Source organism: Paenibacillus xerothermodurans, from assembly GCF_002220865.2.
GTDB lineage: Bacteria > Bacillota > Bacilli > Paenibacillales > NBRC-103111 > Paenibacillus_S > Paenibacillus_S xerothermodurans.
Window position 1 is genome coordinate 1 of sequence record NZ_NHRJ02000014.1, and the last position, 103,027, is coordinate 103,027.

Below are 103,027 nucleotides of genomic sequence, written 5' to 3' on the forward strand. Positions count from 1 at the left end.
CGCGATCTCGTTCAAGGTGCTCTCCTCACGCAATACTTCTAACACGATCATGGCCTTCTGTTCCGGGTTGTAGGTTTTCCGTTTGTTTGTCATAGTTTTATTTTATCTTATTTTTTCAGTTCTGTGTCCAACCCTATGGGGACATTATATTTCGTTGAATTGCTGGATCAGCATCCCTGGTTTAAGGTAGCTGCCATTGCAGCCAGTGCTGGTTCGGCAGGGAAAACCTACGAAGAAGCTGTTCAGGGCAGATGGAAGTTGTCTAGTCCTATTCCCGAAGGCGTGAGAAACATTGTCATCCAGGATGCTTCGAAGGTCAATGAAGTTGCCGACCAGGTCGATTTTACTTTGTGCGCAGTGGATATGAAAAAGAATGAAGTTCAAGCTCTGGAAGAGGCATACGCTCAAACGGGCACGCCCGTTGTTTCCAATAATTCCGCTCACCGCTGGACGCCTGACATCCCTATGGTTATTCCGGAAATTAATCCCGGGCATATCGAAGTGATAGCTGCCCAGAGAAAGCGGTTGGGCACCTCAACCGGGTTTATTGTAGTTAAGCCTAACTGTTCTATCCAGAGCTACGTTCCGGCACTTCATGCACTGTTGGATTTCAAGCCAACGAAAGTGGTTGCGTCGACGTACCAGGCGATTTCCGGGGCCGGTAAAAACTTTACCGATTGGCCCGAGATGCTGGATAACGTTATCCCTTATATTGGCGGCGAGGAAGAAAAAAGCGAGCAGGAACCGCTGCGAATTTGGGGAAGTATTATAAATAATGAGATTGTAAAAGCAACTGCCCCGTTAATTACTACACAGTGTATCCGCGTTCCGGTAACGGATGGTCATTTAGCTACGGTATTCGCGTCGTTCGAGAACACACCGTCGAAGGAAGAAATTCTGGATCGCTGGCGGCAATTCAAAGGTCGGCCACAGCAACTCAGCTTGCCGAGCGCACCAAAGCAATTCATCACTTATTTCGAAGAAGAGAACAGACCGCAGACGAAACTTGATCGAGATATTGAGCGCGGCATGGGAGTTTCGGTGGGCAGATTGCGCGAGGATACCATCTACGATTTTAAATTTGTAGGATTATCGCATAATACGTTACGTGGAGCAGCCGGGGGCGCTGTACTCATCGCCGAATTGCTCAAGGCGGAAGGGTATATTCAAAGCAAGTAAACCATGCGTACTCGTGAGCCGACCGCAAAAAAGCGTTGCGTTACATGGACATATTGGTGTAATAATGGTAAATATTTGGTATGTGGGAGTGGCGTAAACGTGGGCTGACCACGAGGACGCACATATTCATACCGCCGTACGCCGGGGCAGAGGTAAGGGGAACTATCCATTTACCTCTTTTTGTTTTGGCTTGTCAATGAGGTCATCTGTGTGAGTTGTCCGAACGAATACAGGCCCACGCGGCGGCCAAACTATGATACCATAGGCTGGTAATCCGGCAAACACTGAAAAACGAAAGAGGTGAAGACTTGTCTCACGTCAGGATTAGATGTACCGCTCTAATAATTGAACATAATTCTGTTTTGTTAGTTCAGTACGATGATAATGGCATTCATTATAATTTGCCTGGAGGCGGACTAGAGCCGGGCGAAACTATACTAGAGGGCGTCGCGAGGGAAGTGTTAGAAGAAACCGCTGCAGAAGTTGATGTCGGACCGTTAGCGTTAGTGTATGAACTGGCCCCACATAAGCAGTCTGGCAGTTACAATGTCAATCAGCAGCACGGGCTACATCTCATATTCGAATGCAGGCTAAGGCACAACTCACTACCACGCTTACCTGACCATCCAGATCCCCATCAATCAGCGGTCCAATGGATCCCTTTAGACGACCTACACTCCATTCTACTCCTACCAAACATCAGCGAACAAATACAGAACTATGTAGCGCACAGACGAAGCATCGAACTAGTGCAGGATTTTGAATTGGCCAGACTTAAAGAACTGCAGTAATCATCGGCGGACCCATGACGCCGGCTGCACCACCGCATGATGTTACCGATCAATCATTTTGCTCGTATTGGGGTAAGGGCAGCGGCACTAGATACGTTGAAACGTCGAACTTCTTACAGCGTATATGTCATTGATAACATATTTTTGCAGAGGAGCTAAGAACAATGTTCAAGAAAATGTTTGCCAAATTAGGCGTGGGTGCTGCGAAAATTGATTTTGTTTTAGATCAGCCGGAGGTTGCCCTTGGTGACTCCTTGTCAGGGGAGTTTCGAATCACAGGCGGGTCCGTGCAGCAGAAGATCAATAGGGTCGACGTTGACCTTGTTCTACAACTGAATTTGAAAGGAACAGCCATCTCTAAAGTAATTGCATCCATTCCTGTTAGTTCCTCATTTACCACTCAAGAGGGAGAAAACAAGGTCATTCCGTTTACATATGCTGTACCCAATGACATTCTTATTTCTAGCTCGGGCATCTCTTATCATCTCGCCAGCCGTCTGGATATCGCCGAGGGAGTGGATACATCCGATAATGATTACGTTCAAATTCTGCCGCCCCGCAAATTCCAAACGATTTTCAAGGCAATGGATGCTATGGGATTTCGGGAAAAACCTGACTCAGGGAACTTTAATGGATATTCGCAGGAATTTGAATTTTTTCCGACAGGCATGTTTAGAAATGAAGTAAGAGAAGTTGAATTCGTGGCAGCCATTGAACCTGAAGGCATCCGGCTTTTGCTTGAAGTGGATTTACCACCTTCGGCGTTCGGGAAGAGAGAACTGAAGCAGGAGGTTTTCTTCCACAATGCTGAATTGGATTCGGTAGAACAAACAGTAAATAAAATGCAGACAGCTATTCAAGATATGATGAGCAATCCGCACGCGTATGTCTCATCACACAAGTATGCGTCATATGGCCACGGATCTCGTCATGGCGGCGGGCTTGCAGGCGCGGTTGGCGGACTGGCGGCTGGTATGCTTGGCGGAATGATCATTGGTGACCTGATGTCAGGAGATGATGAAGCTCATTCTGGTGAGGAAGGTGCGGGCGACGATGCAAGCTTCGACTTCTTCGGAGACGGGGAAGACGAGATATAATGCCAAATGCATCAAAATTAACTACCGAATCCAGTAGCCGCCCCAATTGTCGAAAATGACTCCCATCGGGTATACGGAATAAACCACCTGCATGTATTCCAGCAACCAGAATATATTAATGGGAGGTCAATCGTTAGGAATACCACCACAAAGAGATTTATTATGGCATTTTTGATGCTATGCTAATGATATTTTCATCACTTTTGTTGGTGGGCTGTGGGGCTCCAAATCGGTGGTATTAAGCCATTTTTCAGGCCGCGGTAATCTCATGCGGTACATACACACAAGTCAAGGAAATAAATCAAGTTCCATTAACTCCCATTGTTGTTTTTAAAGATATGAATTTTAAACGTTGCCCTTCAAAATTATATAAATCTACTTGCAACGTCTGCGTTTCTTTGTGTAGACTCATATCTTTAATAAAAAAAGCAGGGGCATCGATTTGTTTAAGTTCGTTGACTAGAGCGGCCTTCTCCAAAGAACCGATCTGGTCAACGATTTTAATGCTGTCGGGGATAATCGTCGCTGGCAATATTGCCGACACAGGCCCGTGGAACTTTGCATTGATTTTGTTTCTTATTGTGTACTTCCCAATATCTTCTTTTCTAATCTGAACCCAAAGAACAATAGGTTTGTTATTTTTCCATTTGCTTTCATCTCTTTCTCCAACCAACAGCTTATTGCTAGAGGTATCTATTTCTACTAATATAACCCGCTATCTCGCCGGCTTCGTTATTATTACATCCCGCAACAATAACTACAGCGAAAACAAACAACATGATTTTTTGGATCAAAGGCAATTTCCTTTCGAAAAAGCAAATATTTTGGTACAAATTCGCTCAGAATCTTACTATATCTGAGAATTTCGGAGTCATCGAGCCGCCCGCATTATACTAGAGCGGGTCGAACTTATTATATACTATTTAATTTGTTACAATTGGTGAGATGATAATTTTCTAGAACGAATCAGCCTTGAAAGAGCACTACTGCCTGATGGGGTGTAATCGCCAATGAATAATAAAATGAAGTTTATTTATGTTGGTATATGTGCTTCATCGCTATATATCATTTTAACGATTTTTGGTTACTGGCTATTTGACGGTCTTCGGCCAAACCGCGTCGGGCCTGTGGGGACGGGCGGCCGGTTCACTACAAGTGAAACAGTGCTTTTTATTATCCGGTTAATAGGTGGCATTTGCCTTCTAGTCTTCAATATATTAGCTCTTATTTCGGCAAAACGAAAAATGTGACGTTTCTGACGACGCGCAAATTTTTGCAGGGATTAGCTCTACAAGCCCGAATAGAAAGGCCGTGCAACGGCGAGGTGGAAATTCGTTACAGTTGGATCTTTTGATAGCGATTATGGCGCTGCACTGGACATTTAAGATTGCAACGGCAGCAATACCTGAACTTTTTACCAGCTTTTTTATAGCGTACAACTATCAATAGTGATACACTATGATCAGGTTATATTGATCCAGAAAAGATGTGTGACGAGGTCGGCCATGGCTTCTGTGGCGCCTAAGCAGGAGTGCTTACATCCTTTCTGCAAAACGTAGGGTATAAGGACGGTAAAAATGAGCGACAGACAAACTAAAACAGACGTTATCTTGATTGGTGCGGGAATTATGAGTGCTACTTTAGGGTCACTGCTGAAAGCACTAGTACCGGACTGGGAAATTAAAGTGTTCGAGAGGCGCGCAAGCGCAGGAGAGGAAAGCTCGAACGAATGGAACAATGCGGGCACGGGGCATTCTTCACTGTGCGAACTCAACTACACCGTCGAGCAGCCGGACGGATCCATAGATATTAGCAAAGCTGTCAAAGTAAACAAAGAGTATCAGGTTTCAAAGCAGTTTTGGTCTTATCTTGTTAATAGTAATCTGATACGTAACCCCCGGGATTTCATCGTGCCAGTGCCTCATATGAGTTTTGTCCAAGGGCAACAAGATGTAACATTTTTGAGAAAACGTTTTGAAGCGCTGTCTAACAATCCCCTGTTTCAAGGGATGGAATTTTCGGATGACCCAGCCAAGCTGATGGAATGGATTCCGCTAATGATGAAAGAGCGCACATTGAATAAACCAATAGCGGCAACAAGAATCGAATCCGGCACTGATGTTAACTTTGGCGCTTTAACGCGGATGTTATTTGCCCACTTAAAGAGTAAAAACGTCGATATAAAATTCAAACAAAATGTTGATGATATTAAACGCACTAGCGATGGCGCGTGGGAATTGAAAGTGCGGAATGTCGATAGCGGTACCGTTGAGCGCCATACTGCGAAGTTCGTCTTTATCGGCGGCGGGGGCGGCAGCCTGCATTTGCTGCAAAAGTCCGGTATTCCCGAAGGAAAAGGCATTGGGGGATTTCCGGTAAGCGGACTATTTATGGTGTGTAAGAAACCGGAAATTGTGGCTCGGCATAATGCCAAAGTATACGGCAAAGCCTCTGTGGGTGCACCTCCGATGTCGGTGCCGCATCTTGACACGAGATTTATCGACAAGAAACAATCACTGTTCTTTGGACCGTTCGCAGGCTTCTCACCAAAGTTTTTAAAATACGGTTCAATGTTTGATTTGGTAACTTCCGTGAAAACGCATAATCTCGTAACTATGATGTCGGCAGGAGTAAAAAACGTTGCATTGACAACATACCTGATCAAACAAGTTATGTTATCGAAAGAACAGCGCATGGAAGCTCTACGCGAGTTTGTCCCAGACGCCAAAGGTGAGGATTGGGATTTGTTGGTGGCAGGTCAGCGTGTGCAAATCATTAAAGATACTGCCGCGGGCAAAGGAACACTTCAGTTTGGCACGGAAGTTATTAGTGCCGCTGATGGCTCGATCGCTGCATTGCTAGGCGCTTCTCCGGGTGCGTCTACCGCCGTTTCCGTCATGCTTGGTCTAATAAAAAAATGCTTCCCGCAGCATATCAAAGCGTGGGAACCGAAAATAAAAGAAATGATTCCTTCTTATTGCGAGTCACTGTTGGATAACCCGGCGCTTTTCCGAGAAATCCAAACTGCTACAGCGCGGACGCTTGGCTTAAGCGAAAAGTCGCCGTCACACATAGCACGCCGAACCATATCATAAATAACATTTTGATTTAAGAACTATTTTTTTGTCTGCATGAGCTGCTTGCTGTTTTCCGCAATTATATATCTAAATAATAAACCCTCCCAATCTACTTGAAGCTGATTCAAAACATTGGGAGGGTTTATTTTGTGACACTATAGGGATTAATCCACCCGGTGACAGAAACCTTTGCCATGTACGCAGCGTCAACATGATATGAAATTCTAAAGATTGAAGAAGGGGTTGTTAGCGCTGCGATCATTTATCAATAGGCCGGTTTTTATGTTTTATCTTGTCGGATTCAGCAGCTTTTTTGCAGGCTGCTTATTTGTTCCATCTTTTCCTTGGTACATACTCGGAGATGTGAAGGAATCGGAGATCGGGAGCTGGGGATTCTTATCGATGGTCGGTGGCGCGGCATCCATTGCAGGAGCCACAGCCATTAAGCTGACCGCTGTCCGGGTCCAAAAAGTTTTACTCCTTTTTATCGTTCGTCGGTTTCGCACTGTTGATTTTAGCGCAAGTGCCCGCACTATTGATGTGGCTCTTGTACGGCGGTACATTCACTCTCGATTGGATGCCGTGGGCGACACTTGGCATGGCGATAGGCATCGCACTTCACGTTTGGATTGGACTCGCCTCTATGGCCGCAATGGTGTCAGCAGGCAAGGCCCTGCGGGGAGGGATCAAGCCAGGGCTTAAGCTGAGCGGGAGAGGATGGACTATCTTTGCCGGCGTGCTGCTGCTTCTGTTCGCAGCACTATGGGGCTGGGAGGCGTATCAAAACCGCCACTGGATTGCGTCGATAAGTCCTGTGGACGGGGCGGTCGATGTACCGCTAGATGCGCAGGTGGCGGTGACATGGAAAGGCAGCTACGACAGCATGGGTATGAGCATCGATTATGCGGACGAGCCAAATCTGCCAATCCCGGGCGGAACTGCTGCCTCGCAATACGGCATCAGCTTCACACCGGAGACACCTTACCTGCCGGGCCGCACGATACAAGTTACTGTGGAAGCGGGCAGGCGCTCACATACGTTCACCTTTACCACAGCGCGTCAGTGAGGATGAAATGGTCAACCGTCGTTGAACTAACCTATCTGCTTGTGAACCAAAGGAGGATTAACATTGAAAGAAGAAACGGTCGTGGCGGGAAGGGTCGCCTACGATGTTGAGAACCGCGAATGGGTCATGTATGTAGAAGACAAGTTTGTGCCAATGGAGCAACTATTCGGAGCTGTTGACAGTGAATTGGATAGACAGGGGCTTCCGCAGCTCCGGGTGGGGGACGAGTTAGTCGTGCTGCTGCGCAGGAATAAGCAATAACGAGGTCGTGACTTGTTATGAAACGCTTTTCGTGCTCACGCCGCAGACCAATATTTCGTATTTGTGTTTTATGCAATTCAGATTATTCGGTGGATGTACCTTACCGTTAACCATGTTCCCTATACTGCTAGACATATGAGTCAGCAGATGATCTGGCAGCATACATCTATTTTCACCCACTCTGGAGAACACCTTTAGCAAGGTCATCGATCTTACGAGGGTGGACAGATGCTCTTGGTATCGCCAGAGGAGGGTGGATGTACAAATGTTTGAATTTACTTGGTAGGCGCAACATTTATTAACGAGGACAGTGTCTGTCTGTTCACCATGACATCTGCGAGAGTATACGAATCTAATACTTGCAAATAAGCGTCTAACGCGTCTTTTAAAATATGTTTTAAACGGCAAGCACAGCTAATTTTACATGTGTTAGTCTGGTCATCGAAACATTCCACGATATTTAACGTTTCTTCTGTTTTTCTCACAACATAACCGATGTTAATTTCTGCTGTATCAATAGCAAGACATATTCCGCCATTCCGCCCCCTTGTGGTTTCAATTAGCCCCAATTTGCCCAATTCGAACACAATTTTACTTATATGGTGATTCGAGACATCAAATGTTTCGGCAATTTCTTTTATACTAGCCAACTGTCGTTCTGATTGGGCGGCCAAGTATATTAAGATTCGTAATGCATAATCAGTATAAGTAGTTAGCCTCATCTACACACCTCCGACATTGTTCTGCAAAATTAGCAGCTAAGCATGAAACCTCCAAGTATACTGTTCACTATTTTAACATAACAATTATAACATGTATGTTGACTGTACATCATTAAACCTGTATTTTATATACATGTTTAGTGTTTTCGAAATGTTAAGGAGGGTATACATATGGAAGCAAACATGAGCTTATATGAGAAATTCGGTGGAGAAGAGACGATCGCTAAGGTTGTAGATCATTTTTACGATCGCATCTTGGCGGATGATACGGTGAACCACTTTTTTGAGAACACCGATATGGAGAAGCAGCGGCGACATCAGACGAAGTTCATTAGTTTCGCCCTCGGTGGACCGAATCAATACACTGGCGGAACAATGGCAAAGGCTCATGCAGGCATGAATCTCCAGCCCGAGCACTTTTCAGCGATCGTTGAACATCTCCATGGTGCCCTTGCTCATTTTGGTGTGGAGGAACCAGATATTGCCCAAACCTTAACTAAGGTCGCTACTTTAAGAGATGATATTTTGTACAAATAAGTTAATTCACTGATTCCCTTGGGATACAAGAGTTGTAGACGCTGAAATGCGACAGTTGATTCAGGGTTAATGCTTCGGCATCCTTTTTTATTTGCTCCGCTGATGTTCCAGTTTCTATACTTAATGATATAATATGGAAGTTATGTAAGCGGTATGAGCCTCTCTAGCGGGTCTCGGTTACCTTTTAATTCCCACGCTAAATTTGCTCGCGGCGTGTAACGATGACGATTGGGTATGTAAAAGAAGCAACAACGCAAACCTTAACGTTTGGATCGCCTTTCCCTAAAAAGCATCAGCAGCATTAATCACTTGCTCTTTCGGTGACGGATTTAGATAAATCAATACACTTTTACCAGGCCGTATTTGATGCTACGCAATTAGCGTTTACAATAGGTAGAAAGGTCGTGTGACATGAGATGTACGAGATACAGGAATTAACTGCACAAGATGAATGGCTTGAAGCCTTCCCAGTTATGCATGAGTTGCGAACACATTTAGACGAAAATGCTTACCTTGAACTGTTGTATAAGATGGCAGATGAAGGCTACAAAATGTTTGCTCTTTTCAATGATACAAACATCTTAGCCGTGACGGGTGTTATCATAAGAACTAATTTCTATGATGGCAGACACGTTTTTGTATATGACCTAGTGACATACCCATCCGAACGTTCGAAAGGATACGGAGAGCTGCTTCTCACATATATTGAACAGTGGGCAAAAGAACATGGATGTGAAAAACTAGCGTTAGATTCAGGAGTGCAGCGTATTGATGCACATAGATTCTATGAGAATAGAATGGGCTTTGGCAAGTTTAGTTATGGTTTTAAAAAGATGATCGATATGAAATGAGTGCTCAGCCAACGCCATGATAATTACTGAGCAGCTCAGCGCCGCAGCGCTGCAGCCGCAGCTGCTCGCATGGCGCGGGCAGCTCGAGGCGCTGCAGGGCCGCCTGCATGTTGTAACTACAAAAGTTATAACGCTAGGAATTACAACAAGACATATTTGGAGGGACAAAAAATGAAAATGCTAGTAACAGGCGCGACCGGGAAGTTGGGAACGAAAGTTCTGGAGACGCTGTTGAAATCTGTACCAGCGAGTCATATTGCTGTCAGTGTGCGCAATCCCGAGAAAGCGGAAGGGTTACGCGCACGCGGAGTAGAAGTTCGCCAAGGAGATTTTGACCGCCCAGAGACATTGGATTCTGCTTTTGCAGGGGTCGATCGCTCACTAATTATTTCTGCGGACGGAGACAACGAAACAAGAATTCGTCAGCATACGAATGCAGTAGCTGCTGCAGAGCGCGCGGGAGTTCAATTTATTACATATACCAGCTTAGCCAATGCAAGTGAAAGCAGCATTTTCCTCGCTCCCGTTCACCGCGCCACGGAACAAGCCATTGTGAAAACGGGCATCCCTTACTCGTTCTTGCGAAACAATTGGTACTTGGAAAACGAGATTGGGAGCATTCAAGGCGTAATGGCAGGCGCTCCGTGGGTGACGTCCGCTGGTTCCGGTAAGGTCGGTTGGGCATTGCGGCAAGATTATGCCGAGGCGGCTGCAGCTGTTTTAGCGGGCGACGGACACGAGAATACCATCTATGAGCTTTCGGGCAAGCCGTTGACACAGGAAGAACTGGCGTTTGCTCTAGGCATGGTACTAGGCAAGGAAGTCACAGTGCAACAGGTAGATGACGCATCTTATGCGGACATCATGAGAGAAGCAGGCGTACCTGACTTCGTCGTCCCTATTCTTGTGGATATTCAGCAGGCCATTCGGGAGGGCGCGCTTGAGGTGGAAAGCAACGATTTCGAAAAGCTGCTCGGTCGTCCGGTTACGCCAATCACGGAGGCACTCACTCAAATCGTTCACGGCATCACTCAAACAAAATAATAAAACCGCCATTCTCAATAAAAAATCATTGAAAGAGGTCGATTTTATGCCGTATGTGAATATTAAAATTACGAATGAAGATGTCACTCCGGAAAAAAAGGCTCTGTTAATCAAAGGCGCAACTCAACTGCTGGTTGATATACTGGGAAAAAATCCGGCGACAACGGTGGTCGTCATTGATGAAGTCGATACCGACAATTGGGGAATCGGCGGCGAGACGGTGACCGTCCGGAGAAAGCAAGGTAAATAGATCTGAGAGAAAAGTGACCGACATTCGACCGCACCTTACGAACTCCACGCAAACAAAAAAGGAGCTGATTTCTCAGCTCCCCTCACACACATGTTATGTGTGACTCTCCAGCAACGATTGCAGCTTTTTCTGCCGCTCTCTTTCGATTTTCCTGCGTTGTTTGTCCTCCGCACCGAACGCTTTTAACAGCGAAACACACATCAACACCATAATCACCGCAAACGGCAGGGCTGCGATAATAGAGGCTGTCTGCAGCCCCTGTAATCCGCCGCTCATCAATAACACAACAGCTATCAACGACTGCATGACGCCCCAAGTAATTTTCATACGGGCAGTAGGATTTAGCGCACCGTCGGAAGACAGCATACCAAGGACAAATGTCGCCGAATCAGCAGACGTAACAAAAAAAGTGATGATCAACAGCAAAGCGAGAACACTTATAATCGTTCCCAACGGCAGGTGGCCCAATGTGATAAACAGAGATGTGGTCACATCATTTTTCACAGCGTCGGCGACAGGGAACTTATCAAACAGCTCGAACTTTAGTGCCGTACCGCCAAACACCGAAAACCAGACAAAACTGAGAGCACTTGGAACTAACAAGACGCCGAAAATAAACTCACGAACGGTCCTCCCTTTGGACACTCTGGCGATGAATGTACCGACAAATGGCGCCCACGCAATCCACCAAGCCCAATAAAATAAAGTCCAGCTGCCGATCCATTCACTGTCGGAGAGAGGGGCCAACCGCAAACTCATCTGCGTAATATTTTGCAAGTACCCGCCTAGCGTCGTGGTCAACGTATCGAGGATAAAAGAGGTGGGACCAACCAACAGAACAAACAACATCAGCAGAAAAGCTAAAGTTAAATTCGTGTTGCTTAATATTTTGATGCCTTTGTCGAGCCCGCTTGTAGCCGACACCAAATACAATACAGTGAGCACACAGACGATGCCGATTTGGAACGCAACCGTATTGGTGGTGCCGAACACATAGTTTAAACCGCCGCTTATTTGCACGGTACCGAACCCCAAAGATGTTGCTACGCCGAACGCCGTGGCAATGATCGCCAGGACATCGATTAGTTTTCCGATGGGGCCGTGGGCTTTATCGCCAAGCAATGGGACGAAAGCGGCGCTTATCAACCCTTTGTAGCCCTTACGAAATTGAAAGTATGCCAGCGCTAAGGCAATGATGGTGTAGATCGCCCAAGGGTGCAGCCCCCAGTGGAAAAACGAGTACCGTAGGGCAAGCCGACCGGCCTCCGTACTCGCTGGAGCCGCTCCTTCCGGTGGCGCCGTGTAGTGGGACAACGGTTCTCCTACGCCCCAAAACACAAGCCCTATTCCCATTCCTGCACTGAACAACATAGCGAACCAGGTTAAGGTCGAATATTCCGGCTTATCCTCATCTCGGCCAAGCTTTATCTTGCCGAAACGGCTGAAAGCCAGGTATAAGGCAAACAGCAGGAAACCGAATGTCGCCATCAAGTAGAACCAACCAAATGTATCAATTGAAAAACCGAACAGCGTGTCGGTGACAGCTGCTAAGTGCTCAGGGGCGATCATCCCCCACATGACAAACAGCACGATTATCGTTATAGAAATAGCAAAAACCATTCTCAGTCACCTCGTAGAAATTTTTTTAAACGCCCGATGCGCCTCCCTGTCGTTGGAATAATTCACTATGCTTTAGTTTAGAGAAAAAGCGTGGAGGAAGTCAATAAAAAATTTCGTTTAATCTTTTTGTACAGAATAAACTGAATGAATTGAACATTTTGTTCTTTACTTGGTGCGCTTAATTTCATACAATTAGCCTATGTTTAATGTCGATACCTGACATTCGGATTGAACAAGTGGAGGACGGTGCAATGGGAATGGGCCTGGAGGGGCTAACAAGTGAGCAGAAATCCGTAATAGAGAAGGCCCGCAAACGGGTTGTCGAATCGATCGGCAAAAATATGGACTTATATGGCGTCAATCATACGACGGGGCATCTGTACGGTTCGTTGTTCTTTCAAAATCAACCAATCACGCTGGACGACATGGTGGAGGATATGGGCATGAGTAAAGCCAGTATGAGCACAAGCGTCCGTACATTGGTGGATCTGAATATGATTAACAAGGTATGGGAGCGAGGATTCCGCAAAGACCTATACCAGGCGGAGGCCGACTGGTTCCAGACATTCACTGATTTTTTCGCGATCAAGTGGCGAAAAGCGATGGAAATAAATCTTCAGGCGCTCCGCAAATCATTATCTGAACTCAAACGGCTCGCAGCAAATCACGCACAGGATGAACGGTTGCACCAGGTACTCAGCGCTGACATTGAAAAGCTTGAAATGGCGGTCGGATATTACTTATGGTTGGGGACACTGATCGACAAGCTGGAATCGGGAGAGATTTATGAGTTCGTGCCTAAGGAAAGGGCAGACAATTGAAAGGCACAATCAGAGTCGAAACATAGCGATGTTGCAGGAGCCTGACAGTCGGGTTCCTTTTTCTTGTGCTCTATAATCCAGCGTTTCTCACGTCCAAGATATGGGTATTCTCCATTAACGGCTCGGTTTTTGTTTGATGTCGTTTTGTCTTTTTGCGAAAATTCCAGTTTACCCTGACAATAAAAGGGAGTAATCTAAACATTGAGCTTATCGAGAAAGTGCCTGAAAAAAATCGAATAGCGGGCAGAGGAAACCCCCGCCGTCGAATGATTTCCGCCATTGCATTCGGCACGTTCTCGACTCTGGCACATTGGACATTTGCTTCACCCATTCATTTTACAAATACAAGGAGTCAGAACATACATGCAGGAGATAGTTGGCTACAAATCCATAGCACTTGATATCGCCCATAGAATTGTGAGCGGTGAATTTCCCGTGCAAAGTAAAATTTCGGGACGGACACTGTTGGCAAGTCATTACAATGTCTCTCCAGAAACGATACGCAAAGCAATCGGCTTGCTGAAAGACGAGGACATAGTTTCCGTCTCACAAGGAAAAGAAATTATGGTTATTTCCGACCACAATGCGTATGAATATATCACCCGTAACAATTACCTAAAGTCCGTGTACTCACTGAAACAGGATTTAGAGCAACTTCTGGCGCAAAAAAAGGAAATCGACCACAAGTTTGAAGCCCTGCTATCGGAGATCACCACCACCTCAGACCGGCTGAAGAATTTAAAGCCGTACCATCCTGTAGAAATCACGGTCAGTGAACATTCGCATGCCGTTGGCAAAACCATAGCTGATCTGCAGTTTTGGCAAAACACAGGAGCCACAATTTTAGCGTTACGCAGGGGCACACAAGTTTCCATTTCACCGGGACCCCATGTTATTCTGGGCGCGAATGATGTGATTGTAGTGGTTGGGGACGGGCACGTGCAGGAGAAAACAGAGCATTTCATCAACCGGTTCCAGCCGGAAGAATGAACTGAAAGATGCATAAGAAAAAGGGACTATCAGAGGGTGTTTAACCCGGCGGTGGTCCCTTTTTTCATGCTTACAACAAGATTAACCATCTTTTTACAAACAACTTAATTCAATTTTAAGGGTTGTTAGTTCACAGTTTGTTTGTTATAGTATGAACTACCCCATCGGTCGCTTGGGAATCATTGCCGAGCGGCCAACGCGTACCATCCAAAAATCGATCAGGGAGGGTTGTTTGGCCGCATGAAAAAAAATGTAGTTGTGATGCTGTTCCTGGCTGTGCTTCTGATCGTGGCCGGCTGTGGCAAACCCGATGAAGCGGGTTCGGCAGGCGGCGATTCGTCAGGCGCGGCTGCTGGAGCTGGAGCAAGTGAAACGTTGGCCGAAGCCAAAGAGAAAGGATCTATCACGGTCGGCTTCGCCAATGAGAAACCGTATGCCTACAAGACAGAAGATGGGACCGTCACCGGTGAAGCCGTTGAAATTGCCAGAGTGATATTAAAAAATCTCGGCATCAATGAAATGAAGGCAGAGCTAACCGAATTTGGATCACTGATTGGCGGGCTGCAAGCAAAACGATTCGATATGATCACCGCAGGTATGTTCGTCAATCCCAAGCGATGTGAAGCCGTTCTGTTCGCTGATCCAGAGTACAGCATCGGAGAAGCGCTCGCGGTGAAGCAAGGCAATTCTCTGCAGCTGAAGAGCTACAAGGATATCGCGTCGAACAAAGAAGCAAAAGTGGCGGTGATGACGGGCGCCATTGAAATCGGTTACTTGGAAGGTTCCGGGGTGCCTAAAGACCGTATTGTGCAGGTACCCGATCAAGCATCGGCAATCAATGCTCTCCAAGCGGGCAGAGTGCAGGCGATCACTATGACGGGCCCATCGCTGCAGGCGATGCTGGACTCTGCCGAAGACAGCAGCATTGAACGGGTAGCTGATTTTGAACAGCCCGTGATCGATGGCAAAAGTGTAAAAGGATACGGTGCCACCGCGTTCCGCCAAGCCGACACCGAGTTCCAGCAGGCGTATAACGCCGAGTTGAAGAAAATGAAAGAGTCGGGCGAGCTGCTCACTATTTTGAAAAAATTCGGCTTCACTGAACAGGAACTCCCTGGGGACATGACTGCCGAGCAGCTGTGTCAGCCATAGCATGCCGATTTCATGGATTGATTTTCTTCCAGCGCTGCTTGAGGGAGTGGAAATTACGCTGCAGGTGGCTGTGTTTTCTTCCGTATTGGCGTTGGCGATAGCAGTTGTCGTTGGTTTACTCAAGTTATCCAAAAAGTGGTGGGTACGTGCGTTAACTGGGGTGTATGTAGAGATATTTCGGGGAACCTCGCTGCTGGTACAGCTCTTTTGGCTATATTTTGTGCTTCCTTTCATCGGGATTGAATTACCAAAATTAGCGGCAGCCATATTGGCGGTAGGGCTTAACTTTGGAGCGTATGGCTCAGAGATCGTGCGCAGCTCAATCCGCGCCATCCCCAAGGGTCAGTGGGAAGCGGCGATAGCTCTTAATATGAGACCATGGCAAAGGATGATTCACATCATTTTTCCCCAAGCTTTTGTCAGGATGCTGCCACCGTTTGGTAATTTATTCATTGAACTCGTGAAATCGACATCGCTGGTGTACTTTATTACGATGGCTGATTTAACGTATCAAGCAATGGTATTACGCAGTAACTACATCTCCTGGACATCGGAGATATTCGGGCTCCTGCTTATTATATACTTTATCATTTCCGCTCTTGTTGCTTTTGGCGTGCGCATGCTGGAACGGAAATTGACGGCAGGGAGGATGTAGTCTCATGTGGGATTGGGAATATGTGATTGAAATTTTACCTGAGCTTCTGGCAGCTCTGAAAATGACGGTGACGGCTACCATTTGCGGGTTTGTTGTGGCATGTGCGGGCGGTTTGTTTTTCGCCGGCGCAGCGCGATCCGGCTGGAAGGTGTTGTCCCTGTCGGCTAAAGGCGTGATTGCATTCATTCGCAATACTCCTTTGTTGGTGCAGGTGTTCTTCTTGTACTACAGCCTGCCCGTAGTAACCGGTGTATCACTGACCGCTTTTCAGGCGGGAATCATCGGACTTGGCCTGCATTACAGCACGTATTTGTCCGAAGTATACCGGTCGGGAATCGAGGCGGTCCCGAAAGGGCAGTGGGAGGCGGCGCTGGCGCTGAATTTCTCCAAAGTAAAGACATGGACGAATATCATTCTGCCTCAGGCGATACCGCCGATTATTCCGGTATTGGGAAATTACCTGTTGGTTATGTTTAAGGAGACTCCCGTGTTATCGGCGATCACGTTGGTCGAACTGATGTTGACAGCTAAAAATATCGTAGCCGATTCATACCGCGTTTTCGAACCTTACACCCTGGTCGGTATATTATTTTTGGCTATCAGTTATCCGGCATCCTTACTCATACAACGACTTGAAAAACGCATGCAGCTCCCTGCAGGTAGATGACGCTTCACCCTACTTGCATGAGTGAAAATTCTGATCATACGGAGGTGGCGCAAATTGGCCGTGCCTGTCGAGAAGCTTGATTATGGTGCAGCACTGACAACGAATGCCAAAAAAGGTGCAGCTAATGGAGCATCTTCGGCAAATCAACCTATGCAACCGATCGTAAAATATACAAATGTGACTAAGAAATACGGCGATCTCGAGGTATTGTCAGGCGTTAATCTGGAGATAAAGCCGGGAGAAAAGGTGGCTATGATCGGCCCAAGCGGCTCAGGAAAAACGACATTGGGCCGTATGCTGATGACGCTGGAGGAACCAACGTCCGGGACCATCGAGCTTGACGGTGAGCTGTTGTGGCATACTCGTGTGAAAGGTCGTCTGGTTCGGGCGAATGAGGCGCATTTGCACCGCATGCGGATGAATGTAGGCATGGTGTTTCAGCACTTCAATCTTTTTCCTCATATGACTGTGCTTCGGAACGTAACGGAAGCTCCCCGCAAAGTGCTTGGCTTGTCAAAAGAGGAAGCGGAGGAGCGGGCGGTGTCGATGCTTCGCAAGGTGGGGTTGGATGAAAAGCTCATTGTGTATCCGGCCCAGCTGTCAGGCGGGCAAAAGCAGCGGGTTGCCATCGCGCGGGCACTGGTTATGCGCCCCAAAGTGATGGTATTCGACGAAGTCACCTCGGCGTTGGATCCGGAATTGGTCGGCGAGGTGCTTGAAGTCATCCGCGAGATAGCCGATGAGGGTGAAATGGCGATGTTGCTGATCACGCACGAGATGGACTTTGCCAGGGATGTCGCCGATCGCGTGATCTTTGGTGCCGATGGGACCATCGTAGAAGAGGGACCGCCTGAAGCCATTTTCGATGATCCGCAGAGTGAAAGGTTACAGATGTTCTTAAAGCGATTCCGCTCCGGGTGATCGGCAAAACGAAAGGTGTAGAGCCATGCAAATAGAGCGTAGTACAAGTTTCCGGGCTGCTGCCCCTGAGGATGGTGCACAGGTATGGGAGTTGATCCGGCAGGCAGGATCGTTGGATGTGAACTCCGCCTACAGTTATCTCATGCTGTGCGATTATTTCCGTGACACCTGTGTTGTGGCGGAGGAAAATGATAACATTGTCGGCTTTGTATCTGCTTTTCGAGCTCCGCACAGCGATGACACGCTATTCATCTGGCAGTTGGCCGTTGCACGATCCCATCGCAGAAAAGGATTGGGAAAATCAATGATCCAAACATTGTTGGCGCGGGAGGCCTCCCGTATCCGCTATGTGGAGGCGACGATTGGTCTGTCCAATACGGCCTCCCGCCAGCTCTTTACGAGTTTGGCAAAGCATTACCACACGCGCTTCGAGGTGGAGACGGGTTACGACTCCCCGTTATTTCCGCCGGAGAGTGAGCATGAAACAGAAAATTTGTTCCGTATCGGCCCGTTGTCCGTTGAGAAAAGCTGATTCCACCCGTTGGCAATTGGCTGAAACAAAACAAATGGAGGTAACGTATGGGAACACAATTGCTGGAAACATCCAATTTGGAAGTCTTTGATCAGTTTGAATCGGAAGTGAGAAGCTACTGCCGCAGCTTCACGACAGTGTTTAATAAAGCTAAAAATGCAAAGCTGTGGGACACACAAGGCAATGAATACGTCGATTTTTTTGCCGGAGCAGGCGCATTAAATTATGGGCACAATAACGAACAAATTCGTGCGAAATTAGTCGAATATTTGATGAAGGACGGCATCACCCACAGTCTGGATATGGCGACAAGCGCTAAAGAAGCTTTTTTACTCAGATTTCAGGAGGTTATTTTAAAGCCGCGCGGGTGGCACTACAAAATAATGTTCCCGGGGCCGACCGGCACTAACGCGGTTGAAAGCGCTTTGAAAATTGCCCGTAAAGTGACCGGGCGATCGACCGTGATGTGTTTTACCAACGCTTTTCATGGTATGACAATCGGGTCGCTGGCAGTCACGGGCAATACCTTTAAACGTAATGGAGCAGGCGTCGAATTACACAACTCAGTCTTTATGCCGTACGACGGCTACTTTGGTGCAGAAGTCAATACTGTCGATTATATCGCAGCTCTGTTGGATGACCCGGGCAGCGGCGTTCCTCTGCCGGCCGCAGTGATCTTGGAGTCGCTCCAAGGGGAGGGTGGATTGAAGGCTGCCAGCGCGGATTGGCTGCAACACATAGCACGTCTATGCAAAGACCGCGGCATTTTGCTCATTGTCGACGATGTTCAAATGGGCTGCGGAAGAACGGGATCGTTTTTCAGCTTCGATCATATGGGCATAGAGCCCGACATCATATGCCTGTCGAAATCCATCGGCGGCTATGGTCTGCCAATGGCAATCACATTATTAAAACCGGAGATCGATGCTTGGATGCCGGGGGAACACAACGGTACGTTCAGGGGTAACAATTTAGGCTTTATAGCAGCCGCTGAAGCTTTGAGCTACTGGGAAACACCAGATTTTGAGAAGAGTATCATTCGCAAGGCCCAAATCGTCCGTTCTGCCTTAGAGCAGATGTTAAAAACATATCCTGAGCTGTCCGGGGAACTTCGCGGGAGAGGTCTGATTCAGGGTATCGCTTTCAAAGAAGACGGGTTGGCTGAGAGACTGTGCAAAAATGTCTTCGAACAAGGCCTCATTATGGAGACCTCCGGGCCGTGCAGCGAAGTCGCGAAGTTAATGCCGCCTTTGACGATAGAAGATACAACACTGGAACAGGGACTAAAGATTGTTGCAGCCGGCATGGCAAGGCTGGCAAATGCAGTTGCTCTTGAAGAAAAGAAAACCAAGTTGGAGGTATAAACATGATCGTTAAACACTTGAATGATGTGGTCAATACTCAAGACGATGTGGATACGCGGACATGGAACTCAAGAAGGCTGTTGCTGCATAAAGACGGGATGGGCTTCTCGATGCATGACACGATTATCAAGGCGGGAACTGAAACCTTCATCTGGTACCAACATCACGTCGAAGCCGTCTATTGCATTGAAGGCGAAGGAGAGATTGAGATCATTGGAGGCGAAACGTATCCGATCCGGCCCGGGATGCTGTACGCGCTTGATGAACACGAGAAGCAGTACTTGAGAGCCAAAACGCAAATGCGAATGATATGTGTATTTAACCCGCCGCTCACTGGCGGCGAGATTCACGATGAAAACGGAGTCTATCCTTTGCTTGCTCATTCCATGGATTAAGGGAGTTGTTCATATGCTGAATGAAAAATTAACGCTCAACCAGGAACTGGACGTATACCCGAGCAGAATCAAGGCGAAGCTTGAAATCATCCCGCGCAAAGATCCCGTGGTGTATTCGGAGTGGACGCCGGAAAGTGCGGTTACTGAGGAACAATCCGATTTCTACGAGCAAAACGGCTATTTGTTTTTGGAACAGTTCTTCACCGAAGAAGAAATTACAGAGTTTCAGGAAGAAGCCCGCCGTCTACAAATTTCAGCCCGCACTAACCGAACGGATGTCATTGTGCGCGAACCGAACAGCGATGAAGTCCGATCCGTTTTTGCCATCCATCGTATTAACGCCGTTTTTCAAAAGTTGTCCCGGCATCCGCGTTTGATGGCGATCGTCGAGTATATTTTGGGCGGCCAGACCTACATACATCAGTCCAGAATCAATTACAAGCCGGGCTTCACCGGGAAAGAGTTTTACTGGCATTCCGACTTTGAAACCTGGCACGTTGAGGACGGTATGCCAAGAATGAGAGCGCTTAGCTGCTCCATCGCCTTGGAGGATAATTTCCATTATAACGGCCCTCTCATGGTAGTGCCGGGCTCGCACAAGCAATTCGTTGCGTGTGTTGGCACAACTCCGGAAAACCATTTCAAGCATTCCCTGCGAAAGCAGCAGTACGGGGTGCCGGACGATGGCAGTCTAACTGAGTTGGTCAAACAAGGAGGCATTGATACTCCGGTCGGCAAAGCAGGATCCGTTGTGTTGTTTGATTGCAATATTATGCATGGCTCCAACAGTAACATTACGCCACTGACTCGAAGCAACGTTTTCATTGTGTACAACAGCGTGCATAACAAAGTTCAGGAACCGTTCTCGGGACAAAGACCAAGACCCGAATTCATTGCTACACGCAAGGGATTATGATTTTTGGAGCCAATGGCTCCTTTTTTATTTGCTCGAGGCTGTTCCTGATCTGATTGCCTGCGTTCACTGAAGAGCTCGAATTGTGGGGGGCGGGACGCATTTGGCTTGGGGGTCCTGCCTGATCGTCCTTCTGACTTGACCGTTTTCCCTCACCGCTCCGCCAAAGTTATAGATCCGGCAGTTAATTACTGTGGATTTGCATGAGAGCCCACACCGATGGTTTTTTTCTATTTTTTTGGGAAAAATACTACCGATCAGGGGGGATTCCATGTTTTTCATGACTTTGCTCATCATTCTACTTGCAACCAAACTAGCCGGCGATGTAAGTGTGCGATTGGGGCAACCTGCGGTCGTAGGGAAGCTGTTGATCGGAATCATCATCGGACCTGCTCTCATTGGGTGGGTGCAGAGTTCGGAAATTATCGATGAACTCAGTGCAATCGGAGTACTTCTGTTGATGTTTATGGCTGGTCTGGAGACGGATGTCGATGAATTAAAAAGGTCACTCAGACCTGCGACTGCTGTCGCAGTTGGAGGTATCCTCCTTCCCTTGTGCGGCGGTTATTGGTTTGGAGCGGCGATGGGAATGAATACCGGACATGCGGTATTTCTAGGCTTGTTGCTGTCTGCGACATCGGTCAGCATCTCTGTTGAATCGCTGAAGGAATTAAATATGTTGAAAAGCCGGGAAAGCACCACGATTTTAGGTGCTGCCATTTTGGATGATATTCTTGTTGTGATCCTGCTTGCGTTTGTCATGAGCATTTTCGGCGGTGAAGAAGTGAATCTTACAGTGCTTATAGCTCAAAAGTTGATTTTTTTCGTTCTAGCGGGCTTCATGATTTGGAAAGGCGTGAAGTGGTTAATGAATTGGCTCGCGCCGCGCAGGGTGACCGAATCGGTCATAACCGCCGGATTAATCGTATGCTTTTTTCTGGCAGTTTTGGCTGAGGAATTCGGTGTGGCTGGCATCATCGGTGCATTCGCAGCAGGCTTAGCTATTTCCCAAACCACGTATAAGGACGAAGTGGAGGAAAAATTGGAACCGATCGCGTATGCCGTGTTCGTCCCCATCTTTTTTGTCAGTGTAGGTTTCTCCGTTTCTTTTGAGGGGGTATGGGATCAGCTGGGTTTATTGGTGCTGCTCACCGCTGTAGCCATCCTGACAAAATTACTTGGATCGGGAATCGGAGCACGACTTACAGGATTCTCAACTCGATCCTCATTAGGTATTGGCGCGGGCATGGTTTCACGCGGGGAAGTGGCGTTAATCATTGCGACCATTGGTCTGGAAAGTGGGCTGCTGGCCCCGGAATACTTCACGGTACTTGTCATGGTGGTGATATTGACAACGTTGGTAACGCCGTTCTTGCTTAAGATGATTCTGCGTGACCAAAGCGGCTTGCGGGATCGTGCATAACAAAGTTAATAACATCAGTGGCTCAGAAGCGTGAGTTCTTGCTCACACAGTTGGACACCTCGCATATTACTTAAGCATGTTAGTGTCGCCCCGCAAGTGAGTATTCACGCGAGTAAACACACCCTTTTGCGTAACATCTTTACGTGCAAGGCGAGGCAAAAGATGTGGGAGAAATGGAATAACAAAAAATAACGTTGGAAATTATACTTACAAAAGTATGAAGAAAATTGGGGCGTGCCCGCATGGCATTCAGTATCATGGAAACCGTAAAGGATGGGCTACTGCGGCAGAATTATCACAATTTTTCCTCTGCTATTAGTTTTTGCATTACTGATGGGGAGAAGATCAGTCGGGGAACTTCCCGTTTTTGATTTTTTAATCATAATTTCACTCGGTGCGGTCGTTGGGGCGGATATAGCGGACCCAGACATAGGCCATATCCACACCGCGATTGCCATTGTCGCGATCGCTCTGCTGCAGAAAGTGTATTCATTTTTTCTCATACGAAGTCGTCGTTTTGGTAAATCAGTTTCGTTTGAGCCCATCGTTGTCATAAAGGACAGTGCTTTTATAGTGCAGAATCTAAAGAAGGCCAGATATCCCATCGACAACATTTTGCAAATGCTGCGGGAAAAAAATATCTTTGATATCTCAGAAGTTGATACCGCCGTGATTGAGGCCAATGGGAAATTAACTGTGTTTAAGAAAGCGGAAAAATCCGCCGCAACGAGAGAGGATGTGGGCGTTGGCCGACCGGACCAGGGAGTGGCATACCCAATCATTATAGAAGGCCGTATAGAACAACAAACCCTAAACAAGCTAAATTTGACTGAGATTTGGGTCCTTCAACCACTTGAGCGTAAAAAAATGAGATTATCGGATGTCTTCTTTGCTTCAGTGAACGGGAAGCGAGAACTAAATATCACGACAAAACAGCAGCAGCCCTCGCCACCGCCTATTTTGCACTAACGCGGTGAAACCGCTACGTAACATAACCATACCTCGCATGGGTAATAATGGCCCGGGTGACGCATACGTAGAGGGGAATGGTACATACCATGACTGATTGTGCTTCCGATTTTGTCATCGAAGCCACTATCTCTGAACTGCAGCAGGGAATGTGTACTGGTGAATTTACATGCAAAGACGTGACACTCGCGTATCTTAACAGAATAGCCAAATACGATAAACAAGGGCCTAATATTAACTCCGTGCTTGAGCTCAATCCTCAGGCGCTTGTCATTGCGGAAGCGCTCGATAAGGAACGTGCGGTTTCTGGGCGGCGCGGTCCGCTGCATGGCATACCGATCCTGTTAAAGGATAACATTGACACGGGCGACAGAATGCACACGAGCGCCGGTACCATCGCTCTTGCGAACTCATACGCCGCACAAGATGCGTTTTTGGTTAGACTGCTTCGAAAAGCTGGGGCTGTTATCCTCGGTAAAGCTAATATGTCGGAGATGGCGAAATTTGTTTCCAAGCGCGCCCCCAATGGATACAGCTCCCGAGGCGGTTTCGTGAGAAATCCTTATGGTCCGGCAAATCTGGACGTGGGCGGCTCGAGCTGTGGTTCAGGGGCAGCCGTTGCAGCTAATTTGACAGCCGCAGCGATTGGCACGGAGACCCTTGGTTCTATCATTAATCCATCGGTTGAGAATTCCATTGTTGGACTTAATCCTTCTGTAGGATTGATTAGCCGGACTGGCATCGTACCAATTGCCCCCACTCACGATACTGCAGGACCGATGACCCGTACGGTTGAGGACGCGGCCATCTTGTTAGCATCATTAATCGGTGTGGATCATGATGACCCCTCCACTACAATGGGGAAAGGAAGATCACACAAGGATTATACCTCTTTTTTAATAGGGGAGGGGCTGCAAGGAGCAAGGATAGGTCTTCCCAAGGGAGCCCACTTCCCTCATCTGCCGGCTGAGCATCAGCGGTTAATTGAGAAGGAAATTGATGTGTTAATACAATTAGGTGCCAGCATGATTGAAGTTGAGGCCATTACCCCATTAGAAAGACAAGAGTGGGACATTCAATCGCTCGTTTATGAATTTAAACCGGCGATAAACCATTACTTAAATAAACTCAGCCCTTTTGTACCCGTGCATTCTTTGAAAGAGATGATCGCTTTCAACGACCAATATAACAAGAAGTTAGTGACGCAATATGGGCAGGATCTTCTCATCGCGGCTGAGGCAACCAGTGGAACATTGACGGAACCTGAATACATCATGTCGAAGGCGAGAGACCTAGAGTTAGCGCGAACCAACGGAATTGATGCGATTCTCATCAGACATCAATTGGACGCGATTCTATCCCCTGGACACGATGGAGTGGCTGCACCGGCGAAAGCTGGCTACGCGTCGATCACCGTTCCAGCCGGCTTTACCAAAAAGGGAGAACCTACGGGCATCACTTTCTTTGGTGGGCAATTCAGCGAACCCACCTTAATCAAATTGGCGTATGCATACGAGCAGGCCACCAAACATCGACGACCTCCACAGTTGAGCGCGGGCAACAACGAGTAAATACAAATTGAACTCTAAGCTGGCCAGAAATGATTCAAGCTGCGCTGATTTTGTTTATAGATATTATTATAAAAAGTATAAATAATTTGCAGGTTATTCACTCTTTACCCAATGAATGATTCTGACATATTCCCTTGGAGAGAAGGGATAGGAACGGTCGCTCGTAGTTGTAGAATATCGATGTGAATAGATGGTTAACTTGCCGTTATAGGGGGCCGTATATGCTTCGTTGAGCCGCTGTTCGGTCATACGAAGGCTACAAGAGCCTCCCGCCATGATGATGATTACAAATATGATGGTTGAAACGCTTACTTCTCGCCTGTGCATAGGGATTCTCTCCTTTCTTACTAAAGAGTCATCCCCAATTTCACCATATTTCATGCCCTATTTCGTTTCAACGCCGAAAACTTCTTTTGACAAACACAAGGTGTGGAGGATATACTGAGTAACAGCAAATAAACCAACTAAATCATATGTTTTAACTGGAGGAGCCTGCCAACAGCGGGCTCTTTTTGCGTTTTTGCCTGATTCGACAACAGGGACTTACGTTAGCACAGGTTGGAATGCTTGAAATACGTACATTACGTTTGGTTGAGGAGGATGAAGTTTGTATTTGCTGCATCTTGTTATTATTTTGCCTTTTATTTTCGCGTTAGGTAGCCTGTTTGTGTCTAAAGTGAAGCAGCATATCCACACCGGATGGTTTATTTTACCTGCACCTATCTTGATATTTATCTATTTTGTGCTACGGCTCCCAGAGGTCCGGAATGGGGAACAGTTAACGGCTTCGGTACCGTGGATGCCCTCACTCGGAGTGAATTTCACCGTTTATTTGGATGGGCTGAGTCTGCTGTTTGCGCTGCTAATTTCAGGGGTTGGCTCTTTAGTTATTCTTTATTCGATCTTTTACTTAAACAAAAGAAAAGAAGCTATCGCCCAGTTTTACATTTATTTGCTGCTATTCATGGGAGCAATGCTCGGGGTGGTGCTGTCCGATAACCTCATTGTTCTTTACGGCTTCTGGGAGCTGACGAGCATTTCTTCCTTCCTACTGATCGCTTTCTGGCATCAAAGGGAAAGGTCGAGGTACGGCGCCTTAAAATCAATGCTAATTACTGTGTTCGGCGGCTTGGCGATGCTAAGCGGGTTCTTACTGCTCTACGTTATTACAGGAACATTCAGCATTAGGGGAATTAGCGCGAATGTAAGCACGATAGCGGAGCACAGCTTATTCGTGCCTGCAATGCTGCTCGTGCTGCTGGGCGCCTTCACAAAGTCTGCACAGTTTCCGTTTCATATTTGGCTACCGGATGCGATGGAAGCACCCACACCGGTCAGCGCGTATTTACATTCTGCAACTATGGTAAAAGCGGGATTGTATTTGGTAGCACGACTTAGTCCGATATTTGCTGGGGAAGCTGGCTGGTTCTGGCTGGTATCCGGAACAGGAATCCTAACCTTGATCTACGGTTCATATCGGGCACTCAAGCAGACAGATTTGAAATCAATGCTTGCGTTTTCAACGATTAGTCAGCTGGGACTTATTATGAGCTTGCTCGGTCTTGGTTCGGCAGCAGCCATTTATTCGGACACAGGCGCGTCTCTGTTCTATGTGAAAGCAACCATGGCGGGCATCTTCCATCTAATTAATCATGCTGTATTCAAAGGCGCCCTGTTCATGGTGGTAGGTATCGTCGATCATGAGACCGGAACGAGAGACATCCGTAAGCTGGGAGGCTTGATGTCGGTCATGCCGGTGACCTTCTCCATCGCTTTGATCGGGACATTCTCCATGGCTGGGCTGCCGCCGTTTAACGGCTTTTTGAGTAAGGAAATGTTTTTTACGGCCGTGCTCAACATTATGGAGATGGATGTTCTGAATATGCAGTTTCTAGGCATAGTATTCCCGGTTATCGCTTGGATTGCGAGTATCTTCACATTTATATATAGCATGCTGCTGCTATTCAAAACCTTTACAGGTCAGCAGTTCGACAAGCTCGAGAAAAAGCCGCATGAGGCTCCGCTGGGTATGCTGCTGCCCCCGGTAGTTCTGGCAGCGCTGGCTGTTGTTTTCGGCTTATTTCCGAATTTGTTGTCCTACACACTAATCGAGCCGGCGATGGCAGCGATTCATCCCACCATGCTGGTACCAGGACAACAATTCGACGCGGCTATTCATATCTGGCATGGCTGGACGACCGAAGTATTTATGACGCTAGGCGTCGTTGCAGCGGGAATTGTATTTTACCGGCTACATCATCGCGTGAAATTGCTTCATCAGCCATTATTTAGCGGGATAACCCTAAATAAAAGCTATGATGGCGGCCTTAACCTGCTGGATAAGGCAGCAAAAGGTCTCACAGATCGTTATATGACGGGCTCCATTCGCCATTACTCGATGTATATCTTTGTGTTTCTGATTGTCTCTATTACGGTAACAATGGGCGGCTCTTCGAATATTCGGTTTGACTTCTCCGAATTTGCGCCGATGTCATTATATGAAGCGGTTGTGATTTTCGCGCTTATCGTATCGGTGATTGCCGTTGCGTTTGCACACACGAGGATGATGGCGATCATATTGACGGGCACAGCCGGATATATGGTCACTTTATTTTTCGTCATCTTCCGTGCGCCGGATCTGGCGCTGACCCAGATGATCGTGGAGACGGTATCAGTTACATTATTCCTTCTCTGCTTCTACCATTTGCCTAAGCTGAAGAAAGAGATTGAGTCAATGCGCTTTATACTGCCCAACTTGATCATCGCGCTTGGAGTAGGCGGGGTCATGACCTTACTTGCTCTAAGCGCCAGCAGCAGCCGATCGTTTGATTCGATCTCAGATTTTTTTATCAAGGAAAGCTACAACCTCGCGGGTGGTAAAAATATTGTCAACGTCATCCTCGTAGATTTCCGTGGTTTTGATACAATGCTGGAAATTGTTGTGCTTAGTATTGCATCGTACGCAATTTACGCCCTAATCAGATTGAAGCTAGTCCATGAGGGGCACCCCGTTCGCCGTGGTTATTGGGAGAGTGGAAGTGGAAATAAGCTTCCGAACAACGGGCTGCGTAGCAATGATGTGATTTTAAAGACCATCTCCAAGGTAGTTATTTTCATCATTCTGACGTTTTCCTTTTATCTGTTTTTCTCCGGACACAACGAGCCTGGCGGCGGCTTCATCGGAGCGTTGATGTCGGCTGCCGCCATCGTTCTGCTAGCAATGGCGTTCGGTATCAACACGGTTCGGGAGGTCATTCCGGTCGATTTCCGCAAAGTCAGTGCGGTGGGCATTATAGTCGCTCTATTGACGGGCATCGGCTCTTTCTTTTTCGATGTGCCGTTTCTCAGCCACACCTTCGGTTATCACGATCTGCCGTTACTCGGCCACACTGAATTGGCAACCGCTATGCTGTTCGATTTAGGTGTCTTTCTTACCGTCGTTGGCATCACCATGACGATTATTCTGGCGATAGGGAGGGATAAGTAAGGATGGAATTATACATGTCACTTGCCATCGGCGTGCTATTTACCGTCGGCGTTTACCTTGTGCTGTCGAAGAGCCTGCTGCGCATTATATTAGGGACCTCGCTCCTTACGCACGGTGTGCATTTGCTTTTGCTCACCATGTCCCGTTTAAAAACAGGGGCCGCTCCGCTGCTAGGGCAAAAGGCGGAGTCCTATGTGGATCCGCTGCCACAGGCGCTTATTCTAACATCCATTGTCATTAGCTTCGGCGTGACGTCCTTCTTCTTCGTGCTCGCCTACAAGGCTTATCAGAAATTGGGAACGGACGATATGGAACAATTAAGGGGGGAGGAGAATGAATAATCTGCTTGTGCTTCCACTGCTTATCCCTTTATGTACAGCTGCTATTCTTATTTTTCTGAAAAACAACATACCAGTGCAAAGGTGGCTGAGCGCCCTTAGCTTATTGGCTACAGTGGCCTGCGCGGGGAAGATATTATATCAGGTAAGAATGGAAGGCATTCAAACACTGCATATGGGAGGCTGGCTGCCGCCTTACGGTATCATATTTGTAGCGGATATGTTATCTGCTCTGCTTATTCTCGTCACAGCTGTCGTTGGCGCCTTTTGTTTGTTATACTCCTTCGGTACGGTCGGGGAGCAGCGGGAACGCTATTATTATTACCCGTTCTTTCAATTTCTGCTGGTCGGGGTTAACGGTTCGTTCTTGACTGGAGATCTGTTTAACTTGTTTGTTTGTTTCGAGGTGATGCTGATCTCCTCTTACGCGCTGATCGTACTTGGCGGAACGAAAAAACAGCTTCGCGAAACACTAAAATATATTTTAATCAACATTTTATCGTCAACATTATTCGTTGCGGCTGTAGCTTATTTATATGGTGTTGTCGGAACGCTGAACATGGCGGACCTATCCCTCCGGGTAGCAGAGGCAGGCCAAGACGGCATATTAAACGTCATCGCCATTTTGTTCATGATTGTTTTCTCACTAAAAGCGGGCTTGTTTCTCTTCTTTTGGCTTCCGGGGTCGTACAGCGTTCCGCCGGCAGCAGTGTCCGCCTTACTCGGCGCCCTGCTGACCAAGGTAGGCTTGTATGCGCTGATTCGGACCTTTACGCTCATCTTCTACCACGAACCGTTGGTTACTCATAGCTGGATTGCGTGTATGGCGGCCGCTACAATGATCCTTGGTGCATTGGGGGCCATTGCCTATTCGGACGTGCAAAGGATAATTAACTATAACGTCATCATTACCGTAGGTTTCATTGCTTTCGGGCTGTCAGTGACAGCTGATCATGCAATGGACGGCGTCGTCTTTTATTTGCTGCATGATATGGTCGCCAAGGCCGCACTGTTTATTTTGGGAGGCTTAATCGTACATGTAACTGGCACGAGCCAGCTACAGGAGATGGGCGGCATGATGAAGCGTCATGCGACAATGGGTTGGATGCTCTTCATCACCGCTCTTGCTATTGCCGGTATTCCGCCGCTCAGCGGCTTTGCAGGCAAGCTGCTCATCATTCAGGGAGGCTTGGAGGAGCATTATTTCTGGCTGACTGGCGTCGCGGTTGCGTCCAGTTTTATCGTTCTCTATTCGTTAGTAAGATTATTTATGAGCGCGTTCTGGGGAGAAGAGAAACCTCGGCCAGCTACTCAGGCGGCTGTCTCTACAGGGATGCTGCTACCGGCTGTGGGACTCTGTTTTATCATGATAATGATGGGGATTGGTTCGGAATGGGTATATCGGTTTGTATCGGAGGCTGGAAATACGCTAATAAATCCGGCAGTTTATATTGACGCCGTACTGAAGGAGTAGAGGAGATGGCCTTACAAATATTATTAAACCTGATCATAGCCTTCGTTTGGATGTTCTTATACAATGACTGGTCGGCGTCGCGGTTTACGGTCGGGTACCTGCTGGGGATCATTTGCATCGGACTACTCAGCCGCTTCTGGCCGCACGACTTTTATTTAAAACGATTATGGGCGGTTGTTAAATTGCTTCTCCTGTTCACCAAAGAGCTGTTTATTTCCAGCTTCACGGTCATGTGGCAAATTATCCGTCCCCGGCTGGCGGTTCGACCAGGGATATTCGCACTGAAGACGGAGCTCAAATCGGATTGGGAAATTACCGTTCTGTCGTGCCTTATATGTCTGACCCCCGGCACATTAACGCTGGATGTGTCGCGGGACGGACAGACGCTATATATTCATGCGATGGATATCGAGGATGTCAATGAACTGTCTAAGCAGATCAAAGACTCGTTTGAGAGAGCGATCATGGAGGTGACGCGGTCGTGATGTCTAGTCTACTACTGTTATCGTTAGCAATTTTGTCACTGGCGATCGTTGGCTGCATGTATCGGTTACTCAAAGGGCCATCGGTCTCAGACCGTATCGCCGCGCTTGACACGATCGGGGTTCTGCTGCTCTCTATGATCGCGATCATTTGCATGCTGTTAAAAACATATGCATATTTTGACATCATATTGGTGATAGGCATTCTTACCTTTATAGGAACTACCGCCTTTGCGCGATATATAGAAAGAGGTGTTGTCATTGAAAACGGAGATGATTCTTCAAATGGGTGAAATTCTGATCGGATTCCTGGTGTTAGCGGGCAGTTTGATAAGCGCGGTAAGCGCATTCGGCCTGATCAGGCTGCCAGATGTTTATCTACGCTCACATGCCGCGACGAAAAGCGCTACGCTAGGCGTGCTCTTTATTTTGGTCGGCGCTTTTCTTTATTTTGCATTTTTCTTGGATCATGTGAGCGCCAAGCTGTTGCTTGGCATCGTCTTTGTATTTATAACCGCACCGGTCGCAGGTCATCTGAACGGAAGGGCAGCGTACCGCTCTGGCGTACCACTGAAGTGGAGCGTCCAGGATGACTGGGCGGGAGAGCTAAAAGAGAGAAGAGCGAATAGAGCCACTCCCATGGCTAAAAAAAAGAACATAAGACAGACAAACGGAGACTATAGTTCGTGAAGAGTTAAGCAATCTTCTGTAACATTTCAACGGTTTACATGACCGGACGGTGCTTGAGCCTATTTCAGCATAATAAGTCTGGTAGTTCTTCATACGATTTGGAGGTGGGACGCCTTGAAAAACCAATGTGAGATCATACAAGATCTCCTTCCGCGCTATATTGATGGTGCTGTGCATCCCTACACGAAAACATTTGTTAGCACTCATTTATCCGAATGTCATGTGTGCAACAAATACGTTCAACACATCAAGGATCTTAGTTCTTACCACTCAAAGGGCAAGCTTCCTGCAGCAGCGTCCGTGTCATTTGATGCAAAAGAATTCGCTCGTACTGTGAGGATGTGGAAAGTAAGGGCTGCTATAGCGGGAATTTCCATTTTATCCGTCATCTTGTCAATTGTCTGGTATATCGCGACTATCGAGTTCGAGTAACAGGGAGAAACACCACGCTGCTGCAATTGATTATCCTGGTAGTTCGGCAAAGGAAATGTAAGCGCTGGATTCAGCGTTAGCTGAATTCAGCTTTAATTGTATGTCATGTTTTCATCTTCATGACCTTAGCCTGTGCCGCCAGCCACAATTATGATGATGGTCCGGCTTATGGCCCCGTTAAAGTTGCGATTATCACGCCGTGCAAGCGTAAATCCGACACTTTTTTGATCAGACAAATTGTTGCGAGCACAAATCTGTGCTCCGGACTGTCCAGTGGTGATTCTTAATCATAATACTATTCGTTCTGGGAGAAGCACAACGCATTCGCTTGCAGAGGCGGTAAACTTTTTTTATTGATACTTAGCCCATAGTGTCTTCGAAGTAGAATCGGCGTAACTCGGAGTAAGGGATGTACGCATCATGCTATCCAATAATGATCCCCTCCTTGGGATAATGATAGCGGTCTTTTTTCACGCGCCCGCGAAACATGAAGAGCAGTGTAAGCATACCAATTCGGCCAATGAACATTAAAAAAATGATGATCAATTTACCTTACGGAATACACAACGCCGACCCAAGCAACTTTGTATGATATCAAAGTGTATGCGTTCGGCGGAGACCCATCATGGGCTAGCGAGGAGAATAGGCCTCATATCCATAAACTGGTTGATTGGGTGGGGCAATATAATCATCATGCTCCAGCAGAGGGAGGATTTACAGGCATTCATTTGGATATCGAACCTTATAATCAAGATGCTTGGGACACCGATCAAAGGCAGACCATGATCGATGGTTGGCTCGCTAGCTTAACCAAAGATAACAGCACATTGAAGTTGGCGCGGATTTGCTCCGCCTCTAGCATTTCTTGTATTGTGTCGGCAGACAGCTCTTTGAGAGCGGACTGCACGTCCGCCATTGATTTCATATCGTTGTCTTTAATAATGCTTTAAACTTGTTCCTTGCCAAACTTCCGAGCCACTGTGTTCATCCTTCCGATCCGACCTTTGCCTATTATTCTAATAGATTGATTGGAGAGTTTACACAGGTTATTTAACAGACTCAACCCCGGTGGTGTGGACCTCCCACAAACCTCTTTACACAAGGTTAAGACCAAGTCATACTCTTGTGCAAAGGGGTTGATTCTTTGAAGCGAATAAAGTACGACAAGGCCTTTAAAGTGGAAGCTGTCTTACAGGTGCTCGGGGAACGAAGAAAGGTCTCCCATGTGGCAAAATCGCTGGGCATCATTCCGACGATGTTGAGTCGGTGGGTGTACGAATACGAGCAGTATGGCGACAAAGCCTTTACAGGCAATGGCGTTCCTGTGCCTAACACCGAACTGGAGATCCAGCGACTGCAAAAACGTGACGAGCTGCAACTGGAAAATGAAATCCTAAAAAAGTTTCAGGAATACTCGAAGCGGTGGGAGAAGTTAAATACACTTTCATCCGAAAAAGCACCGAGAACTACTCCGTAAAACTGTTATGCGATCTGCTTAAGGTCAGCCGGCAAGCTTACTACGACTGGTTAAAACGTGGCAAAAGCAACCGCGCGATCGACAGCGAAATCCTCATCGAGGATATCCGCAAGATTTACGCCGAGTTTAAAGGGCGTTACGGCAGTCCCCGCATCGCGTTGGAACTGTGCCGCCGTGGTAAGTTCACGAGTAAAAACCGAGTGGCACGGCATATGCAGCAAGTTGGGCTGGCGGCCCTGCCCTGGAGAAAAAAGAAAGTGATGTCCCGCAAGCCCTCCGCTGAAGGTATCGCTGAAAACCTAGTCAAACGGGTTTTTGATACCAAGACCAAGCACATCCTATGGGTCGGTGACATTACCTACATTCCCTTGCAGACCGGTGGTTTTCTGTACTTGGCGGTATGGATCGATGTATTCTCAAGAAAAGTCGTGGGATGGGCCATGCAAACCCGAATGACCGATCAGTTGGTGATCGAGGCATTTAAGCAGGCGATACACAAGGAACATCCACCTGTCGGTCTCATGATTCATACCGACCGTGGTTCGCAATATACAAGCAGGCGGTTTCAGGCCATTGTTAAAAGCTATGGAGCGATGATCAGCATGTCCAGACGGGGCAATCATTATGACAATGCAGTCATGGAGTCTTTTTATAAGACATTAAAACGCGAACTCATGCATGATACAAAGTTTGGCAACGCAGAGGAAGCGAAACGGGCTATTTTCGAATATATCGAAATGTTTTATAACACCAAACGCATGCACTCCGCTCTCGGTTATAAAACGCCTGTGGAGTACGAGCTACAGTCCAAATGAGCTTTTGGTCTTAACTATGTGTCAAGGAAATTGGGGGAAGTCCAGTGCGCAATGACGCCGTCGGTAGCTAAGCTACTCCTCTACGGCTGCATCCGTCCGGGGCTGGTGCTCCGTAAACACCGCCAAATACTTCACTTCATCGGACAAGGCGGTAACGGCGTGCTCTTCCATCGAGTTAAAATGCAGACTATCCCCGGCAGACATGTCATACTCCACACTGCCCACCTTGTACTTCATTTTCCCGGATAGCACATAAATAAACTCCTCCCCTTCATGAGAGAATACGTGATTCTTCACCTCACCCTTTCGTGCAATGAAAATGTAGGGCTGCAAAATCTTGTTATGCCGTCCGGATGCAAACGCGAAAAAGGAATAACCTTTGCTCGTGGTGATCCAATTCGCTGTGTCCGCATACTGTGTGGCGCTCACCTTCACCGTGTCCAGACCCGACTGCACTTCCAGCAAATCCGACACTTTCACCCCCAGAGCGTTGGCGATTTTCATCAGTGTGGCAACGGCCGGCATCGTGCTGCCGCTTTCAATTTTGGACAGGAGGCTTTTGCTGAAGCCGCATGCCTTCGCTATCTCTTCCTGGCTGCGTTTCTGTTCTTTGCGAATGATCCGAATTCGTTTACCCAAATCCATACTATCCCCCCATCCGGAAAAGGCTTCATGTCTAACATAATTCAACTTGGTTGAAATAACAACCAGGAGGAGTATTTCTGAAAAGTATGCACTGCCATGCCATTTGTATGACATGGTGCTTTCGAATATTAACTAAAATTCAACTGAGTTGAATCTAAGTTAACTTTATTAATTTTGGGTGAATATTGTTGAACGTTGGTGCGTAGGATTGGAGTATGATTCAACGAAGGGGGAGATGACATGAAGAGCACCATCTGTATCATTGGTGCGATGGATACAAAAGGCGTCGAGTTTCAATTTTTGCAAACGCAAATCGAAGCCCGCGGACACAACACGCTGGTTGTCGACACCGGTGTCATTGAGGCGCCGCTCTTGAATCCGGACATAGGCCGGGAACGTGTCGCCGCTGCAGGCGGTTGCTCCGCAGAGGAGCTTGCCCAGCGCCGGGACCGCGGGAGAGCTATGGCGGTGATGGCGGCCGGCGCCGCCCAGGTGGTGCGTGAGCTTTATGAGCGGGGGCTGATTCATGGCATCATCGGGATGGGCGGTACCGCCGGTACAACCGTCACAAGCAGTTCAATGCGCACACTGCCAATCGGCTTTCCCAAGATCATCATCTCTACGGTCGCGTCCGGGGATACCAGAAGCTATGTTGGTACCAAAGACATTTTGCTGTTCCCGGCAATCGTTGATGTCGCGGGAGTTAACCCCATCAGCAGGGAGGTGTTCACCCGGGCTGCCGGAGCTATATGCGGCATGGTTGAAGCGAGGGTGCCAGGAGGCCGTGATGACAAGCGGATGGTTGCCGCCAGCATGTTTGGCAACACGACTGCGTGTGTGGACCGGGCGAGAGCACAATTGGAGCAAGCGGATTATGATGTGTTGGTGTTTCACTGCACGGGCACGGGTGGGCAAACACTCGAGGGCTTGGTTGAAAGCGGATACATTAGTGGAATATTGGATGTTACGACGACCGAATGGGCGGACGAGATTGCGGGAGGGGTTTTTGCCGCCGGTCCCAATCGTGGCGACGCTGCAGCAGCGAGAGGGATTCCACAGGTAATCGCCCCGGGATGCGTCGACATGGTGAACTTTCATTCACGGCACACGGTGCCGGAGAAATACAGGGTGAGAAAGCTGTATGAGTGGAACCCGACGGTCACGCTGATGCGTACGACTGCGGAGGAAAATGCAAGAATAGGTAAAATTTTGGCGGAAAAGGCCAACGCGAGCACCGGTCCGGCAGCGTTTCTGCTCCCTTTGAAAGGCGTGTCCATCCTAGACAGTCCTGGGCAGCCATTCTGGGATGCACAAGCTGATCACGCGTGCTTCGAAGCGATCAAGCGGCACGTGAAGGCTAGCATACCTGTGTTGGAGCTGGACTTCAACATCAATGACCCCGCATTTGCGGACAAAGCGGTCGAACTGCTGCTGGAGATGCTGGCGTCTCGAACAAACTAAAACAAAGGGCGGGATAAGCTATGAAGAAGTATAGAGTGGGTCTGATCGGTGCCGGCGGCGTGACGGAGCTGCATTTGGAGGGATACAAACAATATCCCGAGCGTGTGGAAGTGGCTGCGATTTGCGATCCGAATCAGGATGTACGGAATGCTAAGGCAAAGAAATATGGTATAACTCAGCAATTTGACCATTTACAGGACTTCATTCAACACAGCAACGTGGATGTCGCTGTGGTTTGCACGCCAACCTCCATCCGCCGAGATGTAGTATTGCCTCTGCTCCAAGCCGGTTATCCGCTTTACGTGGAGAAGCCATTCTCCGACACCCTAAGTGAGGCCATAGAGATCACAACAACGGCTCAGCAGTTGGGCATCCCGATAGCCGTAAACCAAAACTTCAGACGGCACTACCCGTTCCAGCTCGTAAAGCAAATCGTGGCACAGCGCACCATCGGGAACGTCACCGCCATCATTTTCAACAATTTGTTCTTCCGTCAAGACGTCGGTTGGAGGCTTCAGTGCGAGCGCCATGCCCTTTCTGTGATGGGGATCCATTGGTTTGACGGATTCAGACAGATTCTCGGCTGTGAAGCCAAATCCGTGTCAGCTCTTATGAGCTCTTCGCCGGCCATCGACTGCGTTGGGGAAACGGACGCCACGGTGCAGCTTGAGTTCGAAAATGGGACCATCGTCACCTATACGCAAAGCTTTTCTTCTGCCTACAGGCGCACGGAAATGGTCGTGGTAGGGGAGATCGGTACACTGCAAACTTCCCATGCAGCCGTAGAATTGTTCCGAGCAGGGGAACAGCAACCCGTTCAAACATGGTCGAATTCTGTGTCTCGCGAGTCAGCTACATTCGAAGGGCTCAACCATCTTCTGATTTCACTGGAGACGGGAACGGAGGCGCCTAACAGTGCACAGGACAATTTGCGCACCGTTGCCATGCTGGATGCCGCTTACGTCTCTGCCAAAGAGAAACGGATCGTGCATCTAAATCAGGGAGCGCTGGTATGAGAGATATTAAGCTTGCTTTTTCCCGACCTACGGCAAATGAAGAGGAGCGTGCTGCTCTATTCCAGCATTACTCCAAAATCGGTTACGACGGGCTGCAGCTGAAGCATTCCCAATATATAGGGTACATAGGGGAGCCGGACCGTTTTCTTGCCGAGTGGGGAAATCAATCGGGCGTTGGCTCGGCCCTAATTATCGGAGGCACGCTGGATGGCGCTAACATTGCCGCCTTACGCAGACTGTTTGGCTTTGCGCAAAAAATCGGCAGCACGATCATCGTGTTTTGTCATGGTATCCCCCGTAGCGAAGTAACAGCTCAGGACATTCGGTCCTACGCCGCCGTGTTATCCGATCTTGGCAAAGAGGCACAGCAACTCGGCTTGTCGCTGTCGCTTCATCACCATTACAATCAGCCGGTAATGTATCGGGATGACTTTGATATTTTCTTCAATCAGGTGCATGATGGCTCGGTCGGTTTAACCATAGATACGGCTCACCTGGTGAAATCCGGTATCGTGGATGTTGCGGAAGTAATCACAAGCTTCGCCACATACATCGACAATTTTCACCTGAAAGATTATGCGGGAGGGGATTGGCGGGTACTTGGGCAGGGAAACATCGACTTTCGTCCGATTTTTCAGGCCATACAGGGTGTCCACTACCGCGGCTGGATGTCCGCGGACGAGGAAAGCGGCGGGGAGATGATGCGCAGCATGACGGAATGCCTACATTTTATGCGTCAAGGACTAAGCGACGCCGGCCATTAGAATGATGCAGGAGGAAGAGCGCTATGGATTCCCAGGCTGCCCGCTTGAAGCCCAATCTGCTGAGGAAGAAGAACGCACGGAATACACGGCTGTGGTTTGAGCTCAAGCGTGATAAATACTTATATGTTTTGGTTCTGCCCGGACTCATTTATTTTCTTGTATTCAAGTATTTGCCCATGTGGGGCGTGATGATCGCTTTTCAGGACTATTCCCCGTACCTTGGTGTAGTCGGAAGCAAATGGGTCGGCTTCGAGCATTTTGTCCGGTTTTTCTCCAACCCTGATTTTGCAATTTTATTCCGCAATACAATGATGATCAGTATGATTAATTTGGTGTTTTTCTTTCCGCTTCCCATACTGCTGTCGCTCTTGCTTAATGAGGTAAAGCAGCAGGTGTTCAAACGAGTGATTCAATCGATCGTATATCTCCCGCATTTTTTATCATGGGTGATTATTGTGGGCATCACTTTCCTGCTGCTTTCACAATCGTCCGGCATTGTTAACGTGATGCTGGAGAAGGCTGGATACTCTCGTTATGATTTTTTGACTAACAAAGACACATTTTGGGCACTGCTCACATTGCAAAATATATGGAAAGAAACCGGATGGGGCACGATTATATTCCTGGCGGCTATAACCGCCGTCGATCCGCAGCTCTACGAAGCGGCAAAAATGGATGGAGCCAACCGGCTGCGCCAAACCTGGCACATCACATTGCCTGCTATCCGGAACGTGATTCTCGTATTGTTCATCCTGCGGTTGGGCCACATCATGGATGTCGGCTTTGAGCAAGTGTTCCTCATGATGAATGGCGCTGTCGCGGAAGTCGCTGACGTGTTTGAAACGTATGTGTACCGCAACGGGATTCAAAACGGCCAATTCAGTTATACAACTGCCGTTGGCCTGTTTAAATCGGTTATCGGTTATGCTCTCGTCATTATAGCCAATTCCTTGGCGAAAAAATTCGGGGAAGAAGGCGTCTACTGATCTTGCCTGATTCGCACGGAAGGGAGGTTACACCATTGTGAAACAGAGCTTGGGAGCCGGTCTTTTCAACGCGGCCAACACCGTCGTTTTAATCCTTATAGGTCTGGTGACGTTGTTTCCGCTGTACTACGTGTTTATCGTCTCATTCACCGACGCACAGGAGTATCTCGAGAAAAACGGATTTGTACTGTTTCCGCACCGATGGTCGCTTGCCTCTTACAAATACTTATTTTCTACATCCGCATTCATCAATGCCACCGGCGTGAGCGCGTTTCTTGCCATAGTCGGTACCGGCTTGAGTCTTATGATTACATCAGCGATCTCGTTCGGTCTATCGCGCAAACGGCTGCGGGGCAGAAGGGCAATGATGATGGGTATCGTCGTTACACTTCTGTTTAGCCCCGGCATTATCCCGCCATATTTGTTGGTCAGAGAGCTGGGACTGATCAACAGCGTATGGTCCTTGATCATTCCTGTCCTGACCAGTGGATGGTATGTCTTATTAATGAAGAGCTTTTTCGATAATATCCCGGCTGAGCTGGAAGAGGCTGCGATGATTGACGGCAGCTCGGATTTGGGTACCTTTTTCCGGATTGTGCTTCCGCTCTCAGCTCCGGCGCTTGCCGCCTTTGGTTTGTTTTATGCGGTGGCTTATTGGAATACGTTTTTCTCGGCGGTACTGTATATTAACGATTTTGCCAAATTTCCGCTGCAGGTGGTGCTTCGTAATATGATCGTAAACTCGGACACTTCCACCGGCGGCGCGGCTGCGGTAGAAATGATGTCAGAACAGCAGCTTCCTACCCAGACCATTAAAATGGCTGCCGTCGTAATATCAACTCTCCCGATTCTATGTGTGTATCCGTTCCTGCAAAAGCATTTTACCAAGGGAGTTATGTTAGGCTCCGTGAAGGGCTAGAGGTGAACAAAAATGGGAGGGCTTTCTATGAAAAGCGGAAGATCGTCCTTTAGGAGCAAGCGTGTCAACCTGTCATTAATTGGAACGTTGTCGCTGACCTCCTTACTAGCGGGTTGCTCGAGCGATTCGGGAGCCGGTGATTCCGGCGCGAACAATGCGGGTCCGGTGACAATCAATGTGCTGTCCGATTTCACCATCGCCCAGCCCCCGGCACCAGATAATCCGGTATGGAAGGAATTTGAGAAAAAGACGAACACAAAGCTCAATATCACATGGGTCACCGGTCCGGACTATGTCGACCGCCTCAACGTGGTGTTAAGCTCTGGTGATCTGCCGGATTTGCTGAAGCTTGATGACATGACCAATCCGCTGTTTCAGCAAATGGTGAAACAAGGCGCGTTCTGGGATCTGACTCCGTTTCTCCGGGATTATCCGCATCTTATGGAATATCCGAAAGTCATTTGGGAGAACACCAAAATCGACGCGAAGAATTACGTGGTACCGGTGGCCAGACCGTTAAACGGTTTCGCATTCGCCGGCATCCGCAAGGACTGGTTGGATAAACTGGGGCTGCAGGTACCGCAGACGATGGATGACTTTTACAATGTGATGAAAGCCTTCAAGGAAAAACAGCCGGAAGGAAAAGCGGATACGTTCGGTTATACGATGCGTGCCCAGGAGTTCATCGAATACGTGTTCACGAATACAAACGGCAGATGGAAAGAGGTTAACGGCAGCTTAATCGACGCGAATTTCGATCCCGGTATGAGAGAGGCGCTTTTGTACAAACACAAACTTTATGCGGAAGGACTGATTCCTCCCGACTACTCTGTAATGAAGGATAATCAATTCTGGGACATGGCGACCAGTGGGAGAGCAGGGATTACTTCGGAAACCATCGAGGCATTATGGCGCTGGACTTATGACCAGTGGAAGCGGGATCCGAAGGTGGAGTGGCTGCCACTTAGTTCTTTGTCACACAAAAACGGACCTTTCGTACCGGAATACCGGGGCTATATTGGCGTGCTGGCGATCCCGAAAAAGGTGCCTGAGGAGAAAGTGAAAACCATCCTATCGCTGCTGAATTACGGCGCTTCTGAAGAAGGAGGCACGCTATCGTTGTACGGCGTGAAGGGGGTGCATTACAACGAGGAAAACGAGATGAAAGTTACGACGGAGCAGGCTGTGAAAGACAGCGTAGGTGTCGGCTCTTTCGGGAAAATGTTCATGCGTTATGATCCTTATATGTATGCTTTTGCTCCGGGCATGCCGAAGGAAGTGTTCGAACGGAATAAAAGAATCATTGATGAACGGGCGAAAGTGGCTAAGCCTGATGTTGCGGTCGGATTGGTCTCTGAAACGGATATTAAAATGGGATCTGACTATAAAAAGAAAATATCGGATATGAAGACCCAGGTCACGATGGGTAAGGTCGGGATTCAGGCTTGGGATAAGCTGATTAACGACTTGAAGCAGGATCCGAATTACCAACAAATTATTAAAGAAATGAACGACGCGTATAAAGCGCGCAGAGCGGCGCAGGGGAAATAGGCATGAGCGTGGTGGCATCCGGGAAAAATCCATTGTTAAAGGAGATGCGGACATGGGAACTGTAACAGATTTGCGAAAGCAGGAAGAAGAGAGATTGTTATCTATGGGATGGGGAAAGATTCAGTGGCTATGCGGCAAAGATATTGATCCTCAAGCCGAGATGACCTTCGGCATGGTGTACATTGAGGCAGGGCGAGCTAATGACAGGCATATCCATCCGAACTGTGAGGAGCTCATCTTCATTTTATCCGGAGAATGCGATCATTCTTTGGGCGATGAGGTTTTCCATCTGCAGCCCGGTATGATGCTGCGCATCCCGCGGAACGTCCCGCATAATGCCAAGGTGACAAGCTGGGAACCCTGTCGCATGATTATCGCTTATTCTTCAGCCGACCGGCAGACTATCGGGGAGTAAGGCCGTTTATTCTTGGCACATGACGAGTGCCTCAAGACAGTGCTGCTGAAAGGGGAAAAAAACATGGCGATATCCAGAGAGGAAGCGTTACATCACATACGTTTGCAAGCTGCGGAGGGCAAGACAATAATCGGCGCCGGAGCGGGGGCCGGGCTGTCCGCCAAGTGTGCGGAAGCGGGTGGAGCCGACCTGATCATTATTTATAATTCGGGACGCTACCGGATGGCGGGGCGCGGCTCATTGGCCGGGCTCATGCCTTACGGGGATGCCAATCAGATTGTGATGGAAATGGCCGCTGAGGTGCTTCCGATCGTGAAACATACCCCCGTTCTTGCCGGTGTTTGCGGCACCGACCCATTTCGCGTCATGGAGGTGTATTTAAAGCAGCTGAAGGAAATGGGTTTCACGGGCGTTCAAAACTTCCCAACCGTTGGGCTATGTGACGGCGTATTCCGGCAAAACCTGGAAGAGACGGGAATGGGTTATGACCTCGAAGTAGAGATGATCCGCACAGCGCATGAGCTCGACTTGCTGACAACACCCTATGTGTTCAACGAGCGCGATGCTATCCAAATGGCAGCGGCGGGAGCTGACATACTCGTTGCGCATGTTGGGCTGACAACGAAGGGCAGTATCGGGGCTGCGACAGCAATGACATTGGATGAATCGGTGGAGTTGGTGCAGCGCATTCACGATGCCGGAAAAACTGTGAATCCGGATATTTTGGTCATCTGTCATGGGGGGCAGATCGCTGAACCGGAAGATGCCGCCTATGTTCTGAGCAGGACGAAGGGTGTGGCCGGCTTCTTCGGGGCATCCAGTGTGGAACGGCTGCCCGCCGAAGTAGCGATCACTGAGCAGGTAAGGACGTTCAAAAATATATTCATTGCCAAACTTGATCCTGGCCGCTAGGCCAGGTTTATTTGTGTGCTGTGGCGGACATGCAATCGCTCCACCATCTTGATCTTGCCGGCCGCAACAAGTTGAACGAACTGCTTCTTCCGGCTAGGGCAGGCATCACGTTTGATAAGCTGCTTAACGTGTCGCCTTTTATCCGGGTGATCCCACCGTTACTGTCCGTTACCGCCGCACGTATTCCCACATTTCGCCATACAATAGGAGTAAGCATACGTTGATCTTATGAAATGAGGAACCAACCATGATTGTAATCGCAGGGCAAAGCGCCTCCGCCTTCGACGGCCATATGCTGTCCGGGCTGGAACGTATGATTTATGTGCAGAAGCAAGAGAGCTCCATCGTGTACAGATATAACTCCGTCGACAGTCTGATGTTTGAATTGCGCATGCGAACCCGTATCGTGGCGGCTGCCCGAGCACTGGCTGGCAGTGGCGCGAGGTTTGCCACGTTTGAAAACTCGCAATGCAATGAGGCGTATTGGCATCGCACAGCGGCCGGCGGCTTCCGCCTGCGCAGCGGAGTTGCCCCGCAGGCCGGGATTAGGGATATTTTCGTCAATGGGGGACTGTACGCATTCGAATGTGCAACGGCCATGGTGATCGTCTTGTATAAAGCTGCACTGGATTCCATCGATCCAAACCAATTTGATAGGCTGTTTGCCAATGTGTATTTGTTTGACTGGCTGTATGACAACGATTTGCGGCTGATCGACAGGGCGAATCCCGGCGAAGCGGTGCCCGGCGATGTGCTGTATTTCGAAAACCCGGACGTTTCGTCCGCTACGCCATGGTGGAGGGGCGAGAACGCCATTGTGATGGGGGGCGGTCTGCTATACGGGCACGGCATCGGGCTGACCTCGGCAGAAGAAATCATTAACGTCCTCAACAGGCACAGAGAGCCGGGCAGCACCAGATCGGCATACCTGACAGACAAATTCACGCAGGTGGACTTTTCGTATTTGCAGCAGTTTCGATCGGCCGCCCAAGCAACACCAATCATCGCCAAAGTCGGCAGTCGAAAATATGTTTGCTGACGCAACTGGAACCTGTGATTTCCATTCATGTGCTAATACGATCAGAGCCGCAACCAAGGCAAACACGTGAACTTTTAGTGCACAAACGGGGTGAAAGAACGTGAAGAAAATACCATTAAAAGGTATTGTTTTCGAATCGGGTGAGGGAAGCGCCGACCACGCTCACAAAATGTATGTCACAGCTGGAGACGGCCAACCGGTACATGCTCATCCATTTACCGGGACGACTTCCTTCGACGCCGGGCATGCGCACAGCTATGCCGGCACTACGGGGCCGGCACCCAGCCGGGTGGAGCATACGCACGCTTATCACGCAGAAACGACATTCAATGACGGCCATACCCATATCATACACGGAGTGACCGGACCCGCCATCCCGCTTCCGCATGGGGGCCATCTGCATTACTTTGAAGGAAATACCACAGTGAACGGAAGCGTTCCGCACGCACACCATTACAGCGGCAGAACCGGCGAGGCGAACGCAGATTAGTCCGCTCGCACACTAACAATCCGCTGAGGATCAACGTTCAGATGCAGGGCCAGCGGCTCCGGTCAACTCCAGGAAATATGACTTCATATCGACCATTCGTTCGGTTTTCGGTGCTCGTTCGGTCCCGCAGATCAACACAGGCACCAGAGAATCCCATCTATGCAGGGAGCCGTGCGCTCCCCCTCCTGTGTGACTTCGTGAGTTTTTGTCCGCCAGCTCGTAGCCGTATTTGGAGGTAACCACGAGAAAGTCGCCTTGATGCGAGTGGAGCGCCGCGGATAACCTTTGCAACGCATCGGGATAATCGCCATATTGCACAGTATGTCTGGCACGATCCCATTGTAAATCAAGCACGTCCACATCGTTCTGAACAGTCCAGCTTTGGTTATAAGTATCGTGCACATCGCCATTGGGACGGTATTGCATTTCTTTTTGCGTGCCGCCCTTCATTACATAAATCCATCCGTTTTCCTTCCAAGCCACGATATCAATCCGGTTGTCCGCCCTTAAATCGTCAGCAATATCTCGCATGCTGTACTTGGCATTCAAATTATAGACATAGGCCATATCTTCGTTGGAGGCAAGTGCGACTTCTGTTTGGTCGGTGGCGGTATCGCCGGGGGTGAGTATTTCGTAATTCATCAGTATATCCGGCAGTTCAATCACAGCCTGCTCGCCGGCACGCCGGACAGGGGTGACCCCGCTGTCTCCCACGAGGATAAAAACCGCTTGCCTCAGCGCTTCATCGCGGGAACCGTAGCTTTGCATGATTTGATTGAGCTGCTGGTCGACGTCTTTCAAGGTGTCCATATGAGAAGGGCCATCCTCATGTAACTCCGCGTCCAAATCCGGCATATACACACAGAGCAGATCGGGTACGTGATTGTTTTTAATCAAATATGAAGCGACATCGGCGGCGTACTGGTTATTTATGCCGAATTGCTGCGTCATGTTAACTTTCAGATCAATTACGCCGGCCAAAGGGTTGGAGAAGGCGCCGAGTGTGAAGAAATCTGGCCCCTTAACCTTCTGTTCCGCTGGCAATGAGGTTGTGCCATGGAGCCAGGATGGAAAAGTCAGCGTATGCTCCGCGCTTCCCCGGTAGATAATGCCGTTAATGGAGCCCGACTGACGGCCTTCTGCTGCCAGGTCTTCATAAATCGTCGTGATCTGCTTACTTAGATGAGTGTCATTCAGTTGAAAAAAAGTTTGCTGCAAGAACGGATTGATTCCCCTTTGCATAACATCCTTTGTTCCAGTTCCGTAATTGATGAGCGTTTTATCATTCGCTGAGTACCAGACCAGGCCCGGTACACGATGCTTGTCCGGGTAAGTGCCTGTGAGCAAAGTACTGTCAATAGTAACACTCATGGTTGGAAAAGAGCTGACAAACTCTTTGTAATATTGTCCGTGATCGGCTAAGTAGCGGAAGGTGGGAAGTATGTTTTGCTGTATGCCCCGGTCTATCGAGGAAGAAAGCAAGGAATCCACCATGATCAGTATGACGGGTTTGACGGCCTTGGCGCCGTTGGATGATTTCATTTGCGATAAATCGTGCTCGTGAGGCTGCTGCTTCGTGCACCCGATGAGCAGAACGACTGCAAGCAGCACAGCGATAGCTGGAATTCGATGTTTGCACATATTTATGCTGAATCTACGTTCATTCATGCCGCTCTGCCTCCCAGTTGTGTTGATCCGCTCCCTTAGTATGTCTGGAAAACAGCACTGCCATTAGCAAAATTGATCGCTATCGGGTGATGCTCACGTTCCGGGTCATACGGTGTTGCAACGGCCGCCCAATAAAGCAAGCCGGCATCCCGCGTGAACGGGTGCCGGCATGCGCTGGCGTGCTTGCGTGCTTGTGTGCGCTGGTGTGCGGCACATTATCTGCCTTCGTCCCGCTCCAATCGGCTAACGCGTCGATCCAAGCGCTCGACATCACTGGATAATCGCTGCACCTCACGCTCCAGCCTCGTTACCCGTCTTGCGAGCTCACGCTCTGCTGGAGGTCCTGGCGGATAAGTTGGCCCGCCCGCCGGTGGCTGCCCCGCTGTCGGAATGTACAGACGTAAGCCGGGGTAAATCCGGCTTGGATCCGTTAGACCATTAGCCTGCATAATGGCCTGGGGAGTAGTTCCGAATCTCGCGGCGATTGCCCATAAGGTATCGCCGGGTTGAACAGTATATAACATTGAAGATCTCCTCCACTTTGACGGTATCGGGGAAGATGCTGACCTGCGCTTACCTACCGTCCGGTACGCCTACTCACGCGCCTAGCAGCACTGTGCGGGGCGTGCGGAAGGCGTACCGGACGCAGGCGCTACTGGATCAGAGCAGAGCCTGCCACCTGCATCGGTGGACCAGCCGCGCGCATAGCACAACGGTGGCGTGGCGTGCGGCAGGCTATACCGGGGCAGGTGCGACTGCACCAGAGTAGAGCCTGCGCGCCTGCATCGGAGGACCAGCCGCGCGCATAGCACAACAGTAGCGTGGCGCGCGGCAGGCTATACCGGGGAAGGTGTTGCTACATCCGAGCAGAGCCTGCCACCTGCATCGGTAGACCGGCTGCGGCGGTCAGTCTTGTTGAGCCGAGTGATATCCATGCCATGCATTGCCGGTCGGCACCTGTGGTTTGCGGCCCCCGACATTTACGCCGAGCTCTCCGGCATAGCTGCCCAGATTGCCCCCGATATGCATGCCCGCCCCTTTACTGCTTATATTAGTGCCGGCATGCACACCTGTGCTGTAATCGCCAAGATGGCCGCCGGCATGAACCCCCGTGCCTTTCAGCCCAAAATGGCCGCCTGCATGCACACCAAAGCTATGACCCCAAAGATGGCCGCCGGTATGAAGACCCATGCCATGACCGCTATGGTATCCTCCTCCCGGCGGATAAATCCCATAGTGCTGCGGCGGATACGGCTGCGCATAAGGATAAACCGGTGTTCGATCGAACGGATACGCGTAAGGATGAAATGCCATGATAAAAACCTCCATTCAGATTGATGATGTAGCCTATTCACAGTCTGCCGCACATGATACTTGCCCCATGGAAGTTGGGCGTGAAATGGGCATGTTATACTTTGGGGCTTTGGAAACAAACTATAGCTGCGACTTGACGCCAGAGGAGGAGGGGATAAACAATGGGGGGAAATGTGGAAGACATGGAGACGAAACTAGCGGATGCAACTGCGAGCATCGAGGAAACCGGCTCGGATGAAATACTTCGTTTTTACATCGGGAAGGCGATTGACGAGTACATGAAGCTGAAGGCCATTGGAGATGTTTCAGACGAAAATGTGGAACATCTGGTGACTCAACTGGCATATGATTGTTACCGAGTGGGATATGTGGCTCAACAAAAGTGATATTGCGAACACAACGAATAACCTACTGCCGTGAATGGCGTAGGTTGTTTGCATTCGGTGGCGAAGTCAATCGCGTATCGACTCACGCACTTGCAAGGTGTGGATCTCACCAAGTGGATCGATTCACGCGCACTGGCAAGGTGTGGATCTCACCGAGTGCATCGACTGACGCGCACTTGGAAGGTGTTTATCTCACCAAGCACATCGATTGAGCGTCGCAAGGCTGGGATGTGCATGCCACAGGGTCACTGTGAAGCCTTGCCTGTCAGCTGCCGCGTGACATCAGTCGCAGCCAGCCAAGTGCCGGTTTCTCCCGCTTGTAAAGATGGGGGTTTCATCCTAAAACGTCCGCGAAGTACGAAATGCCTAAGCGGCATGGCCTGCTCATCAACCACGATCAAGCTGCCTGCGAATGTTGCGTAAGGTGAATCGAAGGCTATGCGCTTCGAGCTCTCGTCCCAATGTCCCCGAATCGGAATGGGCCGCCCGCGGAAATTTACCGTACCGTCTACAACGCCGTTTCTGACTGAGTTAATGACCAGCGTGCCCCAAACGATCGGCCGTCCGGCTATGTCCGCGCGTATTGACCAGAGGGACGGGTATGGTATGCTTACTGCAGTTACCCGTTCTGTTTGCAAATGCAAAGTGTATCTCTCCTCACTGTCGATGAATGAAATGCTCATGACAAGCGTGACACTGTAACCAGTGCAAACAACAAAGCACTGGTACTCAATAGTCCCTATAGTGTATGTACAGCCGGAGGAAGAAGTGCCTATGCGGCAGCTGTGAGGGTGGGCACACAACGGAAAAAACCGCCGATGAGGGAGCGCGACCGCAGTTGAATCTGGCGGGTATGCAAACTATTTCGCGTCGCACACACGAGTGCAGTGGATCCGTCCAGAGGTGCTGGAACGGTGAAGCGGGAGTGAGGGCGGTCTGAGCAAGCTGGCACGATGAAATTTGCGCGGCCGACGGTAAGCATAAGTTAAGAGTTCGATACACGGCTTACGGCGTTACCTCAGCTGCCGGCAGCGCAGTGTTTGGCCCAGCTTTAAAAGCTTGAGATTCGATTCGTCCAGGTCCAATCTTTGCCACTCCGACAAAAGACGGTCTACCGCTTCCTTAGGTGTGTCGTCGGCAAGCTTGAACGTGCCATAATGCATCGGAATAAAAGCAGACGCCCCTAAGTCAAGATAGGCTCGGACAGCCTGTTCCGGGCTTACGTGCTCCAGATGATTAAACCATTCCGGTTTAAAGGCGCCAATAGGGAGCAATGCATAATCGATGTCGAACCGCCTGCCGATTTCGCGGAATCCACGGAAATACCCTGAGTCGCCGGCGAAATAAATGGTCACGTAGCCGCCGGGCTCCGTGCTGCGTTTCCTTATAACCCAGCCTCCCCAATGCGAGGTGTCTCTGTCCCACAAGGTGCGCTTGCTCCAATGCTGAGCGGGTACAAACACAAATTCAACGTCTCCCCATTTTTTTCGCTCCCACCAACTGCATTGTTCTACGCGCTGCAGCCCTTTTTTATAAAACAATGATTGCAGGCCTTCGGGTATCAGGAACAATGGGTTTCCTGGCAGCCGCCTAAGAGAGGGGAAATGCAAATGATCATAATGGCCATGCGAGATCAGCACGATATCCACGGGAGGCATATCCGACAGTGCAATGCCGGGCGGAGTGAGACGCTTTCCAAACCCCATTAGGTTCGCCCACACTGGATCAGTCACAATGTTCAGTCCTCCTATCTGAACCAAGAAGGTAGAGTGTCCGATCCAGCTGATGGTAGTTTCGTTCCGGTTGGAACGCAGAAAAGCTTTCTCCACCTGGTGCGTTTGAGGCACACGTAACATCCACTCTTTGCGTTTGTATCTCCTGTTCGGCCGGTAGCGTGTCCATTTTGCGAGATCGAGCCATGTTTTCTTATTTTTGATATTATCAAGATTGCGATACCGTTTCCTCGCATTCCGCCTCATAGGTGGATACCTCACTTTGTGCGTCAAGTCTCTGTCTGAACATGATCCCGTGACAATAATTTGTCCGCGCCGGTTTTAAATCATACACGACAGTCGCTACGGCAGAAGGGCCAAGTCAAATAGGTGCCTGTATGCGACTTGATTCTGAAAAAACTGCTAATCATAGATAAAGTTACTGGTTGTCACGTGGCGCGTGATATGATAAATTGTTAATCTGTTCAGGGGACGATGAGGCCCTGGTCGCTAGCGTATGAAACTGTGCTGCAGTACCAATTTTGGTAAATATCACTGGTTGAATCGTGTCTGAATATATGTTAAATTAATAGTCCGACGTCATAATGCCAATCGCATTATGTGCGCGGGGCCATAGCTCAGCTGGGAGAGCGCCTGCCTTGCAAGCAGGAGGTCAGCGGTTCGATCCCGCTTGGCTCCACCAATATTCCCTGATAGCTCAGTTGGTAGAGCACTCGACTGTTAATCGAGTTGTCACAGGTTCGAGTCCTGTTCGGGGAGCCAATATGGAGGCTTAGTGAAGTGGCTAAACACGGCAGACTGTAAATCTGCTCTCTACGAGTTCGGTGGTTCGAATCCATCAGCCTCCAGTTACTTCGTTTCATTTTGTTTGACGTCAGCTTTGAGCTGGCATAGCAGTCGCCGGAGTGGCGGAATCGGCAGACGCACAGGACTTAAAATCCTGCGGTGGGTGACCACCGTACCAGTTCAAGTCTGGTCTCCGGCATAGCCTATCAAGCCGGTATGGCGGAACTGGCAGACGCGCGCGACTCAAAATCGCGAGGGAAACCGTGGGGGTTCAAGTCCCTCTACCGGCATTTTATATTTATAGCACGATGACATGGTGTAGATTCGGGAGCCGCAGCAGTGGCTCCTTTTATATTATTTGGGTCGGCCGGCGAAGTCTGGTCGGCCTTTTTTTGCGTGGCGGCTCAGTTGTTCATCCTGCTGTAACCAATTGGAAGGATTGATTTCAGCAGACAGGGTTACATTATCTTTCGTGCGATTTTTATAAAAAAGGCGAGAGATGGTGAGTCCAATCATATCACATGCTGCTCCAAGGCTTTACCACTGGTTTGTGCGACCGAGATGGGTGACGAAAAAATACATACACAATCACGTGCAATCTCATTTTGATTTGAATGATAAGCATGTGTTGGACTTCGGGTCCGGCACAGGGGCCAATTCGCCCATGGTTAACCCGCTGTTTTATATCGGAGTGGATCCGGATGCCGCACGGGTGAACTATGCCAAATCGCTGTATCCCGGGCACAATTTTCGCGTGCTGAAGGATAGCAGGCTGCCGGTAGATAATGGCATGATCGATTACATTCTTATAATCGCGGTACTGCATCACATCTCGTCCGATGAAATAGCGCAATATATGAAAGAATTCACTCGGGTGTTAAAGCCGACCGGCATGATTATTGTGATGGAACCGCACCTCAATGATAAAAATCCGGTGTGCAACCGGTTCATGCAATGGTATGACAAAGGCGATTTCATCCGCCATGAACAGGATTACCTGCGGCTGTTTGAGGAGCACGACTATGAGTGCAGCGTACTGAAGAGGTTCAAAAAATGTTTCTTGTACAATGAATTATTCTTCGCAGCCAGACCGAAGCATAAAACGTAAGCTGATACGGCTCCGGCAGCACCATTACAAATTTACACTAGTCGTACAGATCACGGTCAGCGATGGCGAGGCCGTGTGCTCTGCATATCGGTCCGAGCATTTGACACATAATACCCTAAGTGTGTCCGGACAGATAATTTTTTTCTAAAAAGGAGGCGCAGCATGCGTTTCGGAACTGTTATCAAAAATAGGGTCTTTCTGTTGATCTGTTTGTTGGCACTGGCCGCGACCGCAGGGTGCTCCAACAACAAGCCGCTCAAAGTAGGCGTTGAAAACAACTTCCGTCCGTTTACATACACCGAAGGCGGGGAAATAAAGGGTTTCGAGGTAGAGCTTTGGCAGGCCATCGCGGAGAAGGCGAACATTGAGTATGAGCTGGTGCCGATGGAGGCCGTTGAATTGAACGAAGCCGTTACATCAGGCGAGGTCGATCTGGCGATCGCGGGGTTGACGGTCAACAAAGCCCGGAAGGACAATTTTGCCTTTTCGGAACCATACTTTGAAACGGGACTGGTCATTCTGACGACGGCAGACAACACCGATATCCAAGATAAAAAGGGGCTGGCCGGCAAGGTCGTAGCAACCCAGACCGGCTCGAGCGCCTACACGTATGCGGGCGGCATTGAAGGGTTGAAAGAAGTCCGGGGCTACGCCGACATTTCCGAAGCATACAACCAACTGAAAAACAAAAAGGTGGATGCCGTTATTTTTGATGAACGCAGCGTGCATCATTTTATGCAGACGACCGGCGACGGCAAAGTGAAAATGGTGGGAGAGGTGCTGAATAAGGAAAGCTATGGAGTGATGGCAACAAAAGAAAGCAGATACATCGGCAGAATCAACCAAGCCATCACCGCGGTAGGCAACGATGGCACCTATGAGTCGTTGTACGCAAAATGGATGGGCGGTCAGCCGAAAAAACTGCCGGGGCAGTGATCCTTCCGCCACGTCTGCCGGGGCCGCAGCCCCTGCTGTGATTTCTGCCTCGGGGGAGAGATGCGCGGCCGGGTTGCCGGTGGATTGGATGAAGAGCCTTCGAGTCGTTCGACCGGAGGCTCGTTTTGCTTTTAACCGCATGATTATTACTTAATGTGAAAAAGGTGATCGACCGTGAAAACCTGGAGAACACTATTCTATGTCATACCTGTCGTATTAGCCGTCGGGGCGCTCGTGGCCTTCTATCGCTGGCAGCCGGAATATGCGTACATCCCGCCACAGGACAAGCTGATGAACCCGCCGCCCGCACAAGACAGTCAGGTGAACGGGGAAAAGCAGTATGACGTATGGGGACAGACCCTGACCGAAACCGCCGCCGAAAGCGCCGGCTTAACACCGCACAACGGTGCGGTCGCGATTGACGAAAAGCTGCTGAAATTAGGCCGGGACACCTTGTACAAGGAAACGTTTAGTAACGAAGTCTTCCTCACCGACATTATGGGAATCGTAGATGGTCCTTTTACCATCACGAACATGGCCAAAGCCATCGTACAATTGAAAGGCGCGGGCACCACCAATTTACAGGTAGAGCTCGCGGAAGATGTGACACTCGGTGACCGGTCGTACAAAAAAGGAGAGAAGGTGGACACAGGCATCGATGTGCCCAAAGGTGTGTACGCTCCGTTAGGCATGCCTGTGAAATTTTCACGCGGACAATTGCGAGTGGGCATCAGCTGTATGGCCTGCCATGCGACCGTGGATCCCGATACGAAAATGGTCATTGAAGGCGCACCCAATGCTGACCTGAACGCGGGACTGCTGATGGCTCTGGCAACCAATTCAGCCGCGTATTTCACCCACACCGACGTGGAGAATGTCACGAAATACATAAAGGATGTAAACCGCACTGTGGTTACATCCACGGGCGGCGCCAGCGCGCTGCCGGATCCGGCCGAGCTGGAAAAGGCGGTGGACGCCAACTTAGTCAAGTGGCCAAAGGGAAATTTTGATTCTACCATCGATATGAAGAGCAATCCGGCGCAGATTCCGGACTCATTCACAAAGGACGGACATCCATACGGCTGGAGCGGGTTTGCAGCTGCCGGTCCGTTCCACGGGCTGAGCGCGTTCAGTAACAACGTTCATGCCCAAAACTCGGACTCTCTGGCCCAAGTGGAAGCGAGCGAGGCTTTATTCGGCATGGAGAGAGAAGTGTATCTCGGCACGTTGCTGCAAAACGCGCCCAATCCTGCGTTTCGGTATGCCCCCGCGAGCGGGCTGAAGCCATCGGAGTTTTTTGCGAAGGCCGATCCTAATCCGGGAACACCCGGCGTGAACGAAATGATAAAACCTCCATCGTTCCCCAAGCTCACGATGATGGCGCCGGACGGCTTATTTATCAGTTCTCCGGGCTTTAAAGTGGGTGAGCAGGTAAACGCAATGGCTGCGTATCAAAATACGATTATTCCCCCACGCGGTACCAGCGCAACGGATGCTACAACGCTGCAGCAGGGTGAGCGGGTATTTCAACGTGCGCAATGCTTATCCTGTCATTCCGGGGCCGCGTTCACCAACCACCGCGTTGTTTCAGCCGAGACAATCGGAACCGAGCCTTCTCGTGCGAAAGCTCTAAAGAAAACTGAGTATCTGTTCGGTGCTGCATCCATATACAGTCCCGACACGCCGGTTCCTGTCCCGCCGGGCGCGAAGGTTCTGCAGGTGCCGACCGCTCACTTGGATCCGGCGCAGATAAAACTTGCTTACGCGCACGGCGATTCGCCAGGAGGTTATAAAGTTAAAGGGCTTCTCGGACTGCGATGGACCGCTCCGTACCTGCATGATGGGGGCGTGGCTGCGGGGTCCGACCCTTCACAATTAGGGATACCAGGCACGCTGGCCAAGGGTATACTGCCCGATCCGGCAAACAGCTTGAAAGCTTTAGTCGACCGTGATCTAAGGCGAAACGTAGTTGATGCAAACAAACGGGAACCGGAGCTGGCGCGCGTGCACGCAGCGGGGATCGGACATGAGTATTGGGTGGACCAGTCTGCGGGATTCACCAAATCGGAGCAGGACGCGCTGATCCAATACTTGCTTTCTCTGCAAGGCCAGTGGGCCGAGCAGCGGTCTGCTAACAAATAATACTAAGCTCTAGAAATCCGATGGGAGAAGTGGTATTATAGAAAACTAAAATACAAAAAAGGAGGGAGATCTAATGAGTGCATCAGGAGCAAATGCTGTGCAGCTTGATTCGGCTCTGAAAGTGAAGAAAACAACGATGAATCGCCCGATCACAATTGTGACTTTGATGCTATTCATTCTTGGATTCTTCTTTCTCGCTGATACAGTATCGTATACGCAAGGTACTCTATACTTAATCGCAGGCGTCCTCGGATTGGCGTTGTATCACGCTCACTATGGCTTCACCAGCTCGTTTCGGAGCTTTCTGCTTGAAGGCCGCGGCGTCGGCATCCGATCGCAAATGATTATGTTTATGCTCGCCAACCTTCTGTTCCTGCCTCAGCTAGTAGGCTTATTCGGCCAGCAGGTGACGGGGTATGTGTCTCCCGTGGGGTTGTCTGTATTAATCGGTGCGTTTATTTTCGGTATCGGTATGCAAATGGGGGACGGGTGCGCGTCCGGCACACTTTATCATATCGGCGGCGGAGACTCTCGCGGTGTGATCACGCTGCTCGGTTTCGTGGCAGGCTCGGTTATCGGCAGCGCTGATTTCACTTGGTGGATGGGGACGCCGAATATCGGTCCGGTATCGTTCGTTAATTCCTTCGGAGCGTTCGGAGGATTGCTGTTCAATGTACTGTTGATGGCCATCGTCTTTGCCGTCACCTTATACGTTGAAAAACGGCGCACAGGCAGCATACAATCGCTCCGGTTCGAATGGAAAGGCTGGAAGACTCTGCTGACAGGGCCTTGGCCGTTAATGATCGGAGGCATTGTGTTGGCGCTCGGCAACGGCATCGTGCTGTATCTCTCCGGTAAGCCATGGGGCGTTACATCCGCGTTCGCCCTGTGGGGAGCCAAAGTGTCGCAGGCGCTTGGCATACAGGTCACGGATTGGGGATTCTGGCAAACACCAGCCAATGCTGCGGCGTTAAATAACAGCATCATCCAGGACGTGACATCCGTTATGGACATTGGGGTTATGCTGGGGGCTCTGCTCGCGTTGGGCTTGAGCGGCAAAGCGGCACGATTTATTCGCCGTGTTCCGCTCAGAATGGTGGTCGGCCTGCTCATCGGCGGAATCATGATGGGCTATGGCGCGCGCATCTCGTTCGGCTGCAACATTGGAGCGTACTTCGGAGGCATTGCCTCGTTCAGCCTACATGGCTGGGCATGGATGGTGGCGGCTATGTTGGGCAGCATCATCGGAGTGAAGCTCCGTCCTATATGTGCATTCGACGGTGGCAATAAAGAATAACAGCAGAACACAACTGCTGGCGCTGCATTCAAGGAGAAAGAACGCTGCCCGGCAGCATATAGTTTGATTTAGGCGTGTGAACAGCTGAGGCTGCTTACACGCCTTTTTGCTGTGAATGAAATTTTTCGGATGTCGCTCAAAACCTGCCTGAGCGGAATATCGAATGAATAAGCCAGCCGAACATAATCAGTGCCGTCAAAGCCCCTATTTCAAGCACCGGCATGTGCCAGAATAAACTGCGCTGTCTGTTCAGTGAAAACACAACGATGATCCCCGTCATGACAATGCTGAAAGATAGAAGAACGATGCTAAATGCGATCCGATTGCCAATGCGGTCCAGCTTATTCAGCAGCATATCAAATTCAGGGATGCTCACATCGACTGTGCCACCCCTGACCAGCGATATGAGGTCTCTAACATGCTGCGGTAGCTGTGCAAGGATGTCGCTGAATTGGAACCAGTCCTCTTTTAGGTTTTCCATGATGCTCTTGGGATTCAGACGTTCCTTTAAAATAAGCCGCCCGAAAGGCTCGGCAATTTCAATGATACTGATGTCAGGGTCCAGCTGACGCACTACGCCCTCCGCAGTAATCAAGGTTTTGCCTAGCAGCACGAATTCCGACGGAACTTGTACCTGATGGCGATAAGCGGCATTGAGCAAATCATTCACCGATTCTCCCAGACTGATCTCATGAAATGGGATGCCCACATATTTGTCGCGTAGCATGTCGATGTCCCGGCGCAGCTCCGTCATATCCACGTCAGGCTGGACCAGACGCATGCCCAAAATCGCCCGTATGACGCCCTCAGAGCTTTGCAGCAGCAGAGCGATAATGAGGTTGGCAAAATGCCGCTTCATCGCCGGCGTCAATCGGCCGACAAGCCCGAAATCTATGAATGTGAGTACCTCTCCGGGCAGCACCATCAGATTGCCTGGGTGAGGATCCGCATGAAAAAAACCCTCCATAAAAATTTGATGCAGCATCGCGTTCATGAAGCGCTCGGCGATTCTTTGCGGCTCGTAGCCATGGGATAGCAGCCTGTCCGGGTCGTTGAGCTTTATGCCTTCGACAAATTCGGTAGTCAATATTTTTTTGGACGTGTATTCCCAATATACTTTTGGCACATGGACGTGAGGATCCTTCTTGAACTGGTTGGCTATCTTTTCAGCGTTGTGCCCCTCTATCGTGTAATCCAGTTCATCCCGCAGCGCTCGGCTGAATTCTTGTGCCATTCTGTGTATTTGGTACTGCTTGGCCCACTTGAACCGTGCTTCGGCGAGGACGGCGAGATTTTGCAGTATTTCCAGATCCGTGCGTACCGTTTGACCTATGCCGGGCCGTTGTATTTTGACCGCTACGGGCTGGCCGTCTTGTAATACCGCCAAGTGTACTTGCCCAATCGAGGCGGCGGCGAGCGGCTCTGACTCGAAGCGGGAAAAGGTGTCGGCCATTGTGATACGCAGCTGTGATTCCAATGTTTTCTGTACTTCATCGAAGGCGAAGGGCGCTACTTGATCCTGCAGCTTCTGCAGCTCCGCAATTATGTGATCGGGTATGATGTCAGACCGTGTACTCGCAATCTGGCCCAATTTAATAAAGGTCGGTCCCAAATCCTGAACAACCAGCCGGATTCTTTCGGCAATGGAATACTTCTCATCCTTCTGCGCTGCGCCGCCGGCTTTGTGGGGGAGGGATAAGAAATGAAAAATGTCCAGTTCCTCCACGATAAATCCGAAGCCGTGCCTGGTGAGAGCAACCGCGATATCCCGGTACCGGTTAAGATGGCGAATTCTTTTGCCGATCACGTCAACATCATCCTTTCCGCCCCTATTATGTGGAAACCGATTCAACTTAATGCAAACTAGTCCGGCTAGCGGTGAGAAGGAAGAAGGATTCATCATGTTTCCGTGCTATGGCAATACTAGACGTATTAATGTGAACTGATCGCGGAGGAGGTAGCCTGGGAGATGAGTAGAGGTGCATTGGCAGCTGGTGCCGTTGGGAGAGGGCCGATTTTCGCCGTTATGTTTGTCGGGGCGTTCGTCGCTTTTTTAAATCAGACACTGATCAACATCGCGCTGCCGCAAATTATGATCTACTTCAACACTTCGGCGACAGTAGCCAATTGGTTAACCACGGGCTTTATGTTGGTTAACGGCATTGTCATACCCGTCACAGCTTTTTTGATTGAACGTTTCAGCACGAGGCAGCTGTATAACACATCGATGGCTCTGTTCGCCGTCGGCACTCTGATCTGTGGCATAGCGCCCACATTCTCAGTTCTCCTTATTGGGCGCCTCGTGCAAGCTGCGGGAGCCGGCATTCTGTTCCCATTGATCATGAATGTGATCTTCACGTTATACCCCGCGGACAAGCGCGGCGCCGCCATGGGCACGCTTGGCATTGCGCTGAACTTCGCGCCAGCGATCGGGCCGACTTTATCCGGATGGATTGTGCAGACTTACTCATGGCGCGTGCTGTTTTTTATCATATTGCCCATAGCTGTGCTGAACTTGATCGCGGCCATATTTATGCTGAAGAATGTGACGGAAACGGGCAGACCGGAGTTGGACGTGTTGGGTGTGATACTGTCCACCGTCGGGTTTGGCGGTCTTTTATATGCTTTTGCCACTGTGGGCAGTGCCGGCTTGCGAAGTCCGGAGGTCATTACCATGTTCACCGTGGGAGGCTTGGCGCTTATCCTATTTGTGTGGAGGCAGCTGGTAATAGAACATCCGATTCTGGAGTTCAGAATATTCCGGTATCCGATGTTTACCCTCACCACCATAATCAATGTCATTATAACGCTGGCGATGTTTTCGGCCATGATATTGATCCCTATCTACATGCAAAATGTGCGTGGATTTTCTCCGCTAATGTCCGGTCTCATGCTGCTGCCTGGCGGTATTCTAATGGGGATTATGTCGCCCATCACAGGCAGAATCTTCGATCGAATTGGTGCGAGATGGCTTGCGATCGTGGGTTTACTGCTAACTCTGGTGACCACGTACGAGCTGACGCGGCTGGAACTTACCACCTCCTTCGCCTATGTGACCTATGTGTACACTGCACGGATGTTCGGCATGTCGCTGATGATGATGCCGATTTTCACAGCGGGGCTTAATGAGCTGCCGCTCGAAATGAATCGGCACGGCACAGCGATGGTCAACACGCTGCGGATGGTCGGCGGTGCTGTCGGTACTGCGTTCTTCGTATCGATTATGACTAACCAGGCGGCGGCCCATCTGGACGAAATTGTCAGTGACCGCCGAATGCCGCTAACTGATCCGGCTCAGGTGGAGCTGGCGACGGACCAAGCTACGGTGATGGGCATTAACGACGCGTTTATGGTCGCAACGATTTTAACGGTGATTCCGCTCGTTTTATCGTTCTTTATTCGTGAAACAAGGTTCGCCAAGAATCCCGAGCCCGTCCGGGATCCGGTGCCCAACAAAGTGTAGCCTAGAATGAAAAAACGACCCCGAGGCCGGGGCCGTCTGTTCACATATCACTGGCTGTGACATGGGAGTAATCATACTCATTTGATTTAGCGAGAATGCTGTTTCTGGAATCTTTTACAATGACTTCAACCTGCAGCGGCGGCTGTTCCGCGTAATCGGGCGGCAGCGTGGCCGTCAGCTCGGTGTGGCTGTTCCATTTGGTCGCAACCTGCTCTCCGTTCACGCTAACCACGCTGTTGTAAGGCAGGTCTTTGCCTTTGATTTTCAGCACCGCGCTATCGTTGGCTTGCTCCGTTCGAACGCTGTCGATCACGGGCGGCGCAGGACCAAGCACATAATGCTCGCTTTTAATCTTGCTTTTAATTTCGCTGTATCCGTACTGCTGCCCAAACAGGATGTCGTATTGCAGCTTCTCGTAGGTGGCCAGATCCTGCTTCGCAATCCTCATCTGACCGTAATAATTTTCCGGCGGGATGACCGGGATACGCTGTGATAATTGCGCTAAGTAGTCTGTATAATAAGTCCCTTGTCTTTGTGCGGTCTTCAATACATACGGCCCTACGAACGATGGGCTCATGTTAATTTCTTCCCTCGGTACGTGCAGGTAATTGTTCCACACCAGTATCGGTACCCGATAAAGTTTGTTCAAGGAATCCGGATCGTTTTCCTGCAAATAGCCGGTCTCCTTGTAGACCTTGTAATCCTCGCCGAGACTCGGCAGATGATCGCCGAAAAACACTACAATCGTCGGTTCATCCATGCTTTCATAATGTGTGACCAGCCGTTTCAGCATATCGTCCGCGCCGAGCAGCCCTTGGGCGTAGGTTTCGAGCAGACCCTTGGATTCGCCCTCCACCCCGGTCACTTCAATCGTGTTTTCTTTGAATTTACCCGGATAGTAATGAAAATGGTTTTGCATCGTATTTGCGAAAATAAAGTCCGGACCTGCGGTGCTCATGCTCGTATTAATAATTTGTTTGGCCACTTCGCGATCCGCCAAGTAGGGGCCGTCGTATACCGGATCAAAAAATTCCTGAGAAATAAATTTGGAAAAGCCGAAATTTTGATATACCTTCTTGCTGTTATAGAACCAGCTGTGAAGAGGGTTCACCGCCGTGGCCGAATATCCTTGCCGCGACAAAATGCTCGCCATAGAATCTACGCCTTTGTTCACATACTGATTATATGGAACCGAGCCTGGCGGCAGGAATCGCATAGAGTTCCCGGTCAGCACTTCGAACTCGACGTTCGCGGTTCCGCCCCCGAATTGCGGTGACAGCAATGTGCCGCTGCTATAGTTTTTCGCTAGCTCATGGTAGAACGCAAGCGGATCGCTGCTGAAAGAGACGCCCTTAATTTGGGTCGCATCCCAAAATGATTCGCTCAGTACCACAATGATGTTCGGTTTGTGCTCTCCACTGGCCGGCACCGCGGGGGTGACAGAAGACGAAGCGGAACGAATGAACTGTTCGTCGTAGCCTTCGGGCGCGCTCATGAACAGAAATTGCAGATTCATGATTGTGGAGAGCAGAAAACCGTTTGCACGCACATTCTCCGTCTGGTCCCACGCGATATTTTGTACATTGGCTAATTTTTTCAGCGACCACGAGCCGTCCGTGTAGACCAAGCCCAATAGGAGCACTGCCACTGCACTCATGCCCAACCGGTGCTTCCAGTTGAACTTGAGAGAAAAACGCGGAAGCTTGTAAAGCAGAAGAATGCTTATAACGACAAACGATATAATACCTGAGATAACTGTAAAGTTAAGGAGCCCGTTCAAATACTGTGCCATGTCCTTGGTTTCACTCGTCAACAGTAAATCCCATGGGAGAAACGGCACGCCCAATATCGCCACTTTGATGCCGCTTATTAACCCAAAGGCGAGACAAGCGGTGGATACAAGCCAGAACGAGAGATGAAGTCTACCGGTCAATGCAGTGAAAAGAAACAAAAAACCCAACACGACTATCGTGTTCAGAGCCAGCTCAGGGATCGCTTGAAACGTCCATTTGAAAGTTTCTCCCCAATAGCCTCTGCTCATTAATTCCACCAAAAACACAATCCAAAATGACCACAATAGCAAGGGAAGCCGTCTTGCCACCTTCAAGCCATGAGTTTGAATCGCGATCTGCAATTCACTCATATCTGCACATCACCCATTATTTAAAATTTTTGTAAAAGCTAATATCCAGTATATCATACCTTCTTCATTACATGGTAACGCTGAGCTGCCAAGTATTACGGGGGCAAAAGCTGTATCACGATCCATTCGGCCTGCCGACAAAATGCCGGTCCGCACGCAACTCTTTGTCGTTATGCATGTATAAATAATACTGGGGTATTGTGTTACAAATTGTCGATTGCAGTCAAATAACAGCGGCATATGCATTCGTCACCCCCTAATAACAACCGGCCCTTATCGTAAAAATATAGTCACAGAGAAAAAGGAGTGGATTGGTTTGCAAAACGTTCTGTTATCGGCGCTGTTGGCATGGGGGATGCTGTCGAGCGGTTCCGCACAGGCAGCTGCTTTAGCGGCACAGGCCGCCCTGCCCATGCACAACACTGCTGCGTTGGCTGTATCTGCCGGCAGTGGGCATGCAGCGGAGCCCCCGGCTCAGTTTGCGGGCGCGACGGCTGCGCCTGCCGTCAGCGCGGACGAGCCTGAGGTGTCGATTCTTTCCGCGCAGCCGAACGGCGAGGGAGCGGACACGCAGCCGAATGCTGCATCGGACAAGCCGCTGCTAACATTTCCGGTGCTGAGTGACATTCACGTGCAGGACAACGACCCTGTGTCACAAGCGAAATTCAAGGCCGCGATGCGCGACTTAGGGGAAGTGAATCCGAATGCTGACGCCCTCATCATTAATGGCGATCTGACCGGCGGCTTGCCTGAGGATTACACAAAGCTGCGTCAGTTGATGGGCGAACTGCCGCATCCGGACAAGGTTTTCTACACTATAGGGAATCACGAGTTCTATAAAGCCTGGTACGACGCAGACAGAAAGTGGAGTCCAGCCACGTTTCCCAACGGCGAGACGGAGCAGGCTTCCATCGATCGATTTTTGCAGTTCACACAGCAGCCGGGCATTTATCATGATCAGATGATAAAGGGGCATCAGTTCATTTTTCTCGGTTCGGAACGATACCGTATATCCGATCCGTCTAACAATGAGGATGCGTATCTTAGCCCGAATCAATTATCTTGGCTGAAGCAAGCTTTGGCTAAGAGCAAGGATTCGTCCAAGCCTATCTTTGTGTTTTTGCATCAGCCGCTGCCCAACACCGTGGCGGGCACCAATTACTGGGCTTACATGCGGGCTGTCGTACAGCATGAGCAGCTCCGGGAGATTTTGTCGGATTACCCGCAAGTCATCTTGTTTTCCGGGCACACGCATTGGGATTTGAAGCTGCCCAAAACGTTTGTGCAGGATAAGTTCACATCGGTCAATTCATCTTCCGTGTACGGACCACTGACAGATGACGGTACCGGATTGGAAACCACCGTGCCTGCAGAGAACAGTGAAGGCTTGTACGTTGAAGTCTACGCCGACCGGGTCGTTATAAAAGGGCGGGACTTTCACCGCAAGCAGTGGATTCCTGATACGGAGTTTTCGGTCAAGCTCGGTGACAGTGGTAAGTGATACCACAGAGTGCCCGTCTGCGCTGCGGGCTTGAAACGCACCAGGCATTTGGGTGCTTCACAGCGCTCCTCTCCGGTTGGTCTATCGGTTGTGCTTGCAACCACAAAGGATCGGTCTCGATTGAGACCGGTCCTTTTTTCGTATGCGTTGTACTGAAGCTTTCTGTTGAGGTGAGGCGCGCGTCTGAAGACCGCTGGCTAAACGGCGGCCACCCACACATCCGCCTATATGCGCCGCTTAATCGCCCTCCGTGTGTCGCGCTGATTGTCTTTAGACTTTTTTATTCGCAGATCGCCGTCCACCGAAGCGCAGCGCACGGGCTGCGCCGGAGGTGGAGGACGTTAACCTAACCAATCCACACGGCATATGATGATTTATAAATAAAATTTTCCTTTACAAACATCATTGCTTATATATACAATATGATCATACCCGATAGGAATACTATGTTTTAGAAAGAAGTGGGGCAATCTTATGGATATCAGCATTGCGATAATGGGCTTGTTCGTTGGTTTCTTGGTCGGATTAACCGGGGTGGGGGGAGCCGCGGTATTGACTCCTATTTTACTCATGTTCGGTGTGAATCCGTCCATCGCTGTAGGCACAGACCTGATTTATAACTCAGTCACGAAGTTATTCGGTACCATTCAGCATTGGCGGCAGCAGACGATCGATTTCCGGTTGGCCAGATATTTGGCATACGGAAGTATCCCGGGCGCGGTGCTGTCTATCGCTCTTCTTCATGTATTCGATTCATTTTATTCCAATCAAGAGGAAATTATTAAACACGCGTTGGGCTATGTGCTCATCGTGGTTGCTCTCGCTACGCTGCTCAAGATCGTATTGGACCATAAGATGAAAGCCGACAGCTGGCAGGTTAAATCTCTGGACGATAGGAAAGGCTTAACCATACTGGTCGGTGGGGTGCTGGGTTTCATCGTAGGACTCACCTCCATTGGCTCAGGCTCGTTGTTCGCGTTGGTTATGCTGTATTTTTTTCGCATCAGTCCGGCAAAATTAGTCGGAACAGATATAGCGCACGCCTTTCTCCTGGTGACCGTCGCCGGTGCCCTGCACGCCGGTATGGGGAATGTCGATTACATGCTGGCGGTCAACTTGCTGCTTGGTTCCGTGCCCGGCGTAATAATTGGAAGCACTTTGTCCGCGAAAGCACCCACCAAGTTTTTACGCACTGTCATAGCGAGCATCATTTTGATCAGCGGACTGAAATTGATTTAAATCGCCTCCGGTATAAAAAGACATACTTAGCGGTCATTCGTCCGTACGATACCGCGCGCGCCTATCCTAGCGTGCCGGAGGCCGTGCTCGCACCAAAAATCCCGTCCTGTTGGACGGGATTTGCACTATGTGTCGTAACTCACTTCATTGGCGGAACGCTGATATGATTGTTCAACACGTGCGGCGGGGTATCATGGATGTATGGCGGAGCGGGCGGCAGCTGAGGCCGGTCACCCACTGGCAGAGGGCAGGCAATATATTGAAATACGCCTTTACTGTCAGGTGTCGGGCCATGTGCCCATCTGCCCCGAGCGCTGGCCTCGCCTCTGGAAAGATTGAAAAATTTATATGAAAATTCGCGGTTTTCACATTCTTGCGGGAACGTTCCTGGGGCTACGAAGCCCTCCTTCGCTTCCAGCTCGGCGATTGCCGCAGCCCACTGGTTCTGATGCATCGTGTCCCTTGCAATGAGAAATGCCAGTGTATCCCGCACTCCGGCGTCAATGGTCGATTCGTATACCCGTACCGTTTCCGTCCTGCCGCCCGACTCTTTGGCTAAATTATCGCGCAGATCGGTGAGCAGGTTGCCAGTAGCGGTCACATAACGGCCGTTCCATGGATAACCGACGCTATCCGTCGGAAGGGCGCCTAAGCCTGCGAAAATCGCGTGCTGAGGATTCATACCCCCGAGAATGGCAGCGACGATCGGATTTTGTGCCGCAATAATTTCCTGGTCCTTCCATGGTGCATTGTCGAGCAATCTTGCAATCAGGGTAGCCACAATTTCAACGTGAGCCAATTCCTCGGTGCCCGTGTCCAACAGCAAATCCTTGTATTTGCTGTCAACGTCTGAGCGCAAATTCCACCCTTGGAACAAATACTGCATGGCGACGGTCATCTCACCGAATTTTCCCGCAAGAATCTCCTGTACCCTTTTGGCAAGAAGCGGGTCCGGCTTTTCGCAGCGAGCTGGGTATTGCAGTTCCTTAATGTGAAAAAACATGTCTGCGTCAATCCTTCCTACAGCAATATTCTACAGCGCCGGGGGCTTTCCAGACTTAGCTGCAAAGCTCTCTGGGCTTTTGTCTATCTATTGTATACGCCTGGGCATGGATGGGTGCACGTACGACATATTAAGAGCAAAAGGAAAAAGCGGCGGCCAGGAACATGAGTCATGTTCCTGAGCCGCCGCTTTTGTTGCATAGCCAGCGCTGCGAGGCTGCTGCACACGTGCCTATGTGCTGTTTTACGCACGACTCCGCAGCCCAGCCCAAGCTTCTGTTAGCGCCGACAACTACTCAGCAGGGAAATTCGGTCCATCTAATCTTTTATCGATATCCCCGTCACCGTTGGTGTCCTCGCCTCTCTCAACATCTTTGTTTTCGCGTTCCTGCGCAACCTGCTGCGGAGAATCGTACCTTGGATCAGCCATTTGTCGCAACCCCCTTCGTCATCGGATGATAAAAACATGTGCCTGAGGTGACCTCCGATCCGGGCACGCCTTGGAAGAGATCAGAGCCATAACAAAAGATATGGTTTGAAGAAAATGTATTTTTTATGCACGGCTCGGAAGATATAGAAATTTTCTCTCCGCGTGACCGAAAATCACGATTGTATTACCATTCAATTTGTAATACAATTTAACAAAAGAAAAAGATAGCGCTTACAAATACTGAGGGTGGATGGGATGGATAAGAGAAACAACGACTTGATACTGGAATCAGTCACACGCAAAACATTGGCGAAGGAAGTTGCCGACCGGTTGCTGCAGCTGCTCGTATCCGGTGATTTGAAACCGGGGGACAAACTGTTTCCCGAGACCGAGCTGACAAAGATGCTTGACGTGAGCCGGCCGGTGTTGCGTGAGGCGATGAGCTCTCTGGAGTCTTTAGGCATCATTCACAGAAAAACGAGGGACGGCACATATTTCGCACAAAAAATCGGCAGCCGGCCTTTTTTGAACATGCTGTCTTTGGCAATGGACGATCTTCCCGCCATTATCGAGGCACGGATGGCACTCGAGCTTGGACTGATCACACTGGCGGCGGAGAAGATCACTGACCGGGAATTGAACGAGCTGTACTCCACTATCGAAGCGATTTCTGAGTCTCCCGGCAATTATGCCGAGATCGACAAAGAGTTTCACAGAATTATCGCATTCAGTGTCAATAACCATGTATTGGAGGGGATGATTGACTCGCTTTTAATGGCATTTGACCAGATGAGCCAAAACATCGAAGTAAGAGAACGAAACGTGGCCGTAGAACACCATACGGCGATTTATGCGGCGCTGAAAAAAAGATCACCTTCCGAAGCCTGGCTGCATATGTACCGGCACCTGGATTTCGTTAGACAAAAGATCTTAAAAAACACGAGCAAAACGGGAGAAACCTGCTGACAGACGCTAAAAGGTTGAGGAGGCGCTTCTACTATGATGGGGAAAAGCAGAACGTTATTTTCGCTAGCTTGGACAGTCGCTCTCACAGGATCGATGCTGGCCGGATGTGGCAAAGCATCGGAGCCCGCGGCCACCTCCGGGCAGGCGGCAGCCAGCTCTGTGAAGCCTGCTGCAGATTTTCCGAAAAAACCGATTGAGTTGATCGTGCCCTACGCGACGGGCGGAGGCACGGATGTCACCGCGCGCACACTGGCCAATGCGGTAAGCAAATACTTGCCTAACCAACAGACGGTAGTCACGGTAAACAAGCCGGGAGCGAGCGGTGTCATCGGGCTGGGGGAAGTGTTTCAAGCCAAGCCGGACGGATATAAAATCTCTATGGCAACGATCGGCAACCTGGCGATTCAGCCCAACTACGGGAAAACACCATACTCGTATGATAGCTTCGAGCCAATCCTCATTGCGAATTCCGTCCCGCATATATTAGCTGTCCAAGCGGATGCACCGTGGAAAACGGTGGATGAGTGGCTGGACTACGTGCAGAAAAACCCGAATGCATTCAGCTATTCTACGCCGGGCCAGGGTAATACCCAGCATTTGAACATGGAGGGCGTAGCGCTCAAAGACGGCTTGAAGCTGAAGCACGTGCCGTTTGATGGTGCCGCACCTGCTATCACGGCATTATTAGGAGGCCACGTTCACGGTGCGGTCGTTCAGGTACATGAGGCCAAGCCTCAAGTGGACGCGGGAGCATTGCGTATACTTGCCAACATAGGAACGAGTAAAGCCGAGGCGATTAAGGATGTGCCGCTGCTGCATGAAAGAGGATACATAGGATACAACGCCTGGACCGGTATCGTTGCTCCCAAAGGCACGCCGCCCGAGGCGGTAGCAATTTTACATGATGCCTTCAAAAAGGCATTGGAAGATCCGGAGACGGTTAACGAGTTCAAGAAAATCGGTATCGAGCCGGCTTACAGCGGTCCGGATGAATTCAAGAAAATTGCGGAAGAAACATACAAATCGACTCGGGATGTGGCTACCAAGGTTGGCTTGATAAAATAAACGGATCACATAACATATAACGGAAGAAAGGGTGTAACGCAGATGTCTTTGACACAGTCCGGCAATTACGATCCGCTTCCCGCAATGATCCCGGTCCGTCAAGTATTTGAAGCGCTCACAGTTGACGATATCGAAGCCGAGGTTAGAGCGGAATTAAACCAGCAGACGGTGAAACAAACAATTCCAGCAGGCGCAAGAGTAGCTGTAGGCGTCGGCAGCAGAGGCGTCGCTAATCTAAAAACCATCACTTTTGCTGTGATCAGCCAGCTCATCGAATGGGGCGCCAGACCATTCATCGTGCCGGCCATGGGCAGCCATGGCGGGGGAACCGGGCAGGGCCAGATTAAAGTGCTCGCTGAATTTGGCATCACTGAGGAAAGCATGGGAGTTCGAATTGTTTCAACAATGGATGTCGTACAGATTGGAGCGTTGAGCGACGGCACACCCGTGTATTTAGATAAAGAGGCGCAGCAAGCCGATGCCATCGTGTTTATCAACCGGATCAAACCGCATACAAGCTTTAAAGGAGATTACGAAAGCGGACTGCTCAAAATGATGGCTATCGGATTGGGCCGGCACCAAGGCGCTCTCGCCGTCCATCAACATCCGTTGGCTGACATGCCGGTGGTGCTGCCCAAGATTGCCGAGGTGTATTTTAAGCGCGCACCGATTGCGTTCGGACTGGCCATATTGGAAAACGCTTACGATAGGACGGCCCGCATCGTGGCGGTTCCTGGCGATGAGATGATCGCTGCGGAAAAGGAACTGCTTATCCAAGCTAAGCAGTTCATGCCGCGCATTATACCGAAAACAATTGATCTGCTATTGGTCAATGAAATGGGTAAAAACATCAGCGGCTCGGGCATGGACCCCAACATTACCGGCCGTGCAGCTTCGAAAGCTCCTCAGAAATTCGATGCCCCTGAGATCGAGCGGCTGGTCGTGCTTGGCCTCACGCCGGAAACAAAAGGCAACGCCTGTGGGATTGGGGTAGCGGATGTTACCACGAGACGTGTATTTGAACAAATCAATCTGGACTACACGTACGCTAACGTCCTCACATCCAAGGTGCTTGATTCAGCCAAAATCCCGGTCATCATGCAGAACGATGCGGAGGCAATTAACGCCGCGTTAACTACATGCTATTCGATCGGTCGCAGTGCCCCCAGGGTAGTCTGGGTGAAAAACACGCTGGAGCTGGAGTATATACTGGTATCGCAATCCGTGCTGTCCGAGCTCGGCGGAGATCCCCGCATCGAAGTGCTGGGTGATCCCATCCGTGTCGAATTTGATGCTGACCGCAACATCACTACAAATATTTGGAAAGGCAGGTGAGGAGGCTGATGGCGCAAAACAGACAGAATCGGCAGATCAAGGGCATACTGGGCTTTCCGGTGGCGCCTTTTAACACTCACGATCAGTTGGATCACGCGGCGTTGCAAGAAAATATTCAATTTTTGCTGGACAGCGGTCTGGACGCAATTTATGTGTGCGCGGGGGCGGGGGAATTTCAATCGCTGACGCGAGTAGAGTATGAAACCATTGTGGAAATGGCCGTTTCTCTCAGCGGCGGCAAAGCTCCTGTATTCACGGGTGTCGGCGGCAATATTGCGGAAGCCCTTGAGTTAGCGCGCATTTCTCAGGCAAAAGGGGCAGACGGATATTTAATTTTGCCTCCGTATTTGATCAACGCTGAGCAGGCAGGCTTGTACGATTACTTTAAGGCGATTATCGAAAGCACCGAGCTCGACGCGATTATATATCAGCGGGACAACGCTGTGTTGTCACTTGGCACATTAAGAAGATTGACTGAGCTGTCTCAGCTCATTGGCTTGAAGGATGGGGTCGGGACGATGGAGACCAATGTAGAATTTGTACAGACCTTAGGCGCGCGGCTGAGTTGGGTGAATGGCATGCCGTTCGCTGAATTGACGTACCCTGCTTATCGCCCGTTGGGATTTAACGCTTATTCTTCGGCTATTTCCAACTACATACCGCATATCTCGAGATTGTTCTATTGCGCTGTGCAGCAAAACAACCAAGAACTGTTAACCGAGCTATACACGGAAGTAATATTTCCTATCAATAACATTCGCAAGCAGAGAAAAGGTTACGCTGTGGCGCTGATCAAGGCGGGTATGGAAATCATGGGTTTATCTGTTGGAGCAAGAGTAAGGCCGCCGCTCATTCCGGTCGAACCAGAGCATTACAAGGAGCTGGAGCAAGCTTTGAAGCGGGCGCTGGACCGGTTTCCAGTTCAATCTACACCACTTGAGAAGGAGGAATTACACTATGGCAAAAGTACAAGATGAGCTAAACATACGTGTTTCACCTGAACATTTAACCGCGTTCTGCACGGAGGTGCTAATTGCTGCAGGAATCCCGGACAATGATGCCCTGCTGATCGCGGACTCGCTCGTGCACGCGAATTTGACGGGAGTGCATTCCCACGGTGTGTCCAAATTGAATGACTATTTGCTTAGATTGGATCAAAATCTGGTAACCAAAGAGACGAATATCACCGTCGTGCGCGAGTCGGCAACCACGGCGCTGCTGGATGCGGGCAATGGCTGGGGGCAAGTTGTGTCACAGAGGGCTGTAGACATCGCCGTGGAAAAAGCGAAGCAGTACGGGAGCTCGTGGGTAGGCGTGAGAAATTCCAATCACTACGGCACAGCCGCGTATTGGACGGCGAAGATTGCAGCGCAGGGCATGATCGGGATATCAATGACCAACACTTCTCCCGTCATGGTTCCGTTCGGATCGAAGACGCCTACTTTGGGCACCAATCCGCTGTGCATCGCCGTGCCATCGTCCTCCGGCCGACCCATCATGCTGGATATGGCGACCAGCAACCAAGCGAGAGGCAAAATTACACTGGCTTCCAAGTTGGGCAAACCTATTCCGAAAGATTGGGCTATAACCGCCGACGGACAAGAAACGACGGACGCCCATGAAGCGTTAAAAGGCAGCCTGCTCCCGTTTGGCGGCGCCAAAGGCTCCGGTCTGGCTATTATGATCGATATTCTGACCGGCGTGCTGACCGGCTCAATGTTTGGGGCGAGCGTTCCACGCTTTTATGATGACCCCGTGCCACAGGATTTGGGCCACATGTTTGCCGCCATAGATATCGAGTCCATGCTGCCGCTCGACACCTTCCTTGAACGCATGGATGAGAAGGAGCGGGAGACACGAGAGAGCGCGCCGGCCCAGGGCTTCGAGCAAGTCTACATGCCTGGCGATCTAGAATACTTGCGTGCAGAGCAGGCGCGCAAAGACGGAATCCAGCTGTCGAAGGAGATTTACGAGGAACTGCTCAGTACCGCTCGGCGCTATGGCGTGAAATCGGTGTTGGGGGCTTGACGGGCGGCGGGCTAAGGCACCGCGTAGTGGCAGCCTGGGGTTCGATCGACCGCCATGCAGCGTCGAACGCACACCTGGGAGTCGCGCGCGTTTAAATTGCAATGTACAACAAACAGCACCTGTGTCAGGTGCTGTCAGATTGAAAACAAACGTCCCTATGGTTGCTGCAGCAGCGAGGTTGCTGTGTTTATCTCAACCTAGCTTCGGCGCCGCCGAGCGAATCTCATCGCTCACTTCGGTGAACCGTTCGAAATTTTTCGCAAATTCCGCTGCTAACTGCAGCGCCTTAGCATCGTATGCGTTCTTGTCCGCCCAAGTGTTCCGCGGTCTCAGCAGATCATCAGGTATGCCTTTTACATGGTCCGGCACGAGCACCCCAAAGATCGGATCAGCGCTGAACGCGGCCGTTTCAATAGTCCCGTCTATCGCAGCCTCAACCATGGTCCTGGTATGCCGCAGGCTCATACGGCTGCCTGTCCCGTACGGACCTCCGGTCCAACCGGTGTTCACCAAATATACGCGCACATCATGCTCCCGGATTTTTGTGCCCAGCATTTCAGCGTACACAGCGGGCTGTAACGGCAGAAACGGAGCCCCGAAGCAGGTGGAGAAGGTGGCCTCCGGCTCGGTTACCCCTCTTTCGGTACCGGCCAGCTTGGACGTATAACCCGAGAGAAAATGATACATAGCCTGTTCTCTTGTCAGCTTGGATATCGGAGGCAGCACTCCAAAGGCGTCTGCGGTTAAAAAAATAACGACCTGCGGATGTCCGGCCACGCCTGGAATAACAGCATTTGGGATCATTTCGAGCGGGTAAGCGGCGCGCGTGTTCTCGGTGAGAGATTTATCGGTGTAATCCGGCAGTCGAGTAGCAGGGTGAAGCACGACGTTTTCCAAGACGGTACCGAACTGAATGGCATTCCAAATTTGCGGTTCTTTTTCCGCTGCAAGGTCCAGGCATTTTGCATAGCAGCCGCCCTCGAAATTGAATACTCCCCGATCGGACCAGCCATGCTCATCATCGCCAATCAGCCGCCGGCTGGAATCAGCAGAGAGAGTGGTTTTACCAGTGCCTGACAGGCCGAAAAACAGAGCTACATCACCCTTGCCCCCAACGTTTGCTGAACAATGCATCGGCAGCACACCACGGAACGGAAGCAAATAATTGAGTACGGTAAAAATTGATTTTTTCATTTCACCTGCATATTCCGTGCCGCCAATGAGAACCAGCCTACGCTCAAATGACACAATGACGAACGTCTCCGACCTCGTCCCATGTACGCTGGGCTCGGCCTGAACCCCTGGCACCGCGATCACTGTAAACTCCGGTTGGTGGCTGAGCAGCTCTTCGTGGGAAGGACGAATAAATAATTGGTGCGCGAACAGGTTATGCCACGCGTATTCATTTATGATTCTGATGGGCAGACGATAAGTATCGTCCGCCCCGGCAAAACCGTCGAAAACATACAGCTCCCGGCCTTTTAAATAATCCAGTACTTTATCATAGATTTTATCGAATTGGTCCTCAGTTATTGCCTGATTCACATAGCCCCAAGCAATGTGCTGCTCGTGACCGGTTTCTTTTACCACATACTTATCTTTTGGAGAGCGCCCCGTGAATTTACCGGTGGCCACCGACAGGGCCCCTGCAGAGGTCATCATGCCTTCGTTTCGTGCCAATGCGGCTTGAACTAAGTTAGGAACGGATAGATTGTAATGAACGGTGCAGCCGGTCAACATGACTTCCTCCAGTTCGACCCTGTGATCCTGTCTAAGCTTCATACTCTCTCTCCTTATTTTCCGTGCCTTCCTTTACACATGCTTCTTGACGGCAATCAGAATAATATATAGTTACTTTATCAGTGTCCAGAGTGTCTATTAATGTTCCGCAGCGTTTACACAGGATGGACCCTAATGCTACAGTGCCAACGAGGTTTTCCATGTGTTCCCCATCCTTTCGCTTACGTTTTGAGCCAACTCAATCACTCTGCTCGCGTACGCCCATTCGTTATCGTACCACGCGAGTACCTTTACTTGATTGCCCAACGCCATAACGGACAGACCGTCGATTATTGCCGATTTCTCACAGCCGATAAAATCCGACGAAACGAGCGGCTCTTCAGTATAGCCGACATAATGGGATAGTGCGCCGTTTGCCGCAGTGAACAAAGCTGTTTGCACGTCCTCCAATCTGACGTCCCGTCCCGTTTGCACCGTGAGGTCCACTAATGAAACATCCTGGACCGGAACGCGGATGGAGATGCCTTCGATCCGGGAAGCCAGGTGAGGCAGTACAGCCGCCAGTGCCTTTCCGACGCCCGTGGTGGTGGGAACAATGGATTGGGTGCAGGCGCGGGCTCTTCTGAGATCTTTGTGTGGATTATCCATATGCTTTTGATCAGAAGTATACGAATGTACGGTGGTCATCCAACCGCGCTTCACCTGAAAAGCGTTATCCAGAATGTGGAGTAGCGGTGCGACGCAATTGGTGGTACACGACGCTGCGGATATAATAGAATGCTTGGATAAATCGAGCAGGTGATCATTTACACCCATGACTACAGTAAGATCCATCTGTTTACCGGGTGCCGTCACAATAACTGTAGTGGCGCCACTGGCCAAATGTTTTTGCGCACCTTCGCGATGATTGAATTTGCCGCTTGCGTCGATTGCGATATCAACATCCAGCTCCGCCCACGGAATTTTCTCCGGTTCGCGTTGATAAGTGACCGCTATGGGATGCCCGTTAATTCGCATCGTGCCTTCATGCACGGAAATGTTGGCGTCCCATGTGCCATGCACCGTGTCATACTTCAGCAAATGGGCGATCGTTTCAGCGGGATAAACAGAGTTGATGGCCTTGAGTTGCATGTGCGCGGTGTCACCAGACATCATTTTTCTCACCAGCAGTCTGCCTATCCTACCCATGCCGCTGATGCCGACTCCTGTAATCATGGAATGCCTCCTTCAGTTAAGTTGATTAACGCTTAATTAATGTATAACATACAAATAAATAATACACAATATATATTCGAAAAAATACACAATATTGTTTTATAAGTTTTATATGACATATTAATTAACATAAGAATGCGTATACAATGATTTATAATGTGTCCCAATTTAAGGCTCGTCGAGCTAACGAGCTGTATTCGATGCATGCTGCGCTCTTTTGGATTAATTGGCAGAAGTTTGGGGTATTCTATCTTTAACAGCTTTAAGGAGGGTGTTACAATTGTTGGATAAAGAAAAAATGTTGGATTATTTTCAAACCATGATTCGTTCCTCAACGAGAAACCCGAAATTCATGTCGATCTCTACGGCAAAAGTCGCCGACATTATGGGTGTGCAGCCGTCGGACATTGAACAGCAATTAAATGAGTTCGTGCAGGAAGGCAAGCTGGTGAAGGACAAGCTCACAGTCCCTCCGTATGAGGAAATTTACCTGCTGCCCACTAGCTCCTCCCAAACTCTGATTTGATGGGGACCGCCCGCATGTTTTAATAGCGGCGGCACCATATACCGCCTGGTGTGGCCTCGACCATCTTTACGGCCTAGTATTTTTTTCCAGATTGCTACAAGCGAAAGAGCATTGCCTTGTATTCATAGGTGTGCTCTTTTTTCCGTGGGCATTCGGCCGGCCCGAACAGCGGGAGGAGTGGTTGTGATGCTGCGGCAGCTGCTCCTTCGACCCAGCGGCGGGACAGTTAACCGGAAGAAACTAAGTAACAATAAATTCAGGCATTTCCGTAGGGGAGGATCTTGCTTATAATGAGGAAGTAAGTGAATATGGCCTGGAAGTACCGGGCTGATGACGACTAGGAGGAATATCCGATGCTTCATGAACTTCGTATTTACCATATCCATCCGGGAAAAATGCAGGCTATCAACGAGCGCTTCTCTAAACACACGTTGGGCATTTTCGCGAAACACGGCATGCGTGTCACTGAATTTTGGCAGGATGTCGACCCAGAGCATAACCGGCTCTATTATGTAATGGAATTCGAGAACATGGAAACGCGGGATCAGAAATTCGCAGAGTTTCGCAATGACCCGGAATGGCAAAAAATAAGGAGCGAGTCGGAGAAAGACGGCCCGATCGTAGACAAGGTGGAAAGCGTTTTCTTAAAGCGCGTGGGCTATTTTTCTTAAGCGGGCAGGTTCATAACACTGCGCCGGCATACATAGAAAAGACCGCCGATGTGTATCGGCGGTCGATGTGTCGAGCGAAGAACAGAATGGTTCCTTTAGTTCGCGATAAACTCCTGCACCCATTCCCCATTATAGTAGGCCACGCCTATCTTGGTGAAATTAGGGCTGAGAATGTTTTGCTTGTGGCCGGGGCTGTTCATCCAGCCGTTCATAACCTCCTGCGGAGTGCGCTGACCTTTAGCAATGTTTTCTCCCGCATAAGTATAATTAATACCGTATGATTTCATCATGTCAAACGGTGAACCGTAAGTAGGGGAGTTATGATCAAAGTAACCGTTATGGTACATGTCTTTGGCTTTATCTAATGCCATTGCGGACAATGCTTTATCTTCGGCCAATGGCTGAAGGCCGGCTTTGGCGCGCTCTTGATTCACCAGTGTCACAACTTGGCTGGCATAAGCCGATGTGGCAGTTTCGCTGGCTGGCTGCTGTTGAGCATTATTGGCGGGTGCTGGCGCTGGCGCTGCTGCTTTTGTTGGTGCCTGTGCAGGCGCCTGAGCAGGGAGTTGCAGCTTCATGCCCGGCCAAATAACATTCGGGTTCGCCACTTGAGGGTTGGCAGATACAAGGGAGTTCAAGTCAATCCCGTGCTGCTGTGCAATTTTCCATATTGTATCATTGCCTGATACGGTAACTGGGGCGGCAGAAGCAGCGGTCGCTCCGATCATTGTGCCTAATGCGACTACTCCGGTTAAAACAGATTTCTTGAAACGCATGAAACAAAACATCCTCTCTTTATTACGGCCTACGAGGTTAGCTGACGGGTTCGGGTCAAAGAGCAATCGCCCGGCCATATGACAATGGCTTCACCCCAAGAACTGGGATCCCCCGCGCTTCTCACGAGAAGCTTCGGCCTGCTTATTTCTCAAACAAGACAGCCGCTCGGGCGCCTACGTTTTGAGATCCGTATCATTTTACCACGCGATACCGTACCCGGCATTACATAAAAGTTTCCAGCCCCGTCCATAATACAACTCATATGCGCATTCCTTCGCGAGTTGATCGCTTCAGGCACGTACTTCGACGCAGTGCTGTTTACCGTCCTCACCCCTGAATTTCCGGCTCCTACGGCTTATCTGGTCAGATAACATAGGCAGACATGTATCGAATTTGCCGATGGGTGTTAGGGTGTTACTTTGTTGCACAAGACTCTCTCGAGCAGATCCATTCAAGGAGGTATTCAGCACGTTTGACAACGAATGAGATGGAGCAAATACAGGCGGTTTTACCGGAATGGGTCGAAGCAAGCCGACGGCTAACCGAGCGAGGGAAAGTGGCGGCGTACATCCCTGAGCTTGCGAAAGCGCCGAAGAACGCGCTGGGCGTTTTTATCGTGAATATGGAAGGTGACTCCGTCTCCGCCGGGGATTGCGGTCTTAAGTTCACGCTGCAGAGCATTTCCAAGGTGTTCACGCTGATTTTGGCGCTAATGGATCACGGTGAGCAAACAATCTTCTCCAAAGTGGGAATGGAACCGACCGGCGAGAATTTCAACTCCATGATAAAGCTCGAACTGGTGCGGCCGGGCATACCGTTCAACCCGTTTATCAATGCCGGTGCGATCACCATCTCGTCCTTGATAAGGGGGGACGGTCCCATTGAAAAATCGGCCCGTATTTTGCAATTTTTCCGGCACCTGGCCAGCAACGACACCCTGGACTATGATTTGGATGTGTACCGTTCGGAGTCGGAAACGGGCTTTCTGAACCGGTCTCTTGCATATTACTTGAAGGAAAACAGAGTGCTGAACGCTGAAGAGGACGTAGAGGATTTGCTAGCCGTATACTTTCGGCACTGTGCTGTCAAAGTGACTTGCGGCGATTTGGGGCGAATGGCATTGGTGTTGGCGGGCGACGGTGTGGATCCGTTGACGGGAAAAGCAATGATCCCCCGCAGACACGTTCAAATCGCCAAGACATTCATGACGACGTGCGGTATGTACAACGCCTCCGGCGAATTCGCGATTCACGTCGGGCTGCCCGCCAAGAGCGGTGTGTCCGGCGGCATTCTTTCCATAGTGCCTGGCCGCTATGGTATAGGTGTACTAGGCCCGGCGCTCAACGATAAGGGAAATAGTGTAGCGGGAGTGGATCTATTGCGGAGGCTATCGCATGCATTCGACTGGAGCTTATTTTGAGCCGCACAAATGGGTTAGCACAGAAGCCGCACCGTACCGCGACCATAGCGGAAATGCGGCTTCCGCAGTTTTTACATATGTGAGTGGCGCGATAAACCAACACCTGCTATTCCCGCATGCGCTCAAACGGATCCAATCAACTTTCAAATTAATCTAGTAATTCCTTAAGATAAAAATTCTTATTCTCTAAAAACCTGCGTGTAATCTGATAATGCTCAGTATCTTCGTATTTAATCAATTCAATTGGAGACACATTAAAATTATAAATTTCGGCGTTCGGGTAGCCGAGGAGAATGGGGGAATGTGTCGCAATGATAATTTGTGCACTCTTTTGTAGCTCGTGGATAATGTTCAAGAACGCCAGTTGTCTTTGAGGGGAAAGTGCTGCCTCAGGTTCATCCAAAAGATATATTCCCTTTTGTCCAAAGCGATGTGTAAAAAGAGATATAAAGGATTCCCCATGTGATTGCTCATGTAGCGATTTCCCACCATAATAATGATAAACTCTACGATCTTCTTTCGCTAATTCATCTAAATGCGAAGCAAAATTATAGAAAGACTCTGCCCTAAGGAAAAAGCCATTGTTTATTTTAGGCATCCAAGACAGTCTAATAAAATCACCCAATTTTGCCTCTGATGAAACTAGTTCATATAGGTTATTTCGACTTCCCCCAGCCGTATTGAAGCCGCATTGATACGCAATAGCTTCCAGCAATGTGGATTTACCAGAACCATTTTCCCCGACGAAAAATGTCACGTTTTTGTTTAGTGCAATATTATCAAAGTGTTTAATGGCGGGCACATTGAATGGGTATTTATCGGGGGCATTGATTTTTTCATTCAATTTAATAATCTCCCGTAAGAACATGTAACCCCCCCTTGTAGTAATTTTAACTCATTTTAATTATTTGTTCCGTCTACTTGACGGGGTGCACTTCAATTTTCTGGCAGCCTCGTTGGTGTTGTTTATTCAGCTATCGTTCTGCATACGTTCAATTAAACTTTCTGCGCTCGCGATCCAACTGTTCATGTAGCGTCATCAGGCTTTCGGTCACGGATTGATGAGCTGTGTCGATGACAATATGATCTCGGTCCCAAACATCGTACTGTCGGGTCTTGACCTCATCCCACGTGGGTAGATCCAAGCCGGGAATATCGGTTACACGCGTAGCGATTCGATGCCTGTGTTCACGTTCGTCCGAGCAAACCACTTCGATTTCCATAAATGGAATTTCGAGAGCCCTCGCCACGTCGCACCAGGCCTGGCGCGTTTCATGAATGGGATTTACTGTATCTGCTATCACGTCAAGGCCCAACCGCAGATTCTGCGACGCAATCTCGTAACACACGATGTAACCCGCAGGTCCGTCAACCCAGGTCCCAGCAACCCGCATAGCCTGCTCCACGACGTCGACCCGCAGGTAGGTGGCCCGCAATTCTCTGGCCAAAGCTGCTGATAACGTGGACTTCCCGGTACCTGGCAACCCGCTAAAGATATAGAGCATTGAGCTCGCCTCCTTCACAGTTCATCGGCAATATCAATAAACTCCTGGTGCATTCCCAAATCAATCTTTACAATCATAGATAGCAACTCCTTTTTTTAGCAATCAATGGTTACTTCAATAGCCTTTCTCTACCCATTTGGGGTATTGACAGAATTCATCAAATTGATAAATAACCACAAGAAAAAAAGTGGAATAAGACAAGCAATTGCTATTATTAATACGCTAAACTTGCTTAACTTCTTTTTCATACTAGTTGCTGTGACACTATTGTTTTTAGTTCAACTAAGTCATTTATCACTATATCAGCCTGACACAGTTCATCTTCTTGTGCAAAATCAAAATTACATCCTATTGCAACTAAACCATTATCTTTAGCCGCATTTATATCCGAAAGGCGGTCCCCGACTACTGCTCCTTTAGTAATACCGTACTTTTCAACAATAGTCTTAACTAAATCTGATTTATTCAACGATCCAATCTGTTGGATACTGAATGTTTCAGTAACCCAATTATCCAAATTATAATAATTAACAACCGCTGTTAAATACTCCGTTAAGCCATTGCTTGCGATGTAAATTGAACAATTATTCACCTTCAAATAATTGAGAACTTCCTTCACATTAGGATATAAAGCACCCTTACCACTTCTTATATTTTCAATTAATCTTGCTAGAAAATAAAGATCAGTTCGCTTTCTTACTTCAATGGAATGATTAGGCAACAACGCTTCCCATACTTTTGGTAAAGGTACACCCATAATTTCACGGTATTTATCAATAGGTGTTTCTTTATCCCATTCATTTAGCGACCTCAAATCATTAAAGGCATCTTCGAGTGATATGTCTAAAATCTTATTGGTTTGAAAAAGTGTACCATCCATGTCAAAGATAAGTGATTGAACCATTTACTGCCTCCTGTTATAATCTCCGATAACATAATATGTTTTTCCTCATTTTACTTATTATGTACCAGGGTATATAGTTGCGTAGTTCAACTTTTTTTCCAACCTCATCTAAATAATTTCATATTCAAATACTCCGCAAAATTCTACTTCCAACTTAAGTTCCAATAATGTTGTAATGACCATACTGTGGCAAACAACAATTACCTTTGATTTATCAAGATATCTATCCAACACATTGATTACTCGTTTTAGCACACTCTCCTTCGATTCCCATAGTTTGCTCTCACCTGGTGGATAAACTCCGTTATGCTTCGTATAATCCTTCATTAGTTCTTGTATTTCGTTTATTCCTGGTGCCTGAAAATTATCGGGAGTCCACTCATGTAAATCAAATTCAACTTTCAAAGGCAAACCGATGTTCCTTTTTATATATGCGGCCGTTTGTAAAGAACGGGTGTATGGTGACGAAAGAATCAAATCACAATTTTCCAAATGCTTATGATTGTATATTACTTGTTCCGCTTGGCGAACTCCGAAGCCTGTTAGTGGGACAAAATCCCTTAAAGCACCTTGTAAATTACGTTCATCCTTGAAAGCCCAATTGGGTTCCCCGTGTCGGATTAAATAAAATACAGTCAGATAAATCTCCCCTTAAACCATAATTGTTTTTTCTCTAGCGTCTCCCTTTAGCTGAACGAACAACACTTTTAATTGTGCTTGATATACCCGAAAAACGTCACATCAACATGATGGAGAATATCTGAAATAGCATTGCCCAGCCTGTACTGATTGATAGCTTCATTATTTGAAAGAATAATACAAATATCTTCATCGTGTGGCTGACTTGGATAATGCTGTAGAAGTCCCACAATCCAGATATTTCTTAATAAATGCTTCGGGCGGACCAAGGGGCGACGACAGTCGACCTGCCGCGTGAGTATAATGCCAGGTGAAAGTCAGCCGTTCGTCGAATTGCATTCATAATGTGTTGTTTGTTCTCTCTAAAATAATGTCTATTATTTCAGTTGTCTTTAAGTGATCCGTAATTATATGCTCTTGATAAATATCCTTCCTAAAAGCTTCGACACATTTAGCTGTCTGTTGGAATGACCATCCTCCCACAGTGTCACCACGCTTGACTAATCTGTTAAAAATGGTGTCCTCTGAAGCTATTAAACAAAAATGATACAGCTCGTCATCTAATTCTTTAAATCCATTGTAAATGTAATTGAAGTTTTCCTCTTTATATATGGTCATGGGCACAATTAAGTGTTTTTGATACTTCTTCTTTACCTCTCCTGCCGCCTTTACGGTCAAGATTTTCCACAGTTCAATGTCCTGGAAATCATCAGTTTGTTCATGGATGTTCCTTACTTCCTCCGATATTATCTTTCTAATCATAAGTCCAATTTCTTCAGGATCAAATATCATGCTATTTGCAACTGATGGTTGTAGCATTTGGGCTGTGGAAGTCTTACCAGAACCAAACGCCCCATTTAACATGATAATCATGTGATCACTCCTGGTGTCCCTAGATTTTGGCCGCCGCAATTAATAGGAACATCGGGCGGCGGATTTCTTCTTGCCAGGCAGGATTTTTATCCAGCATGTCTTGGTTCGGCTGAAGTTCGGAAAGTTTCGTAATTCTAAAGCCGGAATCAATTAATGCATTAACATAGGTGGCGACAGTACGATGGTATTTGATTACATCATTATCCAGAAATCTAGCCTGTCGTGGACCTTCACTATGGTAGTTATCGACGGGCCAATGCAGTTTCTCGCCTTCCGGGCCGTAGTACCAGTCTTGTGCAGCGAGCGCGGTGAAGATTGGATGTTCAACCGAGAGCACGAAAGTCCCCCCTAGTACAAGGCAGTGATAAACTTTACGACAGATGGTATCGAATCGTTCTACATAATGGAACGCAAGAGAACTTATCACCACATCGAATTCTCCTTCGGCAAAGTCGATGTCTTCGATCGCCAGACGCCGATACTCTATTTGTGGATCTTCGGTCATAGCTTTAGCACGTTCTAACATATTTTTCGAGATGTCTATACCCACTACCGACCGTGCTTGACGTTGACGCGCATAGCGACAATGCCAACCAAAACCGCAGCCAAGGTCAAGTACCTTTTTATCACGCAATTCAGGGAGCAACGCACGAAAGGCGGGCGATTCCCCCGCAGCCTCCAGTCCCCCAAGCGAGCGAGGCATCCGACTATATTTATGAAAGAATCCTGGATCGTCATATTTGTTCTGTTTCATGATAACCGCACCCTCTATGCAGATTTTGTTATTTTCTCAAGATCCCTAATCTGCATTTTATCTTTAAACCACAAATAGTATCTAGTGTTAATACAATTTTAATTAAACAATCCGGCCCGTTAGCCATCCATGCAGCGCAAAATCAGAGCTCCACCACAGAGAATGAAAATTAGATATATCGTTTCTACGGCTGGAGAGGAAGGTCGATGGCTATGGTGCGATTAGAGCCCATCCGTTAGTCTGGCTCCAACGACCACGGTGCACCATTGAATGTTGCTCCCTTGTGGGACGCACTCATGGTAGGTTAATCCTATTTGGTGTTGCAGCAGTCTCCATTCAATGACGGCGGCAGAAGGGAATGCTGGACATGGATATACTTGCCATGGAGAGCACAAGCATATACTGGAAGCCTATTGTTAATCTACTCGAAGCTGAGGACATTGAGTTTCTAGTCGTACATGCCCAGCATATGAAAGCAGTGTCTGGACGTAAAACCGATGTTAAAGATGCGGAATGGAACTGCCAACACGCACAATCGTATGTTTTAGGCGGCTTACCGATGTCAGGCACAGCCTGCAATTATACGCTAATAGACCGCCGACTCGGAACTACTATTTATTGGCTGGATTACAAGTTCTCAGCAGTTAAATAAAATAACGGCGAGCCCCGGTCACTCGGGATGCTCGCCGTTTTTTACTTTGGTTCAGAGTACTGCCTGGGGGTTGGTTAATGGATCGACTCTGGTAGATTTCTTCATCACGGATGAAGTAATCGTAGAATTCCCCGGGATCATCTTTGAAACCCGTTAGCCTTAAATTGCCACAGACAAGATCGATCAAATAGAAGGATTGCGAAACCACACCCATCAGTGCAAATTTCAACGCATAATAAGGAATTTCGCTGTTAAGCGCCTTGTCATTGATTTCTAATCCAATAAAATATACTCCTCCACCTGTACCATCTGGCAAAAATCTAAAATAATGAAATGAATGAAACAAAAATACAGCACCAGTTAGACAAAGCGATATCTGCAGAATTCTTTTTTTTGCCCCAATATAAAGCACTCCCCTAGTTCGATCATACATGGCTAGACGTGCCGAATGATTAAAATGTTGCGTGGCAAACATTTAGAAATTTTATGGTCTGGGCATCAGGGATTCCTTGTAAACTGCCCGTTAACGGAGCAACAAAAAACGGTTGCCGACGCAACCGCCATTTGAACCAGCAAAGGGGATCGCGCGTACGCTAAAGCCGCTTTGAGTTTTTGCAACAGGAATGATGGATAAAGGGATTCCTTTTTAAAGTCGATGACCGTGACTCCCATGATGAATAATCCATGCGGGCATGCTTTCTTTTTACATTTCATTGACAAAAAAATAAATAATAAACGTTATAGTTAAAATATAATAGTGGAGGAGGAGACTATGTCCTATTCAATCTTACTAGCTGAAGATGACCTGTCGATTGCCAAGTTGATGGAAATGACATTAAGCGCGACAGGGTACAACTGTAAAATTGCATCCGATGGCAACTTGGCTATGCGATACAGCGAAGAGGGCAACTATGACCTAGCTCTGTTGGATATCATGCTGCCTGAAATGGATGGCTACCAGCTGCTGGAAGTATTCAAGCGAAAGGATATCCCGGTCATTTTTGTTACGGCTAAGATAAGTGTATTAGACAAAGTGCAAGGCTTACGGCTTGGAGCGGAAGATTATATAACGAAACCTTTTGATATCTTAGAGCTGCTCGCGAGAGTCGAGGTCGCGTTGAGAAGGTCTCATCCTAGCATTTCAGACACATTGACGATCAATGATGTGAGGGTCGATTGCAGCAGCCGAACAGTTTACAATGAAGACCGGCTCATCACCCTAACTCCTAAAGAATATGAGCTGCTTGAATTTTTGTTAACCAACGCGAATATCGCTTTTTCCCGTGAAAGCTTGCTAAACCAGGTCTGGGGTTATGATTATTACGGTAGCACCCGAACGGTGGATACCCACATTTTGAACCTGCGGACCAAGTTAGGGTTATCGAAGCATATTCATACGGTTCATAAAATCGGGTATCGATTGGAGCTTTAACCATGTTATTTCATTTCAGGAGAATGCCGCTATGGATGCGGATCTATCTGATGGTATTCGGGTTGATCGCACTGATGATCCTATTCTTTTCATACAGGATGATTACGGTCTCCAGCGAAGCTGGCATTCAGCGGGAATACGCCGCCTCGCTCGACAGGCATGCTATGTTCTATAACGCTTTAAAGATGTACGCCAGCACCATGGATCAGATCAGTTACAATCCGAATCTGGAGCACAAGATGCTTACCCAAGCCGTGCAGAACTACGGCCTTTATTATACAGATAATAAGAGCCACGTAGCGATGACGAATGAGGCGGGGGAGAAGCTGTACAGCAGCATACTTCCTGATGATGAGCATGCTATGGGACTTACTCCCGCCAAAGACGGAAGACGCAGCTATGTAATTCGAAGTGTAGGCTCGCGTACCGTGCTGTTTGTTTCAGGCTGGGTGGACATAAACGGCAAGTTGTTTCGCCTGGATTTTACGGATAACATAACGAATTTAATTGCCGATCTAAAGTCGTTGGCCCGGCAGATGTCATTATGGCTGTCGGTCGGCATGGTCATGCTGGCTCTGGGGTTATATGTTCTCATCAGACAAGCCCTGCATCCGCTCGCCCAGTTAAGTACACAAGCCCAAGCGATAGCGAAAGGAAGGTATGATCACCGCATAACCGTTAAACGTGATGATGAGATCGGTCAGCTGGCGGTTGACTTTAATCATATGGCGGATGCAATCCAAGCGAATACAGCTCTTCTTCAACGGGCGGTACAAGAAAGAGAGCGCTTCATCGCAAGTCTTGCCCATGAACTGAAAACACCGCTGACGTCTATCATGGGGTATGCCGATTTGCTTCAATATTATCAGTTGGATGAACAAGAGGTCACACAGGCGCTTCAATTCATTCGCAACGAAAGCAAGAGACTTGACGACATTTCAATCAAATTGCTCGAGATGTTTCGGCTTGGAGCAGGACCCGTGCTGAATAAGCAGGTAGTTCCCGTTTTTTCGCTTATGCAGCAAGCGGAGCTCATAACCAAATTGTCGTTGTCCCGAAAACGGCAGCGCTTGGATATAAAGTCTTCCATTACCGAAGTTGCGGTTGATCAGGAACTGTTTTTACTCCTGTTAAGTAATCTGATTGAAAATGCTTCGAGAGCCTCAGACAACGATGCGGTGATTTCGATTCAGGCGTATCCCCGGGAGAGATCTGTTGTTTTTTGTGTGCGGGATAACGGCTGCGGTATTCCAGCTGAACATTTGGACGATGTGCTTCAGCCCTTTTTCATGCTGGACGGTGCAAGGGATGGAAAAAAGAAGGGTCATGGGTTAGGCTTGTCGCTGAGCAAGGCGATTGCCGAAGCGCATGGCGGAAGGCTTGATATGAAAAGCCGGCTTGGGGAAGGAACAACGGTGTATGCTCTGATTCCCAATCAGGAAAATTTGCAAAATGATGACATCCCGCCTATGGAACCATGACAAGATGATGGTACTTTATTCATGTCGAACATCCGGAGGTTCGAACCATTCCATTAATCGGAGGTCATTCATATGCAAAACAACAAAGTGAAAAAGAAGGCTGGCGTACTGTTAAGCCTTGCCGCTCTAGGCGCGTTAGCCATCGTCTCCAGTCATTCACTGGTCAGTTATGCCCAATCCACAATGGACAGCAAAAAGAATGTTGTCATGACGGAAGCACAGCCGCCTAAAGATCTGGTCAGTGAGGAAACAGCAAAACCGGCGACTCAGCCGGAAGTGTCAAATAAGGACACTGGAACGGCCATGGTTTTTCCCGTCGCGATGTCCAAAGAACAAGCGGAGCCTTTTATCCAAGCTGCCAAACAAGCTTTCAAAGCTAAGAACATAGAGCTTCCTGACAGCGGGTACTGGATTAGCAGCAGGTATGTTGATAATAATACGCAAGATGTGCAAATCGATTGGTATCCGAATAGCTTTGATGGTCTCGGACCGGTCAATTTTATTAAGGATAAGGTGTATTTTGTATACTTTACCAATGCCGACCTGAATAAAGGAACGGGCGACGTACAGAATGTTCGTGTTATCGAGAAGGGTGGCTTTCCACGACCTTCCGCCCAGTAGATATCCGGTGTGCGTGGTACAATATAGTCCGATTTCACCCGCGCGTTATATGATGCAGAGAAAAAAACGGCTTCTCCGTGTTCGGAGAAGCCGTTTTTTTATACATTTTTTCTCTTTTTTTGCATGAGATTTTCGAAATATCTTGCATGAAGCGCCTTCTTTTAAGCGTAACAGAAAACTTTCACTGTGTAAGTAAATTCGGTCTTATTTCAGTTGGCTTTGCTTTTCGACACCTAGCGGTTCAAAAGCTTCTATCAGCTTCTGCGCCAATGCGTTGTCCCCGTGCGAAATAAAAGACGAGAACTTTGCCCATTCCATATGATCCGTTCGGGGGGACAGCACGCGCGGTTGGAAATGGGTCGCGTTGTACTGCTCTCCTCTGTGCAACGTTCGAGAAAATGTATATCGTCAAGTTTCCTGATTCGAGTTGGTATAGGTGCCCTTAAGCGCCTTCTCGTTGGAGATCATATGCGCTGCGGGATTCCGCTCTTTTTGAATATTGAATACCTGCTTCACTAAGGGCAGTCAACACGTCGTTTAATGTCAATTCCGCAATCTGTTCCTGAGATGTCTCTGTTTTATTTCCACAAGCACATAAACCAACGACCATAAAAATGAGGATTAATAAAGTTTTGTTCATGCCCATTTTCCTCCTTTTGCACTGGACGTAGTTAAAGGGGGGATGTTGCGTTAATCTGTGGCATGGCTTGGTCAAACATTTTTCCCTAATGCAATCATTCTTAATATGCTTGGACGGCTGGCATTTCCCTTGAATAAATGAAATGAGTCTTATTAAAAACAAATGATTCTTTCTCTTTGCTGAATCCAATCTTTTCAGCGACTCTAACGGATGATGTATTTCTAGGGTCTATAATACTTATCAGCTTCTTTAACCCTAAGTGATCAAATCCATACTCTTTGCAAGCCAAAGCTGCTTCCGTAGCAAACCCCTTCGACCAATAACTTTTATTGATATGGTATCCAATCTAAACTTCAATACTTCCATCTACTGTTTGTTTAACAAGACCGCAATCGCCAATTAATTCACCTGTTTCCTTCAAACAAACAGCCCATAGTCCAAATCCATCGCTCTTGTATCTGTTTTGTTTTTGTTCAATCCAGTCATAAGTTTTTGGTATGCTAAATGGTGCCGGGTAGTATCGCATCGTTTCCTGATCAGAAAAAATTAAATGCAGAGCAGCAAAATCGTCGTTTTTGTACTGTCTTAAAAATAATCTTGGCGTTTCAATAATAAAAATGTGATTCACCAACCTTCAATGAACTCAAGTGTCCATCCACATTAAGAGCAATCCATATATTTCCTGAATTTGAAAATAAGCATCTGATAGAAGAAGTGAGAAAGAAGTTTGACCCGTTGTATGGATTAGTGCCACCACACATAACACTTGTGTTTCCATTTGAAAGTCAGATGCCGACATCAAGGCTTGAAAAACATGTAAGGGATACACTAGTTGGCGTATGCCCATTTCCGATTCACTTGAAAGGGATAACGGCAACACTGGACAACCACTTATTCTTAAACGTAAAGAAGGGAAACGACAATATTATCGAACTGCATGATAGGCTATATTCTGGTCTGCTGCGTGGATTTCTGAACCGCCGACATACTTATACTCCTCACCTAACCGTTGGGAGATTTAATGCTGAGACTGAGCTTCAAACTGCACTTGACAATACAGAGTCATTTGAAGCATGTTTCGATATAGTTGTTACCAAAGTAGCTTCTGAAATTATTCATAGCAATGGAGAGTCAACGATTGAATTTATAGTTTCTTTAGTTAACTCATAGCAGCATTTTTTTTCTAGCTGCATTCTCAGCCGGCACTTTGCTGTGGTTTGCGGGCAGCATAAGATACCTGCAACCATACCGCCATACATAAATCCCTCAGCTTTTTCCCCTGTACTAAACATTCTAACAATGCCTCGGTACACACGATACCCGAGTCCCCGGTACTTTGGATATATTTGGCCTCATACGGAACGTCCAGTCCAGTTTTCTGCGAGGCTAACGGATCGTCAAGTCCACCGTATTAGGCAGCCACTTCAGAGAGCCCGCGGCCGGAAACGATACCCCACCTACGTATGTTCCTCGTGTACCATTCGCCATATTTCCCTACACTCTGCACCGTTTCAATAGGGGATTTACCTTTTTTAATGAATTAGTGAAAGTCCCGTCAAATCGCATAAAACCTGCACTGGTTAACAATTCCTGTTTGAATCAAACCGCGCCGGAGGTATATACAAACCAAGCCTAGATAGCAATGTCCAAGTGCACCTCGCGGGAAATAAAAGTGGAGAGGAGACCAAGCCATGACTGTTCAAAAAAGTACGGATAGTTCCAGCCTGGCAGAACCCATTGACAGAATCCTCGGCAAGGGAATCGTAATTGATGCATTTGTAAGAGTTCGATTGAGTTATTGAAAAGATGAACGAACATGTGAAGAAAGCCGTTAGAGAAGTGGGGAAAGCTGTAATCGAACACGCTCCAGAGCCCGTCAAAGAAAAAGTAAAAGAAGTAGTAGTTGACAAAGCGAAAGAGAAGATCGTCGACCATGTTAGGGATAAGGCAAATGAGCTTACCGAAAACCTGGAGCATGCCAGAGATGGTCTCGCTGATAAGCTGCATCATAAAGCTGGAGAAGCCAAGCAAAAAACCCGGAGTGTGTTACTCTCGGCCCGTGAAAAGTTGAGGACCGTTGTGAAAAATGGGGAGAGGCTTCAAAAAACGGTCTCTTCCGGACAGAAGCATAACGATGACCGCAGAGTAAAGGGCATTGAGCATATCAAAGGCATTAGCAACATAAAAACGTCGAAGGACATTAAGGGGGTCACGAAGATCAAGAGCTATAGCAAATGAAAGGAGAATGCAAAATGGCATCGGTTCAAAAAAGTACGGATAGCTCCAGCCTGGCGGAGGTCATTGACCGCATTTTAGATAAAGGGATTGTGATTGATGCATTTGTTAGGGTCTCGGTTGTCGGTATTGAAATTTTAACAGTGGAAGCAAGAGTGGTTATTGCCAGTGTCGATACATGGCTGCGTTATGCAGAGGCTGTCGGATTACTGAGAGATGACGTTGAACAAAACGGTCTTCCCGAACGGGCAAATGAGCGAAATCAGGCCCGCTTCAGTATCTAGCACAAGAATGCAACGGCAGTGTGGTGTCACCCTGGCCTGTCATGCTGCAGCAGGAGGCCGCGATGGAGATTAAAGAGATCATTGGCAATGTCACAGAGTTCCTCAATGAATTCGTAGCCCCAGTCCACAAAGTCACTGCAGTGGAACCAAGTGATAATAACGGCTGGAAACTTACGGTGGAAGTTGTTGAGGAGAGAGAATATATGAAGAAATACGCGAAGGATGAAATGCTGGGGGTATACGAGGTGTGGCTGGATCAGGATAAAAGCGTGACTTCTTATAAAAGGCGGGATATCCGTTATAGAAGTTCGGTCAAGTATGAAGGGTAGAGATCCTAAAACAGCACACCAGTTTGCCGCACCTCAAAATATCTGCAAGCCGGATAGGAGGCTTTGACCATCAGCGATAAAGAAACGACCGGTATCTACATTTTTTGTGCAATCCAGTCAGAAACAGCTGAAGATTTTGGTGTTATCGAAATCGAAGGCGAAAATAAAGAACTGTTTACTATTCGGTACAAGGATGCCGCTATTGTAGCCGCTGAGGCTCCCATGAAAATTTATCAGCCGAATAAAGACAACTTATCGATGCATCAGAATGCTGTTTCACTTGTGATGAAAAAAAATTCGACTGTAATTCCAGTTAGTTTTGGAAATATTTTTCACTCTAAAGAAGATGTGGGCGTACTGCTGGAAAACTTATATCCGCAATTTGAAAAGCTTTTCCCTGCAATACAAGGAAAGGTGGAGCTCGGATTGAAGGTTATTGGAAAGAAAGCGTGGCTGGAATCAAAGGTCAGCGAGAACTCGAATTTCAAGCAGATGGCTAAAACTGTGCGAGGGAAATCAGAAGCGGCCGCTTACTATGAAAGAATACAATTGGGCGGAGCTGCTAAGCAGCTTATTGACTCTCTGCAGCAGCAAGTGGAGCAGGATATATTCAATCCTCTAAGAGAGTTAGCTGAGGCTTCAACAACCAATGCTCCTATCGGTGAGAAAATGCTCTTAAACGCGGCCTTTTTAGTAGACCGGCAAAACGAGAACAGGTTTGATGAAAAAGTAAATGAGTTGTACGAAAAATGGAAGGATAGGGTCGAGTTCAGCTACACCGGACCTTGGGCGGCCTATAACTTTGTGAACATCAGATTAAAGGTTGAGGATGCCTGATGCTGCATAAATTAGTATCCGCACCGATCAACCTGGTCATAAAAATCGGAGAAAAGGTTAAAGAAGAGGCTGATAAACAGTTGTACGACCTGCCTACCATTCAACAAAAGCTGATTCAGCTTCAGATGATGTATGAGCTCGAAGATATCCCCGAGGACGCCTTCAAAGCCAAGGAAGAACAATTAATGATGCGATATGAAATCGCCAAACGACTGGAATTGGAGCAATGGGAACAGATGACGAAGAAAAAATGAGGACAGTGGAGGATGGGCGGTTTGCTTTATTTATACGGTTTAGTTCCAAGCGAGGAAGTATCGGGACGATCGTTTCCTACGTTAAAAGGCTTCGATGGCAAAGGTGATCTTTTCACGATTCAGATAGAAAATATAACAGCAATCGTCTGTTATCTGGCCGCGGAAAATTACTCGGAAGAAAGTATTAAAGAGCGGATTAATAATGATATGGAATGGCTGCAGGAAAAAGCATTCCACCACCATGAAACGGTGATGCAGCTGTCGAAAATTTTCACAATCATACCTTTGAAGTTTTGTACTTTGTATCATACTCAGGATAGTTTGGAAACGAGTGTTCACTCGAATGAATCAAAAATAGCCGAATCCTTCGCCTTAATAGATGGAACTGAAGAATGGAATTTAAAGATTTACTGTGATGATGCGTTGTTGAAGAAACAAGTCAGCCAGAACAATGACAAAATAGAAGCAAAGAGAGCGGAGATCAACCGGCTTCCAAAGGGCAAACAATTTTTTGCGAAGAAAAAGCTGGATAAATTAATCGAGACTGAGCTGGAAGAAGAAAAAATCAGAGTGAGTGAAACCATACATTTGCATCTGAAAGAGCTTGCCCTTAAAGGAAATGTAAAAAGCACTTGGAGTAATGAAGCGACAGGACGAAAGGATAACATGACCTGGAATGGTGTGTATCTCGTTTCCCAATCGAAAGTAGACAGCTTTTTGGAACAGATCCAGCAGTACGACAAGAATATGAGGGAAAAAGGATGGCAGTTTAAGGCAACCGGGCCATGGCCGGCCTACCATTTTTCTAGCGTTTCATAAGTGAGGACGAGAATATGGCACTAAGAGAATCGATAGAAAAAAAGGATATCGCATTAATAGACATTTTGGATGTGATACTCGATAAGGGAGTTGCTATAAAAGCAGATTTAGTCATTTCCATTGCCGGCGTCGACTTGGTGTATTTAGACTTGCGATTGTTAATTGCTTCTGTAGAATCTCTTGTGCAGGCTCAGCAGGGAAAGCGGAAAGCCGTGTCTTCAGAAGAATTCGATAAACAGAGAGAGGAGTTAATTGATGCAACCGGCCAGCCAGACAAATGGAAAAATTAATTTGGACCCCGACAATGCAGAGCATGGATTAGCACAATTAGTTCTAACTGTTATCGAGCTGCTTAGGCAAATTGTTGAAAGGCATGCGATAAGGCGCGTAGAAGGTGGGACTCTGACAGACGAGCAGATTGAGAATTTAGGTGAGGCGCTAATGAATTTGGAAGAAAAAATGGAAGAATTAAAAGACATTTTCGGGATGACAGACGAAGATTTGAATATTGATCTTGGTCCTTTAGGAAGCTTACTTTGATTCGCTAGCAAGGAGGACTTTAAATGGAGCGTTCCATGGAGTCCAGTACAATTGTGGATGTGCTGGAGAAAATATTAGATAAAGGTGTCGTAATCGCAGGTGATATCACAGTAGGCATTGCTGATGTTGAACTGTTAACTATCAAAATCCGCCTCATAGTGGCTTCTATAGATAAGGCAAAGGAGATTGGCATGGACTGGTGGGAAACAGATCCGTATTTAACCTCTCACGCACAAAATAGCACTGTAAAAGCCCTGGAAGAAGAAAATAAGAGGCTGCAGGAGAGGCTTGAATCTCTTGAGACCAGCATGTCGCCAAACCGCTTAAATTCCACCGATATTAACTATTAATAGGAGGTTTTCACAATGGAAAAAGCACAAGAACTTCAAAATCAGACAGAGGTAACGGAAAATAATCAAGGATCAATGAGCAGTGCAGTTACGCTTTCAATTGCAGGCGGCTTAATTGGAGCTGCAGCTGGATACCTCGCAACTTCTGAGAATAGAAAGAAAGTCATGGCGAAGATCGGTACGAGAAAACTAAAAAGTGCAGGATTAGGCTTAGGTCAATCGCTAAAAGATAAGTCAGTGAAAACAGTCGAGTCTCTTAAAAACTCAGCTGGAAAGGTATTCAATAAAAAAGCAGACGTTTCCTTAGAAGGGTATTCTAATGAGCAAGAACAATCCCCAGGAAACGAGACCAGCCTATCTGTAGTAAATGGTGACAAACCGGAAAAAAATAATGAGCGGGAACAAAGCGGCGAGCAGAAAAATGATAATGTGCAGAAAGAGAATCGAGAGACCAACAGTGTTGACGCTCGATTAGATAGATTGGAAGCGATGATCGCACAGCTAATTCATGAAAAAAACGGTGAAAACCAAAAGAAACATCAGGGTAACGAACTTTCCAGAGCGCCAGAAAGTGAGGATAACTCCCAGGGCGAAGGAGAAGAGAATGAAGTAGATGGTGAAGATAGCGGCGAAGATCATAGCAATGAGAAAAGCTCGAACGATCGCTCCGCATCACAGTCGATAGCGGCAGCTAAGGAGAAGGAGAATTCTGATGAGGAGAGTGACGGGTCCTATCTGAAGTGAGACGGAATTTAGAAAGGAGACGTCACCGTGAGTATTGGTTACACAATGAAAGACAGCGTTCTTGAGTTTTTTGTCCAAGCAGCTAATAAACATGACTTCTCTTTAGATATTACTTTAAACGTCAAAGGTGCTGTTGTTTCCGGAACGATGATCTCCGCTAAGGAATATTTCAGCACACTAAGTGAAGCATTCGAAGATGGAAACGACATTGCTCAGTTTCTAAGTGAACAACTTGGAAGCGCTGGACAAGCTGCGCAGGCGAATGACGCTGAAGCAAATTTTATCCATATGAAAGAGACCAAGGTATATTGTGGCGACAGCAAACCTACACCTTCCAAGGGTAAAATTCTCTGGCGGGGCAAACTAAGTGAAATAGATGGTTTCTTTCTAGGGAAAATTCATGAGAGCAGTGATCACTAGGAACACAAAAGGTGCTTAACAACACAAAAGGACTGCCATCGGCAGTCCTTTTCATATTAGAAGGAACCAAAACGCAATAGTGCTGCCCAGATCGGGCGTTTCTTGTCGGTCTGATGACGGGCGGAACGTGGCGGGCGGACAGTTTCCTGCGCGTCCGACAAAGGCAAGGGCGTGATGTTATGAGCAACCGGTATTTCTAGAGCTGCGGCGGCCTGTTGCAGCACCTGTGCCTGCACTGCCGCAGCTGCTTCACGTTGAGCGTGCACCTGCGCTGCCGCCGCGTGCTGCTGCACCTGCGCTGCCGCCGCGTGCTGCTGCGCCTGTACTTGCACGTCCGCTGGCGCCGCGTGCTGTTGCGCCTGTGGTTGCACGTCCGCTGGCGCCGCGTGCTGTTGCAGCTGCGCTTGCAGGTCCGCCGCCGCCGCGTGCTGCTGCGCCTGTACTTGCACGTGTGCTGCCGTCGCGTGCTGTTGCAGCTGCGCTTGCACGTCTGGCGCCGCGTGCTGTTGCACCTGCGCTTGCACATCGGCTGGCGCCGCGTGCTGTTGCGCCTGTGGTTGCACATCCACTGACGTCGCCTGATGCTGTACCTGCACATCCAGTGCCATAGCTGCTGCGTGCTGAGCCTGCGCTTCCTCTATCGAGACTGCTGCGGCTGCTGATTGCTGTATTTGCTGCACATCATACAGCTGCTGCTCCAACCGGCACACCCGATCTGCCAGTACATTGTTTTCGTTGTACAAATCATCTATTAATTCGCTCAAATACTTCATCGTCAGTTTCGGCTTCTTTAGCTGTTGGGATTGCTCCTCCGGCTCTGTACGGCTGAACGGCATCATCGGCACAAATTGTTCACGGGTAGTTTCAGTTTCCAACGTAGGGCCTCCTCGTAACTAAATTTCAACTTTGGTTGGTGAATCGGTGCGTACGGTCGCTTGTGTTCTTTTTCATAGTTTCATAGTATAGAAGTGTGCCCAAAGAAGCTGTCGAAGCCTGTTGTCAAAAGCAGGGAACAATTTGCGCATCGGCAAATAAATCCGACTTTGTTCGATCACCAACCAATGCCCGGTTTATAGTAGCGTTTAGCAGGCCTAAGCTGATGGATGAAACCATCGCACCGTTATAAGAGTATTAACTAAAAGAAACACAATAATTAAAATCGAAGGAGGAACCCTAAATGCGCGTACGAGTATTACTGGTGGTTCTTGCAGTATTCCTATTGCCTGGATGTTCATTGCTGGATAGCGTGAGCAATTCGTTGAACTACGTAGAAGAGGCCACGACCTATATCAACGACGCTTCACAGTTTGCGGAGCAGCTGCCGGGCCTTGCCGAACAAGCGGTGACCGATCCTCAGGCCAGGGAACAGCTAAAGACGGAGCTGGAAAATATGCGAACCCAAATTGCTAACTTCAACCAACTGGAGGCGCCCGCGATCGCACAGGACATTCACCAAAAACTGGTGGAGTACAATGAAAAGCTAATGACGGCGATCGACGGATATATGGCAAAGATCAACAACGGGGTGTTCGATATCCAAGCTCTGAAAGATTCTCAGATACTGCAAACCGTCGAGCAAATCACGCAAATCCTGAACCAGCTGCAAAATTTAGGCTAATAAAACGCCAACAAACACTGAGAACCAAAAGAACACAACAACATCCCGAACCACGTTTTCTTCAGTGGGACGGGATGTTCTTGTATAGGCGCCATACGCGACAAAGATTTTGCTGCCCGCGCCTCAGAGTCAATCCTGTTAATGCCCCAAACGTCGATCTGCCCATTTGTTGCAGCAACTTCACCGCCAGCATAAACCCATGCCACCCCTCCTCCGCGCCCAGCGTGAGTTGTCACCCGGATTTAGGATGATGGCAGATAGTCCGAAAGGCAACAGTACTCTATGCAGCAGTAAGTACGAACCGCCACCTAATGGTCATCCACTCTGACAACCCCGTCCCTGCAGACAATCCCGTCCCTGTAGACAGTCTCTCCCTATATATAGAAGAAACAGCGACAGCACCGTGATACGTTTGATCCCCTACCGCTCCTTGCACTCCATCATTCTGTACAATAAACAATATTTCCGCCTGCACTTTTTATGAATATATCAATCAGCCGCCGGGCCGTTAGATCTATAGGCAAGATTTGGATTGACACTTTAACAGGTAATTTGTTACATTCTTCATTATTACATTTTATTTTATTACATTTTTTTTAAGAGGGAGTTGCAGTATGAAACAGAGAAAGGTATTAGGAACGGTACTTTCCGCAGTGTTGGGCGTATCGCTGCTTGCGGGCTGTGGTGCTCAACCTGCGTCGGATAACGGAGCAGGCGCGTCGGGCGGACAAGCTGAGCAGGTGGCAAAAATAGGTTACATAGGCTTTATTTCCGGAAGCGGCGCGGCGTACGGCGAAGCTCAAAAGCAGGGCTTGGAACTGGCTCAAGCAGAGCTTAACGAGGCAAACAAGGGGAAACTCAAGATTGAACTGATCGTCGAGGATTCGGGCGGCAAGAAGGAGAGCGCTATCAACGCTGCCAACAAGCTGATTAATCAAGATAACGTAGTCGGCATCATCGGACCTACCTTGTCCGGCGAGATGTTCGCGATCGGACCGGTGGCAAGCGAGGCGGAAACCCCAATTTTCGCAATCTCCAACACGGCTGAAGGCATTAACGAAATCGGCGAATATGTATTCCGCAATTCATTGCCGGAATCCGTGGCGATTCCAGCTGCGATGGAAGTAGCGATACAGAAGCACGGCATTAAGAAAGCGGCATTTATCTATGCGAAAAATGACGACTTCTCCGTCTCCGGCTTCAAGACAATGAAAGAGACAGCAGAAAAAATGGGATTGACCAACCTGGGCGAAGAATCCTTCTCTAACGGAGACGTGGATTTCGCCGCACAATTAACCAAGATCAAGGCAACCAACCCGGATGCGCTGTTCGTCTCAGCGTTATACAAGGAAGGTTCCCTCGTGGTGAAAAAAGCCCGTGAAATCGGCCTCAACGTGCCGATCATCGGTGGCAACGGCTTTAATAATCCACAGGTACTGGAAGTTGCCGGTCCAGCAGCTGAAGGTCTGGTGGTAGCCACACCGTTCAGCCCGGAAAAGAAAGATGAACACGTACAGAAGTTCGTAAAAAGCTTTGAAGCGAAATACAACAAGAAGCCGGATCAGTTTGCCGCTCAGGCATACGATGGCTTGTACACTGTCGCTCAATCGCTGCTGAAGACAGGCAAAGCCGAAGACCGTCAAGCGCTGCGCGATGAGTTGGCCCAGTTGAAAGACTTCAATGGCGTATCCGGCAAGCTCTCCTTCGATGAAAAGCGGAATCCGATCGGAGAGCCGGTAGTGGTGATGGTGAAAGAAGGCAAGTTTATTCCGTTCGAATAATGGATAACCGCATTTGTTTAGCTAAAACAGTTGCCCGGGTGCTTCCTGCCCGGGTTACTGTTTTAGTAAACCCAAGAAGGCATTAGGAGGAAAAAAGAATGATTTGGCAGCAGCTTTTCAACGGCCTGACCGTCGGAAGCACTTACTCATTGATCGCTATCGGCTATACGCTGATTTTCGGTGTGCTGCGTATTATTAATATGGCGCACGGTCAAATATTTATTTTCGGCTCGCTTGTGGGCTTAAGCGTCACAGTTAACTCCGGATTACCTATCGGTGTTGCATTTCCCGTTGCAGTCATCATATCCGCTCTGCTGGGCCTGGGACTTGAGTTCGCCGCCCTGCGTCCGCTCAGGAAAAAGAATGTACCGCATTTGGCTTCACTCATCAGCACCATCGGCTTTGCTATATTGATGGAAGAGCTGACGCACGTGTTTTTCGGTGCGGATTCTCGGCCGGTGCCGGCAGTTGGCGCGACGGTTCTACAGCTTGGACCGATACAAATGCGCACTGCTGATCTAATTATTATCGGTACTTCACTGTGTTTGATGGTGGTTTTGCACTACTGGATTCAAAAAACCAAAATGGGTAAGGCGCTCAGAGCGACTGCGGAAAACGTCGAAACTGCGGGAATTCTTGGCATCAACACGAACGCTGTGATCATTATGACAGTGATGATCGCATCCGGCTTAGGCGGTATCGCAGGCATGCTGATCGGCGTAGCCTATTCCGCATTGATCCCCACGATGGGGCTCACGCTTGGCTTCAAAGGGCTCGCAGCTCTGATTCTCGGCGGGGTAGGGAGCATTCCCGGCGCGATGGTCTGCGGTGTTATTATCGGCATGTCAGAAGTTTTGGCCGTTGCTTACGGAGATTCCTCCTACCGGGATGCCGTCGCCTTCGGCATGATCATTATCATCCTTCTCGTGAGGCCGCAGGGTCTGTTCGGGCAGAAGGCGTAAGGGGGATCAGGAGTAATGGACTTGTTAAATCCTTATACGCTGCAGGTGCTCACGTTTTTGTTTCTGAATTTGATTTTAGCCATAAGTATTTATATTACTCTATCTACCGGGCAGCTTTCGCTTGGACATGCAGGGTTTATGAGTATCGGCGCCTATACCACCGCCATAGCCACCAAATCGGCGGACATGCCGCTTGCTATTGCGTTGATCGTAGCGGTGGTTCTCACAGGTGTCATCGCGCTGATTATCGGGTATCCAACACTGCGGCTTCACGGGCTGTATTTGGCCATCGCCACCCTCGGATTTGGAGAAGTGGTCCGCGTAATCATGCTCAATCTGCCCATAACGAACGGAGCACTCGGCTTGACCGGTTTAAAATCGATCGGAACCCGGCTGTACGATCTGGAGAAGATAATCGGTATTAACGCCGCCGATTGGGGTATTTCCGTTTCGCAAATGAAAGCCCTATCCACGCTGCTCGCCATGGTGGTGCTGGTCGTCGTTATTTTGCTCTGTCAGATCCGGCTGGAGCGTTCGAGAGTCGGCCGTGCATTCAGCGCGATTAAAGCGGACGAGACGGCTGCCCGTGCAATGGGAATCAATATAACCTACTATAAAATGCTTGCTTATTTGATAGGCTCCATGATGGCGGGGCTTGGCGGCGGATTGTACGCGCATATTACGACGAGCATCACGCCCGACGATTTTAACTACCATCGCGTGGTCGAAATTTTATCGTTCGCTGTCATCGGCGGTTCGGAAATTATCATAGGCCCGCTGTTCGGCGCAGCGCTGTTGACGGGACTGCCTGAGTTCTTGCGCGTGCTGGCCGAATACAAAATGATTTTCTACGGAATCCTGCTCATCGCTGTGATGGCTTTCCGTCCGCATGGATTGATTACGGCGAGCACATTCACGGTCTGGAAGCAGCGTAAGAGCAGAAACCAAGATGAGATTAAGACTTCCGATAAGGAGGCTCTGTAGCATGCTGTTGGAATTAAAGCAAATCGGCAAAACATTCGGCGGGATTAAGGCGCTGACGGACGTTAACTTTACGTTGGACGAAGGGCAGATACTCGGTTTGATCGGCCCGAATGGGGCTGGAAAAACAACCATTTTCAATATGATTACCGGCATTTTTGCTCCGACCACGGGCAGCATTACATTCGGAAGAACGAATCTGGTTCAGATGGCTCCCCATAAAATCACGGGGCTGGGCATCGCCAGGACATTTCAGAACATACGCCTGTTCGGGCATATGAGTGCTTTGGAAAACGTGAAGGTCGGCATGCATCCGGTGACCGCATCCGGCTTTTGGTCATCCCTGCTGCGGTTGCCGGGGCAAAAAAGGGAAGAAGCTCGCGTGCTGGAGCGAGCTCTGCAGCTGCTCGAATTTGTGGGCTTAGCGGAATTCGCCGACGTACGTTCGGATTCCCTTGCGTACGGTCAACAGCGCAGGTTGGAAATCGCACGTGCGCTCGCGACCAGTCCGAAACTGCTGCTGCTGGATGAACCGGCTGCCGGAATGATCGAAGCGGAGACTCAAGATCTGATGGAGCTGATCCGCAAAATTCGTGATCAAGGCACGACGGTACTGCTTGTGGAGCACGATATGCCGTTGGTAATGAATTTGTGCGACAAAGTGGTGTGCATCAATTTCGGTGTCAAAATCGCCGAAGGAGAGCCATCGGAAATTCAGAACCATCCTGATGTGATCGAAGCCTACCTCGGGAAGGAGGATGAGTAATGCTGACCATCGATAACCTCGAAACGTACTATGGAAACATACGGGCATTGAAGGGTATTTCCCTTGAAGTTCCCGAGGGTAACATTGTAGCCTTGATTGGCGCTAACGGCGCCGGAAAAACGACGACAATGAAGACAGTCGCCGGCCTGCTCACCCCGCGCAGCGGATCCGTTACTTTGAGCGGAAAACAAGTGCAAGGCATGAAACCGCACCGACTGGTGAAGGAAGGATTGGCATTGGTGCCGGAAGGCCGGCAAGTGCTCGCGCCAATGACGGTCCTTGAAAATTTGGAGCTCGGTGCATATCAACGAAGTGATTCAAAAGGGATTGAACAGGACATGGAAAAGATGTTTGCGTGGTTTCCGATCCTGAAAGAGCGGGTCAATCAGCTGGCGGGCACAATGTCGGGAGGTCAACAGCAGATGCTTGCGATCGCCCGCGCTCTGATGTCCCGGCCGAAGCTGCTGCTGCTTGATGAGCCTTCGATGGGCCTCGCTCCGATTGTCGTGTCGGATATTTTCAAGGTCATACAGCAGATCAATCGGGAAGGCACGACCGTGCTGATCGTGGAGCAAAACGTGAGACAAGTGCTGAAAATCGCGGATTACGGCTACGTTCTGGAGTCCGGCCAAATTGTGCTTAGCGGCAGCGCGCAGGATCTATTGCACAGTGACAGGGTGAAGGAAGCTTATCTTGGCGGTAAAAAGCACGCATGATGATGGGTGCGTGGACAGAGCTGTACAAGCAGTCATGAATTTAAAAATACCTCATCAGGGACAGGCAGAACAAATCTGCCTATTCTCCTATAAATACACCAGAGTTTGAATTGTTAGGGTACTCTATAGGATCTGTTCTTAGTTCAGTAATCAGTATTCTGGCGACAGCGGTAAGTGCTGGTGTAGACGCAGGTGCGGTCTCCATTCACGTTTGAAACAATGGATAGACCGCTTTAAAGGTGTGGCTACGAAATATCTTGATAATTACCTTGCTTGGCTCTTATTTTGTCGATAGTCGTAGTAACGAAAGCACTAAACAGCATATAAAAGAATTTCTATTAACATCATTTGTATTTGCAACGACAGACACATATGACAGTTTACGACTGTCAAAATACAATGTGTAATACTCAGTCAATTGACTGGTAAGTTTAGTTTGAATAAGAATTTCAAAATCTTATTGCAATGAAAATGTTAAGCAATGTAACATTTAATTAGTTATTTAACTAAAAGTGTTATAAAGGAGCCTTTTAATGTTAGAAATTATTACATTTAGAGATGCAAGTATTGAGGATTTACCAATTATTGTGGACATTTATAATTCGACTGTTCCAAGCAGAATGGTAACTGCTGACACTGAACCTGTATCTATAAACGATAGATTAGACTGGTTTAATGAACATAATCCTTACCAAAGACCTTTGTGGGTTGTAGAGTATGGAGGCGAAATCTGTGGTTGGGTAAGTCTTCAATCTTTCTATGGAAGACCAGCTTATAATGCAACTGCCGAAATAAGTATTTATCTTCATGAAGATTTTAGAGGTAGGGGGCTGGGGAAAAAGATTTTAAACAAAGTTATAGAGGAATGTCCTAAGTTTGAAATTGATACCTTACTTGGATTCATCTTTGGACACAATGAGTCCAGTATTGGACTATTTTTAAGTTCTGGTTTTGAGAAATGGGCTCATTTGCCAGAAGTCGCTAAATTAGATGGAATTAAGAGAGATTTGATTATTCTCGGCAAAAAGATATCTTAACTTGAAGAATTAAAGTTGAGGAAACCCCAATAAATAGAGTTTCCTTAAATTTTTGTACAAATTATCAACAGTAAAATATAACACAGCCTAGAGAAAAAATGTGAGGAGCTTATTACTATTATTTTAGTGTATAGGGGGATTACAATTGCCTACGCTCATAGTATTCTTTATCATTATAGTTTTATGCATATTTGTCGGATTAGCAGGCTTATTTGCATATAAAAAACAAAAGAGTATTCTTGGCCGAGTAATAGGCGGTACAGCAGTTATTTTTGGTATTATATGTTTAATAATTGCGTCTCTTTACTATTTTTTAGATTAAACTATATGAAAAAGAGCATTGTCTGTTTGCCAAGCATCCGTCCATTCGGGTAGCCTATAGCAATGTTCTCTTAGCTTCCGACCGCATTACAGCCGTCCTCACAGGGAATGCTAACGGTGCAAGTGTGCGGCTAAGAAGCTCAGAGAGGGGTAACGGCTATGCAGCAGTCAATGACTGTGAAAGAGGCGATGGAATCGCGCCACAGTGTCCGGAAGTTCGTCCAGGAGCCTGTGGTAAAGGAAGGTTTGCAGGAAATTATCAATCAAGCCAGACTCGCGCCGAGCGCATGGAATCTTCAGCCATGGCGATTTCATGTTGTAACGGATCCCGAGATGAAAGCCAAGCTGCAGGATGCCGCGTACGGCCAGCAGCAGGTCACTTCCGCGCCCGCGGTCATTATGGTTGCCAGTGACATGGAAGATGTAGTCGCCAACTTGAAGCAGACGGTACACCCGGGGCTGTCGGAGGAGAAAAAACAGGAGGAAGTAGCGAATCTGGCCGCCTTCTTTGGGGGAATGACCGTCGAAGAAAGAGGACAGTGGGGCTTGGCCCAAACCAATATTGCGCTCGGATTTTTACTACTGGCTGCCCAAGGCGCGGGCTACTCTACAGTGCCCATGCTCGGATTTGATCCTATCAAAGTCCGCGACATTTTAGGCTTACCGGACCATGTCAAATTTGCGGCAATGGTGCCGATTGGACACAAAGATACGGAAGGTTACCCGCACCATCGCCACAGTGTAAACGAAATTGCCTTTTTTCATTAAGTCCCACCCCCGCGAGGATGAAACAACTCGAGATTGCTCCCCTTCGAGGATCTAACAACGCGCGCAAGGCTGCCTCTGGCAGCCTTCAGGCTGTCGAGAAACTCTCGACAACCCTTTTTTATGTACAATTTATTTAACGCGACACCGCATTAATATGGTATAATGTGGGTAACTCTAAGAAACGGGTGGTGTCGTGATGCTACGCTCGAATCGAGAAAAACAGCAAAGTTATGGATTAAACACCAAACTTAAATCACCGCCTGCGCGCGCTTTACGCCCAATAATTCCGGACAACGCTTGCCCCCTACGTATTACCGCGGCTGCTGGCACGTAGTTAGCCGGGGCTTTCTTCTCAGGTACCGTCACCTTAAGGGCAGTTACGTCAGGTAAATTCTGACCCGCACGAATGGCGTAACGACTTGGGCGCTGTCTCAACGAGAGATCCGGTGAAATTTTAATACCTGTGAAGATGCAGGTTACCTTCATCACTCACGCGGCGTTGCTCCGTCAGACTTGCGTCCATTGCGGAAGATTCCCTACTGCTGCCTCCCGTAGGAGTCTGGGCCGTGTCTCAGTCCCAGTGTGGCCGATCACCCTCTCAGGTCGGCTACG

The 103,027-nt window shown here is 48.6% G+C and carries 108 protein-coding genes, 5 tRNA genes, 1 rRNA gene, 4 pseudogenes and 1 riboswitch; of the genes and pseudogenes, 89 read left to right on the forward strand and 29 right to left on the reverse strand.

Annotated elements, in window-relative coordinates; all coding sequences use genetic code 11:
• Positions 1-135 precede the first annotated feature (135 nt).
• The 3 genes from asd (at position 136) to CBW46_RS16885 (ending at position 3,067) form a co-directional block, all read left to right on the forward strand.
• Positions 136-1,179 (forward strand): aspartate-semialdehyde dehydrogenase, encoded by a 1,044-nt coding sequence (gene asd / locus CBW46_RS16875; protein WP_089201170.1) that lies wholly within the window; start codon positions 136-138, stop codon positions 1,177-1,179.
• Positions 1,180-1,487: 308 nt separating this feature from the next.
• Positions 1,488-1,970, forward strand: a complete 483-nt coding sequence (locus CBW46_RS16880; RefSeq protein ID WP_089201171.1) for an NUDIX domain-containing protein — start codon at positions 1,488-1,490, stop codon at positions 1,968-1,970.
• 164 nt (positions 1,971-2,134) lie between these two features.
• Positions 2,135-3,067 carry a sporulation protein gene (locus tag CBW46_RS16885; protein WP_089201172.1) on the forward strand — a complete coding sequence of 311 codons (933 nt, stop codon included), beginning with the start codon at positions 2,135-2,137 and terminating at the stop codon, positions 3,065-3,067.
• Between the two features lie 301 nt (positions 3,068-3,368).
• Here CBW46_RS16885 and CBW46_RS16890 read toward each other — a convergent pair whose 3' ends face one another.
• A complete protein-coding gene (locus tag CBW46_RS16890; RefSeq protein WP_089201173.1) occupies positions 3,369-3,740 on the reverse strand; it encodes a hypothetical protein in 372 nt (123 codons plus the stop codon).
• 904 nt (positions 3,741-4,644) lie between these two features.
• On the opposite strand from CBW46_RS16890, the gene CBW46_RS16895 reads away from it, so the two are divergent.
• From CBW46_RS16895 to CBW46_RS16905, 3 genes are all read left to right on the forward strand, one after another.
• On the forward strand, positions 4,645-6,162 hold the full coding sequence (locus CBW46_RS16895; protein ID WP_089201174.1) for a malate:quinone oxidoreductase: 1,518 nt from the start codon (positions 4,645-4,647) through the stop codon (positions 6,160-6,162).
• 517 nt (positions 6,163-6,679) lie between these two features.
• Positions 6,680-7,210, forward strand: a complete 531-nt coding sequence (locus tag CBW46_RS16900) for an Ig-like domain-containing domain (protein WP_165842356.1) — start codon at positions 6,680-6,682, stop codon at positions 7,208-7,210.
• 63 nt (positions 7,211-7,273) lie between these two features.
• Positions 7,274-7,471, forward strand: a complete 198-nt coding sequence (locus tag CBW46_RS16905) for a hypothetical protein (protein ID WP_089201176.1) — start codon at positions 7,274-7,276, stop codon at positions 7,469-7,471.
• A gap of 275 nt (positions 7,472-7,746) precedes the next feature.
• Here CBW46_RS16905 and CBW46_RS16910 read toward each other — a convergent pair whose 3' ends face one another.
• Positions 7,747-8,193 carry an Rrf2 family transcriptional regulator gene (locus CBW46_RS16910; RefSeq protein ID WP_089201177.1) on the reverse strand — a complete coding sequence of 149 codons (447 nt, stop codon included), beginning with the start codon at positions 8,191-8,193 and terminating at the stop codon, positions 7,747-7,749.
• Between the two features lie 171 nt (positions 8,194-8,364).
• Here CBW46_RS16910 and CBW46_RS16915 point away from each other — a divergent pair, with 171 nt between their 5' ends.
• From CBW46_RS16915 to CBW46_RS16930, 4 genes are all read left to right on the forward strand, one after another.
• Positions 8,365-8,730, forward strand: a complete 366-nt coding sequence (locus CBW46_RS16915) for a group I truncated hemoglobin (RefSeq protein ID WP_089201178.1) — start codon at positions 8,365-8,367, stop codon at positions 8,728-8,730.
• 416 nt (positions 8,731-9,146) lie between these two features.
• Positions 9,147-9,581 (forward strand): GNAT family N-acetyltransferase, encoded by a 435-nt coding sequence (locus CBW46_RS16920; RefSeq protein WP_089201179.1) that lies wholly within the window; start codon positions 9,147-9,149, stop codon positions 9,579-9,581.
• Between the two features lie 171 nt (positions 9,582-9,752).
• Entirely contained in the window at positions 9,753-10,625 is an 873-nt protein-coding gene (locus CBW46_RS16925) for an SDR family oxidoreductase (RefSeq protein WP_089201180.1), read from the forward strand.
• A gap of 46 nt (positions 10,626-10,671) precedes the next feature.
• Positions 10,672-10,875, forward strand: a complete 204-nt coding sequence (locus tag CBW46_RS16930) for a 2-hydroxymuconate tautomerase family protein (RefSeq protein ID WP_089201181.1) — start codon at positions 10,672-10,674, stop codon at positions 10,873-10,875.
• Positions 10,876-10,968: 93 nt separating this feature from the next.
• On the opposite strand, the gene CBW46_RS16935 is transcribed toward CBW46_RS16930, so the two are convergent.
• On the reverse strand, positions 10,969-12,495 hold the full coding sequence (locus tag CBW46_RS16935; RefSeq protein ID WP_089201182.1) for a glycine betaine uptake BCCT transporter: 1,527 nt from the start codon (positions 12,493-12,495) through the stop codon (positions 10,969-10,971).
• Positions 12,496-12,752: 257 nt separating this feature from the next.
• Here CBW46_RS16935 and CBW46_RS16940 point away from each other — a divergent pair, with 257 nt between their 5' ends.
• The 20 genes from CBW46_RS16940 to CBW46_RS22370 all read left to right on the forward strand — a co-directional run bounded on the left by CBW46_RS16940 (position 12,753) and on the right by CBW46_RS22370 (position 31,771).
• A complete protein-coding gene (locus CBW46_RS16940; protein WP_089201265.1) occupies positions 12,753-13,316 on the forward strand; it encodes a GbsR/MarR family transcriptional regulator in 564 nt (187 codons plus the stop codon).
• Between the two features lie 363 nt (positions 13,317-13,679).
• Positions 13,680-14,306, forward strand: a complete 627-nt coding sequence (locus tag CBW46_RS16945) for a TrkA C-terminal domain-containing protein (protein ID WP_089201183.1) — start codon at positions 13,680-13,682, stop codon at positions 14,304-14,306.
• Between the two features lie 240 nt (positions 14,307-14,546).
• The gene (gene ehuB / locus CBW46_RS16950) at positions 14,547-15,458 is read left to right on the forward strand and encodes an ectoine/hydroxyectoine ABC transporter substrate-binding protein EhuB (RefSeq protein ID WP_089201184.1); all 912 of its coding nucleotides are present in this window, start codon (positions 14,547-14,549) and stop codon (positions 15,456-15,458) included.
• A 1-nt stretch (position 15,459) separates the two neighbouring features.
• Positions 15,460-16,113, forward strand: coding sequence for an ectoine/hydroxyectoine ABC transporter permease subunit EhuC (gene ehuC / locus CBW46_RS16955; protein ID WP_089201185.1), 654 nt, complete (start codon positions 15,460-15,462; stop codon positions 16,111-16,113).
• 4 nt (positions 16,114-16,117) lie between these two features.
• On the forward strand, positions 16,118-16,780 hold the full coding sequence (gene ehuD, locus CBW46_RS16960) for an ectoine/hydroxyectoine ABC transporter permease subunit EhuD (RefSeq protein WP_089201186.1): 663 nt from the start codon (positions 16,118-16,120) through the stop codon (positions 16,778-16,780).
• Between the two features lie 150 nt (positions 16,781-16,930).
• The gene (gene ehuA / locus CBW46_RS16965; RefSeq protein WP_089201266.1) at positions 16,931-17,701 is read left to right on the forward strand and encodes an ectoine/hydroxyectoine ABC transporter ATP-binding protein EhuA; all 771 of its coding nucleotides are present in this window, start codon (positions 16,931-16,933) and stop codon (positions 17,699-17,701) included.
• Between the two features lie 25 nt (positions 17,702-17,726).
• Positions 17,727-18,233: a diaminobutyrate acetyltransferase gene (gene ectA, locus CBW46_RS16970; RefSeq protein ID WP_089201187.1), complete on the forward strand. Its 507-nt coding sequence runs from the start codon at positions 17,727-17,729 to the stop codon at positions 18,231-18,233.
• A gap of 47 nt (positions 18,234-18,280) precedes the next feature.
• Positions 18,281-19,597: a diaminobutyrate--2-oxoglutarate transaminase gene (ectB, locus tag CBW46_RS16975; protein ID WP_089201188.1), complete on the forward strand. Its 1,317-nt coding sequence runs from the start codon at positions 18,281-18,283 to the stop codon at positions 19,595-19,597.
• Between the two features lie 2 nt (positions 19,598-19,599).
• Entirely contained in the window at positions 19,600-19,992 is a 393-nt protein-coding gene (locus CBW46_RS16980) for an ectoine synthase (RefSeq protein ID WP_089201189.1), read from the forward strand.
• A gap of 13 nt (positions 19,993-20,005) precedes the next feature.
• Positions 20,006-20,908 (forward strand): ectoine hydroxylase, encoded by a 903-nt coding sequence (gene thpD / locus CBW46_RS16985; RefSeq protein ID WP_089201190.1) that lies wholly within the window; start codon positions 20,006-20,008, stop codon positions 20,906-20,908.
• A gap of 268 nt (positions 20,909-21,176) precedes the next feature.
• Complete coding sequence (locus CBW46_RS16990) at positions 21,177-22,328, forward strand: cation:proton antiporter (RefSeq protein ID WP_089201191.1); 1,152 nt, start codon at positions 21,177-21,179, stop codon at positions 22,326-22,328.
• 273 nt (positions 22,329-22,601) lie between these two features.
• Positions 22,602-23,297 (forward strand): DUF421 domain-containing protein, encoded by a 696-nt coding sequence (locus tag CBW46_RS16995; RefSeq protein WP_243633367.1) that lies wholly within the window; start codon positions 22,602-22,604, stop codon positions 23,295-23,297.
• An 89-nt stretch (positions 23,298-23,386) separates the two neighbouring features.
• Complete coding sequence (locus tag CBW46_RS17000) at positions 23,387-24,868, forward strand: amidase family protein (protein WP_089201192.1); 1,482 nt, start codon at positions 23,387-23,389, stop codon at positions 24,866-24,868.
• 607 nt (positions 24,869-25,475) lie between these two features.
• Positions 25,476-28,355 carry a Na+/H+ antiporter subunit A gene (locus tag CBW46_RS17005; RefSeq protein WP_089201193.1) on the forward strand — a complete coding sequence of 960 codons (2,880 nt, stop codon included), beginning with the start codon at positions 25,476-25,478 and terminating at the stop codon, positions 28,353-28,355.
• 2 nt (positions 28,356-28,357) lie between these two features.
• On the forward strand, positions 28,358-28,696 hold the full coding sequence (locus tag CBW46_RS17010; RefSeq protein ID WP_089201194.1) for a Na(+)/H(+) antiporter subunit C: 339 nt from the start codon (positions 28,358-28,360) through the stop codon (positions 28,694-28,696).
• Entirely contained in the window at positions 28,689-30,167 is a 1,479-nt protein-coding gene (locus tag CBW46_RS17015) for a Na+/H+ antiporter subunit D (RefSeq protein ID WP_089201195.1), read from the forward strand. Before CBW46_RS17010 ends, CBW46_RS17015 begins: the two co-directional genes overlap by 8 nt.
• A gap of 5 nt (positions 30,168-30,172) precedes the next feature.
• Positions 30,173-30,652, forward strand: a complete 480-nt coding sequence (locus CBW46_RS17020; protein ID WP_089201196.1) for a Na+/H+ antiporter subunit E — start codon at positions 30,173-30,175, stop codon at positions 30,650-30,652.
• Entirely contained in the window at positions 30,652-30,942 is a 291-nt protein-coding gene (locus CBW46_RS17025; protein WP_424446669.1) for a Na(+)/H(+) antiporter subunit F1, read from the forward strand. Before CBW46_RS17020 ends, CBW46_RS17025 begins: the two co-directional genes overlap by 1 nt.
• Entirely contained in the window at positions 30,923-31,339 is a 417-nt protein-coding gene (gene mnhG / locus CBW46_RS17030; RefSeq protein WP_089201268.1) for a monovalent cation/H(+) antiporter subunit G, read from the forward strand. The genes CBW46_RS17025 and mnhG overlap by 20 nt, the downstream gene beginning before the upstream one ends.
• A gap of 114 nt (positions 31,340-31,453) precedes the next feature.
• Positions 31,454-31,771: a zf-HC2 domain-containing protein gene (locus tag CBW46_RS22370; protein WP_165842357.1), complete on the forward strand. Its 318-nt coding sequence runs from the start codon at positions 31,454-31,456 to the stop codon at positions 31,769-31,771.
• A gap of 769 nt (positions 31,772-32,540) precedes the next feature.
• Here the strand turns inward: CBW46_RS22370 and CBW46_RS21925 are convergent.
• Positions 32,541-32,696: a hypothetical protein gene (locus CBW46_RS21925; RefSeq protein ID WP_243633368.1), complete on the reverse strand. Its 156-nt coding sequence runs from the start codon at positions 32,694-32,696 to the stop codon at positions 32,541-32,543.
• Positions 32,697-32,915: 219 nt separating this feature from the next.
• Between CBW46_RS21925 and CBW46_RS17045 the strand changes: the two genes are divergently transcribed.
• Positions 32,916-33,248: a transposase gene (locus CBW46_RS17045; protein WP_165842358.1), complete on the forward strand. Its 333-nt coding sequence runs from the start codon at positions 32,916-32,918 to the stop codon at positions 33,246-33,248.
• Positions 33,194-34,063: an IS3 family transposase gene (locus tag CBW46_RS17050; protein ID WP_089201200.1), complete on the forward strand. Its 870-nt coding sequence runs from the start codon at positions 33,194-33,196 to the stop codon at positions 34,061-34,063. Before CBW46_RS17045 ends, CBW46_RS17050 begins: the two co-directional genes overlap by 55 nt.
• A 72-nt stretch (positions 34,064-34,135) precedes the next feature.
• Here the strand turns inward: CBW46_RS17050 and CBW46_RS17055 are convergent, their stop codons facing one another.
• Positions 34,136-34,708: a helix-turn-helix domain-containing protein gene (locus tag CBW46_RS17055; RefSeq protein ID WP_089201201.1), complete on the reverse strand. Its 573-nt coding sequence runs from the start codon at positions 34,706-34,708 to the stop codon at positions 34,136-34,138.
• Positions 34,709-34,948: 240 nt separating this feature from the next.
• Between CBW46_RS17055 and CBW46_RS17060 the strand changes: the two genes are divergently transcribed.
• The 10 genes from CBW46_RS17060 (at position 34,949) to CBW46_RS17105 (ending at position 44,261) form a co-directional block, all read left to right on the forward strand.
• Positions 34,949-36,169 carry a Tm-1-like ATP-binding domain-containing protein gene (locus tag CBW46_RS17060; RefSeq protein WP_089201202.1) on the forward strand — a complete coding sequence of 407 codons (1,221 nt, stop codon included), beginning with the start codon at positions 34,949-34,951 and terminating at the stop codon, positions 36,167-36,169.
• 20 nt (positions 36,170-36,189) lie between these two features.
• Positions 36,190-37,185, forward strand: a complete 996-nt coding sequence (locus tag CBW46_RS17065) for a Gfo/Idh/MocA family protein (RefSeq protein WP_089201203.1) — start codon at positions 36,190-36,192, stop codon at positions 37,183-37,185.
• Entirely contained in the window at positions 37,182-37,949 is a 768-nt protein-coding gene (locus CBW46_RS17070) for a sugar phosphate isomerase/epimerase family protein (protein WP_089201204.1), read from the forward strand. The genes CBW46_RS17065 and CBW46_RS17070 overlap by 4 nt, the downstream gene beginning before the upstream one ends.
• Before the next feature lie 23 nt (positions 37,950-37,972).
• Positions 37,973-38,935 carry an ABC transporter permease gene (locus tag CBW46_RS17075; protein ID WP_089201205.1) on the forward strand — a complete coding sequence of 321 codons (963 nt, stop codon included), beginning with the start codon at positions 37,973-37,975 and terminating at the stop codon, positions 38,933-38,935.
• A 37-nt stretch (positions 38,936-38,972) separates the two neighbouring features.
• On the forward strand, positions 38,973-39,854 hold the full coding sequence (locus CBW46_RS17080) for a carbohydrate ABC transporter permease (protein ID WP_089201206.1): 882 nt from the start codon (positions 38,973-38,975) through the stop codon (positions 39,852-39,854).
• A gap of 27 nt (positions 39,855-39,881) precedes the next feature.
• Positions 39,882-41,405 carry an extracellular solute-binding protein gene (locus CBW46_RS17085; RefSeq protein ID WP_165842359.1) on the forward strand — a complete coding sequence of 508 codons (1,524 nt, stop codon included), beginning with the start codon at positions 39,882-39,884 and terminating at the stop codon, positions 41,403-41,405.
• Positions 41,406-41,457: 52 nt separating this feature from the next.
• On the forward strand, positions 41,458-41,820 hold the full coding sequence (locus tag CBW46_RS17090) for a cupin domain-containing protein (RefSeq protein WP_089201208.1): 363 nt from the start codon (positions 41,458-41,460) through the stop codon (positions 41,818-41,820).
• 63 nt (positions 41,821-41,883) lie between these two features.
• On the forward strand, positions 41,884-42,732 hold the full coding sequence (locus tag CBW46_RS17095) for a phosphoenolpyruvate hydrolase family protein (protein WP_089201269.1): 849 nt from the start codon (positions 41,884-41,886) through the stop codon (positions 42,730-42,732).
• A gap of 247 nt (positions 42,733-42,979) precedes the next feature.
• Positions 42,980-43,771 carry a protein-glutamine gamma-glutamyltransferase gene (locus CBW46_RS17100; RefSeq protein WP_089201209.1) on the forward strand — a complete coding sequence of 264 codons (792 nt, stop codon included), beginning with the start codon at positions 42,980-42,982 and terminating at the stop codon, positions 43,769-43,771.
• Between the two features lie 100 nt (positions 43,772-43,871).
• Positions 43,872-44,261: a YmaF family protein gene (locus CBW46_RS17105; RefSeq protein ID WP_089201210.1), complete on the forward strand. Its 390-nt coding sequence runs from the start codon at positions 43,872-43,874 to the stop codon at positions 44,259-44,261.
• Between the two features lie 30 nt (positions 44,262-44,291).
• Here the strand turns inward: CBW46_RS17105 and CBW46_RS17110 are convergent, their stop codons facing one another.
• The 3 genes from CBW46_RS17110 to CBW46_RS17120 form a co-directional block, all read right to left on the reverse strand.
• Positions 44,292-45,929: an alkaline phosphatase family protein gene (locus tag CBW46_RS17110; protein ID WP_243633369.1), complete on the reverse strand. Its 1,638-nt coding sequence runs from the start codon at positions 45,927-45,929 to the stop codon at positions 44,292-44,294.
• A 215-nt stretch (positions 45,930-46,144) separates the two neighbouring features.
• Positions 46,145-46,453 (reverse strand): LysM peptidoglycan-binding domain-containing protein, encoded by a 309-nt coding sequence (locus CBW46_RS17115; protein ID WP_089201211.1) that lies wholly within the window; start codon positions 46,451-46,453, stop codon positions 46,145-46,147.
• A gap of 382 nt (positions 46,454-46,835) precedes the next feature.
• A complete protein-coding gene (locus CBW46_RS17120; protein WP_089201212.1) occupies positions 46,836-47,243 on the reverse strand; it encodes a hypothetical protein in 408 nt (135 codons plus the stop codon).
• A 161-nt stretch (positions 47,244-47,404) separates the two neighbouring features.
• On the opposite strand from CBW46_RS17120, the gene CBW46_RS17125 reads away from it, so the two are divergent.
• Positions 47,405-47,629 carry a hypothetical protein gene (locus tag CBW46_RS17125; RefSeq protein ID WP_089201213.1) on the forward strand — a complete coding sequence of 75 codons (225 nt, stop codon included), beginning with the start codon at positions 47,405-47,407 and terminating at the stop codon, positions 47,627-47,629.
• 245 nt (positions 47,630-47,874) lie between these two features.
• Here the strand turns inward: CBW46_RS17125 and CBW46_RS17130 are convergent, their stop codons facing one another.
• Together CBW46_RS17130 and CBW46_RS17135 are read right to left on the reverse strand one after the other, a co-directional pair.
• Entirely contained in the window at positions 47,875-48,273 is a 399-nt protein-coding gene (locus CBW46_RS17130) for a type 2 periplasmic-binding domain-containing protein (RefSeq protein ID WP_243633370.1), read from the reverse strand.
• Positions 48,274-48,642: 369 nt separating this feature from the next.
• Positions 48,643-49,608, reverse strand: coding sequence for an MBL fold metallo-hydrolase (locus CBW46_RS17135; RefSeq protein ID WP_089201214.1), 966 nt, complete (start codon positions 49,606-49,608; stop codon positions 48,643-48,645).
• 360 nt (positions 49,609-49,968) lie between these two features.
• Here CBW46_RS17135 and CBW46_RS17140 point away from each other — a divergent pair.
• From CBW46_RS17140 to CBW46_RS17180, 9 genes are all read left to right on the forward strand, one after another.
• Positions 49,969-50,044, forward strand: a tRNA-Ala gene (locus CBW46_RS17140).
• A gap of 4 nt (positions 50,045-50,048) precedes the next feature.
• Positions 50,049-50,124, forward strand: a tRNA-Asn gene (locus CBW46_RS17145).
• A gap of 4 nt (positions 50,125-50,128) precedes the next feature.
• Positions 50,129-50,210, forward strand: a tRNA-Tyr gene (locus tag CBW46_RS17150).
• 51 nt (positions 50,211-50,261) lie between these two features.
• Positions 50,262-50,347 (forward strand) — tRNA-Leu (locus CBW46_RS17155).
• Between the two features lie 11 nt (positions 50,348-50,358).
• Positions 50,359-50,438 (forward strand) — tRNA-Leu (locus CBW46_RS17160).
• A 209-nt stretch (positions 50,439-50,647) separates the two neighbouring features.
• Positions 50,648-51,256, forward strand: coding sequence for a class I SAM-dependent methyltransferase (locus tag CBW46_RS17165; RefSeq protein ID WP_089201215.1), 609 nt, complete (start codon positions 50,648-50,650; stop codon positions 51,254-51,256).
• A gap of 162 nt (positions 51,257-51,418) precedes the next feature.
• Complete coding sequence (locus CBW46_RS17170) at positions 51,419-52,192, forward strand: substrate-binding periplasmic protein (protein WP_089201216.1); 774 nt, start codon at positions 51,419-51,421, stop codon at positions 52,190-52,192.
• Positions 52,193-52,483: 291 nt separating this feature from the next.
• On the forward strand, positions 52,484-54,334 hold the full coding sequence (locus CBW46_RS17175; RefSeq protein WP_243633376.1) for an electron transport protein: 1,851 nt from the start codon (positions 52,484-52,486) through the stop codon (positions 54,332-54,334).
• 73 nt (positions 54,335-54,407) lie between these two features.
• The gene (locus CBW46_RS17180) at positions 54,408-55,631 is read left to right on the forward strand and encodes a YeeE/YedE family protein (protein ID WP_089201218.1); all 1,224 of its coding nucleotides are present in this window, start codon (positions 54,408-54,410) and stop codon (positions 55,629-55,631) included.
• Positions 55,632-55,767: 136 nt separating this feature from the next.
• On the opposite strand, the gene CBW46_RS17185 is transcribed toward CBW46_RS17180, so the two are convergent.
• On the reverse strand, positions 55,768-57,438 hold the full coding sequence (locus CBW46_RS17185) for an ABC1 kinase family protein (protein ID WP_089201219.1): 1,671 nt from the start codon (positions 57,436-57,438) through the stop codon (positions 55,768-55,770).
• Between the two features lie 162 nt (positions 57,439-57,600).
• Here CBW46_RS17185 and CBW46_RS17190 point away from each other — a divergent pair, with 162 nt between their 5' ends.
• The gene (locus tag CBW46_RS17190) at positions 57,601-59,094 is read left to right on the forward strand and encodes a DHA2 family efflux MFS transporter permease subunit (protein ID WP_089201220.1); all 1,494 of its coding nucleotides are present in this window, start codon (positions 57,601-57,603) and stop codon (positions 59,092-59,094) included.
• Positions 59,095-59,134: 40 nt separating this feature from the next.
• Here the strand turns inward: CBW46_RS17190 and CBW46_RS17195 are convergent, their stop codons facing one another.
• Complete coding sequence (locus CBW46_RS17195; protein WP_089201221.1) at positions 59,135-61,237, reverse strand: LTA synthase family protein; 2,103 nt, start codon at positions 61,235-61,237, stop codon at positions 59,135-59,137.
• Between the two features lie 316 nt (positions 61,238-61,553).
• Between CBW46_RS17195 and CBW46_RS17200 the strand changes: the two genes are divergently transcribed.
• Both CBW46_RS17200 and CBW46_RS17205 read left to right on the forward strand, forming a co-directional pair.
• The gene (locus CBW46_RS17200) at positions 61,554-62,738 is read left to right on the forward strand and encodes a metallophosphoesterase family protein (protein WP_243633372.1); all 1,185 of its coding nucleotides are present in this window, start codon (positions 61,554-61,556) and stop codon (positions 62,736-62,738) included.
• A gap of 474 nt (positions 62,739-63,212) precedes the next feature.
• Positions 63,213-63,977 (forward strand): sulfite exporter TauE/SafE family protein, encoded by a 765-nt coding sequence (locus tag CBW46_RS17205; protein ID WP_089201222.1) that lies wholly within the window; start codon positions 63,213-63,215, stop codon positions 63,975-63,977.
• A gap of 139 nt (positions 63,978-64,116) precedes the next feature.
• On the opposite strand, the gene CBW46_RS17210 is transcribed toward CBW46_RS17205, so the two are convergent.
• Together CBW46_RS17210 and CBW46_RS21425 are read right to left on the reverse strand one after the other, a co-directional pair.
• Positions 64,117-64,980, reverse strand: coding sequence for a manganese catalase (locus CBW46_RS17210; RefSeq protein WP_089201223.1), 864 nt, complete (start codon positions 64,978-64,980; stop codon positions 64,117-64,119).
• Between the two features lie 291 nt (positions 64,981-65,271).
• Complete coding sequence (locus tag CBW46_RS21425; RefSeq protein WP_165842360.1) at positions 65,272-65,409, reverse strand: hypothetical protein; 138 nt, start codon at positions 65,407-65,409, stop codon at positions 65,272-65,274.
• A gap of 255 nt (positions 65,410-65,664) precedes the next feature.
• Between CBW46_RS21425 and CBW46_RS17215 the strand changes: the two genes are divergently transcribed.
• From CBW46_RS17215 to CBW46_RS17235, 5 genes are read left to right on the forward strand one after another with little or no spacing between them, the layout of a single operon-like run.
• A complete protein-coding gene (locus CBW46_RS17215) occupies positions 65,665-66,375 on the forward strand; it encodes a FadR/GntR family transcriptional regulator (RefSeq protein WP_089201224.1) in 711 nt (236 codons plus the stop codon).
• Between the two features lie 33 nt (positions 66,376-66,408).
• Positions 66,409-67,440: a Bug family tripartite tricarboxylate transporter substrate binding protein gene (locus CBW46_RS17220; protein ID WP_089201225.1), complete on the forward strand. Its 1,032-nt coding sequence runs from the start codon at positions 66,409-66,411 to the stop codon at positions 67,438-67,440.
• A 42-nt stretch (positions 67,441-67,482) separates the two neighbouring features.
• Positions 67,483-68,775 (forward strand): nickel pincer cofactor-dependent isomerase, group 22, encoded by a 1,293-nt coding sequence (locus tag CBW46_RS17225; RefSeq protein WP_089201226.1) that lies wholly within the window; start codon positions 67,483-67,485, stop codon positions 68,773-68,775.
• An 8-nt stretch (positions 68,776-68,783) separates the two neighbouring features.
• Positions 68,784-69,752: a 5-dehydro-4-deoxyglucarate dehydratase gene (gene kdgD, locus CBW46_RS17230; RefSeq protein ID WP_089201227.1), complete on the forward strand. Its 969-nt coding sequence runs from the start codon at positions 68,784-68,786 to the stop codon at positions 69,750-69,752.
• Positions 69,733-70,803: an Ldh family oxidoreductase gene (locus CBW46_RS17235; RefSeq protein WP_089201228.1), complete on the forward strand. Its 1,071-nt coding sequence runs from the start codon at positions 69,733-69,735 to the stop codon at positions 70,801-70,803. Before kdgD ends, CBW46_RS17235 begins: the two co-directional genes overlap by 20 nt.
• Before the next feature lie 192 nt (positions 70,804-70,995).
• On the opposite strand, the gene pckA is transcribed toward CBW46_RS17235, so the two are convergent.
• The 3 genes from pckA to gap are packed head-to-tail and all read right to left on the reverse strand — an operon-like array spanning position 70,996 to position 73,758.
• Positions 70,996-72,585, reverse strand: a complete 1,590-nt coding sequence (pckA, locus tag CBW46_RS17240; protein WP_165842361.1) for a phosphoenolpyruvate carboxykinase (ATP) — start codon at positions 72,583-72,585, stop codon at positions 70,996-70,998.
• Positions 72,575-72,745 (reverse strand): GapA-binding peptide SR1P, encoded by a 171-nt coding sequence (locus tag CBW46_RS17245; protein ID WP_089201229.1) that lies wholly within the window; start codon positions 72,743-72,745, stop codon positions 72,575-72,577. Before CBW46_RS17245 ends, pckA begins: the two co-directional genes overlap by 11 nt.
• Positions 72,721-73,758 (reverse strand): type I glyceraldehyde-3-phosphate dehydrogenase, encoded by a 1,038-nt coding sequence (gap, locus tag CBW46_RS17250; protein WP_089201230.1) that lies wholly within the window; start codon positions 73,756-73,758, stop codon positions 72,721-72,723. Before gap ends, CBW46_RS17245 begins: the two co-directional genes overlap by 25 nt.
• Before the next feature lie 280 nt (positions 73,759-74,038).
• Between gap and CBW46_RS17255 the strand changes: the two genes are divergently transcribed.
• Positions 74,039-74,284, forward strand: coding sequence for a hypothetical protein (locus tag CBW46_RS17255; RefSeq protein ID WP_243633373.1), 246 nt, complete (start codon positions 74,039-74,041; stop codon positions 74,282-74,284).
• 353 nt (positions 74,285-74,637) lie between these two features.
• On the forward strand, positions 74,638-74,955 hold the full coding sequence (locus CBW46_RS17260) for an NIPSNAP family protein (RefSeq protein WP_089201231.1): 318 nt from the start codon (positions 74,638-74,640) through the stop codon (positions 74,953-74,955).
• A 95-nt stretch (positions 74,956-75,050) separates the two neighbouring features.
• Here the strand turns inward: CBW46_RS17260 and CBW46_RS17265 are convergent, their stop codons facing one another.
• Entirely contained in the window at positions 75,051-75,731 is a 681-nt protein-coding gene (locus tag CBW46_RS17265) for a CAP domain-containing protein (RefSeq protein WP_089201232.1), read from the reverse strand.
• Between the two features lie 11 nt (positions 75,732-75,742).
• A riboswitch (cyclic di-AMP (ydaO/yuaA leader) is annotated at positions 75,743-75,880 on the reverse strand.
• A gap of 339 nt (positions 75,881-76,219) precedes the next feature.
• Between CBW46_RS17265 and glsA the strand changes: the two genes are divergently transcribed.
• On the forward strand, positions 76,220-77,152 hold the full coding sequence (gene glsA / locus CBW46_RS17270; protein ID WP_089201275.1) for a glutaminase A: 933 nt from the start codon (positions 76,220-76,222) through the stop codon (positions 77,150-77,152).
• 148 nt (positions 77,153-77,300) lie between these two features.
• Here glsA and CBW46_RS17280 read toward each other — a convergent pair whose 3' ends face one another.
• From CBW46_RS17280 to CBW46_RS17310, 6 genes are all read right to left on the reverse strand, one after another.
• The gene (locus CBW46_RS17280) at positions 77,301-78,020 is read right to left on the reverse strand and encodes an AAA family ATPase (RefSeq protein ID WP_089201234.1); all 720 of its coding nucleotides are present in this window, start codon (positions 78,018-78,020) and stop codon (positions 77,301-77,303) included.
• 124 nt (positions 78,021-78,144) lie between these two features.
• Positions 78,145-78,657, reverse strand: coding sequence for a P-loop nucleotide/nucleoside kinase family protein (locus CBW46_RS17285; RefSeq protein WP_089201235.1), 513 nt, complete (start codon positions 78,655-78,657; stop codon positions 78,145-78,147).
• Positions 78,658-78,901: 244 nt separating this feature from the next.
• Positions 78,902-79,561, reverse strand: a complete 660-nt coding sequence (locus CBW46_RS17295) for an HAD family hydrolase (protein WP_089201236.1) — start codon at positions 79,559-79,561, stop codon at positions 78,902-78,904.
• Positions 79,562-79,669: 108 nt separating this feature from the next.
• Positions 79,670-80,206, reverse strand: coding sequence for a histidine phosphatase family protein (locus CBW46_RS17300; protein ID WP_089201237.1), 537 nt, complete (start codon positions 80,204-80,206; stop codon positions 79,670-79,672).
• A gap of 333 nt (positions 80,207-80,539) precedes the next feature.
• Positions 80,540-81,073 (reverse strand): AAA family ATPase, encoded by a 534-nt coding sequence (locus CBW46_RS17305; protein WP_089201238.1) that lies wholly within the window; start codon positions 81,071-81,073, stop codon positions 80,540-80,542.
• Between the two features lie 19 nt (positions 81,074-81,092).
• Positions 81,093-81,827, reverse strand: a complete 735-nt coding sequence (locus CBW46_RS17310) for a class I SAM-dependent methyltransferase (protein WP_089201239.1) — start codon at positions 81,825-81,827, stop codon at positions 81,093-81,095.
• 376 nt (positions 81,828-82,203) lie between these two features.
• On the opposite strand from CBW46_RS17310, the pseudogene CBW46_RS17315 reads away from it, so the two are divergent.
• A pseudogene (locus tag CBW46_RS17315) lies at positions 82,204-82,344 on the forward strand (IS110 family transposase); the annotation flags it as partial.
• Positions 82,345-82,471: 127 nt separating this feature from the next.
• Here the strand turns inward: CBW46_RS17315 and CBW46_RS17320 are convergent.
• A complete protein-coding gene (locus CBW46_RS17320) occupies positions 82,472-82,891 on the reverse strand; it encodes a hypothetical protein (protein WP_165842362.1) in 420 nt (139 codons plus the stop codon).
• 360 nt (positions 82,892-83,251) lie between these two features.
• Here CBW46_RS17320 and CBW46_RS17325 point away from each other — a divergent pair, with 360 nt between their 5' ends.
• From CBW46_RS17325 to CBW46_RS17335, 3 genes are all read left to right on the forward strand, one after another.
• On the forward strand, positions 83,252-83,911 hold the full coding sequence (locus tag CBW46_RS17325; protein ID WP_089201241.1) for a response regulator transcription factor: 660 nt from the start codon (positions 83,252-83,254) through the stop codon (positions 83,909-83,911).
• Between the two features lie 35 nt (positions 83,912-83,946).
• Entirely contained in the window at positions 83,947-85,392 is a 1,446-nt protein-coding gene (locus tag CBW46_RS17330; RefSeq protein ID WP_243633374.1) for a sensor histidine kinase, read from the forward strand.
• A 72-nt stretch (positions 85,393-85,464) separates the two neighbouring features.
• Positions 85,465-86,013 carry a hypothetical protein gene (locus CBW46_RS17335; protein ID WP_089201243.1) on the forward strand — a complete coding sequence of 183 codons (549 nt, stop codon included), beginning with the start codon at positions 85,465-85,467 and terminating at the stop codon, positions 86,011-86,013.
• A gap of 442 nt (positions 86,014-86,455) precedes the next feature.
• Here the strand turns inward: CBW46_RS17335 and CBW46_RS17340 are convergent, their stop codons facing one another.
• Both CBW46_RS17340 and CBW46_RS17345 read right to left on the reverse strand, forming a co-directional pair.
• Positions 86,456-86,653 (reverse strand): hypothetical protein, encoded by a 198-nt coding sequence (locus CBW46_RS17340; RefSeq protein WP_089201244.1) that lies wholly within the window; start codon positions 86,651-86,653, stop codon positions 86,456-86,458.
• Positions 86,654-86,753: 100 nt separating this feature from the next.
• A pseudogene (locus CBW46_RS17345) lies at positions 86,754-87,272 on the reverse strand (GNAT family N-acetyltransferase).
• Between the two features lie 86 nt (positions 87,273-87,358).
• On the opposite strand from CBW46_RS17345, the gene CBW46_RS22375 reads away from it, so the two are divergent.
• The 13 genes and pseudogenes from CBW46_RS22375 (at position 87,359) to gvpU (ending at position 93,465) form a co-directional block, all read left to right on the forward strand.
• Positions 87,359-87,823 (forward strand): 2'-5' RNA ligase family protein, encoded by a 465-nt coding sequence (locus tag CBW46_RS22375; RefSeq protein ID WP_424446679.1) that lies wholly within the window; start codon positions 87,359-87,361, stop codon positions 87,821-87,823.
• Positions 87,824-88,344: 521 nt separating this feature from the next.
• A pseudogene (gene gvpJ, locus CBW46_RS17355) lies at positions 88,345-88,440 on the forward strand (gas vesicle protein GvpJ); the annotation flags it as partial.
• Positions 88,441-88,459: 19 nt separating this feature from the next.
• Positions 88,460-88,891 (forward strand): gas vesicle protein GvpQ, encoded by a 432-nt coding sequence (gene gvpQ, locus CBW46_RS17360; protein WP_089201246.1) that lies wholly within the window; start codon positions 88,460-88,462, stop codon positions 88,889-88,891.
• A gap of 14 nt (positions 88,892-88,905) precedes the next feature.
• On the forward strand, positions 88,906-89,172 hold the full coding sequence (gene gvpA / locus CBW46_RS17365; RefSeq protein WP_089201247.1) for a gas vesicle structural protein GvpA: 267 nt from the start codon (positions 88,906-88,908) through the stop codon (positions 89,170-89,172).
• A 62-nt stretch (positions 89,173-89,234) separates the two neighbouring features.
• The gene (gene gvpO, locus CBW46_RS17370; RefSeq protein WP_089201248.1) at positions 89,235-89,501 is read left to right on the forward strand and encodes a gas vesicle protein GvpO; all 267 of its coding nucleotides are present in this window, start codon (positions 89,235-89,237) and stop codon (positions 89,499-89,501) included.
• Between the two features lie 69 nt (positions 89,502-89,570).
• Complete coding sequence (locus CBW46_RS17375; RefSeq protein WP_089201276.1) at positions 89,571-90,338, forward strand: GvpL/GvpF family gas vesicle protein; 768 nt, start codon at positions 89,571-89,573, stop codon at positions 90,336-90,338.
• Positions 90,338-90,592, forward strand: a complete 255-nt coding sequence (locus CBW46_RS17380) for a gas vesicle protein GvpG (protein WP_089201249.1) — start codon at positions 90,338-90,340, stop codon at positions 90,590-90,592. The genes CBW46_RS17375 and CBW46_RS17380 overlap by 1 nt, the downstream gene beginning before the upstream one ends.
• Before the next feature lie 12 nt (positions 90,593-90,604).
• Entirely contained in the window at positions 90,605-91,411 is an 807-nt protein-coding gene (locus tag CBW46_RS17385) for a GvpL/GvpF family gas vesicle protein (protein WP_089201250.1), read from the forward strand.
• Positions 91,412-91,425: 14 nt separating this feature from the next.
• Complete coding sequence (locus CBW46_RS17390) at positions 91,426-91,701, forward strand: gas vesicle protein (RefSeq protein ID WP_089201251.1); 276 nt, start codon at positions 91,426-91,428, stop codon at positions 91,699-91,701.
• Entirely contained in the window at positions 91,667-91,951 is a 285-nt protein-coding gene (locus CBW46_RS17395; RefSeq protein WP_089201252.1) for a gas vesicle protein K, read from the forward strand. The genes CBW46_RS17390 and CBW46_RS17395 overlap by 35 nt, the downstream gene beginning before the upstream one ends.
• Positions 91,952-91,974: 23 nt before the next feature.
• Positions 91,975-92,301 carry a gas vesicle protein gene (locus tag CBW46_RS17400; RefSeq protein WP_089201253.1) on the forward strand — a complete coding sequence of 109 codons (327 nt, stop codon included), beginning with the start codon at positions 91,975-91,977 and terminating at the stop codon, positions 92,299-92,301.
• Positions 92,302-92,316: 15 nt separating this feature from the next.
• Positions 92,317-93,045, forward strand: coding sequence for a GvpT/GvpP family gas vesicle accessory protein (gene gvpT, locus CBW46_RS17405; RefSeq protein WP_089201254.1), 729 nt, complete (start codon positions 92,317-92,319; stop codon positions 93,043-93,045).
• 27 nt (positions 93,046-93,072) lie between these two features.
• Positions 93,073-93,465 carry a gas vesicle accessory protein GvpU gene (gvpU, locus tag CBW46_RS17410; RefSeq protein WP_243633375.1) on the forward strand — a complete coding sequence of 131 codons (393 nt, stop codon included), beginning with the start codon at positions 93,073-93,075 and terminating at the stop codon, positions 93,463-93,465.
• Between the two features lie 56 nt (positions 93,466-93,521).
• On the opposite strand, the gene CBW46_RS17415 is transcribed toward gvpU, so the two are convergent.
• A complete protein-coding gene (locus CBW46_RS17415) occupies positions 93,522-94,340 on the reverse strand; it encodes a hypothetical protein (RefSeq protein ID WP_089201255.1) in 819 nt (272 codons plus the stop codon).
• Between the two features lie 302 nt (positions 94,341-94,642).
• On the opposite strand from CBW46_RS17415, the gene CBW46_RS17420 reads away from it, so the two are divergent.
• The 9 genes and pseudogenes from CBW46_RS17420 (at position 94,643) to CBW46_RS17465 (ending at position 102,415) form a co-directional block, all read left to right on the forward strand.
• On the forward strand, positions 94,643-95,083 hold the full coding sequence (locus CBW46_RS17420; RefSeq protein ID WP_089201256.1) for a DUF6376 family protein: 441 nt from the start codon (positions 94,643-94,645) through the stop codon (positions 95,081-95,083).
• A gap of 614 nt (positions 95,084-95,697) precedes the next feature.
• Positions 95,698-96,864, forward strand: coding sequence for an ABC transporter substrate-binding protein (locus CBW46_RS17430; RefSeq protein ID WP_089201258.1), 1,167 nt, complete (start codon positions 95,698-95,700; stop codon positions 96,862-96,864).
• A gap of 98 nt (positions 96,865-96,962) precedes the next feature.
• Complete coding sequence (locus CBW46_RS17435; protein ID WP_089201259.1) at positions 96,963-97,826, forward strand: branched-chain amino acid ABC transporter permease; 864 nt, start codon at positions 96,963-96,965, stop codon at positions 97,824-97,826.
• Between the two features lie 15 nt (positions 97,827-97,841).
• Positions 97,842-98,810: a branched-chain amino acid ABC transporter permease gene (locus CBW46_RS17440; RefSeq protein WP_089201260.1), complete on the forward strand. Its 969-nt coding sequence runs from the start codon at positions 97,842-97,844 to the stop codon at positions 98,808-98,810.
• Between the two features lies 1 nt (position 98,811).
• A complete protein-coding gene (locus CBW46_RS17445; protein ID WP_089201261.1) occupies positions 98,812-99,573 on the forward strand; it encodes an ABC transporter ATP-binding protein in 762 nt (253 codons plus the stop codon).
• Positions 99,573-100,289, forward strand: a complete 717-nt coding sequence (locus CBW46_RS17450; protein WP_089201262.1) for an ABC transporter ATP-binding protein — start codon at positions 99,573-99,575, stop codon at positions 100,287-100,289. Before CBW46_RS17445 ends, CBW46_RS17450 begins: the two co-directional genes overlap by 1 nt.
• A gap of 196 nt (positions 100,290-100,485) precedes the next feature.
• Positions 100,486-100,696, forward strand: a pseudogene (locus CBW46_RS17455) (IS1595 family transposase); the annotation flags it as partial.
• Between the two features lie 126 nt (positions 100,697-100,822).
• Positions 100,823-101,326 (forward strand): GNAT family N-acetyltransferase, encoded by a 504-nt coding sequence (locus CBW46_RS17460; protein ID WP_089201263.1) that lies wholly within the window; start codon positions 100,823-100,825, stop codon positions 101,324-101,326.
• Positions 101,327-101,806: 480 nt separating this feature from the next.
• On the forward strand, positions 101,807-102,415 hold the full coding sequence (locus CBW46_RS17465; RefSeq protein ID WP_089201264.1) for a nitroreductase family protein: 609 nt from the start codon (positions 101,807-101,809) through the stop codon (positions 102,413-102,415).
• Between the two features lie 44 nt (positions 102,416-102,459).
• Here the strand turns inward: CBW46_RS17465 and CBW46_RS17470 are convergent.
• A 16S ribosomal RNA gene (locus CBW46_RS17470) occupies positions 102,460-103,027 on the reverse strand; the annotation flags it as partial.

Bases quoted from the DNA above. Each gene is read 5' to 3' on its own strand.
- mnhG (WP_089201268.1), top strand. From the start codon at position 30,923: ATGATTCTTCAAATGGGTGAAATTCTGATCGGATTCCTGGTGTTAGCG.
- CBW46_RS16885 (WP_089201172.1), top strand. From the start codon at position 2,135: ATGTTCAAGAAAATGTTTGCCAAATTAGGCGTGGGTGCTGCGAAAATT.
- CBW46_RS17295 (WP_089201236.1), bottom strand. From the start codon at position 79,561: ATGGTTCAATCACTTATCTTTGACATGGATGGTACACTTTTTCAAACC.
- kdgD (WP_089201227.1), top strand. From the start codon at position 68,784: ATGGCGCAAAACAGACAGAATCGGCAGATCAAGGGCATACTGGGCTTT.
- CBW46_RS17055 (WP_089201201.1), bottom strand. From the start codon at position 34,708: ATGGATTTGGGTAAACGAATTCGGATCATTCGCAAAGAACAGAAACGC.
- CBW46_RS17210 (WP_089201223.1), bottom strand. From the start codon at position 64,980: ATGTTTTTTCACATTAAGGAACTGCAATACCCAGCTCGCTGCGAAAAG.
- CBW46_RS17265 (WP_089201232.1), bottom strand. From the start codon at position 75,731: ATGCGTTTCAAGAAATCTGTTTTAACCGGAGTAGTCGCATTAGGCACA.
- CBW46_RS16915 (WP_089201178.1), top strand. From the start codon at position 8,365: ATGGAAGCAAACATGAGCTTATATGAGAAATTCGGTGGAGAAGAGACG.
- ehuC (WP_089201185.1), top strand. From the start codon at position 15,460: ATGCCGATTTCATGGATTGATTTTCTTCCAGCGCTGCTTGAGGGAGTG.
- CBW46_RS17000 (WP_089201192.1), top strand. From the start codon at position 23,387: ATGACTGATTGTGCTTCCGATTTTGTCATCGAAGCCACTATCTCTGAA.
- CBW46_RS17100 (WP_089201209.1), top strand. From the start codon at position 42,980: ATGATTGTAATCGCAGGGCAAAGCGCCTCCGCCTTCGACGGCCATATG.
- CBW46_RS17060 (WP_089201202.1), top strand. From the start codon at position 34,949: ATGAAGAGCACCATCTGTATCATTGGTGCGATGGATACAAAAGGCGTC.
- CBW46_RS17205 (WP_089201222.1), top strand. From the start codon at position 63,213: ATGGATATCAGCATTGCGATAATGGGCTTGTTCGTTGGTTTCTTGGTC.
- CBW46_RS17335 (WP_089201243.1), top strand. From the start codon at position 85,465: ATGCAAAACAACAAAGTGAAAAAGAAGGCTGGCGTACTGTTAAGCCTT.
- CBW46_RS17310 (WP_089201239.1), bottom strand. From the start codon at position 81,827: ATGAAACAGAACAAATATGACGATCCAGGATTCTTTCATAAATATAGT.
- ehuD (WP_089201186.1), top strand. From the start codon at position 16,118: ATGTGGGATTGGGAATATGTGATTGAAATTTTACCTGAGCTTCTGGCA.
- CBW46_RS17110 (WP_243633369.1), bottom strand. From the start codon at position 45,929: ATGAATGAACGTAGATTCAGCATAAATATGTGCAAACATCGAATTCCA.
- CBW46_RS17095 (WP_089201269.1), top strand. From the start codon at position 41,884: ATGGCGATATCCAGAGAGGAAGCGTTACATCACATACGTTTGCAAGCT.
- CBW46_RS17085 (WP_165842359.1), top strand. From the start codon at position 39,882: ATGAAAAGCGGAAGATCGTCCTTTAGGAGCAAGCGTGTCAACCTGTCA.
- CBW46_RS17070 (WP_089201204.1), top strand. From the start codon at position 37,182: ATGAGAGATATTAAGCTTGCTTTTTCCCGACCTACGGCAAATGAAGAG.
- CBW46_RS16935 (WP_089201182.1), bottom strand. From the start codon at position 12,495: ATGGTTTTTGCTATTTCTATAACGATAATCGTGCTGTTTGTCATGTGG.
- CBW46_RS17115 (WP_089201211.1), bottom strand. From the start codon at position 46,453: ATGTTATATACTGTTCAACCCGGCGATACCTTATGGGCAATCGCCGCG.
- CBW46_RS17325 (WP_089201241.1), top strand. From the start codon at position 83,252: ATGTCCTATTCAATCTTACTAGCTGAAGATGACCTGTCGATTGCCAAG.
- CBW46_RS16995 (WP_243633367.1), top strand. From the start codon at position 22,602: ATGGGCTACTGCGGCAGAATTATCACAATTTTTCCTCTGCTATTAGTT.
- CBW46_RS17430 (WP_089201258.1), top strand. From the start codon at position 95,698: ATGAAACAGAGAAAGGTATTAGGAACGGTACTTTCCGCAGTGTTGGGC.
- ectB (WP_089201188.1), top strand. From the start codon at position 18,281: ATGGGAACACAATTGCTGGAAACATCCAATTTGGAAGTCTTTGATCAG.
- CBW46_RS16895 (WP_089201174.1), top strand. From the start codon at position 4,645: ATGAGCGACAGACAAACTAAAACAGACGTTATCTTGATTGGTGCGGGA.
- CBW46_RS17305 (WP_089201238.1), bottom strand. From the start codon at position 81,073: ATGATTATCATGTTAAATGGGGCGTTTGGTTCTGGTAAGACTTCCACA.
- CBW46_RS17380 (WP_089201249.1), top strand. From the start codon at position 90,338: ATGCTGCATAAATTAGTATCCGCACCGATCAACCTGGTCATAAAAATC.
- asd (WP_089201170.1), top strand. From the start codon at position 136: ATGGGGACATTATATTTCGTTGAATTGCTGGATCAGCATCCCTGGTTT.
- CBW46_RS17285 (WP_089201235.1), bottom strand. From the start codon at position 78,657: ATGCTCTATATCTTTAGCGGGTTGCCAGGTACCGGGAAGTCCACGTTA.
- CBW46_RS17395 (WP_089201252.1), top strand. From the start codon at position 91,667: ATGCAACCGGCCAGCCAGACAAATGGAAAAATTAATTTGGACCCCGAC.
- CBW46_RS17465 (WP_089201264.1), top strand. From the start codon at position 101,807: ATGCAGCAGTCAATGACTGTGAAAGAGGCGATGGAATCGCGCCACAGT.
- CBW46_RS17390 (WP_089201251.1), top strand. From the start codon at position 91,426: ATGGCACTAAGAGAATCGATAGAAAAAAAGGATATCGCATTAATAGAC.
- CBW46_RS17125 (WP_089201213.1), top strand. From the start codon at position 47,405: ATGGGGGGAAATGTGGAAGACATGGAGACGAAACTAGCGGATGCAACT.
- gvpQ (WP_089201246.1), top strand. From the start codon at position 88,460: ATGAACGAACATGTGAAGAAAGCCGTTAGAGAAGTGGGGAAAGCTGTA.
- gap (WP_089201230.1), bottom strand. From the start codon at position 73,758: ATGATTACAGGAGTCGGCATCAGCGGCATGGGTAGGATAGGCAGACTG.
- CBW46_RS17195 (WP_089201221.1), bottom strand. From the start codon at position 61,237: ATGAGTGAATTGCAGATCGCGATTCAAACTCATGGCTTGAAGGTGGCA.
- CBW46_RS17225 (WP_089201226.1), top strand. From the start codon at position 67,483: ATGTCTTTGACACAGTCCGGCAATTACGATCCGCTTCCCGCAATGATC.
- ehuB (WP_089201184.1), top strand. From the start codon at position 14,547: ATGAAAAAAAATGTAGTTGTGATGCTGTTCCTGGCTGTGCTTCTGATC.
- CBW46_RS17190 (WP_089201220.1), top strand. From the start codon at position 57,601: ATGAGTAGAGGTGCATTGGCAGCTGGTGCCGTTGGGAGAGGGCCGATT.
- gvpO (WP_089201248.1), top strand. From the start codon at position 89,235: ATGGAGATTAAAGAGATCATTGGCAATGTCACAGAGTTCCTCAATGAA.
- CBW46_RS17165 (WP_089201215.1), top strand. From the start codon at position 50,648: ATGGTGAGTCCAATCATATCACATGCTGCTCCAAGGCTTTACCACTGG.
- CBW46_RS17340 (WP_089201244.1), bottom strand. From the start codon at position 86,653: ATGAACAAAACTTTATTAATCCTCATTTTTATGGTCGTTGGTTTATGT.
- CBW46_RS17435 (WP_089201259.1), top strand. From the start codon at position 96,963: ATGATTTGGCAGCAGCTTTTCAACGGCCTGACCGTCGGAAGCACTTAC.
- CBW46_RS16930 (WP_089201181.1), top strand. From the start codon at position 10,672: ATGCCGTATGTGAATATTAAAATTACGAATGAAGATGTCACTCCGGAA.
- CBW46_RS17280 (WP_089201234.1), bottom strand. From the start codon at position 78,020: ATGTTCTTACGGGAGATTATTAAATTGAATGAAAAAATCAATGCCCCC.
- CBW46_RS16945 (WP_089201183.1), top strand. From the start codon at position 13,680: ATGCAGGAGATAGTTGGCTACAAATCCATAGCACTTGATATCGCCCAT.
- gvpT (WP_089201254.1), top strand. From the start codon at position 92,317: ATGGAAAAAGCACAAGAACTTCAAAATCAGACAGAGGTAACGGAAAAT.
- CBW46_RS17135 (WP_089201214.1), bottom strand. From the start codon at position 49,608: ATGAGGCGGAATGCGAGGAAACGGTATCGCAATCTTGATAATATCAAA.
- CBW46_RS17220 (WP_089201225.1), top strand. From the start codon at position 66,409: ATGATGGGGAAAAGCAGAACGTTATTTTCGCTAGCTTGGACAGTCGCT.
- CBW46_RS17245 (WP_089201229.1), bottom strand. From the start codon at position 72,745: ATGGAAAACCTCGTTGGCACTGTAGCATTAGGGTCCATCCTGTGTAAA.
- CBW46_RS16925 (WP_089201180.1), top strand. From the start codon at position 9,753: ATGAAAATGCTAGTAACAGGCGCGACCGGGAAGTTGGGAACGAAAGTT.
- glsA (WP_089201275.1), top strand. From the start codon at position 76,220: ATGGAGCAAATACAGGCGGTTTTACCGGAATGGGTCGAAGCAAGCCGA.
- CBW46_RS16940 (WP_089201265.1), top strand. From the start codon at position 12,753: ATGGGCCTGGAGGGGCTAACAAGTGAGCAGAAATCCGTAATAGAGAAG.
- ehuA (WP_089201266.1), top strand. From the start codon at position 16,931: ATGCAACCGATCGTAAAATATACAAATGTGACTAAGAAATACGGCGAT.
- CBW46_RS17025 (WP_424446669.1), top strand. From the start codon at position 30,652: ATGTCTAGTCTACTACTGTTATCGTTAGCAATTTTGTCACTGGCGATC.
- thpD (WP_089201190.1), top strand. From the start codon at position 20,006: ATGCTGAATGAAAAATTAACGCTCAACCAGGAACTGGACGTATACCCG.
- CBW46_RS16920 (WP_089201179.1), top strand. From the start codon at position 9,147: ATGTACGAGATACAGGAATTAACTGCACAAGATGAATGGCTTGAAGCC.
- CBW46_RS17065 (WP_089201203.1), top strand. From the start codon at position 36,190: ATGAAGAAGTATAGAGTGGGTCTGATCGGTGCCGGCGGCGTGACGGAG.
- CBW46_RS21925 (WP_243633368.1), bottom strand. From the start codon at position 32,696: ATGAAATCAATGGCGGACGTGCAGTCCGCTCTCAAAGAGCTGTCTGCC.
- CBW46_RS17330 (WP_243633374.1), top strand. From the start codon at position 83,947: ATGCGGATCTATCTGATGGTATTCGGGTTGATCGCACTGATGATCCTA.
- CBW46_RS17170 (WP_089201216.1), top strand. From the start codon at position 51,419: ATGCGTTTCGGAACTGTTATCAAAAATAGGGTCTTTCTGTTGATCTGT.
- CBW46_RS17010 (WP_089201194.1), top strand. From the start codon at position 28,358: ATGGAATTATACATGTCACTTGCCATCGGCGTGCTATTTACCGTCGGC.
- CBW46_RS16910 (WP_089201177.1), bottom strand. From the start codon at position 8,193: ATGAGGCTAACTACTTATACTGATTATGCATTACGAATCTTAATATAC.
- CBW46_RS17015 (WP_089201195.1), top strand. From the start codon at position 28,689: ATGAATAATCTGCTTGTGCTTCCACTGCTTATCCCTTTATGTACAGCT.
- CBW46_RS21425 (WP_165842360.1), bottom strand. From the start codon at position 65,409: ATGGCTGATCCAAGGTACGATTCTCCGCAGCAGGTTGCGCAGGAACGC.
- CBW46_RS17235 (WP_089201228.1), top strand. From the start codon at position 69,733: ATGGCAAAAGTACAAGATGAGCTAAACATACGTGTTTCACCTGAACAT.
- CBW46_RS17440 (WP_089201260.1), top strand. From the start codon at position 97,842: ATGGACTTGTTAAATCCTTATACGCTGCAGGTGCTCACGTTTTTGTTT.
- pckA (WP_165842361.1), bottom strand. From the start codon at position 72,585: ATGAAGCTTAGACAGGATCACAGGGTCGAACTGGAGGAAGTCATGTTG.
- CBW46_RS16980 (WP_089201189.1), top strand. From the start codon at position 19,600: ATGATCGTTAAACACTTGAATGATGTGGTCAATACTCAAGACGATGTG.
- ectA (WP_089201187.1), top strand. From the start codon at position 17,727: ATGCAAATAGAGCGTAGTACAAGTTTCCGGGCTGCTGCCCCTGAGGAT.
- CBW46_RS17020 (WP_089201196.1), top strand. From the start codon at position 30,173: ATGGCCTTACAAATATTATTAAACCTGATCATAGCCTTCGTTTGGATG.
- CBW46_RS16990 (WP_089201191.1), top strand. From the start codon at position 21,177: ATGTTTTTCATGACTTTGCTCATCATTCTACTTGCAACCAAACTAGCC.
- CBW46_RS17450 (WP_089201262.1), top strand. From the start codon at position 99,573: ATGCTGACCATCGATAACCTCGAAACGTACTATGGAAACATACGGGCA.
- CBW46_RS17175 (WP_243633376.1), top strand. From the start codon at position 52,484: ATGAACCCGCCGCCCGCACAAGACAGTCAGGTGAACGGGGAAAAGCAG.
- CBW46_RS17460 (WP_089201263.1), top strand. From the start codon at position 100,823: ATGTTAGAAATTATTACATTTAGAGATGCAAGTATTGAGGATTTACCA.
- CBW46_RS17090 (WP_089201208.1), top strand. From the start codon at position 41,458: ATGGGAACTGTAACAGATTTGCGAAAGCAGGAAGAAGAGAGATTGTTA.
- CBW46_RS17075 (WP_089201205.1), top strand. From the start codon at position 37,973: ATGGATTCCCAGGCTGCCCGCTTGAAGCCCAATCTGCTGAGGAAGAAG.
- gvpA (WP_089201247.1), top strand. From the start codon at position 88,906: ATGGCATCGGTTCAAAAAAGTACGGATAGCTCCAGCCTGGCGGAGGTC.
- CBW46_RS17260 (WP_089201231.1), top strand. From the start codon at position 74,638: ATGCTTCATGAACTTCGTATTTACCATATCCATCCGGGAAAAATGCAG.
- CBW46_RS17215 (WP_089201224.1), top strand. From the start codon at position 65,665: ATGGATAAGAGAAACAACGACTTGATACTGGAATCAGTCACACGCAAA.
- CBW46_RS17385 (WP_089201250.1), top strand. From the start codon at position 90,605: ATGGGCGGTTTGCTTTATTTATACGGTTTAGTTCCAAGCGAGGAAGTA.
- CBW46_RS17400 (WP_089201253.1), top strand. From the start codon at position 91,975: ATGGAGCGTTCCATGGAGTCCAGTACAATTGTGGATGTGCTGGAGAAA.
- CBW46_RS17120 (WP_089201212.1), bottom strand. From the start codon at position 47,243: ATGGCATTTCATCCTTACGCGTATCCGTTCGATCGAACACCGGTTTAT.
- CBW46_RS17445 (WP_089201261.1), top strand. From the start codon at position 98,812: ATGCTGTTGGAATTAAAGCAAATCGGCAAAACATTCGGCGGGATTAAG.
- CBW46_RS17180 (WP_089201218.1), top strand. From the start codon at position 54,408: ATGAGTGCATCAGGAGCAAATGCTGTGCAGCTTGATTCGGCTCTGAAA.
- CBW46_RS17420 (WP_089201256.1), top strand. From the start codon at position 94,643: ATGCGCGTACGAGTATTACTGGTGGTTCTTGCAGTATTCCTATTGCCT.